Below are 115343 nucleotides of genomic sequence, written 5' to 3' on the forward strand. Positions count from 1 at the left end.
GCTTCTGCCTCCGCTTGTGCTGCTGCTTCAGCTTCTGCCTCTGCTTGCGCCGCTTCTTCTGCTTCTGCCTCCGCTTGTGCTGCTGCTTCAGCTTCCGCTTCTTCTTCTGCTTGCGCTGCTTCTATATTTTCACTTGCTTGATTATTTTCATTCAATTCATCTTCATTAGCTGATTTATTATCAGGTACTTGTACAACTGGTGCACCTTTTTGTTCAACATTTGATTTCTTTATAGTTAACATTTGATCAATAAAAATAAGATCTGATTCAAGATTATTCCATTCTTTCAAATCAGTAACCGTTACACCTAGTTTATATCCGATACTAGATAATGTATCGCCCTTTTTTACTTTGTATTGTTCGTTAAGAATTAATTTTTGATTTGGATGAATAAGAGATGACTTTAAATTATTTAAATCAAATAATTTGTCAACAGTCGTTCTATGTTCTTTTGCTATATTCCACAAGTTATCGCCATTTTGAACCTGATATTCCGCTGCTGAAACATTTGAAAGACAAGAGCCGCCTAAAACGACACCCGTAGCAACTGTAGCTACTAATTTTTTCATTATGTAGTCCCCCTATAAATATTCGACAAATTCAATAATAGCACATTTTACCAAACAATAAGTTACAAAAATATTAATAGTTTATTACAAACGATATCGAAATAAGTAATAATTTAATGTTAACATCCTAAACCTTGCCATTTTATTGCGTCATTCTTTTACCTTAATTCTATTTTTCTACTTTCAATCTGATTTAAATCATTCTCCAGCTGATTCACACAAATTACTCCCCGTCTTTTTCCAAAGCATTCAATACACCTACCTTTTACATTTCTTGTTATGCCACCTCCTCCAAAAAGAGTGATATTTCCTCTTTCTATCAAAACCAAACGTCATTTTACAGGTTTTTTTACGGATGGTTCTCTATGATAAATTCCTTTTCCGGTTAAAATAAATTACCAGTTTGTTTTCCTGTTACTTCTAGCATTTCAAAATTTTAAGTAAGATAGGACAAGATGGATTATCACAATATAATACAAAGATAATTCTCTATTTTGTGATGTAAACGCATTCATTTATTATTTAGCAATTGTTATGATTTTAATCAAAGGAGGCGGCATTGTGTTAGGAGAAAGAGAAGAGATTATTTTTAACGCATTGATTAATGACACATGTATTACAAGCTCAGAGCTCGCAGATAAATATAATCTTTCTCGCCGACAGCTGGGCTACACCTTTCAAAAAATAAATACGTGGTTAAAAGATAGCCGTTTACCCGAAATTGAACGAACCAAGAAAGGTCAATTTATTATTGATCAATCTATTTTAACTGCAACCGTGAAGCAAGACGCTGTTGCAGACTCCAAATTCCAGGATGGAATCATGTCAGAGCAGGATCGGGTAAAATTTCTTACCATGGCTATATTAGGGCGAACAGAAACAATTTCATTAAACGGGTTAACGAACCTGTTAGACGTCAGCAAGAACACTATTCTAAATGATATGAAGCATGCGCAGAAGCTGTTGAATGCTTACCAATTGGAAATCCAGCATACAAGAAAAGACGGATATCAGATTACAGGAAACGAATTTCAGGCCCGTAAAATGATGATAGGACTCGCAAATGAATTAATCCTGCATGATGACAACAAGAGTAAACTGCAGGAAGTTCTGATGCTTGAGGATGAGCTGCTTGCACAGTTCGAGCGCCGTTTAGAGCGGGTTGAACAAAAGCTTACCATTCAGTTCACTGATGAAATTATGATGACACTTCCAGCTATTTTTGTCTTAATCCTGAGAAGAATTCAAAAAGGATATTCGATTAAGCCTTTATTTATCCGCTATGATGAACTCTCCAATACAAAGGAGTATCAAGCAACGGAAGAAATACTATATGACAAAAATCTGCCGACACCTGAACGCATCTTTATTACGCTCAATTTGTTAACCGGAAGCGTCCACCGAAATTCATGGATGGCCGAGGATTACATTCCTGACCTGGTACCAGCCATTGATAAAATGGTCCGGCTCTTTGAAAAGAATGCCTGCATCAATTTTCACGATCGAAAACAGTTGATTGATAAGCTTCTGCAGCATTTAACACCAGCATATTATCGGATCAAATATCAGCTGACAGATTCCATTCTTTTTGAAGATAACGATAATGAAGAATTCGAACAGATCCGCCATTTGGTCCATTTAGCAATTACACCGCTTGAAGAAGTGATAGAAAGCAAGATTCCCGAAAATGAAATCACTTATATTGTTATGTTGATTAGCGGCTGGATGCATAAACAGGGAGAAAGCATGGCTCAGAAAATAAAAGCACTGGTCGTATGCCCGCGGGGAATTTCCGTTTCCCGTTTAATGTTCCAGCAGCTTCGTGAGTTGTTTCCTGAATTCGTATTTCTGGATTGGCTGTCTGTCAGAGAGTTTTTACATTACGAGCTGGATTACGATATTGTTTTCTCGCCTGTTTCATTAGAAACAGATAAAAAATTATTTATCTGTAAACCCATTCTGCGTACGGAAGACAAACAGCGTATTCGTAAACAGGTCATGCTAGAGGTGTATGATTACATCCCGAATGAAATCAATGTAGATGATTTGATGGCTAAAATTCAGCTGTATGCAAATATTTCCGATAAAAAGAGTCTGCGGAAGGAACTCTATGCTTTTATCCACAGGGATAAAAATGCTTCCGTTACAAAACAAGACGCTGCAGCAGAAGAAAAGGATTTACATGATTTTCTGACAGTGGATCATATTACGCTGAGAGAATCTGTCGCTTCTTTTGATGAGGCCATTCGGTTATGCGGAGCTCCATTGCTTACAAATGGATACATTACGCCGCATTATATTGATGCAGCCATCCAGCATTCGAAAGAAGATTCGTATATTGCGATTGGCGAACACGTGGCTATTCCACATGCTACACCGGAGGAAGGTGTCAAAAAAGTTGGCATGAGCCTGTTAAAAATTCGTAACGGCGTGCCGTACGGGGAAGAAAATCATCAGATTCACTTGATGATTATGATTGCTGCAGCAGACAAAAAACAGCATATTCATGCACTGATGCAGCTGATGAAGATTGCTTCCTCGCCCAGTCTGTTACCTAAACTGACGCAAGCGAGTTCCAAAGAATATATTCACAAGTTGATTCAAGATTATATCATTGATCAATAGTTAAGGCAGGAGTGTTATTTCATGAGTGAATTACGTTTTGATAAAGAAGTTATTTTAATGCATTTAGAGGCAGCTGATTATACAGAAGTTCTTCAGCAAATGGGAGAAAATTTAGCAAAACATCAGTATGTCAAAGACAGCTTTATTCCAGCAATTGTAGAAAGAGAGAAAGAATTTGCAACGGGATTACCGACAGCTGGAGTATCTGTGGCTATTCCGCATACAGATGCTGTTCATGTTAATCATAAAACCATCAGTATAGCTACCTTAAAAAAACCAGTAGATTTTGTCATTATGGGAGAAGAATCGGAGACCACTCCTGTTCAAATCGTATTTATGCTGGCAATGGATGAGCCTCATTCACAATTGAAGCTTCTGCAGGATTTAATGAAGATTTTTCAAGAGGAGAACTTTCTCAATCAATTACTTCAGACAGATAATGCATCAGAAATGCAGAAACAACTGGCTGACAAGCTGGACCTGCCAAACTTTAAAGGAGGTGAGAAGCTATGAAACAAGTACTTGTAGCTTGCGGAGCAGGAATTGCTACATCCACTGTAGTGAATAATGCGATTGAAGAATTAGCAAAAGAAAATGGCGTAAAAATAGATTTAAAACAAATCCGGATTGCAGAAGTAAGCACCTATGAAGATACAGCAGATCTATTGGTTACTACTGCAATGACAAAGAAGGAATATTCCTTCCCTGTTATCAACGCCCGTACGTTCCTGACAGGAATTGGTGTAGAAGATACAAAGAAACAGATTTTAGAAGAATTATTAAAATAATATCTTGCTGCTCTGTTCTTGTTAAGGGATAGAGCAGCATCCTAACCCATAGGAGGGAAAACTAATGCAAGGATTTGTTGATTTTATACAAGCATTTCTAGGCTTGGGAGCTACTGTCATTTTGCCCGTTGTCATCTTTTTACTTGGACTTTTATTCGGCCAAAAGCCTGGAAAAGCTTTTCGTTCTGGGCTGACGATTGGTGTTGCATTTGTAGGTATTTTCCTTGTCATCGACTTATTGACCTTAAACCTCGGCCCTGCAGCACAAGGAATGGTAGACAGACTCGGCGTCAGCTTAAATACCATTGATATTGGCTGGCCGGCTACTTCATCTATTGCATGGGCATCGACGATTGCTGCTTTTATTATTCCTTTAGGATTAGTTGTAAACGTCGTCATGCTATTAACAAAAACAACGAAAACGATGAACGTTGATATTTGGAACTTCTGGCATTATACCTTTATGGGCGCGATTGTTTATACCGTATCCGGCAGTATCGTGCAAGGACTGATTGCGGCAACTTTATTCCAAATTGTCTGTTTAAAAATAGCAGACTGGACGCAGCCGATGGTACGTGATTTTTATGAAATGCCAGGCGTCTCCGTGGCGACAGGAAGTACGATTTCGTATGCGCCTTTTATTTTTGTGGTTAAAGGAATTCAAAAAATTCCTGGTCTCAATAAACTTCATGCCGATCCAGACTCCATCCAAAAACGTTTTGGGGTATTTGGGGATTCCATGGTTATCGGTTTGATTCTTGGTGCTGCGATTGGCGCTTTAGCCGGCTACGGTGTCGGTGAAATTATCAATATCGGGATTTCGATGGCTGCCGTTATGGTACTGATGCCGCGAATGGTAAAAATCCTGATGGAAGGATTAATGCCTGTATCCGAATCAGCACGTGCATGGCTCAATAAACATTTCGGCGACCGTGAAATCAATATCGGTCTGGACGCTGCTGTTCTTCTGGGACATCCGTCAGTTATTGCTACGGCTTTGATTTTAACGCCAGTCACTGTTTTGATTGCTGTTATTTTACCAGGTAATGCCGTGCTTCCTTTTGGAGACTTGGCAACCATTCCATTTGTTATAGCTTTTGTTGTCGGAGCTTCTAAAGGAAATATTATTCACTCTGTTATCGTCGGCTCGTTCATGATAGCGGTTTCTCTCTATGTAGCAACGGATATCGCTCCATTGTTCACGGATATGGCAATGAGTGCAGACATTAATCTTCCGGAAGGTTCTGCACAGGTGTCCAGCATTGACCAGGGAGGTAATATCGTTAACTGGGTAATCTGGAGATTCTTTGACTTATTTAATTAATAAAAAGATTGATTCGTATCAGTAGTTACTTTTGATATGGAACTAGCAGAAAATAATGGTATTACGAAATATTATCCAGGTATCTTCATTCTTTCATGAAACGAGATTCTATCATCTTTTTTCTGCTTTTCTATATAGTTGATTTGAAAATATATAATACGAGGAGAATAGATCATGAAAGCTCTTGTAAAAACAGAACTGGGACATGGGAATTTACACATGCAAGATGTAGAGGAACCTGTTGTATCCAGTCATCATGTGAAAATCAAAGTAGCTTGGGCAGGTATCTGCGGATCCGATATCCATACCTACGAAGGACATTATAAAGTCGCGGCTCCAGTTACCTTAGGACATGAATTTTCTGGAGAAATAGCAGAGATTGGAGATGGCGTTACCAAGTTTAAAGTAGGAGATCGCGTGACATCAGAAACTACCTTCTATATCTGCAGAGAATGTAAGTATTGCCAATCAGGAGACTACAATTTATGCAATCACCGTAAAGGATTGGGAAGCCAAATAAATGGCGGCTTTGCTAAGTATCTTATCGCGCGTGAAGAAAGCCTTCACCACCTGCCAAAAGAAGTGGATGACCAGTCTGCTGCAATGACAGAGCCTTTGGCGTGCACATATCACGCTATCCAAAAAACAGAAATTCGCGAGGGTGATTTAGTCATTGTTCTCGGGCCGGGTCCAATAGGCTTACTCGCAGCTCAAGTAGCCAAAAGCAATGGTGCATCCGTTTTAATTGCCGGCCTGACAAATGATCAGATTCGTCTGGATAAAGCAAACGAAATTGGCATCGATTATGTCATTAACCTTCAAAAAGAAAACCTGAAAAACAAAGTAAATGAACTGACAGATGGGTACGGTGCAGATGTGCTTTTAGAGTGCTCCGGATCGATTCACGCTGCCAATCAAGGTCTTGATTTATTAAGAAAAAAAGGACACTATGCGCAAATTGGTATTTTCCCGGAAGCTCAGGTTTCCCTTGATATGGAAAAAGTCATTCAAAAGGAAATAAAGGTAGTCGGAAGCAGAAGTCAAAAGCCTGCTGACTGGGAACCCTCCATCCAATTAATGAAAGAAGGCAAAGTAGATGCAAAAAGCCTCGTAACACATGAATATTCTATCAATCAGTGGGATGAAGCTTACCAGGCAATAAAAAGCGGGAAAGCCATAAAAGTCATGCTCACCCCTCTGGATGATTAAAGTGTCTGAAATATAAATCGAAATGAGGTTTTAATATGGTTGATATGTTTTTAGATTTTATGCTCGGTCCAATGCGCGGCATCAGTCAATTTTATTTTGAATACCAGGTTATCTTCAATTCCATTGTCGTTGGTATTGCTGCCTATTTCTTAGTAAAAAGAAGTAAGAAATCAAATCAATCGCATTAGAGAGGAGTTCTGACTTGAAAGCTCTAAATTTATACGATACAGAGGATTTACGTTATGAAGAAGATACACCTATTCCTCAAATTATTCGTGAAGAGGACATTCTTATTCAGGTACAATCCGCCGGCATATGCGGTTCAGATTTATCCCGCTACAAAAAGCTTGGTCCTTATGTTCCAGGAACCACTTTTGGCCATGAATTTTCAGGAGTGGTAGCTGCTATGGGCAGTGCGGTAACACAATGGAAAGAAGGCGACCGCATAGCTGCTTGCCCGACCTTTGCCTGCGGGAATTGCATCTACTGCAGACAAGGATTTCCAACCCGCTGTACAGACCTGACGGTTATTGGCGCAAAACAGCCGGGAGCTTATGCCGAATACGTGGTCTTGCCTGCATCTCACGCGCTGCCGCTCCCGGATGAAATTGATTTTGACACTGCCTCCCTGCTGGAACCATCTTCTGTCGTGCTGCACGGTTTTTACCGTACCTCTATCCAACCAGGTGCAGCAGTAGCAATCATGGGCGTTGGCAGTATTGGGCTTCTTTCCGTGCAGTGGGCAAAAATTTTTGGATCGGCAACCATTTTCGCCATTGATATGGATGAAAACAAACTAAAAATCGCTAAACAGCTGGGCGCTGATATTCTGATTAACCCGCTGAAAGAAGATACAGAAACGGTTATAAAAAAACATACCGCTTCCTCTGGTGTTGACCTGGCCATAGAATCAGCAGGTTCTCCCCTGACAAGCGAGCAGGTGCTAGCACTCCCTAAAAAAGGTGGAGAGGTTTTATACTTAGGTATTCCCTATGGCGATATTACCCTCCACCGCTATTATTTTGAAAAGATCGTCCGAAATGAATTGCAGATTTTAGGTGCCTGGAATGCATTATCTGCACCTTTTCCAGGGAAGGAATGGACTACGGGACTCTATTATATGAAAACAGGACAGCTAGATGTAAAGCCGATGATTTCTCATCATCTTCCGCTGGAGAAAGGTCCTGAGATTTTCCAACAGCTTATTCATAAAGAAATAGACGCTGCGAAAGTTCTTTTTCATCCTTAGACTGTGAAATTTAAAAAAAGAAGCCGGAAACAGAGCTCCGACTTCTTTTTTGCTGCTAATCAAGCTGTACACAGTTCTTTCTTTCATTTACCTGCATGATGGCATATTACCGATTCTCCTTAATAAATATACTCCCTAACGGCAATATCAAAATACGATTATACAGCTTTTGATAAAAAGAAATATCATAAGCCTCTGTCCCACCTAAATTATCCATCATTCGAAATGGGACAAAAAACGTATTTACCTTCATATCCGGATTCACAGCCAGCCCATTTCTTTCATAAAAGCGGATTCGCCGAAGCCTCGTTGCCTGGTCCTTCTCATCCTTCGCAGCGTCCGGATCCTCCACCTCCAGTAAAATACCATCAGGAAACAACGCATTTAACTGACGAATGAGTTCACTGCCAAGGCCTTTTGATTGATATTTTGGAAGAATAGCCAGATATGCAATAAAAACACCTTTAAACCCAGGCGCCTTCTGATAAATAGCATAGCCATATTTTTCCTGCCCATCCGTAAGATAGACAGCTTCCCAAATGCTCTTTTTGAAATTATGCCGTATCACAAAACGGGGAAATAACTCCCCCCGGCCAAATTCCTGTTCTAAATAATTATAAAGAACCTTTATATTGATATTCGTTACATTCATTTTTTCTAAATAGTATTTCGTCGATTGCATGATAATCCTCCAGTTTCTATTTCAAGCATTACTTAGATTTTTTGCGCTTCTTTTGTCATTCGCTGTAAAAACCTTTTTCTGCTCTTTTCTTTTGTATATCTTAAAAAAGACATGGTATGTACTGTTGTTGGTGTAATGCCGCACATTTTAAGCACTTGCTTCTTTAACACTTTTCCATAATCTTGCTGTACGAGATTCGCATAAATTGCCGGTGTATCGTGCGTCGTAATAATCCATGCTGTTTTATTTTTCAACAGACCGATTGGTACAATACCTTTATATTCATATGCAAATCCTTTTGCAAAAACACGGTCGATAAATCCCTTTAAAATAGCTGGCATTCCGCCCCACCAGATTGGAAAAATGAAAATAAGATGCGTGGCCCATGACACTATTTCTCCATATCCTTTTACTTCTTCATCGAACTGTAAATTTCTTCTTTTATGTGTATCATCAAAGTATAAAACCGGATTATACTTATCTTTATATAAATCAATAACCTTCACATGATGCTTTGATGAAATATTCTTTTCTACGGTTGAAAAAATAGCGGAATTAAATCCGTTATCATTTGGATATGCATAAATAATTACAATATTTTTTGCTGTAGAACGTTTATTTTGAACCATGTTATCCGCCTCTTCTTACATACTTTTATGAACATCTGTTTATTAATGTATACATGTATTATATAATCGCATTAATAAAGGAACAATATTCAATTTCTGTTCATCTGTAAATAAATAAACAGTTTCTCAAATAGTGTTTAGAAAGGATGAAAAAGATGGCAGACCGACGTACGAAAAAAACACAAAAAGCAATTAAAAATACCTTTTTAACGCTCCTGGAAGAAAAAGAATTAACGAAAATAACCGTTTCAGAAGTTTCCAATTTAGCGGATATAGGACGGGGAACCTTTTATTTACATTACCAAGATATATTCGACCTTTACAACCAGTTAGAAAATGAATTATTACATCAGCTTTTGCAGTGGATTGATGAACTATACGGCGGCAGTCAGTCTATTACGCTAACAGAATTTATGGAAAAAGTAGCAGAAGCTATTCTTCAAAACCAGAAGATTTTTAAACTATTTATGAATGAGCAAAGAAGCAGCCTGCTGCTGTCAAAAGTAAAAGAAAAAATTACAGAAAAAGAACTGGAAGACAGAAAGCGGCATGGCGTCCTTCAAAATGCTGATTTCGAAAAGTATAATGTTTCCTTTCAAGTTTCCGGTACGATAGAAGTATTAAATGAATGGATAAAAACTGGAATGCATCAAAGTCCGAAAGAAATATCAGAAACGATCTCGCGCATTATTTGTGATGCGGACGATATTGCCAGAACAGTCACAAAGATAAAATCTACTTCGCATACATAAGAATGTAAAAGAAATGGAGCTGCATACAGATACAGGAGTGTACAGCTCCATTTCTTTTCTTCATTTATTAATTACCAGGAAATGTTTGTTTCCCCTTCATTCACTTCAGACTGCTCAATAAACACAGGTTGTTTTTCAATGCCCTTCACCTGCTACGTATGAGACACAACCATCTCCGCATTTCCTTTTAAAGAAAATGCTTTTACCGTATGAGGAATAACAAAATGATCTCCTTTTTCAATAGCAAAGGATGTATCATCTATCGAAATCGAAGCTTCCCCTTTGATCACACTCACCTGCAGAAAATCTTTATCTCTTTCCATCATGGCGTCTCCTTGTAAATCCCAATGATAGACCGTAAAATAAGCTTCCTCAACAAGTTTTTGGACTGTCAAATCCTCTATTGCTTCCTGAAGTGTTCCCACACTCGGATCTTCATGAGGTACATTGGTTACTTCAGCAGCCTGTTCGAGATGTAATTCCCTTGGCTCCCCGCTGGTATCCGTGCGGTCATAGTCATAGACACGATACGTAATATCCGAGCTTTGCTGTGTTTCTAAAATGACAATTCCTGCACCAATGGCATGAATGGTTCCGCTTGGCACATAGACAAAATCTCCTGCAGTTACAGGTACGCTTTTCAACAGCGTATCCCATTCACCGTTTTCCATTGCTTGCTTCAGCTCTTCCCGGCTGTCGGCATGATGGCCCAAGATTAATTCTGCTCCTTCTTCCGCATCCAGTACGTACCAGCATTCTGTTTTTCCATAAGGAACGCCCTCTTGTTTCTGGGCATAGATATCATCCGGATGAACTTGAACAGAAAGATTTTCATTCGCATCCAGGATTTTAACTAAAATCGGGTACGTCTCTCCTGCAGCCTTTGCTCTATTAAATAATTCCTTATGGTTTTCCCACGCATCTTGAAGTGTCCTGCCCTCGAGCGGTCCATTTTTGATTTGGCATGGTCCGTTCGGATGAGCGGAAATAACCCACGCTTCGCCCGTACGTTCATAAGGCGTCGAATAACCGAATTCTGTTTGAAGCTTCGTTCCTCCCCAAATTCTTTCCTGCAAAACCGGTTCTAAAAAAAGTGGTTCATTATACATACAGATCCTCCTCAGAAAAATCTTGCTTCCCCTAAAATTTCTTATTGTTACCTGTTGCTCTATTCTTTTAAATGAAGCCTGCTTCCTTTAGTATAGCTTCTTTTATTGAACTTCCTCAAGCAGTTTCCCTATTCCTTCGCTTTGCACTTCTCTTGTTGCATATTGTAGCGATATCACTTTCCGGGGAAATGAACTGCTGCCAGGTTATTTCGATTTTTCGATGAAACCTCTCTCTTCATCGCTGCATTCCAACAGTATTGCCGTTTTGTCATCAGCATACTTAAACCGCGGATACCTTTGCAGATAGATATCGCTTTCTTCTTGCTGTACAACATATTTCAACAACCGTTCAATGCCATACTCCATCGCATACATTGCCGTATCTCTCCAAACATCGCCATCCACTCCATAGAGCTGCATCCCATCTGTAAGCAGCAGAACCTTTTCCACCTGTTGAAGCGGAATTCTTCCATAACTTAAAAAATCCATCGCTTCCGCTGTACCATCCATAATGCTGTAACCCTGAACTGTATTTAACTTCCTTCGATTCGCTGCCAATGCAGGAATAATCTGTTCTTTCTCCTCTTGATAGACCTTTTGAAAAGCTTCTCCACTGACATCTGCGCCGATTCTCTCGGAAATAGCTTCATATAAATCAGAGATTACCTTTTCATCCAGTCGCATAACATGATCATAGGAAAGCGCCTGTATTCCGCCATCCTGATACTTTACAAAAATCATGCAATCCCCGGACTGTGCATACTCCATATACGTTTCATGTATTTGTATTGCTGCAATCCCGCAGGTGCTGCGTTTTTCTTTTGAAATGGCATTGATTTCCTGACCCAGCTCCTGTTTTGTCCTCTCCGCCAAATCTCTATTTCCTTGATGAATCAAGTCGATGAACGAAGCACCAGTATTCGTGTTATCTAAGCGATGCTGCATGGTTTCTGCTGCTATTTTCCCTGGCAAGCCTCCTACTCCAGTTGCCCCGTCAATCACTGCAAACAGCTTTCTTCCCAAATTTTCTACATAGGCATCTTCATTTGTCGGAGCACTGCCTTGCTTATGTACTTTTGATATGTGAATCATTCTATTCCTGCTTTCTTTGTTGATCAGATTTTAAATCAAATGAATAACCCTTTCCTTAGTTTAACATGCGAAAAACGTCTCCATGCATAAAAAACTATCACCCGTCCATCAGATGATAGTTTTCTGCTTTCTTATTTTGCTCTTGATTTTGTAATGATTTTCCCGTCCGTGCCTACTCTCCGGATAAACAGCGCCAGAATAAATGCTAAACCGATAATCAACAAGGAGATAAAGAACGAGAAGTTAATGCCGTGAAGCATTGCCTCATTCATTATTTCTGTCTGCATCTGCTCTGCTGCTGCACCAGTCGGCATTTGTGACGGATCTATATTTTTCATTGCTTCCTCAGCAAGCGATTCTGCCTCACTGTTCGTCCGGCTGTTCATCACCGTAATCAGCAAGGCCGATCCGATAGCTCCAGATACCTGCTGCAGCGTATTGTTCATCGCCGTGCCGTGCGGGTTTTGATGCATCGGCAATTGGTTTAGCCCATTTGTCATAACAGGCATCATTACCATCGACATTCCAAAGGAACGAAGCGCAAAAATGACCATAAGCGATGTGATCGTAATCTCTAAATCCAACTGTGTAAAGAAGTACGTTGTCACACCTGTAATCGTAAGCCCGACAAGCGTTAATGTACGGGCACCGAATTTATCGAATAAACGTCCGGTAATCGGCGACATAATCCCCATCACAAGCGCGCCAGGAAGCATGAGCAGCCCTGCTTCAAATGGTGTAAATCCGCGGACAGTCTGCACATATAACGGAATTAAAATCATTCCTGAAAATAATGCCATTGCCAATACAACAGAAATGGCTGAAGATAAGGCAAACATCGGGTAACGGAAAATACGGAACTCAAGCATTGGATCTTCCATACGTAATTGACGAAGAATCAGTGCGACAATACTAATTACACCAACAATCAATGTCATATAGACAGCCGGATGACTCCATCCCATCTCTGAATCTCCTGCTGAACTAAATCCATACAATAAACCGCCAAATCCTAAGCTGGACAAAATAATTGATAGAACATCCAGCTTGATACCACGCTGGGGCGTAATATTTTTCAGCTTGAATACGCCGATTAATAAGGAAATCACAGCAATTGGGAAGACCACATAAAATAGCGTTCTCCAATCAAAGTGCTCCACAATCCATCCAGATAATGTTGGCCCAATCGCCGGCGCCACAATCATTACCAGACCGAAAGTTCCCATTGCCGTACCGCGCTTTTCAATTGGAAAAGCAGTCAGCATGACATTCATAAGCAATGGCATCATTACTGCTGATCCTGCTGCTTGAATCAACCTTGCCAGTAAAAGAATGGAAAAGGTCGGTGAAATAGCCGCTATTAATGTACCTAATGTAAACAATGTCATTGCGGTTAAAAATAACTTTCTATTTGTAAAACGCTGAATCAAAAACGCACTTGCCGGAATAAGAATTCCGTTCACAAGCATATATCCATTCGTCAGCCATTGAACCGTAGTCGGACTTACTTCAAATTCTGTCATTATTGAAGGCAGTGCTACGTTTAATAATGTTTCATTTAAAATAGCTACAAACGCCCCGATAAATAAAATAGCAATCATCCCGTAAGGCGGTTGTTTATGCATTTCTTTTATGTCTGTCATTATATACCCTCACTTTCTCTCCATAGGAAAAATCATGTTTCCTTCTGTCTGTTATGTTAAAATTTTTGTTGCACTGAAATACGTTTCTATGCTGCGTAGTGCTTTTCTGACATACAAATAACGGCATTAAGAAGAGGGTTAAAAAACATTTATTTGTTGTTTCAAAGCAGCCTCTCACTTAAGACTTAACTATTTTATACCTGTAGTCCAATAAATGCAACATAAATCTTTCAATGATTTTAAAATGTTGATATATCAAGGGATGTAGACTATCATAAATATTGTACACCTATTCTATTTTCGCAAAATTTTATATAAAGGGACGGTTACATGAACAAGAAAAAGAAACAAATTATTGAAGCTGCACAAACGCTTTTTATTAAGAAAGGGTTTTCTGCGACTCCAATCCAGGATATTTTAGAAGCAGCCAATGTATCAAAAGGAACATTCTATAATTATTTTTCTTCCAAAACGGAATGCTTAATGGCCATTTTGTCATTTATCAAGGAGGAAGTTATCCACGACCGCCATCAGCTTGCTCTTGGAAAATCCTCCTCAGACAAAGAGGTTTTTGTTAAACAGATTGCTGCCCGTTTTCATATTGATAAAAAACATAACCTGATGGCCTTGTTCGCTTCTTTGGCCAGTTCAGATACAGCACATCAAGAATTAAAAGAATTCCTAAACCAGCAATACCTGGAGGAAGTCACGTGGATGGCTGAACGGATTTGTGACGTGTTCGGTGCTAAGAAACAAAAACACGCCTATGACGATGCGGTTACCTGCTTTGGCACCATCCATTTAACCTCTAAAATATTAATGGATATCAACAAAACAGAAATTCCGATAGAAGAAACGGTTTATTTTGCTCTCGGGCAGATTGAACGAGCAAACTTACATCCGCCCTTTTTACAGGCTGACTATTTTCTCCCCTACCATCAGATAAAGGATGCTGGAGAGCAAGACAGCAAAGTGGAATTACAGCAAATATTAACAGCGTTAAACTGCAGAGTAGACAAGCTGAAAAATGATAAACTGACATATTATCATCACTTTTTACTAGAACAGCTCAAATTAGAGAATCCCAATTTATTTTTGATGGAAAGCGTCATGAATTCCTATCAGAACGCCTTATTGCATACCGAATTAGAGGATAAGGGAAAATATATTCAAATACTGTTTACGCAATTCATGGAGGAGAAAAGGGAAAATAGCTAACAATCGTTTTCCTTTCCAGAGTTAGAAAAGGTTTATTTTCCCAAAATAAAGAAAAAATCGCATACATTTTGATGTTGCAGCTAATTTACAAAACCTTTGTGAATGTTATAGACTATAAGTTAGAGTTTGAGATAATTTACCCATATTTAAGAAAGGTGGTGAAAACGTGAAAAAGATATACACTTTGCTTTCTATTTCCCTGCTATTCTTTTTGATTGCTTGTTCTCAGGAAGCAAGTGAAGATGAGGTTGTTGAAAATGTACTAAGTTCCCATCGTGATGTGAATCAATACGCAGCTGACTTTACAATTGATACATCTGACCTTACCAGAACGACAAGCTATAACATAGAAGTTCAAGTGACAGAGGACCCTGCAGCACTGCATCAGATTTCTACAGCGGAAGCGGATGGAGAAGAAACCTCCATCGAAACGTATCGTGCCGGCGAGGAAATTTATACACAGGAAGCAGATAATCCTTGGGTAGTGAGAGAAGCGGAAGAAAATGAACCTTTATTCAGCCCATCCTACAGAGAGGTTGTTTCTGTCCTGGAAGCTGTCATTGATTATGCTGAATTTGATTCGGAAGGCGGAACCTACACCTTTCATTATGATGGCTTTGAACGGGATATTTATGAAGCATTTGAAGGCCCATTCAATATTCTGTTAGGCGGTTCGGATATTGCTGATGAGGACATGACTTTAGATTACACCTTTGAAGTAAACAAGAAGGATTTCTATATTGAGAATTTAGAATACAACCTCTCCGTTGAAAATGAAACCGGCAATGTAGATATAAATATTCTTGTAAACTATGATGATGTAAATAATGTTGATGACATTGAAATACCTGATGAAGCGGTTGAAGAAGCATCTTAACCAGATGCAGTTGATACCGGTATCAGGTTTCGTTGAAATAGATGTGCAATAGAACCTCTTCGTAATGCGCTAAAGCTTTATGAGGGGTTCTTTTTATGCAGGCAAATTCTAGATTGGCCTCTTAGAAGCACACAAATTAGACAGGTCCAGTAATTTTTCTGATTGCATAGAAATAATTATAAAATTCATTTTTAAAAAATAATAGTTATTAATTTTTGAAAAATAAAAACATTTTATGTTTATTTATTATTTTGAATATGGTAAACTATTTTTATGAGATACATAATATGTTAAAAATATAAACATAAGGAGGGTTGTCATGGCACCTATTTATGAAATAACCGGGAAAACCATGGCAATATTGCCAGGAACAACATCCAAATCCGCATCAAAAGTCCTTGAATCAAATAATGAACATATGCTTACTTTCAAAGAAAAACCCTTTGAAATCATTGAGCAGAACTGCATAAAAAATCTGTCTTCTTATGCTGGAAGAAGAGCTTCTGTTCTTCATTACACAAGTTATACACAAAAAACCCCTGTCCCCGTCAGCGTTGCCCGGGGAATTATTGTATTTCCGACGCAGGGGCTTTCCAATAAAAAGTGTGTATGGATTTTTTACCAGCATGTTTCCAAAATCATAAAAAAAAGCGATGGAAGTGATATCATATTCAAAGATGGTACAACGTTATTTTTAAAAATCTCTAAAAAGCAATTAAATAATCAACTTTCGCGCTGCAAGCGGCTAAATGGAATCATTGAAAACATCGAAGAAAATGGGGTGCCGCCTTCAGAGGATCCATCTGAAGCATTAGGCAGGATTCTTAGTACGCTGATTCAAAAAGAACCTGTTGAGCCTCAGAAGTAAGCGTGACGTTTTTTAACAATCTCACAGCAAGACAATCACTCACAGGAATCATTCTTCTGAGTTTTTCACCTCATAAGTCTGGTTGCTCTTGTTCTGTGTATTGTTTGATATTTTCTAAATCAGAACGTTCACCATAGGAAATTGCTATATCCCGGCCTTCATAACAAGGATATCCTCTCTTGCCTCCTCTACAAAATACCCCCCTCTTTTTTTAAGCTTATTAGTAAACCAACAGAAAAACGCTCCCACCTTCAGGTTAAAGGAAAGAAGCGTTTTTACATTCGTTATAAATAGAATAGCCTTGTCCAACAGATTATTTTTTCTAGCTGAATTAAAACCATTAAAAATGATAAATCACACCATCAATAAGCCTTAACCACACCACCATCTATCAATAATGTCTGTCCGGTAACATACCTATTTCGATAGGAGCCTAAGAAGACGGCCGCATCTGCAAATTCCTCCGGCGTGCCGTATCGGCCGATTGGGATCGACGCCTGGACTTTATTTTTCCAATCCTCTAATGCAACCTGATTCTTTTCCGCATTTTTCTCATCGAGGCTCCGTAACCGGTCCGTATCAATTTTTCCTGGTCCTACGATATTAATTAATATATCATTTGCCGCATAATCCGCTGCCAGCGATTTGCAAAGAGCCTGGACACCGCTTCGAAAAATATTAGACAGCAGCAGCTCGCTGATCGGCTCTTTAATAGAAGTAGAGGCGATGTATAAGATTCTCCCCTGTCCATTCGTCTTCATCAAAGGAATCGCTTCTTTCATCGCCCGGACAGCACTCATCAAGGTTAACTCAAAGGCATCATACCAGTCCGTTTCCTCACTGGATTCAAAATCAATAACCGGCGGTCCTCCTGCATTGCTTACCAATACATCAAGCACGCCAAACTGTTCCTTCACAAAAGCAAATAAACGGGCGATATCTTCCTTTTTCGAAACATCTGTAACAAACGGAATTACTTCGCTGCCCGTCTGATTGGAAAGCTCAGCTGCTGTTTTTTTCAGAGTATCTTCATTTCTGCCGGTAATTATAACAGAAGCCCCTTCTTCCGCATACCTATTGGCAATTTCTCTGCCAATGCCTCTGCTGGATGCTAAAACAAGTACTTTTTTGTTTGTTAGTTTTAAATCCATTGAATATCGCTCCCTTTCATTGTTATTCATCATAATATCATATATGGTGCAAGTTATAGAAGGCTGACGCAGGTATTCATTAAATGGGCAAAAGCCCAGTTCTTATGTGAAATTAGCTTTGTCTGAAAAGCAAAAATATGTAAAGGGAATCCAATTAATTGACAGCTCCCTTAGGTTCCGAGGTGCTTGACCAAATCAATGAAAAGTATTCCACACTGACCGATTCCTTATGGAAAAATTTTTCCGATGAAGAATTACATGAGCTGCATGGATATTATAAAAAAATGGTAGATAATCTAAAAGAATACAGAATAGATAAGGAGAAATGATGTATGTCTGAAGCAGAACAAATTGCAGTTATCACTGGTGCTGGAAGCGGGATGGGACGCGCCTCCAGCCTTAAATTGGCTGAGCAGGGCATGAAATTAGTCTTAGTTGACTTCAATGAGCAAACCGGAGAAGAAACACTCCGCCTGGTGAAGGAACAAGGAGAAGAAGGCATTTTTGTCAAAGCGGATGTTTCCAAAAGTGAAGACGTGCAGAATTATGTACAAGAAGCCGTTAAAGCCTATGGCCGCATTGATGTCTTCTTCAACAATGCCGGTGTCATCCAAAAGCCTTATTTATTGGCGGATATCCCGGATGAAGAATACGATCGCGTCGTTTCCATCAACTTTAAAGGGGTATTCCTGGGAATGAAATATGTATTAAAAATCATGGAAGAACAAGGTTCCGGTGTAATTATCAATACATCGTCAAGCTCAGGACTGCGCGTGGAACACAGCTTAGCAGTCTATTCTGCCAGCAAGCATGCCGTGGTCGGCTTGACAAAATCAGCTGCAAAAGAATATGCCGATAAAGGAATCCGCATCAATGCAATCTGTCCTGGCGGTGTGGAAACAAACTTGGTATCCGGCTTCCAAAAAACATGGGAAGAAACCGGAAACACACCGAAAATTGACTTTCCGATTATAGGACGCATGTCCGAACCAGATGAGATTGCTGATGTGGTTGCCTTTCTGGCTTCCCCAGGCGCCAGCTATATGACTGGATCTATCCTTGCCGTTGACGGGGGGTTGACTTTATAAAAGGATCATTCCAATTAAGCAAAGGAGCATCGTATTGATGGACAACGCCACCATGAAAAAAGCATTACACGCATATGTTGATGCTTTCAACGCAAACGACATCGAACGTTTAATAGCTTTATTTTCAGATGAAGCAAGTGTGGAGGATCCTGTTGGCACACCGCCAAAAACAGGACGTAAAGAAGTGGAAGCATTTTACAAAGAAAGCATATCCGGCGCCAGCTTGGAGCTATTGGCGCCGCCGCGCGGATCTTATCGTAACGCAGCAGCCATTACATTTGCGGTTCACACAGAAAAGGAAGGCCAGCCAATCCGAATCGACGTCACCGATGTCATGACATTTGATTCCAACGGGAAAATTGCAACAATGCATGCCTATTGGGGGCCGGACGATATTCAGCAGCTTTAATGCTGCAGATCGCATGGAATAAAATAGATATTACTACACTCTCCTACCAGGCAAGACAGGAGTGTGTAACAAGCTTGCATGGACAGAGTATATAATTTATGGAAAAGGATGATTACAATGGGACGATTAACAGGGAAAGTAGCAATTATCACCGGGGCAGCTAATGGGATGGGAGCTTCAGAAGCAAAGCTTTTTGCACAAGAAGGAGCAAAAGTAGTCGCAACAGATATTAATGATAACGTATTAGATGAGGTAATCAACGAAATTAAAGAAAATGGCGGAGATGCCATCGGCCTAAAACATAATGTGACATCAGAGGATGAATGGAAACAAGTTATCCAGGAAGCTGTAACGCATTATGGAAAAATTGATGTGCTCGTAAACAACGCAGGTGTATCCAGTCCGAAAACCATCGCACAAATGGAGATGGACGAATGGAATAAAGTCATGGATATCAATTTAAACGGCTGTGTTATCGGGATGAAATACGTTATTCCGGAAATGCAAAAAGCCGGCGGCGGCTCCCTGATTAATATTTCCTCTATCGGAGGCATTGTTGGGATGGCTGGTTCAAGTCCATACACTGCTGCTAAAGGCGCTTTACGATCTCTATCAAAATCTGCAGCTGTAGAATATGGCAAAGATAAAATCCGCGTCAATTCCGTTCACCCTGGTATCATTGAAACACCAATGACGGCAGATTCCTTTGCGGATGCAACCCCTTATTATCAAACATTCACCCAGCTTCCTTACTTCGGAAATCCGGAAGATGTGGCATATGGTGTGCTGTTCCTTGCATCGGATGAATCACGCTTTATGACTGGAGCTGAACTGGTTATTGACGGCGGCTGGACTGCACTTTAATAAAGTTTAGTATTTGCAGGCAAGAAGTTTTCAACTAGAAAAAACACCCTCTTTATATGGAAGATTTGATTTTTCGAGAATCACATTCCGTATAGAGAGGGTGTTTTTCTTTAGGCGGATGAAGAGTGCTTCAAAGAAGATAGATACAAAGACTACCAAAGACGCGTTATCTGATTTGGTGTACGAAAGTTGAAATAGATGCTGCTTGTTCATCATTAATTTGATTACCTCTCAGGCAATACATTTGCTAATTTTAATAGTGTGATTAATTTAGGGGCATCTTTTCCGCTTTCCATCCGACTGATTGTTTTTTATTTACATATGTATCGTATCTGATTATATAACTGGGGACATTATATTAAATAGGACGATCTCGGTAATTTTAATATAATGTCCCCACGGTATTTATCTTTTAATATCAATTATGAAATTACTTTTCATCCAACCCAGCTAAGATTTACGGCCAGTTATAAGTCGATAAATCAGGATGATTAAAGCCACAACTAATAGGATATGCACAAGGTTTCCAGCGATGTCTCCGATGAATCCAAGTAACCATAAAACTAGAATAACGATGATAATAGTCCAAAGCATAGTCTGACCTCCTCCTTTCTTCTTTCAAAGCTATTCCCTTTTCTTATTTTTGGTAAACAAAAATTATTATTCTCCCCTGTTTAAAAAACTTGATTTTAGGCGGACAAGAACATCTCCTTCTATAATCAATGAATAATGTTATGAAAATCTTTAAGCTGATTTTGTTTTAAAAGCCATTAAATTAGGATTGTATTTTACCTTTTTGTCGTTGCGATGAATAAATTATTGATTATTTTGAAACTATCACAAGAAAGATATCGTAGGAAAATTAATTATAAATTAGGAGGAATCTATTTATGCTATTAGGAATAATTTCAGGATCTATATTCTTTGCTACATTAATTGCTCTTTTAATACCAGTAATTAATCACTTACTGAATTTCAAAAAAAAGTTTTTAATTCCACAGTTCAAAAAGAATTTAATTCATTGGTTTCAAAAAATAAAGACAGAAATTATTGAAGAAGTAAAAACAAAATATAATAAATCAAATAAATTATTTTTGAATTTTATGATGAATCACTCCAAAGAAAAGCTATATATCAGTATGCTGATCCTTCCAATTTCTTTGATTATTTTTATAGATTCATTTAGTTTAAATGCTCGTATACCAAATATTATTAACCTTATTATTTTTATTATGTTATTAAGTGGTTTGTTTTGGTTCTTCTCAAAACCTGGTGGTTTTCATAAATGGGATAATCTAGGTTTATATTTAGTCAAGCTAATGACCTTCCTTCAAATTTTACTATTACTGGTATTACTAGTACTCCAAAATCCTGAAAACTATTCATTTTTATTGTTTACTATTATTTTTACAATTGTTTATTCTTTCGCATTGTTTCGTAGTGTGCAGAAAGACTTAAGAGGTTGGAAGTTGATTCAATTGTTTAATGCCGGCTTTAGTATAATCATTATTTTTAGCACAATAGGTTTAGCTCTTGGTTCATACTATTATGCTCACAATGATATTCTTGGATTTTTTAATTCTAAGGAAATTACTTTCATTTCAAAAGATGCTAGTACTACAACTTCTATTTTATCACTTATATGTAAAGGGTGGTTTCCTTTTTACTCGCCTATAGAAAATATGCAATTAGTGTTAATACACCCCGGGTCGTTTATGCTTTTAGTAAAATTATTTTTAGAGTCTATAGTACAACCTATCATTGTTGGTATTCTAGTTTCCTGTTTGTCTTCTTTTCTTCTTCAAAGAATAAATAAGAAGACAAATATGACTCCTCAACCCCAAAATGATAAATTTACTCAAATAAGTGAATAAGTTTATCCGTAAATAATTATACTTACTGCACATTTTAACATAATCCTATACCACTTCCCCTTGATTTCATCAACTCGTGAAATCAAGGGGTTATCGAATCTATTCTCATTCCACTTTTTCCAATACCCTCTTTCCAACAAGAACCGAATGTACACAATCTCCATTCTTTGCAAAATAAATCCGCTCTCCCGTTTCCGCGATAAAATCATTTTCAGATATCGGGGAAAAGCATGTTATTTGTTCATTCCGATTCAAATAAAGCAAATCATCCTGTATCGATATGGAAGCTTTATTCCCTTCTCCTGATTGATACATGCCGGAAAACAGGTTTAAATTCAATGTTTTTCCAGATAACACATCATCTTTCTTGAAAGGATTCTCCGCTGATATCCCTAAAAGAATATGTAGTGCAGAAACCAATATCTTTTCAGCCGGGACATCGGCCATATTGATTAAAATGGAAGCAGATATTCCTTTTTCCTTAATGATTTGAAAATTAGAGGAACCTCCCTTTATACTGCCGCCATGACCAAACCGGATGTATTCCCCAATCGGATTTATTTCTATCCCGAAGCCGTAATCACCGCCATTAGGTAACGAAAAAGCGGAGGAAGTCATTTTTTCAAGTTTATCTTCTGAAATAAGACTTTGCCCCTGTATCCTGCCATTTAACCGAAGCAGCTCTGCATACTTCATTACATCGTCAGCCGAAGCCTTCCAGGACCCGTTCGTGTAAATAGCTCCTACATCCCACCAGGCTGGCGAATGAAAAATACCTGACTGCTTTTCTTGATAGGCATATAATTCCGTTACATTTTCTTTGTTAATAATGGATTCAGTCAGAAAAAAGGAGTTCTTTAGCCGCAGCGGGGAAAATAATTTTCTCTCCACATAATCGATAAACGTCATTCCGCTCGCCAATTCAATAATTTTTTGCAGCATCCCATATCCTTCATTAGAGTAATTGAACACCGTTCCTGGAGGACCTGACAATGCAAAGTCCATCCTGCTTATTTGTTCAATCAATTCATTCGCAGTTTGAATGGCAGAGTTATCCTCCCCCTGCCATTTTCCAAATAAAAAATCGCCATCCGGATCCTTCCTAATGCTTTTCATGCGGGCGTGATGAATAGAGGGCAATCCCGGTAAACCGCTGGTATGGGACATAAGATGCCTAATCTCCAGCTGTTTCAAGTAATCCTCTCTTGGCAATTTCAAATTGGGAAGCCATTCGGTTACTCTATCACTGCTATGCAGCCGGCCTTCTTCCTCCAGCTTCATAACCATCAGACATGTCAGGGATTTGGTGATGGAAGCCAGGCCGAATATTGTATCCTTTGTAATAGGAAGCCTTTCTTTCATGTTTCTGTATCCATAATATTTTTCATAAATGCTGTTGCCGTGTTGGTAAATAGTTAGTGCCATGCCGGGGATTTTTAGCTCTTCACAGGTTTGATTGATTTCATTATTCAATTTTTCTTGTGTAGATTTGGATAACATGATTTGAACCTCCCTCTATATAAAAACACCCCAAACGTCAGTTGCTTGCTCTCACATTTGGGGTGTTGTATCTAAACTGAATCCTTTTGTCATTAATACAGGTATTTCTAAATGCTAAAAACTTATTCAAACAGGACACTGACAGAAGCATTGTTATGAACTCTCAGCACGGCATCAGCTAATAACGGCGCAATGGTCAAGGATGTGATTTTATTAATTTGTTTCTCCTCTGGCAGATAAATCGAATTGGTAATCACTAATTCCTTGATAATGGAGGATTTAATCCGCTCCACTGCCGGCCCGGATAAAACAGGATGTGTACAGCAAGCATATATTTCTTCCGCTCCTCTATCAACCAGCGCATCAGCAGCCGATATAAGCGTTCCGGCAGTATCAATCAAATCATCGATAAGGATGACCTTTTTCCCTGCCACATTGCCAATCACATTCATTACCTGTGATACATTCGGTTTGGGACGCCGTTTATCTATGAGCGCAATAGGCGCGTCTAATATCGTTGCCATCTTCCTGGCGCGACCTACGCCCCCATTATCCGGCGCAACAACAATAACCTCTTCCGTCGGTAATTTCTTTTTAAAATACTCCGCTAATACAGGTACTCCCATAAGCTGGTCTACCGGCAAATCGAAAAAACCTTGAATTTGCCGCGCGTGCAGATCTAATGTGATTATTCTGGAGGCCCCTGCTGTTTCGATTAAATCAGCAATCAATTTGGCAGTAATCGGCTCTCTGGCCCGTGCCTTCCGATCCTGTCGTGCATAACCGTAATACGGAATGATCACATTGATGGATTCAGCTGAAGCTCTTTTCATCGCATCAATCATAATCAATAGTTCCATGATATGCTCATTTGCCGGTTCAGAAGTAGATTGAATCAGATATACTTCACATCCTCTGACACTTTCTTCAATATTGATTTGGATTTCACCATCACTAAAGTGTTTCACAGAGCTTTTCCCAAGAGGAACATTTAAAATATCAGCGATCTCTTTTGCTAAGGTATAATGGGAGTTCAATGAAAATAACCTTAATTTGGGACTACATTTCATTTTTTCAGCCTCCTGAATAATCCATCTCCGTCCACTGGGATAATTGCTTCTTTTCAACCAGCTTACGTGTACGATTATAATAAGTTATATTTATATTAAATCCTTTTGCTCGCTCTATCAAGGATTTCTGACACGATTCTTCTTGATTATCTTTAAATTTTGATTTATTTATAGGTTTGGATAGTGAAAAAGTTTAGCAGGAGAGAATAACAATACTCCATTTCAAAACCTTTCAAACAAAAAAACTATATATTGAATAAACCAGATAATTTTCCGATTATATTCAATATATAGGAATAGAGAGCATAGACCCTGTCATTTCCGTTCATTATTTACCCCGTCACAGGATAACGAACTTCTCTTGTTCTTTTTGACTGATACCATTGATAGCACAAAATAATAATAATTACGATATCAACAGCGTCCCCGCCATAATACATTAACATGCCCCCGGCTTCAGCCTCCGCTCTGGAAACTCCTTCAGGAGGATAAGCATAAATGACTTTGGAAAGAATCTTATGTCCTGCTAAAGCAAGTATCAATACCAAGGAACGATGGATATAACTGTATCGATATGGAATCGGGTCAATATATAACAGCGTAGCCGCAAAAAAGTATCCAGCTAGAAAAACATGCAGGTGGACAAGCACATGGACCCACATGAGTGTCTCCATCATGCTGTACAAACCCGTCGTATAAAGCAGCCAAAGTCCGCCTATATTTAATACTGCAGGAACAATTGGATTGGAAAGAAAATGAAAAAACGGACTTCTTAGAACAGCTGTTACTTTTTTAGCATAACGTGTCGGCAGTGTTCGCAGAAGCAGTGTCATTGGTGCAGCCAGTACCATGAATAACGGGCCGAGCATGCCTAAAAGCAAGTGGCCAAACATATGCATGGTAAAATTCTGATGCGCGATAGAAGCTAACGGATTTACAACGGTGATAATGCACAAAACACTTCCTGCTGTCCATAAAACTGTGCGGTATATAGGCCATGCCTTATTCTGTCTTTTTGAAAAAATAACTGCAGTAATGTAAAGCAATAGGCCAATGATAAAAGGGAGGCTTAAAAATATTTGTGTAACAGCATCAATCGAGTGAGCAGTATGCGCCATATTTTCATGCTGATGCCCCATCATCCCGGCTCACCCTTGTGCAGCTTTAGCTGTTTTTGCGTTTGGTAAACGACAATTCCTCCGGCGATTACCATTATTCCAGCAAGAATATTCCATGTTAAATCATAGGGAAGCAGGTTAACGCCATAACGAATCTGGTGCAGCTGCATCAGTTTATGCTGAACGATACCATCATACAAATTAAACACACCAGCCCCCAGCGTCATACCGCCTAGCCACCGCTTTTTCCACCAAGCTCCCCGCCGCCTTAAATCAGCCAGCATAAAAAGCGCGCCGACAGTTGCAAACCAGCTAAATGCGTGAAACAGCCCATCGGAAATAAGACCAATTTCTGTAGTCGAACGATCATAAAAATGATGCCAGTGAAGCAATTGGTGAAAAATAGCTTCGTCAATAAAAGCAACCATCCCAAGCCCAAATAAAAAACCAGATAAAACGTTTCTGCCTGAATAGCTGAACTGTTCTTGCGTCAGTTCTTTTTTCATTATAGAAACCTCCTCTATTGGATAAAAAGCTGAAACAATGTGAATCCACAGATTTATGACAACATTTTCAAATAAATTTTCACTCTTCCTATAAAATTCCTTATTAAAAAAGAAATATAACGTACAGGCTTTCCTGAAGCCCTTCTTTCTTTTAAATAGTCATTCCCATTTCTTTTTTTTGATAAACAGATTTTTATAATTGGATGGGGGGGTAATTCTTTATTTGATGTACGTTTATAATGTTTTGTTTTTCTGTAGAGACAGCTGGGATCTCAAGAAAAGAAAGCCTAGACGGATTTAACAACCATTTTAATAATACTATTCATCAGATTTACCGATTTTTATATCCCCCTTTTATTCCAATGTGTGTTTATAAAATTTTTTCTAAGCTCTTTTCATCTGTGTCATCTTGTTGTTTTATCGTAAAATTGGTATGCTAATATATACTAGCTTGACGCGGGGTCACGGATAATTAAGAAAGTAGCGTAATATTCATGAATACCTGATTCAGTAATACATGTGAATAACTACAAATATTGATGGTGATATGATGGAAAACGTGATAAATAAATTAAAGAAGAACATTGTAAATCTCACGAATTCGGAAAGAAAAGTTGCTGACTACATAATTAAAAATTCATCAGAAGTTTCTTTTGATACAATCAATCAATTAGCAAAAAAGGTCGGAACGAGTACAACTACAATAATGAGATTCACGAGTAAATTGGGATATGTGGGATATTCAGAATTTCAACATGATTTGCAAGATAATTTAAGAGATAAGGCATCTCCTCACGCCCGATTAGAATCTAATCTAAAAAATGTAGAAGAAGGAGAACTCTGGGCACAAACAATTGATTATTATATTAATCAGTTAAGAACGCTTAGCAGCCACGTTGATAAGGCCTTATTGGATGATATTGTTCAATTGATAACGCAAGCCAGACATGTCTATTGTACCTGCGTGCGCAGCGGGCTTCCTGTCGGCCAGTTTTTAACTCAGAACGTAAATCGAATTAAAGGAAATTGCAGGCTTATGGTAGCGGATACGTCAGATTGGGTAGATGAAGTAGTTTCTATGGACGAAGATGATTTACTTATTGCCATAAGTTTTCCGAGATACGCAAAACGGATTAATGATTTTATAAAAACGGCTAAAGCAAGAGGTGTTAAAATAGTTACAATTACAGATAATTATTCTTCTCCAATTGTTGACTATGCTGATGTGGTCATAACATGTGATGCAAATAGTTTAGCATTTCATAATTCACCGATTGCAGCAGCTGTAGCTGTAGACTACATCATAAACGCATTAGCTATTCAAGCATCTAATAGAGATTCAGATCGCTTAGATAAAGTCGATGAAATTCTTAAAAGTATCCATTACCATGCTAAGGATTAACAATTCATAACCTAAAGCTTTTCACACTATTTTTTATATGGTGTGAAAAGCTTTTTTTATTTTTAATTTATTGAAAAGGTTTACACAAATAATCAGACATGCTATATTGTAATAAATATTACTATTTTAATTTAAAATGTAATAAATTTTACTAAGGGGTTTTGATTATGTCTAAACAGTATAATGAAAAAGAAACGATACTCACTAAATTGAGAGAATTAAGTTCTACATTACTTGCTGACAGTATGAATTATGAGAATGTAATGGATTATCATATCAAGCCTGTAAATTATAAAGAACCGCTGGTTGGTCAAGTAAGAACCGTGTCCGTTTATCCAGGAGATAATTTATATTTACACTATGCGATTTATGAGTCTAATCCCGGCGATATACTGGTCGTGGATTGTAAGGGTTCTACTTATGCAGCATGCCTAGGTAATTTAATGGCTGCAGCAGCTGAAAAAATGGGAATAAAAGGAATAATTGTTGATGGACTAGTTAGAGATAAACAAGATTTATCGGATATGGATATACAAATATATTCTAAAGGATTTGTGCCGACTGGTCCGCGTAAAAATGGACCTGGAACCTTCGATGACACAATCAGCTGCGGGGGCATCCAAGTTCACTCAGGTGATTTTGTAATAGGTGATGAAGATGGCGTTGTCATTATTCCTCACGAAAAAATAGAAGAATCTATAATATCAGCTGAAAAAAAGCTGGCGTATGAAAACAAACGATTACAAAAGATTATGGAATTTAATTTAAACGAACAACATAATGATACTTCTGCGCTAGAGCCTGCTTGGTTAAGAGACGCAATAAAAAATAATAGTCAATAGAGATGGAGTGTTGGATTTGAATATAGGATTTATTGGATACGGTGAAGTCGGTCGTGAAATCACGAAAAGTATCAGTGAATATAACGTGGATACTATTTATGCTTTTGACCCTTTATTTCATGGATCAGAATCAAAGGATATTTCAGAAGTTACAACGTTAAGCTTTATTAATACGCCTAAAGAGTTAGTCAGAAAATCTATTGATATTTTATTTGTGGCAGTTCCAGCTAACAATGCAGTAGAAGTCTGGAATTCTATAATAGATTCTTTAGACACATCCACTTTATATGTTGATTTGACAACAGCGAGTGCCGAAGAAAAAAAGACGATAGCTGAAAAGCTGGATAAAAAAGGATTAAATTTAATTGATGCAGCTATTATGGGCGCTTTAAAGGTATACGGACATAAAGTACCTATGTTAGTTAGCGGAACTAATGGGAACGAATTTGTTAATTGGGGGCAAAAATTCGATATGAATTTAACCTGCATTAGCAAAAAAGTCGGAGATGCAACAAACTTTAAATTTATCCGCAGTATTTTTACCAAAGGCCTTTCCACATTATTGTATGAAGTAATGGAGACAGCTGAAAAACTGGAACTGGAAGACGAAATACTTGATTCAATTACTTCAACAATGGACAGAGATCCGTTTGAAGAAATTGTAGAGAGATATATAAAAAGCAATGTACCGCATTCTAAACGAAGAGAAAAAGAAATGGAGAATGTAATAGAATTTATGAAAAGGAATGGCGTAGAGCCTTATATGACAAATGGTACGAAATCTAAACTTGAATATATTACACGAGCAAAATTAGATGAAAAATTAAAGTCTGAAGAAAAATTGGATTGGAAGAAAGTTATCCATGCATTAAATAGTTAACCTTAATCGAAGGAGGTTTAAAATGGGGATATTAGCATTAGTGATATTTGTTGTAATACTTATATTATGGAGTGTTAAATTAAAGAGAAATTTAGGGGAAGCTGCTTTAATAGGGTTTTTGGCAATACTACTATTAGGCGGTAAGGACGCTGTTAACTTATTTGTACAGGGAATTACGTTTGCTTCGACTTTTTCAGTATTATATGCTGCCATTGCATTTGTATTTATGGCCTATGTAATAGATAAATTAGGAATTGTAGATAAATTACTTGGGATATTAAATTCACTTGTAGGGAGACTGCCGGGGGCACCTGCCTTTATGGATGCTATCGGTTCCTCCGCTCTAGGAACCCTGTCTGGTGGAGATTCAGGGAATACCGCTGCAACTGGGTCAATTACAGGACCATGGATGATTAAAAATAAATGGAACAAAGAAATAGCAGCAACCGTCATGGTTGGTAACGGAGGAATGGCTTCTGTCCTGCCTCCTACTACATCGATGTTTATTGTTTTAGGATTTGCCCCAGTTGCAGCAGCTGTTTCTGTTGGTGAATATTATATTGCTCTCTTTATAGCTGGGGCTTATCAGTTTATTCATAGGGCAGTTATGATAACATTCTTTGTTAAAAAACAAAATATAAAAGCTTTCCCTTCTGAATCGCTTGAACCATTGAGTGTTTCGTTAAAAAAGGGATGGTCATCCATATTTATCTATTTAGGTGCAATTATTCCATTAATGCTTACTATTGGGCCTTTATCAGATAGCTTGATTAATACCCCTTCTATAGGAGAAGAAGCAATCGATAGTATTGATATTGTTGTTTGGATACCAACCCTGATGATTGCTATCGCTTTTTTATTAGGAAGGAAAGCGTTACCAAATTCCAGCCAAGAGTTCATGGAATTTATACAAAAATCCATACCTCGATTTACAGTAATTGGTGCACTTATTTTCTTTGCTGTAGCAGCAAGCGAGGTTTTAACGAAACTCGGACTCTCTGATAATATCGCACAATTTATTGATGCCCTAAATTCTCCAGCATGGTTAACATTATTACTATTGGGCATAGGAATTACGATTATAGCAGGACCTTTAACATCAACGGGTACTTTAACAGCTGTAGGTTTAGTTTCATATGAGATATTAGTTGCAAGCGGATTCTCACCTTTAATTGCTGCTGTTGCAGTGATTACGTTTGCTTCAACATCAGCACAAATGCCGCCAGCTTCGGGATCAATTTATATTGCATCTGGCATAGTAGGTGCGAAGCCTGAAAAAACATTTGGTATGTTAATTCTTTATTATGCCGTTCCTGTTGTAATAATAGGATGGTTAATAGGAATGGGAATTTTACCAATTTGGGGAGGATAAAAATTGCAAAAATTTCTAGAAAAAGCTTTTATAGTAAGTCTAATACTATCCATTTTGACTGCATTGATTATGGTTTTAACACAATTGTTTGGATTAATAATTGGTAATGGAGAATTAATGATAAATGTCAGCGATTTATTACTAAGAACCGCAATTATATTAGCTGCAGTATTTTCAGGTATTGCTTTTATATTGGGTTACTTTCCAAAATATAAAGGGAAATCGGATTAATCTCGACAAAGATGATGAGAAATCATTTGTGTAAATGAATTGGAATCCCAAAAATGAGGCAGGCTATCCTTAAAATCGGAGAATTTAATGAGGAAAGGAAAACCTGCCCTGTTTTAAAGAAAATATGATGAGTAAGCACCTTAGCTATATTCTGTATTAATCTTTTCTTTCATTACCACATCATTGTTCTCCTCCGCACTTCCTCTAAAACCTTCCTTGGTGCTTCCCTAACCTCAACATCATCCCCCAAAAAAAGCAGCCAATTCACCATCTCACTAACCTCCTCCTCATTCCTCACATCAACAAACGTGTTTAAACGCGCCCGAGTCTGGTAAGGATTAGTATAAGAAATAGAAACAGTCAGCGGATGATACTTTTTAAATTGAGCAATCGCCTTTGGCCCCAGTTCAAGCACGAGATTAATCTCTTCTTTCTGGCTGCGCTGTTTTTCCAAAATCTTTTTCCTGCTCATCCTATGCTTAACAGGATAGGTGCGAATATCGGTAAGCTGATCCACAGGAATAATCTGTGTCTTTTCCTCCTCGAAATGAAAGCCTTCCATCAACCAGTAGCTTTTCTCCCGGTAAAGATGCAGAAGATAAATCGGATAGGATTTACACTCCTCCCCTTCCTGTACAGTAATCCACAAATAGCTATCCATAAGGATGTGTTGGATAAGCTGCTCCAACATTGGATGAGGCAGATCAGACAAATCAAGAAGATCAGGATTATTCGGATTGGTCCCTTCAAATAGGAGTATTTGATTTAAAAGCACCAGATCGTCCTGTTGATTTTCAGAGATAAGGCCAAGTAGTTTTTCAGCCAGGGACTGGCGGCTTTTCAAATAGGGAAGCTGCTGATTTCTGGTAGCCATAAACGCAAGAAAAAGCGCTTTTATCTCATTATCCGTAAAACGGACCGTTGGCAAGACAGAGTTATTCATAACAAAATAACCTCCGTCCCTTCCAACTTCAGCAACAAGCGGCATTCCCATCGCTTCAATTTCTTTGATATCTCGAATAGCAGTCGAACGAGAAATAGTAAATTCATGCATGATTTCTGATATAGTAAAACGTGAACGATTATTGATATAGCGCATGATAGTATTAATTCGCTCTACTTTTCTCATGATATCCTCCTAAACAGTATCATTTTTTGACATGATTTAAGGTTAGTATAAACTTATCAAATGAAAAGACAACACATTTGATACAATTTCTAAAAAAGGATGGTTTTAACTATGGCAAATTATACGTTAGAAGAAAAAGACAGCTTTGTTGTGTTAGGCTTTGGAACAGATCTAAAGAGTGATTATACAGATTACATGGGCATCAATCAGGAAAAAGCGGATTTCTGGAATAAAGTAAATGAGGATGGAACGCTTGATAAGTTAAAAACCGTTGCTGAAAATGAGTATGTTTTTATTGTCAATGAAGCAGTGAATAACAAGATGATGCATTATGTCGGTGTGCTGACAAAAGAGACTTTACCTGATGCGACAAGGGTGATTCAATTTCCTCAAGGGGAATATGTTGTTGTAAAAGGAGAAGCGGAAACAGCTGAAGTCCTGCATGAGACACTTACTGGTATGGCTTTTGGCGAGGCTCTGCCGGCAGCACAGGATGTTGCGTATGTCGGCGGACCAAATACCTCTGTTGAGATGGGGCAGCGTGACGGTAAGGTATTTGGTGAAATGTGGATTCCTGTAGTGCGGAAGTAATAGTGTTCTGACAGCTTAGATTCCAAACAACCTGCCTGTGTATACAGACGGGTTGTTTGATTAATTATTACTTACCTATACAAAAGCATTCTTCTTACATTTTCTCTCTACAATCTTTTTTCTTTAATCTTATCAATGTTAATTTATAATGAGATACATTAATACATCCCATTACTTCAAATTTTCAACAAACTCTTTATAATTTCTAGCTTTTATCAATCTCTTAACCAACGTACTATTATCAATTATCTCTCCAAGCATTTCATACATTCCCTGCAGGTCTTCCTGAGAATATTTTTTGACACATAAAAGGCAAATAAATTGTACTGGTTTATCTTTCCATTTAATCGGTTTTTCTAACGTACATATAGTTAAAAAAGTTTTCTCCGTTTTCGGAGTTATTGGATGTGGTATAGCTACTAAATTGCCGTATGAGGTAGGGGCAACCTCTTCTCTTTCATAAACTGCTTCTATAAATGTATCGTCTACGAGGCCCTTCTTAATCAATTCATTGTTAAGAAAGCTTAAAACTTCATCCATTGTTTGATACTCTTTTCGAAAAAACATTAAATTTTCATTAAAATAGGTATTTATAGATTGGCTTTTCTCCTCTACAAATTGTCCAATTTTAATTAAATCATTTTCCCCTAGAATAGCATTTACCTGAATTACCGGCACCGAAATTTCACCAGAAATCGGAATAGAACTAACAATAAAATCAATATTATTTAAATTATAATTACGTAATTTATAATACTCCGTCGTGCCAACAACATCCAGTTCTTTACCAAATTGATTTTTCAATTTATAATAAATTAATTGAGCTGTACCAAAGCCCGAAGCACAAACAATTAAACAACGCTTTGGTCCAGACATCAGCTTTCTTCTTTCTATCGCCGCCCCTATATGAAGTGCAATATAGCCGACTTCATTCTCATCTATTTCTGCTCCCATTTCTTCGCTAATTGTCAGCCCAGCTGAAATAGCTGCTTCAAATGCCAGCGGATAATTCTTTTTTATCTCTTCCAACATCGGATTGCGGATATTCATACCGTACTTATATCGATTTACTGCTGGTTTTAGATGAAGGCTTAACCCAAAAATCAATTCTTTATCGTCTTTTATTCCCAAATTAAATTCTTGATCTATTTTATCCAGCGCTCTAGAAACATAACAGAGAATATTCTCATCAATCACTTCTTCTACCGCGTTATTTGCTTGAGAAAGCATTTTTGTCCCGAGCAAATGAAGTGTAATATAAGCTACCTCAGCTTGAGGAAATGTAATCTCTAACTTTTCCTCTATTTCCTTAACAATCTCCTGAGCTACTTTATATTCCTTCTGTTTCAAAATATCCTGTACGTCCATATTATATAGTTTTACATAATGTCCACTTTTAGTTCGTTTATAGGCAATAACAATATGCACTAGCAAATTATTCAATGCAATGTCTGAAAGAGTGATTTGATGAAAATTAATTTGATTCATAATTATTTGCAAAAATACATTTAACAACTTTTGATCAAAGCTTGTTAAATGTAAATCTACCAATTGTTCACCCATTTCTTCCTTTCGGTCAAATATATATTCAGACATACAAAAACGAATCTTCATTTCATCCCCTTTCACCTTCAAACCATAATTCGGACGTACATCTAAGTCAATTTCATATGCAGACAGTATTACTCTCACATGCTTTAAATCATTTTGAATGGTAGACCTGCTAATATACATTTCTTCTGCTAGATCGTCTAACTTAATATAATCTTGATTAAGTAAGAGACGAATGATAATATATTTTATTCGTTCCTCAGGTGTCCGCGGAACATACTCGCCGACGGTTTGATCATGACTTGATATTTCTTTTAAAAAGTTACGAAAGTATTGTTCATCGATAACCTTCAGCTGATACCCCTTCCCTTTTAACGATTCAATCGTTCCACCATGCTCTTTTAACAAGCTAGAGAGGGCTTTCATATCTTCCCTTGTTGTTCTGACTGTGACATGATTTACGGCAGCAAGATACCTCCCTGCTACAGGAGCTTCTGCTGCCATTAATTCTCGTAATATCATTTTCATCCTATTTTCTAACATCTTTTTACTTCACCTTACTTTCGGGTGTGTAAATATATTTATTTCTTCTATATAAATTATTTTAACAATAAAGGTCCTGACTCAAACATAGAACCAGAACCTTTACCTATATTTTTTTTTAGAACCACATAGCAAACTTTAAAGTTTTCACAATCTCAATTATAAATGCCAAACAATTATCTGAGAAAAAGCGTTCCTGATTCCGTATTTAAATCCACAGAAAACATTTCAAAGTGGACACTTACAAACAATCTAAAGAAAGCGGACCGCTGCGTCGTTTTTTAATAGAGTTCTCTTACTAAAAACCATTATTTTCGGAAACCTCTTTAATCCAATGTGCACTTTTCTTCGGTGTACGTTTTTTAGTTTCTAAATCAACGGAGAAGAAACCATAACGGTTTTTATAACCATTCATCCACGACCAGTTATCCATAAAGGTCCATAAATGATATCCCTTAGCATTACATCCCTCTTGAATTGATTTATGCAGCCATTTTAAGTGTCCCTGAATAAATTCAATACGATAATCATCCTGAATTTCTCCATTTTCCAAGAATCGTGCTTCATCTTGAACTCCCATTCCATTTTCAGAGACAAAGGATTCAATGTTTCCATAGTTCTCCTTTAAGTTAATCATAATATCATAAATTCCTTTTTCGTAGATTTCCCATCCACGGTATGGGTTCATTTTTCTACCCGGCATTTCATAGTTATCGAAGAACCAGTCTGGCATAAAAGGACTATATGGATTTGGTAAATGCTCTTTCGCTTTCACACGGCGTGGTTGATAATAGTTAACACCTAGAATATCAACAGTGTTAGCTTTGACAAGTTCCTTATCACCATTTTCAGTGATGGGTAATTGACCATACTCCTTTAATATTTCAATTAATTCCTCAGGATATTCTCCCAACACAGCCGGATCTAAAAAACTACGGTTAAAAAATAAGTCTGCAATACGTGATGCTTTTATGTCAGCAGGATGTTGACTTCGCGGGTAAGATGGAGTCAGATTTAAAATGATACCTATTTTTCCATCTCTCATTCCTGAAGCACGGAAAGCCTCAACTGCTTGAGCATGAGCAATCATCGTATGATAAGCAACCTGTACTGCACGCCTTCCATCTACTATATTAGGATAATGGAAATCATAAAGATAACCGCCTTCTACTGGTACAATAGGTTCATTGAATGTAAACCATTTAGAAACACGATCACCGAACAACCGGAATGCTTCACGGGCATACATTGTATATGCATCAACAACTGATCTGCTTTCCCACCCTCCTTCTTCTTGTAACTCATATGGCATATCAAAGTGGTATAAATTCACAAAAGGTTCAATACCATTAGCAATTAATTCATCAATGACATTATTATAAAATTTCACAGCTTCGTGGTTTACTTCCCCACGTCCACCTGGGATTAGACGAGACCAAGAAATAGACAGACGAAATGTATTATGCCCAATTTCCTTCATTAATTGGATATCTTCTTTATAATGGTGGTAAAAGTCTGAGGTGGTCTCTGGTCCTACCCCTTCATAAAAACGATTGGGTTCTGTTTCATACCAATAATCCCAGATGTTTTTTCCTTTTCCATCTTTATTTGCAGCACCTTCCGTCTGTGTTGCTGATGCTGCACTTCCCCACCAAAATCCTTCCGGGAACTTGTATTGTACAGTCATGATATACCTCCTAATTATTATGATGATATAATTCAATGATCTCTGTTGCTAAATCACGAACAGTCATAGCATTCATTAAATGATCTTGTGAATGGATTAAAATAATATTGATTTCAGTACTTTTTCCATTAGCTTCTCCTTGAAGCAGGTTTGTTTGAAATTCATGTGCTTTATTTAGTTCCTCACCCGCTTCAATTAATTTACTTTCTGCTTCTTCAAAGTTTCCTTCTTTCGCTTCTTGAATGGCTTCCATTGCACTAGAGCGACCATTTCCTGCATATAAAATAATTTGAAATGCAATTTCTGTAATATTTTTCATGCACTTTCCCCTCTTTTCAATAGCTGACATCCTATATTTTATAAATAGGATTGATCCCGTTTTTACCGCTAGGACCATTTTCTTGTTAGATTAATAATTTATATTCATTTTATATATAGCGACGTACATATCCAGCATTTAGTAAATTTCACCCTCTTTCACTATGATAAAGAAGATTGCTCAATTGACAATCAGCTGGATGTTCAGTCGCAATTATATTCTTATAGCGATAATCACTTCTGCTTGTGATTCTCTTTATGCTCCAAAAAGATTGCTTTAATCCATTTTTTAATAAATAGACAATGGTGCTTTATTTTTATTTGCTGCTTTTCTTCTCATTTTCATAATAGCTTTTATCAATAATCTTAAGGAAAGGCCACCAGATTATCATTACGACTATTAAGTTAAATGCTTGCAATACTGCCCCCTGCCACGCATTTCCTGTCGCCAAGAATCCACTGAGAAGCGGCGGCGTAGTCCATGGCACAATAATTCCTGCTGGTTTTGGTACGATACCCGTTGACATCGCAAAGTACGTTATAATCGTTACAACAACTGGTGCAAGAATCCAAGGAATGAGAGATAACGGATTCATAACAATTGGCAGCCCAAAGATGATTGGTTCATTTACATTAAATATACTTGCTGGTGCACCTAGTTTGCCAAGTTCTTTCATCTGCCTGCTTCGACCTATTATTAAGATTAAAATGATAACTGCTAACGTCATACCAGTTCCGCCCATACCAACTAAGAAGGTATCAATAAACTGTTTGGTTACAACGTTTGGTATTTCTTGACCAGCTTGGAATGCTTGTAGATTTTCATTATTTAAAGCGTACCAGATTGGGTCAAATACAGAGTTTATAATAATCTGACCGTGCAATCCAAAGAACCAAAATACTTGAATTAAAAGAACAGCAATAATTGTTGCTGGTAAACCGCTGCCCAGAGCAGTCAGTGGCTCTTGAATAAGCGTATAAATAAAATTCTGTATCGTATCAAACGGAGTAAAGCTGAATACAATTCTGAGAACTAAAAAGATGGATAATGTCAAAGCAACCGGAATCAATGCACTAAATGATTTAGAAACCTGATCTGGTACTCCAGCCGGCATTTTAATTGTCCAATTTTTTTGAGTGAAAAATCTATATAACTCAGCGGAAACGAATGCGGTAACAATTCCTAAAAACATGCCTTCCGCACCTAAGCTTACAGCCGGGATAGCACCAGCCACTCCTTCAAGAACTTGAGGTGTTAATATTAAGAAAGATGCGATGGCAACTGTACCACCATAAATAGCTTCCAAACCGTATCGCTGCGTTAACTTATAACCAATACCTACGATAACAAATAATCCCATAAGGCTTAACGTTGATTCTGATGCTGGCGCTAATGCATTTTGGTAAGTTGCAAACGCTTCTTCTCCAATTAACCTGTCTAAGAATGGCAGATTTGCCAAAACAACGAAAATGGAACCGAAAATAATAAATGGTAACGCAACCATGAACCCATCACGTAAAGCTGTTAAATATCTATTGTTGTTTAATTTATCCGCAATCGGCAACAGAATATTTTCCAAAAACTCCATAAACTTATTCATTTATTAGTCCTCCTTTGACGGTTATTTTTCAATCAATTCTAATGCTTGATTTAAAACAGCTTCCCCATCTACACGTCCATATGTCATTGGATCAATAACATCTAATGGAATTCCAACTTCTTCTGCTACAGGAGTATACTTCTTCTTCATGAATCTCATTTGCGGGCCAATCAAAAGAACATCTGCCTTTTCCATTTCACTTGGTGCTTTATCTTGCGCAACAGCCCAAATAGTTACTTCAATGCCTTTAGCTTCTGCTGCTTCCTCCATTTTTTTAACTAATAGACTTGTTGACATACCTGCTGAACATGCTAATAATATTTTTTTCATCTATAATTCCTCCTAAAGTGTTTTATTAAAATAATGTTTTGTGAAACTATCCTTATAGTAATTCTAAAACGCTTACAACTAAACACATTGTTTTTCCTCTTTGAAGGGGAAATACATTAAGATGTACAAAAAACATCTACACTCTCCAGTGTTGCACAAATCTTGCTTCATCTGCCTGTGCTTCGCCATATATAAAAATTCTTCAGCTTCTCAAATATTGATTCTACAACTTCCAACGAACATAACCAACACTAAAACCTTTAATACACACTATTTTGGCATGTTTTTTGCTAGATAAAAGTAAAGGAGGTGAACGAATGAGGTGTTTTATATTCGCAACACACGGCTATTTATCAGACGCATTTGTATATTCCATAGAAATGATACTGGGACAGCAAGAAAATATGCACTCTATCAAAATGAATCCAAATACGAGCACAGAATCTATCAAAGAACAATTGCAAAACATAGTTGCCCAGCAAGAATCTGATACGGAATATGTAGTGCTCACAGATATTTTAGGCGGAAGTATTACTAATTTAATGGCCGAATGGATGACGAAAGAAAATATTCATGTTCTAACCGGAACCAATCTCCCAGTGGCTATTGAATTAATTAGTAACAACGAAGATATTAGTCTCAAACAACTTGTTCACAAAAGCATCTATCAAGGAAAAGAAGGGATTGTCTATGTTAATGAAGTTGTCGAAAGGCAGGAACAGGAAAGGATGGAATTCTGATGATTAAACTGGTAAGAATCGATGATCGGTTATTACATGGGCAGGTAGCTTTTGCCTGGTCAAAGCACTATGACATCAATATCATCTTGGTGGCGAACGATAATGCTGCTCTGGATAAAACGAAACAAATGGCTTTAAAAATGGCTAAGCCACCAAGTGCCAAGCTTTATATTAAATCAGTTGAAGACGCTGTCAAAGATTTACCAAAATTGGACAACCCAAAAATGAAAGCGTTAGTCATCATTGATTCTACTAAAGACGCAAAAAGCCTTGTAGATGCCTCGGATAATATTAAAAGTATTAATGTTGGCGGAATTCGAATGGCAGAAGGAAAGAAATTAATTTCCCGAGCGGTGGCAGTAGATGACGAGGACATTAAAAATTTAAAGACCATTGAAGAAAAAATCGAAGTAGAGGTTCGCCAAGTTCCTAACGATACAAAAAAATTATTTAAAAACCTTGTTTAAAAACGCTTTGGAAGGAGGAAGAAAATGCTGCTGGAAGCGATATTGATAGGACTTGTTGGAGCAGTTGGAATCCTGGATGGCAGAATTTTTGGACAAACCATGATCGAACGACCATTAGTACTTGGTCCAGTGGTAGGGCTGATTCTTGGAGACCTGCAAACAGGGATTATCGTAGGTGCTACACTGGAATTAGTTTGGATGGGAATTGTCGGCATTGGTTCAGCCACTCCCCCAGATGTCACTACCGGAGGAGTATTAGGAACTGCATTTGCCATTATGACAGACAGTGGCCCAGAAGTTGCCTTAGCCCTAGCTGTACCAATTGCTATTTTAGCACAGTCTTTAGGAATTCTGGTTCGTACGGTAAATACTTTTTTCATTCACCGTGCCGACCGTTACGCCAAGCAAGGTGATTCAAGAAAGATAACTCTTATGCATTGGCTGGGAATTTCTTTATTCTTTTTAAATGGATTTGTACCAAATTTTTTAGGAATTATGCTGGGTTCAGAAACAGTTGAGGCTTTTGTTAATAACATTCCTGCTTTTATTACGAATGGATTAGAGGTAGCAGCTTCGATGTTTCCGGCATTAGGTTTTGCTTTGTTACTTCAAATGACGTTCAGTATGAAGCTTTCTCCATATTTCTTTTTGGGATTTGTCATTGCTATTTACTTTGGCGTAGATATCACTGGAGTCGCCATTATTGGAGCAATCATTGCAGTAATACTTTATCAGTTAGATAAATCTGATGAAGAGGAGGTTTCTTTATAATGGAAGAACAAAATAAACCGGGCGAGATTACTAAAAAAGATTTAAAAAAAGTGTTCTGGCGTTCTTTCACACTTCAGGGTTCCTTTACCTATGAAAGGATGCAGGCCTTAGGCTACCTTTATTCATTAATTCCGCTATTAATTAAATTGTATCCTAATAGCAAAGAACGAGCAGAAGCGTATCAGCGACATTTGGCATTTTTTAATACGACACCAGCTGTATCCAGTTTTATTATGGGTATATCCGGAGCCATGGAACAAAAAAACGCGAAAGACAAAGAGAATTTTGATAAAACTACAATAAATAATATTAAAGTTGCATTAATGGGGCCACTTGCAGGAATAGGTGATTCATTTTTTTGGGGCACATTTAGAGTCATTGCTGCTGGTATAGGCATCTCTCTGGCAAGCGACGGAAATATGTTAGGACCTATCCTATTCTTACTGCTATATAATGTTCCACATTTTTTAGCCAGATACTATGGAACTTTCGTAGGGTTTAATAAAGGAACAGATTTGTTAGACAAGATTCAGGAAAAAGGGCAATTTGAAAAAATATCTTTAAGTGCATCGGTATTAGGTTTGATAGTGATAGGAGCAATGACAGGAACATTGATTGACCTATCCACTCCTCTCTCTTTCAGTATGCAAGGCAGTGAAGTGAACCTGCAAGATACACTGGATGAGATTATGCCAAAAATGATACCGCTTGGTCTAACCTTATTTATACTTTATCTATTAAAGAAAAGCGTCAAAGTGAACTATATTATGTTAGGAATTATTGTAATAGGAATTGTAAGTTCAGTTTTAGGTATTTTCTAAAGGAGGAATTGAAAATGACTGTTAATTTAATGCATCAATATATTTTGGAAGAAAAGGAAGTACTGCTCCATTTACTCGAAAACAGAAAAAAGATTGTAGGACCTGTGATTCCATCTGTAAATAAAGAAGTGAGAAATGTATATATTATCGGTTCAGGGACTTCTTATCATGCGGCAGTAGCTGCCAAGCCACTAATAGAAGAAGTAACTAATTGGGAGGTTCAACCAACTTATCCCACCCATTTTATGCAAGAAAAAATATCGGACAGCAAAAACAATCTTGTTTTAGGTATTTCACAGGGAGGCAGCAGTCTGTCTACGATAAATGGGATAAAACGTGCACAGAAAATGAATATCCCGACAGTTGGAATTTCAGAATATAAAGATAGTAATCTGGCCGATATATCTGATTATTATTTACCTATTGAAGTAGGAGATCAGGAAAAGGCTGGAGCAAAAACGAAAGGATATGTAGCATCTATCCTCACCTTAATGTTATTCTCATTAGAATTTAGCGAGTATAATCAGTTACTAAGTGACGAGAAGTACAATAATTATTTGGCAAGAATGAAGAAAACTTTCGAAAAGCTGGATGAAATTGTTCATGCTTCAGAAGAATGGGTTTATCAAATCAAAGATGAATTGACAAACGCCCGCGAAATCATGGTTATCGGGTACGGGTCCCATTATGCCACAGTATTAGAAGGGGCATTAAAACTTCTAGAAACGGTAAGGGTTCCAGTCATCGGGTATGAGATGGAAGAGTATATGCATGGTGTGTATAATTGCGTCAGTGAAGATAGTAACTTTATTTTTCTGGCATCCCAACACGAGAATCGGGAAAGATTACTAGCATTGGAAGAATTTCTGAGTAAAGTTACAAACCATTGTTATTTGATAGGAAGTGAAAAAACAAATGCTTCTCCGAAAGATTTGATTATTTCCAGAGATGAAGATTCAATATTTAGTGTCTTTGAATATATTATTCCTCTACAGCTTCTATCTGCTGTATTAGCAAATGAAAAAGGAATTGATCCTGCAGTTTCTAAATTCCAAAATTTCCATCAGCTGATGAAGAGCAAATCATAATAGGGCATTGCAGCGTATCTTCCGCCACGGATACGCTGCAATAACTATTTATTTTAAAAGGATGAGATAGATGGATATAGATCAACTAATTCAATTTCTAAGTCAACAATCCATAAATAGGAAAGCGCAGCAGCTGGGAAAAGGGGCTACGGCAACTTTGTTAAGCGATACATTTCAAATGAATCGAAGTGTAGCAAGTCGCCTGTTAAATGACTTATTTCACCGGCAAGAATTAATAAAAGTGAATTCGCGTCCCGTTCTATTCTATGAGAGAAAAACATTGGAAAACTTCTATCATAAAAGAGTGGATACATTTGTCTTTAAAAGTATTTCTGATTTAAAGAGCTATTTTTCTATCAATGAAAATATTTCAGATCCTTTCCAAGAGTTTATTGGTGAATCCATGGATACAAAAAATATGATTGAACAATGCAAGACAGCAATCAGTTACCCTCCGAGCGGGCTGCCAATTCTGATTACAGGAAATTCAGGTGTGGGAAAGAGTTACTTAGCAAAATTGATTTATGATTATGCTTCCAATGAAGAGATTATTTCAAACAATGGGAAATTCATTACTTTAAATTGTGCTGAATATGCAGATAATCCTGATTTAATTACTGCGAAACTATTTGGTCATGTAAAGGGAGCTTTTACCGGAGCAGATAATCACAAAATGGGTATTGTAGAAGCCGCGAATAACGGGGTATTATTTTTAGATGAAGCACATCGATTATCTTTTGAGAGTCAGGAAAAGTTATTTCTGCTAATGGATAAGGGAGTCTATAATCCCTTAGGTAGCAATGATATAGAGAAGAAGACAAATGTCAGGGTTATTCTTGCTACCACAGAGAACCCTGGCGAAGCTTTTTTACCTACTTTTACAAGAAGAATACCAGTGATTATCGATTTACCATCTCTTAATCAAATGTCTCTAAAAAACAGACAGACATTGATTAAAAAATTTTATAAAGATGAAAGCAAACGAATAAACAAAACCTTGGATATTTCTAAAAATGTAATCTACACACTCTTTAAATATGATCCTCCCGGCAATATAGGTGAACTTAAAAACGTTATTATTTTTTCCTGCGCCAGTGCTTTACAGGAAAATTCCATGGCTGATGACAATATTTCCATTAACATCAGACATTTGCCTGAGCATTTAATAAAACTATATGCAGACAATAAGTATTATTTAAACTATCAATTCAAACATATCTTTTTAGATGAAATGGTGATTGATTACGAAGATGGACCTACATTAGCTGACAAACATATTACAAAAACAGAAAGCATAATCCATCATTTGTTTAAAGATATACAGACTAAAGTAAAAAATCATCAAGATATACCTTTTTCGGCTCTAGTAGAAGATGTAAAAAAATATTTAGACGAACTGCAGTCTTTTTCTCTTTTAGAAAGCTCTGAACAGAAAGTTAATACTATCGAAAAATTATTGTTCAATGTTCTAAAAGTTTATGATTATACCTTCTATTCACAGCAGACTATTTCAAAAATAACGAAGTATATTATTTACCGAAATGAATCATTTTCAGCGTTAACAGATGAAGAAGGTGTTTTTAGAAAGCTTTTAGAAGGCTTAAAACATGTTTATCCAAGAGAATTCAATCAGGCAAATCTGATTAAAGAAGAAATGGAAAATGTATTAGGATTAACAATTAATTTACTAGATTTGAATATCATTATTTTGTTTTTAAGAAGTTTCGAGAAGCTGACGGATAGTAAAGGAATCAAATCAATCATTGTCTGCCACGGGGAGAATACCGCTTCAAGCATTGCAAATGTAGCCAATAGATTATTGGGAAAATATCTCTTTCAAGGGTTTGACATGCCTATAGAAGTCTCTGTTTCAGATGTTATCGAGAAAATGAAATTATTCCTTAAAACCATCGATAACCATAATGATATTATTATTTTTGTAGACATGGGTTCCCTTACACAATTATCTGATCGATTAGAAAATAGCTTTAAAGGAACGATTGGTTTAGTCAATAATGTGACGACCTCCATGGTCATTGAAGCAGGAGAAAGTATCCTTCAAAACAAACCAATCAAGCAAATATTAGCGAAAATGAAGAAACAGATACCAAAGTATCAAATCATTGAACCTCCTGCAAACAAAAAAGAAAATGTTATTATTACTACCTGTGATACTGGTATCGGAACGGCTATGAAATTTAAAGAGTTATTGGACAGGATATTTAAAAACATAAAAAATATTGATGTTATCGCATTTGATTATTCAACCTTGGAACATAACGAATCAGAAAGCGCTTTATTTGACTCGTACAACATTTTGGGTATTGTAGGAACATTGGATCCTGAAATAGAAGGAATACCCTTTGTAGCTATTGAAGACATAATCAACGGAGAAAATCAATTTAAATGGTATGAGATTCTTGGAACCGTATTGACAGAAAGCGAGATAACCGTACTTAACGATAAGCTTCTTAAGCAGTTTTCAATGCAAAGTGTGCTTGATCATATCACGATATTAAATCCTGAAAAAATCATTAATCATGTTGAAAGAGCATTAAGCTTGTTACAGGAAATATTTCAAATTAAATTATCTAATTCTTCCAAAATCAGTTTATACATTCATATCAGTTGTTTGATAGAAAGACTCGTCAAACAACAGCCAATAGAGATTTATGCAGAATTAGATAATTTTGAGCATAAGCATCGAGAATTTATAGGCGGTATTAAAAAGGCGTTCATTCAATTGGAAAATGTTTATAACATCACTCTGCCGACGAGTGAAATCGGTTATATCCACGATATTATAAAGCACAATCATCTGGATTTTGCGTATTAGAATTATAATTAAATCAATATTATTATGTTGATAGATAAATTATTATGGGTGTTCAATTGAAGGAAGATAAATCAACATTCTGACACGTGTCATTTGAGTTTTTGCCATTAACCATCTACTGAATATGAAGCAATACACAGCTTCCATTTACGTTCAATCTATTAAAAAATCCTCGATGTAGTGGAATTTCTTTAAAAATTCTATTGTACATCGAGGATTTTTATTTTTTAAAACTCTAACTCGTAATGCTTTCTATCTTTATTTTATTAGAATAAAGATTTTGAATAGCGATACATTATAACGGTGTGAAAACATAATAGACATTTCCTGACTTAATAAAGAGAATGTCTTCTCTTATTTAACATTCGATATCCTCTACTACTTACAATTGAAATATTGGTTGTTAATCTACTTTCTGAGGCTTTCATTTATAGGGGTAAAAATAGACGCGGATTTATATAACAGTATTTAGCTTAGGCATCATGTCATAATAAAATAATACCCCCGCTAATTTATGTTTTGAGAATAGGCCCACTTTCACCTAACGAGGGCCCTATTCTCTTTTTAAATACATGTTATTCTTCTCACTTAAATCTATACTTTCTCCATACAATTGAATAATAGGTGATTATCTTAGTTATAATCCTGCCTTTTGAATAGTAGATTTCATTCTTTGTTTACTCTCATACATAATACGTTCTTCATCTAATGTAAGAATTTCTCTATTTTTCATAACAACTTTACCATTAATAATAACATCTTCTACATCTTTACTTGTAACGGATTCAACAATCATACCAATTAAATTATTAGTAGGAGTTATATGAGGTTGATCGATATCAATTAAAGTTAAATCTGCTTTATTTCCAACTGATATTTCTCCCTTTACATTTTCAAATTGTAATGCTTCTGCTCCACCAGCAGTAATCATTTTAATTAGTTCCTTTGCAGGTAAAACAACTGGATCAAAAACGGGAAGTCCCCAATACGCATGGATACCGGCACGAAATACTCGAATTTCATCAAACAAACTTAAATTAGATGAAGAAGCACCATCACTGCCGATTCCAATTGGCATTTCCATTTCAATCATCCTAGGGGTTTTTGGGAAACCATGAGATGTAAAGTTTACTCTTGGGCAATGTACTATCTTTACATTTTTCTCTTTTAAAAGTTCTAATTCCTTTTCAGAGTAAACAACATTATGCGCCGTCAGTAGATTAGGACCAAGCGCTCCTAAGAAATCTAAGTATTCAACTGGTCTTTTCTGATAATTCTCTAAACAAAACCTTACTTCATCTTTATGTTCAGCGAGGTGTGCATGCAAGCCCGTATTATATTTTCTTGCTAAGTTTGCTGCTTGCTCAATTAATTTAGGTGAACATGACATTACTTGCCGAATCCCAAACCAAATATGAATACGATCATTACCAGCACCGTTGTATTCTCTATAAAGGTTTTCAATATCTGTAAGTATAGTCTCTGCGGGCTGCTTCATAGAATCAGGCAAGAAATCTCCAATATCAATAGATGATTTTGTGATTGCTGCACGCATCCCTGACTCCATAGTTGCTTGTGCAACCTTATGCATATGGACACCACCAGCGTCAGCAAAAGCAGTTGTTCCTGATTTTATCATTTCTAAACAACTCATTTGCGCACTAACATATGCATCCTCTTCATCTAAGCTTCCTTCAAATGGAACTAAGATTCGTGACCAAATCATCGGGTATTCATCCATTGTACGTCCTTTTAGTAATTGCTGATTCGTGTGGGTATGGGCATCTACTAACCCTGGCATACAAAGTTTATTTTTTCCATTAATAATCGCTTCTGGACTATATTTCTTTTTTATTGTTGAAGTATCTCCCACTTCAATAATTTCCGTATCATCAATAGCTATTGATTGATTTTCGATAACCTCAAAATCTGTATTGATATAACTGCAATCTTCTATTACAAGATCAATTTTCAACTGCTACACCCTTTCCGAACTTTCCATTGATAATTGATGATTTACTTTAGTAACGAAATCTTCCATAAATGCTTCCGAATCTATTTGAAAGCAAACATCTATATTAGGTTTTTTGTCTACTTCCATATTTAGATTCTCCATTGTTCTCCCTAAAGCTTCTTTGCTTAAGTCAATTTCCAAATTCATTGGTACAGTTTGTACAAGTTCAGGATAAATTGCAACTCCAACCGCTAATGGATCATGTAACGCGCACCCTCTCAAATAAGGATGTATTCTTTTATATGCATCTAAATAAAATTGCGTAAAATCTACAAAAAAATCTGCTGAGGGCGTCCCAAATTGTCTCCATTTTTCCACATCATTTTGTGTTAATAATGTTTTTCTTGTGACATCTAGCCCAACTAAAGTAATAGGAAGATTGGATTTAAATACAAAATCAGCCGATTCAGGGTCAATCAAGATGTTTGCTTCTGCAAATTTACTAGCATTCCCAGGGGTGGCAACTGCCCCGCCCATTGTAACTACCCTACCTACAGAATGCATAACTTCAGGTGCACGTTCGAGTGCCGCAGCTAAATTAGTCAACGGCCCAGTAGTTATAATTGTCAAGTCACTGTTATATTTTTTAGTGTTCTCAATAATAAAATCTACTGCGTCTAGAGTATTTTTTTCAGTTTCATTAATAGTACCTAATGTATTCCCAAGACCATCTTTTCCATGTATTCTTCCATTATAAACTCGAGTTCGTTTTGTTGGAGTTGCAGCCCCTTCATAAACTGGTATATTCTTATTTAGAACATTTAATATATGCTTTGTGTTTCTACAGGTATATTCCACTGGAGCCATTCCATAAGTTGTAGTGATTCCCAATAATTCAATTTCAGGTTGTGCAACAGCATACGATATGGCTAAAGCATCATCAATTCCAGTGTCTACATCTAAAATAATTTTCTTCATTCCATCACCTCTAACTCTGCTATTTGGCAATCTGCTTTTTATTAACTACATATTTATTTCTTTTTTCCTGTATAAAACTGTCTCCATAATTCATTTTAGACAGGTATCGATCAGACATTTTCTTAACAATAAAATAAGCAATCAATACAGATAGAATTTTATCAACACTGTTTATTAAAATAGAACTGGAGAATACAGAAGTCCATATATCCTGCGTCGAGGCTAAGAAAACACCGGTAACAGTATCAATTGATTTACCTGTAGCCCCTCCGAAAACCATTACAGAGATAGGTGACCCAACAACTACAGCTGTTACTGTAATTACAATACCTGAAACAATGGTTGTCCATAACCTTTTAAACATTCCAAACTTAGATAAATATCCAATAATTAACCCGACTGATATCGACACCGGAGCAAAAAATAAACTTGTAGGATTTGTCAACGATGTTATCAGATTTGTAGCCAAACCAGTTGTAGCGCCTACCCAAGGACCGGCAATCATTGCTACTACCACTGTTCCAATCACATCAAAATGAATTGGTAATTTTAATAACTGTACCACCTGACTGCTTACAAAGTTAAGCGCAACACCTACCGGGATTAATAAAATTGCTAATAATGTAAAATCATGCATTAAACCTCTTTTCATAACTTCTACCTCCCTAATTTAATTTTTTATTAACCTCTGTTACCCATTAAAGCTATCTTCCTCTATTTTCTTGAAAAATTCATCAAATTCTTTTCTGGTGGGGGTAGCTGGTTGCGCACCATGTTTTGTTACTGTCATAGCAGAAGCTTTTACTGCAAATTCAATGGCATCTATATCATTGAATCCTTCCGTTTTTGCCACAGTATACGCACCGATAAATGTATCTCCCGCACCAGTTGTATCAGTTACAGGGACCTTAAAAGCAGGAATATGTTTGTAATCGGAATGACTCGCAAAAATTGCTCCTTTATCCCCAAGCGTGATAATAATCTTTTTTATTCCTTTATGAAGCAAATAATCAATCTGCCTAGTCAAGTCTTGTGGTTCATGAACATAATCTTTACTTAAAAACTCTAATTCCACTTCATTTACAATAAGCGTATGAACTCCTTGTATTATTTTCTCATTAATAAACCTTGCCGGAGCAGCATTTAAAATTACTTTACAATCATTTAAACCCAATGCTGCATCTACTACATATTCTATAATTTCTTGTTGTATCTCTTGCTGCAATAATAGGTAGGAGCTTTCTCTCAAATCAGGAAGACAGTCATTAATATCCTCTTTTGTTATTTGCTCATTTGCTCCAGGTACGTAAGTTATCATATTATCTCCTTTATTATCTACATTGATAAAGGTTCTGCCAGTATCACCTTCTCTTTTTATATTGTGTGTTTTAATTCCTTGATTTGCTAAACTCTCAATTAGTACATCACCATATTTATCTTTTCCTACTTTCCCAATCAGCTCCACATCTCCTCCTAATTTCGCAGCGGCAACAGCCTGATTCGCCCCTTTACCACCAGGAGATATATGAAAATTCTTTGCTCTTATAGTCTCTCCGATTTTAGGAAAGTCAAAAACATTGGAAATAAAGTCTATATTCAGACTTCCTATTATTGATATTTTTCTCATACAGTAGCTCCTTCTTTTTTATTACTAAAAACATGTTCAACAAACTCATCAATGGATAAAATAGTATTTCCCATATTCATATCATTTGCTAGTTCACTTATATAAGGTTGTTTAATATTAGATTTTTCAATCACATCTTCATCCCAAAAAATCTCTCTTTTATTTTTATCTGCAATAATTTGCTTATCTGCCATTACAATAACACGCTCAAAATTATTTACAACAAATTCCATATCATGTGTGATAGTAATGACTGTTGTCTTGTTCTTCTGCAAATAATCAATCAATTTAGATATTTGCATCATTCCGACATGATCTTGTCCAGCAGTTGGCTCATCTAAAATCACCACGTCTACATCCATTACTAAAACACAAGCAATGGTTACAAACTTCCTGGTGGAGAAAGGTAAATTATAAGGATTCTCATCCAGGAACCCATCAATACCGACTAACTCCGCAACATTGTAGACTCTGGTTGAAATTTCATCTTCAGAAAGACCATTTGTCTTAGGTCCATAAGCAATCTCACTATATACATCACTGTGAAAAATCTGATCATCAGGGTTCTGAAAAACATAGCCGACATGTCTGGATATCTGTGCAGTCGTATAATCTTTTGTGTTTAACCCATCTATCACGATATCTCCTTTTGTCGGTCTTAGGAGTCCGTTCATCATCTTAACAGTAGTAGTTTTCCCAGCTCCATTTTGACCGACAATAGCTAATTTTTCTCCTTTTTCAATCACTGTAGAGATATTTTCAACAGCCCTAAATCCATTGGGGTAGACAAAACTAACATCCTTTATTTGAATAAAACTCATTGTTTATATACCTCCTATCTCTGTAGCCATTTGCTAATTTCAGCTTCGGCTTGTAATTTATTTATTGGAATCTGTTTAAAACTTGAATCTCTTTTACTCATTTCTATACCTAATAGAGCGTATTGAGGCAAACCCGCCTCATATTCCAACACTTTTGGCATCGATAGAACTTCATCTACTTTTCCATCTAGCATAATCTCACCTTCATTCATGACAAAAACGTAATCTGAATGCTCAGCAATTAATTCAAGCTTATGTTCTACAAGAATGATAGTCTTTCCCTGTTCTTTTAAAAATTTTATTATCTCAAAAATATCTTTTGTTCCTTTTGGATCAAGTTGAGAAGTTGGTTCATCAATCACTAAAATATCCGGGTCCATTACAATAACAGCAGCAAAAGCCACTCTCTGTTTTTGCCCACCTGACAGCTCATATGGATTTTTATCAGTCAAATCTCTTATTCCTAATAAATCAATAATCTGTTCTACTCTTTTTTTTATTTCATCAATTTCTACTCCAAGATTCTCTAAACCATAAGCAATTTCATCAAAGACAGTATCTTTCACACCACTAATTTGCGTGAATGGATTTTGGAAAATAAATCCAATTTTACTAGCTAAACCACTCATATTCCATTCTCGAATATCTTTTCCTTCAATTAAAAGTTCTCCATCTAACTCACCTCTATGAAAATGGGGTATAAACCCGCGAATAACATTACACAAGGTCGTTTTCCCAGCCCCATTCTTTCCTATAATAGAATAAAGTTCACCTTGTTGAATAGAAAAGCTGACATTTTTTAGAGTAAATTGACCATCATTGATTGGATATTTGTAATTAATATTTTTAGCTTGTATTAGTTCCAAATCAGTATCCTCCTTACAGCTAGAAAAATGATAAATATAATTACTAAAATTTGAATCGACATATCTATTTTTGTTTTATGGAGTTCATGAAGACTTGTCTTTTTTCCTTTTGTTGAAAATGCTCTAGTCTCCAATGTAATTGCTCTCTCTTCCGTATTAGCAATTGAACTCAGCACTAGAGGACCTAAAACAGGCACAAAAGCTTTTGTCCTGGTTAAAAGAGAACCTTCCGTTTCTACTCCTCTTGCCTTCTGAGCGTCCATAATAACTTTGGATCGTTTACTTATCTCAGGAATAAATTGAAAAGTAGCAAGGATAGCATATGAAAATTTAGGTGACATTCCTACTTTTTCAAGCGCTTGGCTAATATCTCGAATAGAAGTAATTCTAAAAAACAAAAGAAAAGCAGATGCAATGGCTACGATTCTGGAAGTCAGAGTAAGACTGAGCATAACTCCTTCTTCTTTAATTGAAATAATCCCCCAGCTCCAAAGTATTTCTTCTCCAGGTGCAATAACCGATTGTATAATAAAAATAAATAGAACAAGTAACAATAATCCTTTAACAATTAAATTAAGAAATTGCTTTGCTACTCCTGCTTTTAAAGCAATAACTATACATAAAGGCAACATCATATACGCATAGAGATAACTAGGTACTAAAAAGATTGAAATAGTAACAAATAGAGGTAACATAAATTTTGTTGATGGATATAAATTAAGAATAAAATTTCCTTTATTCGGCAAAATAATTTCCTCCCTTATGTAACGGGTTACATTTTAATAATAATAAAATAATTAACGAACAGTTGTATTTCTTTTTACGTAATTTATCGGCATACATACGGATGTTTGCTTAACAGGCTGTTTATTTGCAAGAGCTAATAAAAGTTTTGTAGCTTCTTTACCCAATTCATATATTGGCTGCTGTATTGTACTTAAAGAAGGAGTTATTAGCTCTCCAATTTCAATTCCGTCAAAACCGACTATTTGCAACTCACCTGGAATACGAATATCTCTTAACATTGCTTCTTTTACCATAGCAACCCCAATTTGATCATTTCCAACAAATACAGAATCCACCTCAGGGGTTTTATCCAAAAGTTGACCAGCAACTTCGAAGGAACGCTTAAAATCAAACTCGCCTTCGTATGTTATAGCTGTCATTTCTTTCATTTTAAGAAAATCATGAAATCCTCTCGACCTTTCTTTAGCAGTAATAAGATTAGGCGGTCCACTTATTTCACCGAACACTTTCCCTCCATTTTCAAAAAGAGTTTGTGCTGCTAATTTCCCACCTTCATAATTATCTACATAAACACATGGTATATTTTTATCCATACTTCTATCCAATGCAACAACTGGCATATGAAGTCCTTTAAAATTATCACTATTACCAGATATCGAAGTAACAAGTAATCCATCAACATGATTTTGGGACAAAGTTTCAATATAATCTTTTTCTTTTTCCTTATTCCCATCAGAATTACAAAGAATTACTCTATATCCATACTGTCTAGCAGTATCTTCTACAGCTCTCGCAACTTCAGGAAAAAAAGGGTTACTGATATCAGGAATAATTAAACCTATACTGTATGATTGTTTCTTAAAAAGTGTCTTAGCAACTGCGTTCGGTTTGTAATTTAATTCTTTAATTGCTTCTAATACCTTTTCTTTTGTTGTAGGTTGAACTTTACTCGAGTCATTTATAACTCTGGAAACTGTTGCAACAGACACTCCAGAATACTTAGACACATCTCTAATTGTTGCCACCTTCTCCCTCCTTCGTTGTAACCGGTTACATTTAAAATAGCAAAAATTATTTGATAAGTCAATATTTTTTATAATTTTGTACGAAATACTGAAAATGCATTTGGCTTACATAATAATTATATTTTTAATAGTTACGTTTTTGGCAATGAAATTTCTTCCACTTTAAACGGGTGAAGATTTTTCATAATACTATTCAAATTAACGTTATAACAGCGGTGTCGTTACTTACAGGTAATAACGTTAAATTATTCAAATATGCTCCATAATGTCTACTACCATAAATCTCTATCAAGTATTCAAATAACAAATCCAACTCAGCTGCCATTTTCGGAAGACCTACTTGTTCCTGATAACTTTCTGATCATAACGCAGAAATAGTTTTTTTCTCTGTTCATCGGCCTATAGAAAAGTTTTCCCATCCCACGCTTCTCTTGATTTGAATCCCAATTCACCATACAAAAAAACACTCCTGCCCACCACAGCAACAGAAGTGTTTATCAAAAAATTATTCCGCCTTACTTACCTCATCTGTATAACCTTCACTTTTCGTATAAATTGTTAACCCCTTAATATTCTTTCCTTTATCAGAAAAAACAAAACTCGCCAGATAACCCACAACAAAGGAAACTAAGAAGGAAACCATACTCACAGCAAATGGAGTCATATCCGTTCCTTGGACAAAATAAGCTACAATAGCCGCAGTTCCCAAACCTATAAAAACACCCGGCGTGTTTGCCCGTTTCGTTAAAATGCCTAATGCGAATACAGCTGCGATAGGTACTCCAAATAATCCAGTTATATCTAAAAATAGATTCCATGTTTCTGCTCTATTGGTAGAAACCAAGTATAACGCGGCAGTCATTCCTAATACGCCAGCAATAATAACTACCAACCTTGCAAGTAATACATCATTTCCCTTCTTCTTTTCAAAAAAGCGCTGTTTAAAATCAGTAATCACACAGGCAGAGATACTATTTAAACTGGAAGAAATAGTTGATTGAGCTGCTGCAAATATTGCTGCAATCAATAACCCTGCTACACCAGCTGGAAGCGTTGTTACAATAAAGTAAGGAACAATAGCCGACGTGTTTACCTCTTCCGGTAAACCTCCCGAATTAGAGTAGTAACTATACAACATCGTTCCCATCCCATAAAATATCGGAATCGTAATAAGTGCAAGCGCTCCATTTGTCCAAAGTGATTTATTCGTTTCTTTCATAGATTTCGTTGTTTGGTAACGCTGTACAACATCCTGACTCGCTGTATATTGATGCAAGTTATTAAAAATCGAACCTAAGAAGATGATAGGTATCGCAGCTGCAGCAGTTCCAAACTGAAAGTTCCCTGCAGTGATTAACTTATCATTCTCTAAAGCATCCGAAATAATTGTTGAGAATCCGCCATTTATATAGTTTATCCCAACACCAATGACAAGGATAGCTCCTCCAAGCAGGATGATTCCCTGAATAACATCGCTCCAGATGACACCCTCTATTCCACCGAGGAAAGTATAAATAATACATAAGATACCTACGATAGAGGCAATCAACATGGGGTTTATATCTGAAACCGATGTAATGGCAAGCGTAGGCAGATACACAACAATTGCCACACGTCCAATATGAAATAAAATAAATAATAAACTTCCCACAACTCTTAATGACGCCCCAAACCGTACCTCTAAATATTCATAAGCACTGGTAACGTTCAGCTTTCTGAAAAAAGGGATATAAAAATAGATCAGGATTGGAATAATTGCAAAAATAGCAATATTCCCTGCTGCATAAGACCAATCTGTCAAAAATGCCTGCTCAGGTGTAGACATATACGTGATCGCACTTAATGTCGTAGCATAAATACTAAATCCTGCTGCCCACGCCGGGATTTTCCCGCCAGCAGTAAAAAATTCGTCTGTATTTTTACCAGCCTTCTTTGTAAAATAAAGACCCACTCCCAGCATTGCAATCAAGTATACAATAATGACCAACCAGTTAGCCGTTCCCAGCCCTATTTTATCCATCTTATTTCACTCCTCGAATTATAAGATTTTTTACACACCTTCTGATAAAGCGTTTTCTTATTTAAGCGCAAAAGCCATTAAAAATGACTTTTGCACGCATATATTACAATTGGAATTGCTCTACTAATTTAACTACTTCTTCCTGCTTTGATTCATCAAAAGCTTTCATTGGCTGCTTGGTTGTCCCTGCGTCGATTCCTTTTACTTTTAAAATTTCTTTCAATGTCTGATAGATTCCCAGTTCAAGCACTTTTTCAATTAAATCATTGGTAACATGCTGAATTTCATAAGCTTCGGAAACCTTATCCTGCTGGCAAAGTTCAAATATCTGTTTTGCCCGCTGACCGTTTACATTGTATGTGCTGCCGATGGCTCCATCCACCCCGGAAATAGCACCGTAAATCAACATTTCATCAAAACCGGAATAAATCAGTTTATCAGGAAACTTATTTCGCAGTCTTTCTAACAGGAATAAATTGCTATCTGTAAATTTAACACCAATTACTTTTTCATTCTCAAACAGTTCTTCAAATTGAGCCGTTGAAATAGCCACACCGGTTAAGGCTGGAATAGCATAAATAATCATATTATTATTCGTTTTTTCAATGATGGTTTCATAGTAGGTCTTGATTTCTTCAAAACCAAATGGATAATAAAACGGTGTCACTGCAGAAAGACTGTCATAGCCTAACTCTGTAGCATATTGTCCTAACTCTACCGCTTCATCTAAATTAATCGAACCAACCTGCGCAATTAATTTCACATCTGACTTTGCTTCTTCTTTCACTGTTTTAAAGATAAATTTCTTTTGTTCCAGCGACAACATGAAATTTTCTCCAGAGCTTCCATTAACATATAATCCATCGACTTTTTGCACATCTATATTCTGCCTTACAATTTCTCGTAAACCTTTTTCCTTCACCTTTCCTTCTTCATCAAAAGGAACCAATAATGCTGAGAAAATACCCTTCATAATAAAAAACCTCCAAAGTAGTTGAAATAAATAAGTCTTTAAATATATAATATGGTCAGACCAATTTTCGATATGTTCATCATAGAAGGTGTCACCTTAATTGTCAAGATAATTTTTAGTAAATTTCGATTCCTGTATGCGTTTTATTTCTTTGAACCTTGAGAACACGTGGGCAGGAATGATAATTCTTTTAGATGCAAAAAATTATTATTATCTTCTTTTTTGCCTTCTGCTTATGCTGCTTCCTTATGTGTTATGATTATTCTATTAGGAGTGGTGTAGATGGCAATTCAAAAAACATCATTAGTAGAAATAGCAATGGATAGGATTAAAACATATATTCTTGAAAATAAATTAAAAGAAAATGATAAACTGCCTACGGAAAAAGAACTTATTGCCAAGCTGCAGGTAAGCAGAACGGTAGTAAGAGAGGCGTTAAGATCTTTAGAATCTATTGGTATCTTAAAAATCAAACCCGGCGGCGGAGTTTTTGTAGGGGACTCTGATTTCCGTTCAATTAAATCCATTCTCAAACATCATTATGAAGCTCATGGCGTAAAGATTAGAGAGCTGGTTGAAATCAGAAAAATTCTGGAGCTGGGTGCTTTAAGGCTGATTATCGAAAAAAATTTAGATGTAGATTTCGATTACCTGGAAAGCTTGAATCAAGAGTACTACCAAGCAATTACCCATAATTGGGACACCAAAAAATATGATCAGCTGTTCCACCAGCATATTATCCGAGAAGCAGATAATGAAACGTTTTATAATTTCACCGAGGTGATTCAAGAGTATTTCTCGCTTGTAAAAATTGATTTAATGCAAAGCAAAAAAGACTTGTTAGCATCTTACAAGGAGCATAGCGAAATACTGGCAGGTCTCAAAAACAAAAATTTAGAATACAGTCATAAAATCATGTCTGTACATTTTGAACCTATCTTTGACTATATTTATGAAATGGAAGGGTTAAAAGAAGATGGAACCAATTAATGCATCGGAAAGAAAATCTTTAAAACAAACAATTATTCAAGAAATAAAACAATACATTATCGATAATAATTTAAAAGCAGGCGACAGGCTCCCCGCAGAAAGAAAATTTATGGAAATATTCGGGGTGAGCCGTTCTGTGATCAGAGAAGCATTAAGTTATCTGGAAAATACAGGTGTAACCAGAGTCCGTCAAGGGCAAGGTGCTATTTTAAATGAATCGAATATTGACAAATTACTTGATAGCTTCTTTTTTCTATGGCAGGTGAACGGCGGCGACTTAAAAGACATTCAAAGCCTGCGTGTCATATTTGAATCCAGCGCAATGGAAGAGATTATTAAAATTGAAAATAACAATAATCTTCTCAAACTGAAAGAGTCAGTTATAAATAATAGAGAAGCCGTGACAAGAGAAGCGTTTATAGAAGCGGATATGAACTTCCATAAACAGCTGTTAGAAGCCACGAATAATGTGTTGTTTATACAGATGACCAATATGATAACCAGCTACTTTTTTGAATCTGCATCACGTATCGATATAACACATCAAGAATTTCAAAAAATAAATGATGAACACGAAAAAATGGTAGATATGCTAATTAACAAGGATGTGGAAGGAGCAAAAAGTCTATTGACGGCTCACATAAATAATACGAAGAAAGTTTAGGTGGTGGAAGGTGAATTATGTATCGATAGATATTGGTGGAACGTTCATAAAATATGGCGTGATGGATACGAACCACGTCTTTCAATTCCAAAGCAAAGTGGAGACAAAAGTAAATATAGACGATGCCATCTATCACCAAGTAGAAGCCATTATTACGGAACAAAAGCACGCATACACGATTTCAGGAGTCGGCATCAGCACAGCTGGAATCGTTGATAGAAATAAAGGTGAAATCGTTTATGCCGGCCCAACGATTCCCAACTACGTAGGAACGGCTTTTAAAAAAAGACTGACGGAAAGATTGAATGTACCTGTATATGTTGAAAATGATGTGAACGCAGCCATGCTGGGCGAAGTTTGGAAAGGCGCTGCCAAAGGAGCAGACAACGTATATTGCTTAACGCTCGGTACCGGCATCGGAGGCGCTCATTACGATAATCATCGATTGATTGATGGAGCTAATTTAAAAGCCGACTCCATTGGCTACCTTTTATATGATCCCGAGACCAAATTGAATTACGAGCAAAGAGCCTCCACTTCAGCACTGAATAATGTGTTAAAAAGCGAACTTGGAAATGCATTTCATGCTGAAAAAGCGTTTGAACTGGCGCGCTCCGGTGACATGAAATGCTACGATGTGATTTACAAATGGACCGCAGAAGTAGCAAAAGGTTTAGCCCAAATCATTCTAATGAAAGACCCTGCGATAATACTAATTGGCGGAGGAATCTCCAGACAAGGGGACTATCTGCTGAATCTCATTAAAAATCAGCTAACTATTTTCCTGCCAGCTCATTTTTTAAATACCGAATTGAAAATAGCGCAACTCTATAACGATGCTGCTTTATACGGAGCAGTCTTCCCATTCTTTAAGGAGGATTGATAACATGCTAGAAAAAGTGGAAAAGTCTTTAATCGTTTCCTGTCAGGCATTACCTGATGAACCGCTGCACAGTTCTTTTATTATGTCTAAAATGGCGTTAGCAGCAAAAGAAGGCGGTGCTGCCGGCATCCGCGCTAACACAAAGGAAGATATTTTGGAAATAAAAAAAGAAGTGGGCCTGCCAATCGTAGGTATTGTTAAGAGAGATTATCCTGACAGCCCTGTCTTTATTACGGCCACCTATCAAGAAATAGATGAACTTTTAGAAAGCGGCTGTGAAATGATCGCTCTTGATGCAACTGCAAGGAAACGGCCAAATAAGATAGAGCTTAGCGAATTAGTAGATTATATACGCAGTCAGAACAACACTGTGGAAATCATGGCGGATATCGCTACATTAGAGGACGCAAAAATAGCTGAGCGTTTAGGATTTGACTGTATTTCTACCACCCTTCACGGGTATACAGAAGAAACAGCCGGAGAAAAACTCTATCATCATGATTTTCAATTTTTAAAGGACGTATTGGAGGCAGTTCAAATTCCTGTTATTGCGGAAGGAAATGTCATCACTCCAGAAATGTTTAAGCGCTGTCTGGATTTAGGTGCTTATGCGAGTGTTGTCGGCGGAGCAATCACCAGGCCGAAAGAGATTACGAAGCGATTTTTGGAAGATTAACTATTTCTGATTAATGAAAAACAGCTATGGAGGTGGTACCGACCCTCCACAGCTGTTTTTCATTCTCTTCTATTATTAAATTTTTTCTTAAAGAGATGTATCAGTGGATGACTTACTCACATCCAACCCCGTCTCCATCCCGATCTAGATGAGGGCCATATCCAGGATCACCTTCACGCACTGGTGCTGCACCAGCTTCTCTTGCTGCCGTACAGTTCTGATATTGCACATTGGAACTAGAGGATGATTCACTCGAACCCGAACTAGAATCAGACTCTGAGCTGGAGCTAGAGCCAGATCCGGATTCAGAGCTTGAAGAACTACCGCTGGAGCTTGCAGTAGCCGAACTGGATTCTGCACTTGCCACCTGAGACTCCAAGTCGCTAATGTCGCCCTTTAAGGATTCATTTTCTTCAGATAGTGCATCAACTTCATCATTTAGAGAGTTAATTTGCTCATTTTCCTCTTCCAAGGATGCTACCAGCTCTTCATACTCCTCTATGTCGCCAGATGCTTCCTCTGCCTCTGCAGTTAAATCAGCTATTGCATCCTCATGCTTGCTTTCCAGTTCTGCAATCTCAGATGTATGCTGCTCTTCCAGCTCCGTAAGTGCTTGTTCATGATCTGCATGGATGCTTTCTAATTCACTGTTGAGTTCTGTGTTTTCTTCTGTTAACTCTGTCACCTTTACTGCATTTTCATCTGATTGTTCTAAGCCCATTCCAAAAGCACTCAAAACAAATCCACTTATTACAGTACTGTAGAACACTCGTTTATTTAACACTTTTTCCCGCTTGAAAATTTTCTTCTGAACAAGATGGACAATGATGTAAATAAATGCAAAAAATAATACTAAACCTCCTAGAGACTGTAACCCATAAACCACTATTCTTTTCTCCCCTTTTAATTACTGCAGCTCAAAATAACTGAAGTTGCAGCTTTGTCTATTTTTTGCATCTATATCCTATTTACCTGCTTGAATGATTGCTTATCTTATTATGTAATAATGTATAAAGTTCGTTATTTATGTTTTTGTTTATAAAGTATTCGGCGTCTGCAACAGGATATAAAGACACAATACTATAATCATAGTTAATTATACCTTAAATAACAAGGGAAAATGAAGTATTATTTGCTAGTTTTGATAAAAATTGAATAATTATCTTTATAATTGTTGGAATTTTAATTTTTACAGCTTTATATTATTTTTAATAAATAATTATAATACTAAAAAAGTGAGACAGATTTTACTCTGCTCACCTTTTATATTCCCTGTCGTATCACTGTCAACGGAGAGTTCTGTCCTGATATTCTGCGTAAAATAAATAGTATTTACTCCATTCTCTCCTCCCCGCCGCACCCAACAATCAACTCAATTGCTTTCGGCACCTGCTTCACATCCCAAACAGGCACAATCCACGGAGGTGTAATAACCTTCTCATCAAAATCCTTTCTTACAGAAACCTCCGGATTTTGCAGCCAAATTGAATGCATCCCAACTTTATTAGCTCCAATAATATCCGTGTCCCATGTATTACCTATCATAATCGCTTCATGAGGCTTGATGTTCAGTGCATCCAATACGTTGTGATATACGATGCCATCCGGTTTTTCTGGAATAGCTGGATCCAGCTCTGATTTCGTCGCAAAGACATATTCAAATCTATCTAAAATATGTAATCTTTTTAATAGATTTCGAACAACGTCGCTGTCACTGGTTGCTGTATTGCTGAGAATCGCATGCTTTAAACCCATATGACTTATGGATTCCAGCACTTCCAGTACATGTTCCCTTAATTCTATTTCCGGATATTCCGTAAGCGGTTTTTCATCCATTCTTCCGTTTGGCGGGGTCGTTAATGTTTCTCCCAAATCCCATATGATGTGAGTTACCATCCATTTCATCCTCTCATTTTTATTCACGTTTCATCCTTCTATTAATTCATGTACAGTATATCGTGAAAATAGCATCTTTCCTAATCATTAGAAGAAGATGCTTTCAAATAAAGTTCTCCAAACTCCCCTTCGAAATCACCCGCCCTCCATCAAAACATGCTATGATTAGCTAAACAATCAACAGCAAAGGCTTTTATGACAAAACCAATGGAGGGACAACAATGAGCTTAGACTATACCAATTCCATTCCGCTTTATGTCCAATTAAAGCAAAAAATAGAGTAGAACGTATATAATGGCCGTTATGCAGATAAAATCCCCAGCGAAAGAGAATTAATGGATGAATATTACGTCAGCAGAAGTACTGTCAGACAAAGCATCCAGCAGCTTGTCCTGGAAGGCATCTTAGTGAAAAAGCCTGGAAAAGGAACCTTCGTTGCGGTAAGTACCATTAATGACTGGCTTGGAAGTCTCAGCAGCACCTCTGAAAATATGGAGAAGATGGGAATGACTCCAGGAGCAAAACTGATTACATCGCAAGAAATTGAATTATTCGGAAGGTTAAAAAAATTACCAAGCTGGAAAAGGCCCACTATTTTAAAAGAATAAGATTCGCTAATGATATTCATATGGGAATCGAAAGGCACTATTACCCCGTTGCCTTAGGAAAGAAATTAGCACAATTCAACTTGGATCAGGAGACATTCTATGAGCTGCTGGAAAGGGAGTTAAAAGTCAAAACCTTTCAAGCAGAGCAGGAAATCAGAGCGGGAGTTTCCACAGCAAGTGATTCGGGGTTGTTGCACATTCCGGAGGGGTCAAGCATCATGATTGCAGAAAGAAAAATCACTGATAAAAACGGCGGTTTTGTCGAATTTGAGAGAGCTTTTTATCGGGCAGATATGTATTCCTTCAAAATAAAATTGTCGAGAAATAGCAAATAATGACATAATCCTCTCCTTCGTGTTAACTGGTACGGACATTCTAACCATCTTGAGAAGACGATGTTATATCGTATAAAATATGAAGTATACCTATGTATATTAGCAAAATTGGCATTCACCAATCTGTTGGCTGAATGCCTTCGTTGCCTTTATACGGATAGCAGGGTTTTATACGGTTTAATCTGTCAAAAACAGACAATTTTTTTCAAAATAACACCGTCTATCATTCAGAAAAAATTCATACCATTCCATATTCGAAGGAGATTAACTTATGAGAGAAGTGAAAAAGAGAGAGACACTGACCAAAACACTCAAGCCGCATTGGGTCTGGGCGATTGCGTTAGGATCAGCCATTGGCTGGGGAGCCTTTGTACAGCCAATCAATTGGATGTCCACCGCCGGACCGCTCGGAGTAATAATCGGCTTCTTTATCGGTGCCTTGCTCATGATTCTGATTGCCGTCAGCTATGGGTTTCTGATAAAAAGCTTTCCCGTTTCCGGAGGAGAATTCGCTTATGCCTATGTCAGTCTCGGCAGGACGCATGCTTTTATTTCCGGATGGTTTTTAACTTTAGGGTATATCTGCATCGTGGCACTGAATGCATCTGCATTTGCGCTGATGATTAAATTTATCTTTCCAAGATTGATTGAAAATATCCCGCTTTATCAGATTGCCGGCTGGGATGTCTATTTGACCGAAATTTTAGTAGCAGCCATTTTACTCGCTTTATTTGGATTTTTTAATATTAGAGGAACGACCCTGTCAGGAAGTATGCAATTCGTTTTTTGTATCGTTATGATTGCAGCTATTTTTATTCTGCTGCTTCTCGTCGGCATCCAGCCAAGTGCAGGTTTTTCTAATATTACACCAATGTTCCCGCCAGAAACAACAGCAATTGCTGCGATTATTTCCATTGTTGCCATTGCTCCATGGGCTTATGTCGGCTTTGACAATGTTCCGCAAGCTGCAGAGGAATTTGATTTCCCATCCCATAAAGCATTTCGTTTAATCGTCTTTGCTATTTTAGCTGCAGCTACATTATACAGTTTAATGATTATAGCAACCTCCATGATTCGCCCATGGGAAGGCGTTGTAGAAGAAAATCATATCTGGGGAACCGGATATATTGTTGAAGAGCTGCTCGGACCTTTAGGGTTAGCCATCCTTGCAGTCGCATTGACAATGGGAATTTTTACTGGGTTGAACGGCTTTATCATCTCATCCAGCCGCCTATTGTTCGCCATGTCCCGGGCAAAGATTATTCCGGAAGGCTTCTCCAAGCTTCATCCGAAATATAAAACGCCATACTGGGGCATCATTTTCGCAGTAATTGTTGCGATGCTGTCACCATGGTTCGGAAGAGAAGCATTGATGTGGGTGGTAGACATGTCCTCCATCGGTGTAACCATTGCTTATTTTTATACATGCTATGCAGCTTCTACCTTATTTAAAATGAAAAAGGATCACACCTTTAACGAGAAAAAACATATTGAAGCTCCCCGGAAGAAAATTATCGCTATTCTTGGGATGATTGCCAGCATTATCTTCCTTGGACTGCTGCTTATTCCAGGCTCTCCTGCATTCTTAGGAGTAGAGTCCAGAATTGCTTTAGCTGCCTGGATTATTTTGGGGATTATCTTTTACCTGATCAAGCGCAAAGATCTCAAGAAGATTCCGGAGAAAGAATTGAGTTATTATATTCTCGGGAAGGAAGAAATTGAGATTGAGAAGGATGAGTAAATAGCAGGAACGGAAAAAGGATTTTCAAATGGAAGGTTTGAAAATCCTTTTTCCGTTCTTGTGTGATGAATTAAATTATTCACTTCTATTTTATAGTAAGAAGAATGGAGCAACACCATTATTATCGATTGGTATTGGTGACAGATGCATACTCCGGCATATACCTAGAGCCGAATCATGAAATACGGCATCTTCCGCAGCATAAAATACCTTGTTTTTTATATCAGCTTTTCTCCCAGTCCCATTGCTTAACCTGACTTTCCTACAAAGCTTCAGATGGGGCTGAGAGCTGGTAATTCTTCGCCATACGAGCAGCACTTTCTGCTTCAATATATCCCCATACGTCATCAAGCGTTGGATGAGAGGTTGCTTTTAAGATACTCTTAATATCATTCGGACTAAGATTCGGATTAGCTTCCAGCATAAGAGCAATAATCCCTGCACAAATTGGTGTTGCCATGGAGGTACCTGACAATTGAATATAACTTTCATCGATAACCATCTCTGGCAGTTCCGATTCAATTGCCGATCCTGAAGCCAGCAAAGAAATAATGTTGGTGCCTGGGGCGTAAACATCCGGTTTAACGAGCGTATCAATCGTAGGGCCTCTGCTAGAATACTCTGCGATAACGTCATCCGCACGCTCTAACGTGTTCTGATCATCTGTCGAACCTACTGTAATAATAAATGGGTCGATTGCTGGTGTACTGATAGTTGCTGCACTAGGTCCGCTATTTCCAGCAGCAGCAACGACAACTATTCCTTCATGCCATGCAGCTTGAGCAGCTAGCGATAAAGGATCGTCCCGGAATGATTCATACGCCGGAGCCCCAAGCGAAAGCGAGATAATCTGAATATGATGCGCTTCTTTATGGTCGATACACCATTCCAAGCCTTCAATTATGGTGGATAACCTCCCGCTTCCTTGTTCATCCAGAACCTTTATTCCAATGATAGAAGCTTCTGGTGCAGGGCCTGTATACTTTCCATTGGAGGCACTTCCATTTCCTGCAGCATCTCCTGCGCAATGTGTCCCATGTCCATTATCATCATACGGATCATTTTCCCCATTTATAAAATCTTGAAAAGCTACAATCCGATTCGCAGGGGTCGTCAAGTCTTCATGCGGATAAATACCTGTATCAATTATTGCCATCGTAACGCCTTTTCCAGTTAATCCAAGCTGTTCTCTTACTTTTGCAGCGCCTGTTTGCTCACTGGCAATATCCAAAAAGGAGGTTACAATCCGATCGTAAAAAATACGATCTACTGCTTCATGGTCTTTAATTTGTTTAATTCTATCCGGTGTTAGATGTCCTTTTATAGCATTTATACTGTGGAGTTCTCTGCCTAGTTTATTATGGGAGTCAACGTTGCATACTTTTAAGAGGTCGTCTTTTTTTCCTTGCTCACAATTCTTTCTTAAATAAACGATAATGGGGATTTCATTGTTGTTGGTTTCTTGATTAGTTACTTTCCGAGAATTTCGTAATTGTTCCACTAAGCCAGGGTCAAGTTTATGTCCGGCATCTTCGAACCATACTTTTTTCCGTTTGCTCATCTTACTCCTCCTCGTAAAATATTTATTTTGCATACATAGATTACCACTGAAGAATATAGAAAACAATCGGACAGGTTTACTATTTTTAGAAGATTTTAAATAAATATACAGTAGTTTTATTGTAAACTACCATTTAAATTTGTTAAAGCAAAACGGATTTATTGCCTAACATCGACTGTATATCATCTTCTTCTAAAATAACAGGATAACAAATACCAGCCCCCGATATTAAGGACTGGTATCCTTTTATGAAGTAGCCTTTTTTGTCTTTGCATCCCTTTTGGCAGTAGTCGTTTTCTTTTTCGGCTTCGTTGTTTTAGGCTTATCACTTTTAGCACGATCCAACGATTCCTGCAACGCATCCATTAAATTAACCACATTATCCGCCTTTTCTTTGGTATCTTTACCAATTTCAACTTCTTCATTGTTTTTCTTGGCTTCGATTAATTCCATGAGTGCTGTTCGATAATTATCTTTATATTTTTTTGGTTCAAACTCAGTCGTCAATTGTTCTATAAGAAGCTTGGCAGTGTCCAGCTCTTTTTTACCAACTGATTCTTGACTAGGAACATTGGGTACATCTTCAACTCCCCGAACCTCATCCGGGTAATGTATTGTTTCAACTACTATCGCAGTTTTATACACTCTAATTACAGCAAGCTGTTCTTTAGAGCGTATCATCATTTTTGCAATTCCAATCTTACCAGTATCTGTTAGCGCTTCTCTTAGCAATGCGTATGCTTTTGAGCCGCCCTCACTAGGTGATAGGTAATAGCTTTTCTCAAAATAAACAGGATCAATTTCTTCCAATTGAACAAAATCAACAATCTCTACAGCTTTGTCTTCTTGCTCTTTCTTTAGTGCTTCTAATTCTTCGTCATCCAATATAACAAATTTATTTTTTGCGTATTCATACGCTTTTACAATATCCTCACTTTTTACATCTTTATCGCAATTTGGACAAGTCTTTTCATATTTAATAGGCATCTTACATTTCTTATGCAACTGCCGCAGTTTTATATCCTTATTTTCAGTAGCGGCATGCATTTTGACAGGGATATTGACCAAACCAAAACTGATTGTTCCTTTCCACATCGTATGCATTCCGTTCACTCCTTTTTGATTTATTTTGCTGATTTGTATGTTTTTTATACAAAGATATGAGGCATCCTATTTAAAAAGAGGTGATTATATATGGACTGGATGAAACCAATAGAAAGAACAGATATACCAGAGGGGGATGAATGGTTGTATGAGGTTAAATATGATGGGTTTCGTTGTGAACTAAGCTGGACTGATAAAAATATTATTTTAACTAGTAAGAATAACCTGGATATCTCTAATAAGTTTCCTGAAATTATTAACTGGTGCAATGATAATTACGATTACTTTAATAGCAAATTACCACTAAAAATAGATGGCGAACTTGTCATATTAAATCATCGCTACCAAGCTAATTTTGCAAAAATCCAAGCACGTGGCAGGACGAAAAGCATTGACCGTATAAAAAAACAGGCAAGTAATAGACCTGCAGCATTGATGGCATTTGACATCGAGGAAATAAGAGGCAAGAAACTTACCAATAATAATTTATCTTTACGGAAAGAAATTCTTCATCAATTATTAGAGCCAGTTTCCGATAACGAAGTTTTAAAATGTGTAGAAATATTTTCTTCTGTTAAAGAAATCCAGAAAGTCATTTCAGCATCAAAGTGCGAAGGTATTGTTGCAAAACGAAAAGACAGCACTTATCAAAAAGGTAAAAACCATCATGATTGGTTTAAGATTAAAAGTTGGAGAGTGATTCAAGGCATTTTAACAGAGTATAACCCAAGTAATGGTTATTTTGCTGTGAACGTATTAGATAACGATAATTTAATACGTATCGGTACATGTAAACATGGCTTATCTAAAGAATCGTCTGAAACAGTACAAAAACTTTTTAAAGAGCAGGGGAAATTAGTCGAGGGTAGTTATCATTTACCTCCTGCAATAGCCAGCATGATCAATACACTGGATTTATATAAGGGAGAGTTGAGAGAACCTAATTTTAAGAGTATTAACCCCAACACTTCATATACTGAATGCACATTGGATAAATTACAGTTAGACATGGCTCAAATTCCAATCGAGACTTCTAACACGGATAAATACTTATGGCCAGATGTTTTTAAAAAGAAAGACCTCTTAGTTTATATCAGAGAAATATCACCTTGGATGCTTCCATTTTTAAAACAACGCGCTTTAACAATTATTCGCTGTCCCGATGGGATAAAAGAAAAATCGTTCTTTCAAAAAAGTATACCGAATTATGCACCGGACTTTTTATCATTTGATGCTACTGATGATTTAATTGTATGCAATCAGTTAGAAAGTTTAGTTTGGTTAGCAAATCATGGTTCCCTCGAATACCATGTTCCTTTTCAACGAATTGGACAAGTGACACCCTTGGAAATTGTATTTGATCTTGACCCGCCTGACAGAGAGAACTTTGTTTTAGCAGTAAAAGCAGCCAAGCTATTAAAGCAGATATTAGATGATTTAAATCTTGTATCTTTCGTGAAAACATCTGGAAACAAAGGGCTACAAATATATATTCCTATTCGAGAGGGGAGCATGACATACGACGAGACAGTTTTTTTTACCGAGACGGTAGCAAAAACATTAGAAAGAGCATTTCCAAACGATTTTACGACAGAACGATTAAAGAAAAAAAGAAAAGGACGTTTGTACATCGACTATATTCAACACGGTCAAGATAAAACATTGATTGCTCCTTATTCGCCAAGGATGACAAAAGAGGGTACAGTTTCTATGCCTTTATATTGGAATGAAGTCCATAAGGGATTAGAACCAACAGCCTTTACAATTGGAAATGCAGTAGAACGTCTACAAGAGGTCGGATGTCCATTCGCTGGATATTTCGAAACGGGTAGCAAACAAAAGTTAGATAAAGTGTTGAAAATGGTTAAAAATTAAAAGCCTATTTCTGATTCCATTCTAACGCTATTTACATTATCTATTATAAGTAATAATCACAATTGCAGAGTTACGGACATAAAATGGTCCATGGGATATTTGGCAACTCCTTTGATAGATAGTAACTTAAAAATTAGATGCCCGATTTGCATAACGGGCGTCTTTTTTGTTTTCTTATCATATTTATACATTTGAATCCTTAGTAGAAGAATGAAAAACATTACTAGGAGAAATAAAATAGCCTGACACTGTCAAAGAACTGGTGACAGGCTATTGCCTAAATTTATATTTTCCCGAAAAAATCCCTTTTGTATTATTACTGGATAGTTACATCTCATTTTTATAGTATTTTATTTCATTTCTTTTTTGAGAAAGAATAAATTTTCATATCTCTTAATACTCAGAGCATAAGGCACCACATCGTTTGTTTTCTTTTACCTTTCTTTCTAATACTTAAAACTCACTCCACGTTGCTGCTGTAAATATTTCAAAAAATTTAGGCGCAATGATTCAACTTTATCAGTCATGATCATAATAAAACGCAAGCTTCTTATCCAACAGATATGGTCGCAAATAAGCAACCATACTGCATAACGGTAAAACATCCTCGCTTAATTGGATGCCGAGCGTCTCTTTTATATACGCTTTTCTTTTCATCATCCGTTCCCAAAGTGCCGGATAATGATCTCTAAGCTCCTGTTTTAACACATCGTCCGCAATGGCTACTGTACTTTCCGCCGAAACACCATCGTATCCATCAACACGCGGAATAATATCTGTTTGAAAAATCATGCCGCTTTTGATAACTTCCTCTGAATCCCTATAGATTGGCGACGATAGCCATTCTTCATCCGCCGTCAAATGTCCTGGACATAGTCCCCAGTGATATGCTTCCTGTGGCAAAACATGGTTCATCAGCTTATACATATCCCCGCCCGGCATTCCAATTTGGATATTCTCCAGCCAAGCTATAATTGCAGTATAGTACGGTGCTGCCAGATCCTCTATATAATGCTTTTTACTCTCCGGTAAATCCTCGCTGTTCATAACAGCATATCCTGCTCTGCTCGATAATCCGCCTTTATATCCTACGGTTAAAGAGATGGCATCCCCTAGTGTAACCTTTTTAGAAGTTGGGTATAAATTACCGTTTTCGAATCGTTTACCCGTTGATGCAATCGTGACGACATTATTTTTTTGACCGTAGGCATGGAGTTCATTTCCTAATTCCATTTCAGAAATGCCAACCTCCAGCTTGTCTATCGCACGCAAGACACAATCTGCTGCCAGGGATGCCCCAAATTCATAATGAGCCATTTCATTCGCATTATTCACCCTGCGAACGCCACGATCCCCGCCGATGAAGATATCTGTATGGTTCGTAATAGAACCTTCCTTCCCGACCATTTCCCGAACCGTATCTACAATAAAAGAAGGAACATCAAATAAAGTCCGGTTATCCTCTACCTGGCTGGTAAAATGCTTCCATCCAGCCATTCCAATTTTCATTGCATCCTTGATTCCGGCTTCCTGAAGAACACTTGACATCTTACTGTGAGGCTCCATCGGCTGATTAGGCAAGGAAAAATGCGGACAATGAATTCCTTTTGCTGGAATTCTCGAAAATTGTACTTTATTATAGTTTTCATTTCCCAAGACCAGAAAAGCATCTCCATTAGCATGCAGGACTAATAAAGCCTCTTCAAATCTAGGAATAAATCCAACTAAATACTCAAAATTCCCGCCATGTTCCACATCCGCGTAAACCAGCAGCGCATCCAATCCATCGTGACGCATCTCATCTAATATCTTTTCTCTTCGTTGCTGCATCGTTGTATCATCCAGCAATATTGGAGTCCCTGTGCAATCTGGAGCAGGAGCATCCATTTCTATTAATTGTGCTTTTTTAGAATCATATTGTTTTTCCATTTAACTTGCCTCCAATGTATACATGTTTTTATTTGATTGGTTTTATTAATCAGAGGAACATGCATTTATTCCAATCCTGTGCATTACCTTGTTTCTTAGCAATGGGTAGTACCATTCTTGCTCTTTCTAAATATCATCAATAGGAAACATGGGGCGCATAATGCGCTTGAATGGAAGTTTTGCTGTGTCCTGCAGCGTTGCCCCCTGCGTTAATGACATGATATTTAATTTCCCCTCTTTTTTTAATTCAGGGAAAATATATCCCTGTTTAACAATGATAATATCATAGTCTCTATAATCGAGACCAGCCGCATGAAACTGTTCAATTTCAACAAACGGATGGTTGTTTCCTGAAACAACGATATCTATCGGTTTATCCTTGATTCTGACGGTTATACAATCACCAAAGTTCCCCTCTCTCACATAAGCATAACCAGCTAAATATCCTTTCGCTTTAATAACAACATCTAAATTTACATTTGCGGATAATTCGTCTATATCCATTCCCAAAGAAATGCTTGTTTCTTCCCCCGCTTCATAGCTTTTCAGCTTATCTAAGGTTTCTGCGTCATGAATACTGGCAAATAAAAACCGTTTGTTATGACCTTCATCAAGATGTAATACCTGACGTAAAATAAAGGTATTGCTCCCTACCGATCCCGATGTTACATTATCTCCTGAATCCGTAATGAACACTGGCTTTCCTTCACACGCTAATGCCATTTTCATTGCTTCCTCCGGCTGTGCAGTTAAGCCAGTATAATGGAATTCATAACGTTTATTCCATACATATTCCGCCAACTGATCCGCAATTTGATCTGCATATTCCTGATCAGCCTCTGTTGAAGGAATAACAACAATTCCACACCCTGCAACATCACAGTCATGACGAATATACCCAACATGCCAGGAACAGCTTAATATTCTTGAATCCGCTTCTAATTCATCCATATATTGATTAATCGATTTTACTGGTTCATCTGCGGAGACGCTTTGTTCTCCGCCTAAAATCATTGATAATTTACGATATACTGGGGTAATATTTTGACGTTGCTCCAACAAATCAACGAGCTTTTCACAAATAAATTCAATTGTTTCTTTAATATCTGTATGTGGAGATTCGCGATAACTGCGAATCAGTGTGGTACTTTCTACATACGCTTTAGACAGGTTACCATGCGGATCACTTACTACCGCAATTGGCAAATAAGGGCCTGTCAGCTTGCGAATCATCTTCATAATATGATGATCCCCAGATCCGCCTTCCAAATCTTCTACTTCACTCGCCCCGTGTAAATGAAGAAAAATCCCATCAATTTCATGAATATGCTTTTTAATATCTTCCAAGATTCTCTTTTCAATATAATCAAATGCCGTTTTTTCTAAAACGCCGCCAGCTGATGCATCAGCATAAATGGAAGGAATTATCTCCACACCTTTTTTAGCAAACACATCTTTACATTTCATTTCCCGAATGCAATCCTCTCCAAATAAGAGATCAAAATCCTCTAAATTACTTTTATACGGAATATTGGCATTCGATTCAAGAATAAATCGTGCAATCAAAACTTTCATCGATTTCACCTCATCAACTTTTTTAAGAAATATATCCGTTCCTTCCAGCCTTTCAAGGCCCGGGTATATTTAGTAAATCTTTTTATCTCCAATGAAAAATCTTTATTTTATTCAGCCTTCTCTGTTGATTTCGTTCTTGAAATAATAATCCTGCAGGAAATATAGGAGACAACCACCCCAACAATTCCTACGATTGCCGCTAAAAATAAATTCCCTAATCCTCCTTGATTATCAATGAAGAACATCGCAGTAAATAACCCTGGGGTTCCACCCATAATATAGCTTTTCAATCCAAATATACCAGCAACCAAACCAGCACTTGCAGCTCCAATTGCAGTGCCTATTAATATTTTAGGCCGCGTAATCAAAGCACCGTAGAAAGCGGGTTCTGTAACCCCGCAAAGTGCGGTTACACCAGAAGAAACAATCATACCCTTCTTCGCTTTATCATTTTTTATGGAAGTAGCTGCTGCTAAAGCACTTCCGCCAATGCACAGGTTGGAGATGAACCCCATAACCATAATGGCAGGGTCATATCCAATCGTTGCAACACTGTTAAAACCGATTGGCATAATCGCTTTATCTAATCCAAACATAACCATATAAGGATAAGCCACAGCGAATACCGGCATCGCCAGTCCGCCGATTGTACTCATTAACGTTGTAATCCCTGAACCCACATAGTCACTTAAAAGGGTTCCGATAGGTCCTAACACGATTAATGTTATTGGTACAACAATAATCATCGTTAATAGCGGTTTCAAAAAATAGATGACGATTTCAGGAATAACCTTCTTAAAGAATTTGTCCACGAAATACATAAGCCCAACACCAAGCATAACTGGTAATACGCTGGTGCTATAGTCCACCGCTGGAATTCCGATTCCTAAAAAACTTAGCCCTTCTTGACCGCTAATATTCGAGCTGACAAGCAACGCTCCCAATACTGCTCCCAAAATAGGTTCCATTTTTAAACGTCTCGCCATTGTAAATCCTAGATAAACTGGTAAGAAGGTAAATGCTGCATTGAAAATAGCATCGATAATGACTGCAGTGCCAGATTCCATGTCTAAACCAAAATAGTTGATTAATAGATTTTTAACGGCAAGAATGATTCCGCCAGCAATCAGTGCTGGAACAATAGGCATAAATACGGCAGCCATAAAATTACCAAATTTGTTTAAATAGTTCATAAAACTCATTTTTTGCGGTTCTTCCGCTTCTTTTGCAGAGCCTGCTTCGTTATTTTGCCCCTCTTTCCACCCAGACACCTCTAAAAAATCGTTGTATGCTTCATTAACATTAGGCCCGATGATAATCTGCACTTGGCCAACTTTCTTAATGACACCTAACGTATTTTCAATCCCTTTTAATGCTTCCTCGTTTATCAGTTTCTCGTTATTATAATGTAAACGAAGTCTAGTGGCGCAGTGTTCAACATAATTTAAATTATCTACACCGCCAACGTGCTCCAATACTTGTTTTGACATCTCAACATATTTCATTTTTTATTCCCTCCATTTCTGCCTGCTTATTAATAAAACAAAATTTCACTCAGCGGGATTTTTACGGACGATTCTCCGCGATAAATCCAACAATGTGGTACTAAAACAAAATTTAAGTCCTATTGACGTCTGAACAAATTAGTATGTTAACATTTTCACAATCAAACCTTTTATAAATAAAATCGATTCTTCTGGCTGTGTAGTTATTTTAGGTTAAGATGGGAATTCGATAGCGGAGCAGCCAAACCCATAACATCGATTCCCTTGTAGACTTTTACCTGTCTATAAAATACCGCTTACATAGTTAAGCACATCTAAGTCGGCTTTATAATCACCATACGATTTATCAAGGACAACAATTTTATTTCTGTTATTTTCATTTATTTCACTATATAGACTATACCATTCCGTTTGAAAAAGAGCTTAAGCGGACATGCATCATCACACTAGAAACAAATGGACAGGTTTTACCCCTTCACTTTCATGCCCGCCAAACTCTATTTCTTTCCATCATCCATCAGCAAACAAATAACTGTTTTTAGATATCTCTGTTTTCCGCAATTAGATTTTTATACCAATAGTAGCTTGCTTTCGGTATCCGTTTCGTATCATTCTCAAAATCGATCCGGACAAGCCCATATCTTTTTTCATAGCCATTAATCCAGCTGTATAAATCCATCGTGGACCACATATAGTAACCCTGTACATTCACGCCTTCTTCACGCGCTTTTAACATGTAATGAATAAAATCTCCACATAGCTCGATTCTGTTATCATCATTTACATATCCATTCTCATCAGGTGTTTCATATTGTCCGTGTCCATTTTCCGCAATATATACTAAAATATCCCCGTACTTTTCTTTGATTTCCATCAAAGCATTATACATACATTTAGGATAAACTTCTCTTCCCCAGAGGTTTCTTTTAACATGAGGATCAAAGGAGCTTTCAAAGACATGTTTAATGCGTATCCCTTCTTTTGAATTAGATCCTTTCCCTCTGTTATTATGGAACACTTCTGTTTCACCTTCAGAATAATCGGTTACATATTGACGGTTATAGACGTTCAAGCCAATATAATCTACTTTACCTTTCGCAAAATCAGAAACGTCCTCTTGATAGACGAAGCTTGGGTCAACTCCCCAATCCTGAAGCACTTCACCTAACTCTTCTGGAAGCTTCCCAAATACACTTGTATCCAGAACCATGCGATTATAAAAAACATCCGCTCTTAACCTTACTGCATCTTTTTCTTTTGTTGCAGGATCCAATTCAACATTCCCGTTATCATGAACAATACCGATTCGGCCATCCATGCCTAATTTCCGGTAAGTATCAACGGCCTTGGCACTGCCTAACATCAGATTGTAGAGAACATTCCAGAAACGATTAAAATCCAGCTTGTAGTTTGGCGGGTAGTTACCGACCACATAACTGCAATAAGCATAATACCTTGGTTCATTTACCGTAGACCAAATCTTCACCCGATCTCCGAAATTTTCAAAACAAACTTTCGCGTACGCATCAAAGGCATCGATAATTTCTCTATTTTCCCAACCGCCAATTTGAGACAATTCATATGGCAAATCATAGTGAAACAACGTCGCATTCGGAGTAATCCCTTTTTCCAGGCAATAATCGATGACATGATTATAAAAATCAATTCCTTTTTGGTTTACTTCGCCAACACCTTGTGGAATAATTCTCGCCCATGAGATAGAAAATCGATAGGTGTTTTGGTTACCCGCTGCCATCAGGTCGATATCTTCTTTATATTTGTGGTAAAAATCAGAAGCGATATCACCATCTACCTGATTAATATTTAAAGAACTGTTGTGGTTAAAGACATCCCATTCACCCAGACCTTTTCCATCTTCATCCCAGGCTCCTTCACATTGATATGCTGCTGTAGCAGAACCCCATAGAAACTTGTCATGTACTTGTTTCATTTAAATACCTCCCTGCAATAATGATGAATAACCTTCATCTAAATCCAATGTTAGCACTTTCAAAAAAACGAAGTGGTTCAGAATTTGAACCATCGTAAAATTGCCATGGTTACCAATATGGAAAACAAAAAGCCCGCTCCATAGAGCAAGGCTTTGACATGGTATCCTTTTTATCCAGCAATTTAAACAAGCTATAAATGTGCTAAACAGATTTACTAAGTTTTTTTATGAAGGCTTTTGAAAATAAACAGCATAGTCAAGTATACAATGACAAATACTGCATCGATAATAAATCAAGAATATAAGTAATCCCGTACTTTCCATAAATCCCTAAATAATCAGCTGAGAAACCATCCTTGCTAATATAAAAAGTTTTATCATAGCTATTCTTCAGTTTCTCCGCTTTATTTCCCGTTATTAGAAATTTATGTCCTTTTAAACTCTGAACAAATTCTAATGACAACTCCGCAAATTTACCAGATGCAGAGATGGTAATAATGACATCTTCTTCATGAAGTAATTTCAGAATTTCATTCGTGGTGAATGACCCAGAAATAACATGAATCACTTTTGAGGCAAACATCAGCTCTTGTTGAAATCTTAATGCATTGCCACTCGTATTATTTGCGCACAGAATCACTACATTTACATCCTGATTGATTAACTCACAAAGATAATTGATATCCTCGTCTGTTATTTGTTCGTCAATGTCAGTAATCATTTCATCAACTAGATTTTTTATATGAATGCGATAGTCAGGCTCTGCTTTTATGTCCCGATGTCTTAAATCACTGGGAAAAACAAGCTTGGAAATGGAGTTCTTCAATGAACTGAAATTATCATATCCTAACCTTAAACAAAACCTTCTCACTGCAGATCTGGATGTAAAACATTCCTCCGTCATTTCCCATATGCTGACGGAAGAAATACGATATAAGTTATTCAAAATAAAATGAGCCAATGTATAATCGGTATTTTCTGGATTTTCTGAGTTGATGATGAAAGACAAGGAATTTAATAAACCTAAATTATTTATTTTCATTTTATTCACCGTCACTTACCATATAATAATGTTACTGTTTTTGTTATTGAAAATAATATACTGGAGTTTAATATAGTTATTAACATACCCAAAGAATTTAAAATATGTTCTTATTTCTATAAATTCTATTATACGGGGTGGAATCCGAAATTTGAAAATAAAAAGAGATTTCGTTACTAAATTAAGAACTATATTGACTTTTTATCTGCTCCCATTACACTAAAAAACCTGGAACAACACATATCAATTCAAGATATTGTTCCAGTTTTTTTTATTTATTCTATACCATTCAAAAGATTTTTTCTTCACTCGTTTCCAGTGGCCGTTTCTATCGGCATCAAAATTATTATGATGGAAGATTTATTTGGGTTTATTAAAAAGCACAAATAAGCTAGATAGTTATTACTTTATTAATAAATTGACAGTTTATTATTTCATTAAATTAAGAATATTTTACAATATAATTACTATTATGTTACATTAGTTATAGTAGTTATTTTTTGATAGAAACTATTATAAAAATAGAATCATTTTATAACTACTGCTAAAAAAATACATATAGGGGGTAACAAAATGAAAGGGAAACGTTTAACGCTAGTTGCTTTTCTTGCGGTTCTTTTTATGTTCGGTACAACGCCATCGGTTTTTGCTGCAGATGATCTGAATTGTTCTGATTTTGACACGCAGCCAGAAGCTCAGGCACATTTAGATGCCGATCCGAGTGATCCGGATGGATTGGACCGAGATAAAGACGGTATTGCTTGTGAGAACTTGCCTCAAGGCGACTCTACTGCCAGCAATAACGATGCAAACGAATCAGAAGAAGCTTCTGAGGACACATCTACTGATGAATCTACTTCCTCTGAAGATGCTGCTGCATCTGAAGAGGAAACATCATCAGAAGATGCTACGTCTACAGAAGAAGCTTCATCATCAGATGATGAAGCAACCTCAGATGAACCTGCTTCCTCTGATGAAGAAGGCGGCGAGCTGCCGAACACCGCAACAGCATTACCACTTGGTATCCTAGGTGGATTAGGTGCAATGATTCTTGGCGGACTTGGCTTGCGCAAGCGTCAATAAAATGTTAGATAGGCAGACGGCTCAATCGTCTGCCTTTCTCTCATGTAAGGGGGATAAACAAATGATTCGAAAATTATCGCTGCTCTTGATTGCGATTGGTTTTCTTGTTGTTGTTTATAGCGGCTGGAATTACTTTCAAGCAACGCAATCGGTTCAGGAAATACCAGAGAAGTCAGAAACGGCTGAGGCAGCAGCTATTAATATACCAGAAAAAAATATACCAGAAAAAAGTGATGAGGAAGAGACAGTTAATCCATCCACACTCAATTATGAGGTAGACGCCGGTTCAGAGATAGCCATGCTAGATATTCCAGCTATGAATAAACGTTTTACGACATATTGGGGAGCGGATGAACGCACCCTTGACCAAGGTGTGGGGATGTATGTAAGTGAGTGGACGACAGTTCCAAACCGCGAAGGCGGGCATACGGTACTATCCGGGCATCGTGACACTGTCTTTACTGGTCTAGATGAGCTTGGACAAGGGGATATATTGGAAGTCCATTACAATGGCGAGACCTTTGAATATGAAATTAATAAGACATGGATTACCGATGCAGCGGATCGTACTGTGATTGTCGAGAAAGAGGAGCCGACATTGACGCTGACAACATGCTATCCGTTTGATTTTATCGGGTATGCGCCTGATCGTTATATTATAGAAGCTACGCTTGTGGAGTGAACGGGCGGAAAACTGATCCGCCCTTGTATGGTGTTTGGCAGAGATAATTTTATAGAGTGAGATAGACACATTCTAATTAATCTGCTTAGCCAAAAAGAAAAGTTACTACAGTAAGGTATAAGTAATTCATTTAACTGTCATTATTACTTTTTCTATTCTATATACAAAAAGAATCTATACATCATTTCTAGACAAGATTTTTTCGCGGACATAACTAAGATGTTTATACATCTCTTTAAATGATTGAACTGGATCTCTGTTCTTTAATGCTTCATAAATCGCTGTATGGTAATCAATTGTTATCTGAGGTTCACGAAATGGTATAAGGCTGTCCGTTTTTTCATGAGCCATCAATAAAGAATCAATCATACCCTCTACTACAGGGTTATTTGCACTTTCAGCAATTATACTATGAAATTTTTTATCATATTGTCCATAGTTGTTATCTACATTTGCTTTAATGCTACCAATTGTCCCCCTCAACTCCTCTAGCTGCTCCTCTGTAATTTTCTCTGCCGCAATTGTTACTAGTCCTAATTCTAACGTCATTCTAGCTTCGATAATAGCTGGGATGTTATTGATTGACAATGCTAACATTGCTTTAAACGGGCTGCTTCCAACCTTTTCATTTATGTATGTCCCTCCTCGCGGCCTCCGCTTAACAATTTCTAATGTTTCCAAAGAGCTAAGCGCCTCTCTTAATACCGGCCTGCTCACATCAAGGTCATTCATTAATGTTAATTCAGATGGAAGCTTATCTCCAGGGTGAAGTTGTCCATCCATCAGCATAGAAATAATATGTTCTAAAACTTGCTTGGATAATGTATTTCTTTGTATCGGATTCTTATTAAATTCAACCAAGTCAATCTTCCTTTCTTTAATGTAGATAATTTATCAGTACTAATCATTATATTGATCAAAAAATTGAATGCTGATATAACCCTTCTCTTCAGAAACATCCATATTCTGTGGAAATTTATTACTATAAAAATGCATATCTTTTATATAGAACTATTGAATGCCATTATACACTATATTGAAATAAGTTTTCTACTGGCTATGGATTAAACATTTGTAAGCATACAAAAATACCAAAATCAGCAATATTCAACAGCTAATTTTGGTATTTAATGAAACCTGCATTTTGTTAATTTTTTATTCCAATACTTCTAATAACCTCTTTAAAAAACTTACTTTTTAAAGTTTCAGGATACGCTTATCGCACAAGACATGGACGCTTGTTATCAAATTCCCATCCAGAAATTAAGTACTTCATCGCTTTTGCGTCATCTCTCGCACTCAACGCTTCTTTATGATAAATTTCATTAGCTTTCACCACTTGCTCCATATCAATTTCTACTCCAAGACCTGGTTTATTCGGAACAGCAATTTTACCTCCCTCTATTTTAAAAGGATCTTTAGTTAAACGTTCAATCCCTTCCTGCCAAATCCAATGCGTATCAATTGCTGTAATATTCCCTGGCGCAGCAGCTGCTACATGAGTAAACATTGCAAGAGAAATATCTAAATGGTTATTTGAATGCGAACCCCATGTTAAACCAAATTCATTACATAACTGCGCAACTCTTACTGATCCTTCCATTGTCCAAAAATGCGGATCTGCTAATGGGATTGAAACACTGTCTAGTTGCAGTGCATGTCCTAACTGTCTCCAATCTGTTGCAACCATATTTGTAGCTGTTGGCAACTCTGTAGCTTTCCGGAACTCTGCCATCACTTCTCTTCCGGAATATCCATTTTCAGCGCCGCACGGATCTTCTGCGTATGTTAAAATTCCATGCATATCCTTACATAATGAAATGGCTTCATCAAGTGACCATGCTCCATTAGGGTCCAGTGTAATACGAGCATCAGGGAAACGATTTTTTAAAGCTTTAATAGCTTCTATTTCCTCGCTTCCTGATAACACTCCACCTTTTAATTTAAAGTCTTTAAATCCATATAATTCATAAGAAGCTTCCGCTAATCGCACAACTGCTTCAGGTGTCAATGCTTCTTCATGGCGTAACCGGTACCAATCATTCTGAGCATTGTCTCCAGACTCGTAAGGTAAATCTGTTTTATTTCGATCGCCAATATAAAATAAATATCCAAGTGTCTCCACTTCATCACGCTGTTGACCGTCACCAAGAAGTGCTGCAACAGGTACATTTAAATGCTTGCCTAATAAATCTAAAAATGCAGCTTCTACTGCTGTCACAGCATGAATTGTTGTTCTTAAATCAAAAGTTTGTGCACCCCTGCCGCTTTCATCCCGATCAGCATATGTGCTTCGAACTTTATTCAGTACAGCTTTATAATTACCAATAGTTTCTCCTATAATCAATTGTTTTGAGTCTTCCAATGTTTGACGTATTTTTTCCCCGCCCGGCACTTCTCCAATCCCTTTTTGACCACTTGAATCTTCAAGAATGATTATATTTCTAGTAAAGTATGGCGCATGCGCACCGCTTAAATTCAATAGCATACTATCTTTTCCAGCTACTGGGTATACTTCCATTTGTGTAACAGTTGGTGTATTCATGATTATCAATCTCCCTTTATATTATTTATTTTAAAAAATACTTTGCTAGCTATATGACGAAATACATTTATACATAAGCAATCTGCAAGACCTTCTTTCTAGAAAGCTGATTGCCCTTCATATTCCTAAAAATTTGGGTTTAAATTATTTACAATCCTATTTTCAGAAAAGACTAACCTATAACCATATTCAAAATATATACGCCAATCAGTCCCAATATGGATAATGCAGTGGTATACGTCGTTCTAACCTTAATTGCTTGAGCTACTGTGAGATTAAAATATTCTTTAAATAACCAGAAACCTGGATCATTTACATGTGAAAACGCAATACTGCCAGTGGTAACAGCAAGAACCATCATTTCTAAACTTGTGCCCGAGGATTCAACAAGTGGAAGTACGATACCAGCAGCTGTCATTACAGCTACAGTAGCTGATCCTAGAGCAGTACGCATAATAACAGCAATCAACCATGCAAGTAATATGGGGGAAATTGCCCAACCATCTGTTAGTGATTGAATATAATCAGCAACGCCGCTATCTACAAGTATCTGTTTAAAGGCTCCTCCAGCTCCAATGACCAATATAATGATTGCCATTGGTTTAACACTATCAACACATGATTGCATGACATCTTCTAATGAACGGCCAATTCTTATCCCCAGGACATAAAAAGAAAGCAATAACGCAATTAATAATGCAATTGGTGCTGATCCAAAGAACATCATAACATTCAAAAAAGGATGGCCTTCTGGTAAAGCAATTTCAGCAGCCCCTAATACTGCCATTAAAAAAACAGGAATAAGCGCTGATATAACACTTGCACTAAAACTCGGCATTTCTTCTTCTTTAAATTCTTTTGTACTTATTAGTCCGTCAGGAATCGATGGATTCATCTTTTTTACGATACTTAATCTCGGCCATAATAAAGCAATCAATGCTCCTACTGGAATAGCTATAATAAGGCCATACAGGAGGGTTAACCCCATACTTGCATCAAATACCCCAACGACTGCTGCCGGACCAGGATGTGGCGGTAAAAAACTATGTGTTGTTGATAAACCGATTGACATCGTTAATCCAACATAAAGTAAGTTCAAATTTGTTTGACGAACAATAGTGAAAACTAAAGGAATTAATAAGACAAAAGCTACTTCGTAAAACATGGTAACACCAAGGATAAACGATACAATCAGCATCGCTACCTGCACGCGCTTGATTCCTAGCTTACCAATTAAAGTATTGGATATCCGCTGAGCAGCACCACTATCTGCTATAACTTTACCCAGCATTGCTCCAAACCCAAGTATCAGAATAAGGTCATTCAGCTGTCCCCCAATTCCATCTGAAATAGATTCCATTACAGTATTTAATGGCATTCCTTCTAATAGTCCAACTAGTATGGCTACTAAGATTAATGCTATAAACCCGTTAAACTTTAATGGAATCATTAAAATTAAAAGAAACACAACACCTAACGCAACAATCAACAAAGGCAATTTTTGACACTCCTTACAAAGATAAATTGATTCTATATCATGTTGCAGTATATTTATTTGCTAATTTCATGCTCATGATGCTCAAACGAATCGCCTATGTAATTGGTTTGTTTTAAAGCTCTAGTTATCATTCTATTAATTGAACACCTAGTATAGTTACAAATTAGTAGATTGTAATATTACATCTAAAAAAACAAATTTTATACTCCAACAAAATATGTAATAATTCGTACATCTTTATTCATTCTTTCTTAAAATGCAGAAAAGGTATTACGTTAAATCTTTCATTGAAAATGTAATCTCTTCAGCATTAAAAAAATCAGTAATCCTAAAAATACTCGAAACCGCATACATAAAAGAGATATTAAATTTTATCTATTATACATATATACAATAGTTTTGTTTTGGGAGGAATTCATATATCTTTTTAAATAAATATGGACTGGGGACAAAGGTGTTTATACCAGGTAATTTCAAGCCATATATTGTACAGATACATACTTTAGAAATATACTTTGCTTTATTTGTTGATTATTCTTTTGAATCTAATATTACCTTTTGTCCCAGTCTGACTCAAAACGTGTAAAACTTAAAACTCATTCATAATTAACATGTAACGGTTACCCATACATTGCTATAATAACGGCTCTGCTATATCTTAACTATCAGCCTATTCAACCTTTCAAGCAGGATATTAAAAGGACTTTATCAGGACTTTGTCGGCAACATAAAATCGAAATCACAACCTTCATCTGCTTGCAAGACATGTTTACGATAGAGCCATTTATAACCTCTTTCATCATCAAACTCAGGTTTCTGCCAACCTTGTTTACGTTTTTCAAGCACTTCATCTGAAACATCCAGATTCAAAATGCGATTTTCAATATCCAGCTCTATTATATCGCCGTCTTCTATCAATCCAATTGGGCCACCTACAGCTGCTTCCGGTGCCACGTGTAGAATAACGGTTCCAAAAGCGGTACCACTCATTCGACAATCCGATAAACGAACCATATCACGAACACCTTGTTTTAATAGTTTTCCAGGTATCGGAATCATTCCAGCTTCAGGCATTCCCGGCGCTCCAACAGGACCAGCATTTTGGAGAACAAGTACACTATCTTTTGTAACTTCTAAATCCGGATCATTTATTCTTGCTTCCATATCTTCTAATGAAGTAAATACAACAGCTTCTCCTTTATGTTTCATCAATGTTTTATCGATGACTGCCTTTGGTTTAATGATCGATCCACTTGGTGATAAATTACCTCTTAAAACAGCAATTCCTCCATCTGCATGCAACGGATTATCCAATGGTTTAATTATATCGCGATACACCTCTTCAATAGTTACAGAAGATAGATTCTCTTTCATTGTTTTTCCAGTCACCGTCATTTCATTCACATTTAAAAGCGGCTCTAATTCTTTTAAAACGGCAGGTATCCCGCCAGCATGGTATAAATCCTCCATTTGGTACTTACCAGCTGGTCTCATATTAGCAATAAATGGTGTTTCTTTACTTATTTTTTCAAATTGATCTAAATTCAATGTAATGCCAAGTCTTTTTGCCATTGCTGTCAGATGTATGACCGTATTTGTAGAACCGCCAATAGCCATCAATAATCTGATTGCATTCTCAAATGCTTCCTTCGTCATAATATCTGACGGTTTAATGTTTTTTTTCACTAGTCTAACAATTTCCCGCCCAGTTTCTCTTGCCATATGCATACGTTCATTAACTGTTGCAGGTGCTGCCGCGCCTCCTGGAAGCATCATACCTAAAGCTTCGGAACAAGCAGCAATTGTACTTGCTGATCCCATCACCATACAATGTCCAGCAGTTGGAGCCAGCTGTTTATTGATTTCATTGATTTCTTTTTCATCTACCGTACCTGCTTTATATTCCTGCCAGTAAAAACGGCAGTCAGAGCAGGCTCCCAAAGTTTTTCCTTTATATTTCCCATTATTCATTGGTCCGCCCGTAAATAAAATAGCAGGCTTATCAGCACTTGCTGCCCCCATCAATTGGGCTGGCGCCATTTTGTCACAGCCGCCAATCAAAACAGTTCCATCAATTGGTTGTGCGGTAATCATCTCTTCCGTATCCATTGCAACTAAATTCCGATATAACATCGTTGTTGGGCTTGTAAACATCTCCCCTACTGACATGATTGGGAATTCCAAAGGGGTGCCGCCTTCCATAATAACTCCTTGTTTAATAGCTTCTACCATCGGCTGTATATGGGAGTGGCACCGGTTTACTTCACTAAATGTATTACTTATTCCAATAACTGGTTTTTCATAATCTTCCTCGTCATGCCCCAAGTGCCTTCTAAAAGCCATTTTCAAAAACTCACTAAACGCTTCATCACCATACGATGCATTTGATTTCTTCATCGTCATCTCTCCTCCCATTTAATTATCATCTTAGGATGCAAGCACTGCCGTACAGGTTTGAATCCCGAGCTTAGCATGTATTTACTATCACAGTTATTGTTCATCTAATTGGAAAGAAAGATATTTGTATTCCAAATAATCTTCAATTCCCTGCCTGCCGCCTTCTCGACCGATGCCTGATTCCTTCACTCCGCCAAACGGAGCTTGGGCAACAGTTGGCATAGGATCATTTATGCCTACAATCCCATATTCCAAAGCTTCGCTGACTCTTACAATTCTAGAAGCATCCTTCGTAAATATATAAGAAGCAAGACCGTATTCACCACTGTTCGCCCGCTCTATCGCTTCTTCTTCTGTTGTAAACGAAAAGATAGGAGCAATAGGTCCAAATGTTTCTTCGTATGATATCTTCATATCATGTGTTGCGTTTACTAAAAGTGTTGGTTCAAAAAAGTTGCCTTTTGCGTATTCTCCATCGGCAAGTCGCTTCCCGCCGACTAATACTTCTGCTCCTTTTTCTGTTGCATCCTGCACCTGTTTTTCTACTTTATTGACTGCATTATTATCGATTAATGGTCCAATTGTAACCCCTGGCTTCAGTCCATCACCGACTATTAATTTCCTTATTTTTTCTGCAAACAATTCAGAAAAAGGCTTCACAATACTTTCATGGACATAAACACGATTGGTACAAACACATGTTTGACCCGCGTTTCTAAATTTACTAGCAATTAAAGCTTCTGCAGCTTGCTCTAGATTAGCATCTTCAAATACAATAAATGGTGCATGTCCTCCAAGCTCGAGTGATAGCTTTTTCATCGTATCTGCAGATTGTCTTACTAGCTGTTTTCCTACTTCAGTAGAACCAGTAAATGTAATTTTACGCACATCAGGAGAATCCATTAATGCTTTTGTGATCTTACTTGCAGATCCATGAAGTAAGTTCACTACTCCCTCCGGAACTCCTGCATCATGACAGGCCTTAAAGACTTCTACAGCTGTAAGAGGCGTGGAAGAAGCTGGTTTCAATACAACAGTACACCCTGCAGCCATGGCTGGAGCTATCTTCCTTGTAATCATTGCAATTGGAAAATTCCATGGTGTAATCGCTCCAACAACTCCAATCGGTTGGCGGATAACCGATAAACGTTTACTTGGAGACGATGCAGGAATGGTTTCTCCATAAATTCGTCTTCCTTCTTCCGCAAACCATTCTAAATAATCGATTGCTAAACTAATCTCCGCTTTTGACTCTTGCACAGGTTTCCCCATTTCTGTTGTAATTACTTCAGCAATCTCATCCGTTCTAGAACGTAAGATTTCCGCAACGCGATTTAAAAAATCATACCTTTCTTTTGCAGTTCGTTTAGACCAAGCAGGTAAAGCTTTTCTCGCAGCGTCAATTGCGAGCTTCGTTTCATGTTCTCCTCCTTTTGCGACTGTTCCAAGAAGTTGACCAGTAGTTGGACTAGTCACTTCTAAATTATCTTCTGAAGTTTCCCATGTCCCATTTATATAAAGCATCTTATCTCCTCTTTTCTATCCCCGCATCATATGCAGAAAATTATTTGATTAGATTATTGTTCCTGATTTGCTGATAAAATTGTTGGGTCAGTCATTACTTCGATCAATGCCGGAAGTCCAGATGCAATCGCTCTTTCAAATGCGCTTGCAATATCTTCATTCTTTTCAACTCTTTCACCATGTCCACCAAAATTAATTGCATATTCTGCAAAGTTTGGATTTGTCAATTTTGTTCCCACTACTCGTCCAGGGAATTTCGCTTCCTGATGCGTATGGATAGTTCCAAACATATTATTATTTACAACAATAGAGATGATAGGAATATCATAGCGTACAGCTGTTTCAAATTCTTGCGGAGTCATCATAAATCCGCCGTCACCTGAAATAGAAATGACTGTTTTATCTGGATGAGCTACTTTCACTCCAATAGCCGATGGCATCCCGTAACCCATCGCTCCTGATGTAGGTCCAAAATACGTCCCCCCTTCATCATATTTGAAATAACGGGAAATCCACGAAAAGAAGTTACCTGCGTCACTTGTAATAACCGTATTCTTTGGCAGTTCATTTTGAATATAATGGATGACTGATTTCATATTTGCGTATTCTTTATTATCCGTTAATTCAGGTGTTGAAAATTGTGTATACTTTTCGTTTGCTTCTGTTACTTTCTTTTGACGCTCCACATTTTCTTCCGGTTTAATCACGTTAAGAAGCTCTTTTAAAAATTCCTTTACATCGGAAACAATAGGTAATGACGGTGTATAAACTCTCCCCAAAGTATCTGGTGAAATATCTACATGAATCAAACGGCTATTTTGTTCATTTATTAAAGAATAATCATCTGTTGTCATTTGCGAGAATTTAGTTCCAAGCGCTAAAACAAGATCACTATCTTGAATATATTCACTCAGAGACTTTCTAGCTCCCAACCCTAATGCACCAATATAATTTGGGTGCGAATTCGGGAACGCATGGAAGCGTCTAAACGCTGTAGCTACGGGAATTTGCATGGCTTCTGCTAATGCAACAAGCTCTTGAGTAGCTTCTGATAGAATTACGCCTCCGCCAGCAATAATAACTGGTTTTTCAGCATTTTTTAGTTCTTCGGCAACTTCTTGTACTGCATCTGCATCAGGACGAATCATAGTTACCTTTATTGGTTCATGTGTATCTCTAGTTACAATGTCATCTTGCATATCCTCTGGCAATGAAACCAGCACTGGCCCAGGCCTTCCTGAACGTGCTACATGAAAAGCACGGTGCAGAATTTCCGGGATACGGTCAGCATCATCGATTTCTACTGTCCATTTACATAAATCTTTAAAGAATGAAACAAAATCTACTTCTTGAAATGCCTCACGGCCTCTATACGGACGTTCAACCTGTCCAATCAATGCTACAAGAGGAGTAGAATCTTGCTGCGCAGTATGTAGCCCAATCGACAAATTCGTTGCACCCGGGCCTCTTGTTGCTGTACAAACACCTACATCACCTGCAGCTTTCGCATAACCTTCAGCCATAAATGAGGCGCCACCCTCTTGTCTCGCAGAAATGAAATCGATTTCATTTTCTTCGTAAAAAGCATCCAGTACATTCAAATAACTTTCTCCAGGAACGCCAAAAACTTTCGTTACACCTTCTTTTTTCAAAACATCAACAATCGCTTGACCACCAGTTCTTTTCTCTACTTTAGTATCGCTCTGACTAACTTGTGTCATTTCTTTTCCACCTTTGCTATTATTTTTAATTCATCACATAAAATTTCTTTCTAATATTAACTCCATGTACTGCCTCCTCCTGATTAGCAATATTTGAAGGTTGCAATATAAGTTTTTTAATGATTTGATTTTAATTGTAAGACATTAATAATTGTTTGTCAATAATCATTATTTAATCTTCTGATTATTATTTTCAATAGCTTCTTTCATTAAATGAAAGTCTATAACCGCACAAAAAATGACTCCTAAATTAATACAGAAGTCATCTAACACTTATTTAAATTTTAGATAGTAAAAAGTTCCGTACGAAAAGTTATACATCTATTCTAGACATGATTTTTTCTCGTACATAACGGAGATGTCGATACATTTCTGTGAATGACATAATTGGGTCTCTTTTTTTTAAAGCTCTGTAAATCGCTTCGTGGTATGCAACCGTTATTTCCCGCTCACGGTAGGGTATCAAGCTATCAGTCTTTTCATGCGCAATCAATAATGAATCAATCATCCCTTCCACTACTGGGTTATTTGCGCTTTGGGCAATGATTCTATGAAATTCGATATCTAACGCCCCATAATTATTATTCACGCTTTTTTCAATATCACTGTTTATTTCCTTTAACAGATCTAATTGTTCGTCAGTTATTTTTTCTGCTGCTAAAGTAACTAGTCCTAATTCTAAGGACATTCTTGCTTCAATAACAGCTGACACATTATTGATTGTTAATGCTAACATTGCTCTAAATGGACTATTTCCTACTTTTTCATTAATATACGTTCCTCCACGCGGTCTTCTTTTGACAATTTCTAATGTTTCTAAAGAACTAAGCGCTTCTCTTAATACAGGGCGGCTTACATCAAAATCCTCCATTAATTTTAATTCAGACGGAAGCTTATCTCCCGGATGAAGCTGCCCATCCATCAACATGGAAATTATTTGGTTTAACACTTGTTGTGATAATGTATTTCTTTGTATTGTTCCTGTTTTAAATACTTCCATTACCTTCACTCTCCTTGTACTTAGCAATCAGTATGTTAAAGAAATCACATGTCATATAGCACATTTGATTATTTAGTGAATTATGTAAATAACCTGCGGATAAATTACATCAAGGTTTATTATTATAATTACCGCCCGTAATTGTATGACAAATATATAAGTTTGTCAATTTCAATAAATTTCCAAAGAATATATCATATAAACTTCCCCTATATCATAGTTGTATATTTACTCCCTGCTATCTTTATCAACTGGAATTTTTATTTCTAAAGTTCTTTCCATTGATTTAAAGTCGATATAAAAAGAAGGATAGAGATTATATCCCTCTCCTTCTTAACACCATAAAAGCTACCCATTATTTATAGACATCCGATTAGTTACGTAACTGGTGCAGGATTAAATAAGGCTAAATCGTTTCGAATACCACATTTATCTGCACAAGTTGTTTTCTTACCACTAGCAGTAGCAATAATATCATGAAAAATTTCCCATCCTACATCTTCAATAGTCGCTTTTCCTGTAGCAATCGTTCCCGCATTGATATCGATTAAATCGTTCCATTGATTTTTTAATTCATTTCTTGTTGAAACCTTTAATACAGGTGCCATTGACAGATTATAAGGTGTTCCTCTGCCCGTTGTGAACACCTGTAAATGCATACCAGCAGCGAGCTGCAAAGTTCCACAAACAAAATCGCTTGCGGGCGTAGCAGCAAAATTTAATCCTTTTTTTCGAACCTTTTCTCCTGGAGATAAAACATCTGTAATTGGAGATGTTCCAGATTTAATTACTGAACCAAGAGACTTTTCAACGACATTAGATAATCCGCCTTTTTTATTTCCTGGCGACGGATTTGCTGACCGGTCAACATCACCTTTATTCAAATATTTATCATACCAATCCATTTCTCTAACAAGAGCGTCCGCTACTTCTCGACTATCTGCTCTTGGTGTTAATAGATGGACCGCATCCCTGACCTCTGTTACTTCAGAAAACAAGACAGTTGCACCAGCTTTAACCAGCAAATCTGCCGCATACCCTACAGCTGGATTTGCTGTAACGCCTGAAAATGCATCACTTCCCCCACACTGAACACCTACTACTAATTCAGAGATTGGAAATTCTTCTCGCTCTCTTTGGTTTAGCCTTTCTAACCTTTCTTCAGCCATCTCCATAATAGTTTGAATCATATTTGTGAAGCCATTTTGATCTTGTAACATTACAATATTATCATTATCTTTTCCATCATTTAATCGCGTTGGTTGGAGCTTTTCGCATCCTAAACCGACAACCATGATTTCCCCGCCAAAACTAGGATGTTTCGCTAGATTTTGAATGGTGCGGATAGGAATTTTTGCATCGCCAGCGTTTATTGCAACACCACAACCATAGTTATGATTAATAGCAATAACATCTTCAACATTTGGGTACTTTGGAAGAAGTTCTTCCTTTATCTTTTGTACAGCAAACTCTAAAACCCCAACGACACATTGAACACTTGTCGTTATCCCGAGTATATTCTTCACCCCAGCTGTACCATCAGAGTTTCTGTATCCTAAAAAAGTGTATTCTTCATCTAAGGGTTCCTTCGGTTCTGCTTTCCCGTAGGTCTTTAATGTATTTAGTTCTGGAGGTACTGGTAAATTCATTACAGCGTCTCTTATCCAGGATCCTTTTTCAATTCGACCTTTAGCATATCCAATAATTTCTCCGTATCGGATAATTTCTCCATCTTTTTCTATGTCCTCTAAAGCTACTTTATGCCCTTGAGGAATCATATTTTTTAATTCGAGACCACACTTAAAAACAGTTCCTTGCTTTAAACCTCCATTATTAACAATAATCGCGGTATTATCTATTTCTTTCACTTTAATATAGAGTGGTTCCATATCTTCTTGCATTTTCTCACACCACCTCTCTGTTGTTTTTCAGTAAATGTATGAAATACACTTACACTAAACATATCATCACATTCTATTGTATATTTCATTACCCTGTAACTTCGTTTAATGCAGTAAGTAAGGCTTTAATATATCCAATGGAATAAGCAAATCCCAGGTTAGATGATTTCCAGCCAATATTCGAATTTGCCCATTTTTTATCTTGGTCTGCAATGTCACCTGCAAGGATAGGTACATGATCAGGGTTTAGACAACCGTTAAAACCTACTTTCTTTAATTCCAGCAATATCTTAAACATATTCAAGTCCCCATCATCTAGTAAAGCTTCTTCAAATGCTCCAGCTGTCGGTAAACTTCCGCGTACATTTCTAAAATGCACTAAGAAAATTCTGTTTTTTCTACCAAAATGATTTATTTCATCAATGACTAATGAGGATCCACCTTCTTCCGCACGCGTACCGATGCAGTAAACAAAACCTACGTTTTCATTCGGAAAGTCATCAATTATCCTGTGTAAACCAAGTCCTCCGAAGGGAGAATCTGGATGTGGTGTATCAGATGGATGCATAGCTATATTCACACCATTTTCTTGAGCAGTCGGCACTAATTCTTTATAGGCCCTTTGAAAAGAACGCCACCACTTTTCCAGTTCTTCTAAAGTCGGACTTTCTGCTTTATCCTTCAATAAACCAACGCTCTCTCCTCTAGAGATGGCTCCGCCTCTTTGAATCGCTTGATAAGTCTGTGAACGACCATAAAATACATCGCCTTCAAATCGTTGTCTGACGATTTTTATATTTGCTTCTCCAAAGACTTTAATGGCATTTACGGAGTTTTCCAATTGCACCTCACTGCCATCTTGATTATCCATAAATGAATCGGTTATATTTGGCAAGGTAACTCTATTAATATCCATCCCCCATGAGCGGATTCTTCTTTGAAGTTTTAATAAACTATCCAAATCTGGAAACCCTTGTTCCTTCACACCTGCAAAAGAGTTCCCGTTCCCAAAATCAATCCTGTCCACACCTAGCTGGGACATTTGTTGTAAATCCAAATCTGTTAATTCAGTGGTGTTAACGGTTACGGACACTTTCATCATTTACAGCCTCCTTCTATATTATTAATTAGCCGCGTCATAAACTGCCTGGTCATTCTCAGTAATTTCTTTTAACTTCTCAGCTGTTTCTTCTGAATCTAGATAACTTGGGGTTAACCAACTGTTCTTAATCTCCTCTTGAAAGGATTCATCTTCAACTACATTTTCTAACGCTTCTGAAAATCTTTCTACGACCTCATCCGGTGTTTCCGGGTTAAAAGCCCAATAAAAAACTTTATCTACTGACATATCTACACCTTGCTCGGTAAACGTTTCAACATCTGGGGCTCCTTCCAGACGCTCCTCAGCAATTACACCGAGGGAAACAAAATCGCCAGATTCAAGAAAATCCTGCACTAATCCAAGAGAAGTTGGTACAATGTCAACTCTTCCTCCTAATAAAGCGGTAATTTTATCAGAAGCACCACCGGCATCAACTATATTAAATTCAACTCCTGTTTTTTGTTCAAACTCTAACACTTGCAAATGTGTCATCGCTCCAACTTCTGTAGCCACCTTAACTTCGCCAGGATTTTCTTTGGCATAATCAATCAAGGATTCGATATCATCAAATGCAGCATCTTTAGAAGCAAGAAATGTATTCGATTGATCAACAATTCCTACACCTGCATATTTAAAATCTTTAGATGTATAGTCAGCTAATCCATAAATATTATTAACTAACATTGCATTATGGTAAGCCAATACAGCATGTCCATCTGGTTCCTTAGATAATACTTCCTTGATACCTGTTGAACCCCCAGCCCCTTCCACGTTCGTAATGACGATTGATTCACCAAGTTCCTGTTCCAGATATTTAGCAGTAATACGTGTATTCAAGTCTGTATCCCCACCCGCTCCAACTGGAACAACTACCTCAATTGGTTTAGAAGGGTATGCATCTTCCGCATTTGAACTTTCCCCATCTGAACATGCACTTAAAATAAAAACTAGACAAACAACAGCTAAACTTTTCGTAAAAATATCCACAATTTTCTTCAATATAATTCCTCCCTTTTTTGATTTATTTAGTTAATTTACTTTTTGAAGCTTTTGTTTCTTTCTATTACTGTATATTTTCATGGCAATAGAAACGACTGTTAAAAGTAAGAATCCTGCAGCTATTGGTTCTGTTAAAAAAGGCATAAAGTTTCCTTCAGATAACATTAAACCTCTGCGTAGGTTTGTTTCTAGAATTGGTCCCAGGATAAACCCTAGAACAAGCGGTGTTAATGGCATTTTAGCTTTGATCATCAGGTAACCGATAATCCCAAAGAAAAATAATGCACCTACATCAAATAAACGATTATTCACACCAAATGCACCAACAACACACAACGCTAGAATAATAGGTAAAAGAATAGCCTGAGGAATGCTAAGCAATCTTACAAATCCTCTCATTCCTAAGAATAAAAACACTGCCATTAAAATGTTTGCAATGATTAAAGCAGCAAATATGCCATATACTATTTCGCCACTATTTTGAATCAGCATTGGTCCAGGCTGCAACCCATGCAAGACAAGGCCCCCGAGTAACATAGCTGTAACTGTATCTCCCGGTATTCCTAAAGAAATAAGCGGAACTAACGCTCCTCCAATAGCAGCATTATTTGATGATTCAGACGCTACAATACCACTGGGATTCCCTTTACCAAATTCTTCAGGTTTTTTTGAAAGATTTTTTGTTGTTGCATATGCGATAATATTTGCGGTTCCACCTCCAATACCAGGTAATACCCCAATGCTCAAACCTAACAATGTCGACCGAAGAAAGTTCCATTTTTGTTCAAAATATTCCTTCATTTTTACTCGGTAACTAATTTTTTTCAGACGTGTAGATTTATTATTTTTGACTTTCTTTTCAGCAGTAATCAATATTTCCGACACTGCAAATAGCCCAATTAACACTGGTAATAAGTCAAACCCAGCATCTAAGGAACTGAAACCAAACGTAAATCTTGGAAACGCATCAATTGGTGCTGAACCAACCAATGCAAATGCAATACCAAGTGCTCCTGATAGAACACCTTTGACGATCGAATCTCCAGAAAGACTTGAGATTAACGTCAGGGAAAAAATCACAATAGCAAAAAACTCAAAAGGTCCGAATTCTAAAGCAACTTTGCCTAATGGCGGAGAAATAATAATTAATGCGACGATACTTATTAATCCTCCAAAGAAAGAAGAGACAATCGCAAAGGAGAATGCTTTTCCCGGCTCTCCTTTTTGAGCCAGCGGATATCCATCAAATGTCGTTGCAATGGAGGATGGGGTTCCTGGCAGCTTCAATAAAATTGCTGGAATTAAACCTCCTGAAACCCCTCCAATATACAATCCCATCAAAAGAGACATTCCTGCGACTGGATCCATCCCATATGTAATCGGCAAACAAATCGCAATTGCCATCGTAGCTGTTAAACCTGGTATAGAACCAAATATAAGTCCTAAGATTACACCAACAACAATTAACAGGATTATTTGAAAAGTGAAAACCAAATTAAAACCTTCTAATAACATATCAAACATTTTCTAACCCTCCTTACCCAAAAATTCCCGCTGGAAGCATGACATAGAACACATTGCGAAACACGAAATAAATAACGGACGATGTGACAATTGAAATAACCCCATATAAGAGGGCATTTTTGATTGTCCATTTTGAGAAAAATAGCATTTGTATAATGAGATAAGCAGCAGTGGTAATTAAAAAGCCTAAGATAGGAATTAGAAATAAATAAACAAATAACAAAATTATCGTAAGTATCAGATAAATAAAGCTATTTTTATTATCTGTTCCTTCTTTAACTTCTGCAGCAGGTGCTTCTTCATCTGTTTTGTCTATCTCCCCACTTTTAAAACCGCTTACAATTACAGGAATACTCATTACTGCAATTAATATTGCAATTACTTTAGGCATAAAATCTGACCCGACCGCCCCTTCTGTTAGCGCTTCCATATTAAGAGAGCCTATAAACATAACTATTGAAATCGCCAACAAAATAATTCCTGTAATTAAATCACCGTAATTCCTTTCCATTAGACTTCCCCTCCAATCCATCCTATTTTTTATTACTTTTCGTAATTGTATGACAAATATATTTATATGTCAATAAAATTTTTAGGTTTTTTAAATATTACTTCTCTAAGGTTTTTATATGTATTGAGGTATGCCAAATTATCAAAAAAATCCTCACTATAAATTAGATAATTTATTTTATATGAATCCGTTCAGTTTGGTTTCGTGACTTAATTTGTCCTGCTAAAAAAAGAAACTCCAAACTAGATTTGGATTAAAGGTCTCGATAATTAATGTAGTTTTTGTTTTATTTCCACTTTCAAGTGCTACCTCTTGACTCATTTTATAAAGAATTGGTGTTAAAACCAATAAAATACAGTCCATATCTTGTATGGACTGCTTCTGTCAAAACTATTATCTTATTAAAATTCTTGCCCGCTCGTCTCAATAACTTTTTTTATATTAATGAAAATTATCCTCCCTATATCGATTTGGTGTTTTATTCCCAAAGTAATCCATATCGCTTAGAAATCTCTGACGTACCAGAAGATATAATATCAATCGCAAAATATGAAATGTAACCAATAACCTCTATCCCATCTTCCTAGAGATACTAGCAGCAGACTCCAATATAAACTCAACGTACTGTTCAATCCTAGATTTATCCACCCTAATCAAAGGAATCGTTATAGTCATACTCGCAATAACGTCGTTTAAGCGATTTTTTATCGGAGCGCTAATTGCATAAACACCTAGAATTCTTTCATTCTTTGTTATTGCATATCCTTGTTCCCTTATTGTACTTAATTGTTTTCTTAAACAGTCCTTATTTATTACCGTATAATCCGTAAGTTGTTTTAATTTCAAGTGCTCAATAATATTTTCTCTCTGAATTTCTGGTAAATTCGCTAACAATACTTTTGCCGATGCGCCAGCATATAAAGGAGATTCTTTACTTATATAGGAAAGTGTGGTTAATTCATGTTTTGCATGTTCATAAGCAATACATTTACGTTTATTATTATGGATAATATTTAATGTAATCGTTTCTCCCGTTTTTGTATTTAATTCTTGCATGAATTTTTTTGTGATAGACAGTAAGTGTGAATTACTCTCCACCAAATTTCCTAAGAAGTATAATTCCATCCCTAGTTTATACGTCTTGCTTCGTTCATTTTTTTCTAAAAACCCTTCTTCTGTAAGGGTATATAAGATCCTTTGAATACTTGATTTTGAAATCCCCAATCTCTCACTTATCTCTGTTAAAGATAACTCTTTTTCGTTGAATGAAAATACTTTTAAAACTTGAACCGCACGATTAATCGTCTGCATTGATTCTTTTTTCTGCAAAAAAATCTCCTCCAATCCAACAGTATGTATATCAGATTATATGTGTCTAATAGTGCAATATTTCCATAATTAATTATCATGTACCGTTAAATGAAAACCCTTACCGTTTAACGGTAATATTCTAAACAAGATTAGAATATAAATGTCCTAAATGAAAATTTGTTTTAAAACAGTGTACCTTCAGCCCCCTCTATTCCCTATAGAAAACAATATGAAAGCTAACCGATATCATTACCTAGGAAGGAAGTGAAGAAATGTTAGCCTTACTTGGTTTTTTAACCATTTTTGTATTTCTGTATCTCATTTTAACTAAGAAAACGTCTGTGATTGTTGCTTTAATTATTGTTCCGCTTCTTTTTGGATTATTTACAGGGCACACAATTGATTTGGGTCCAATGATGCTCGATGGAATTATAGAAGTAGCACCTACTGCAATCATGCTTGCCTTCGCGATATTGTATTTTGGAATCATGAACCAAGCAGGTCTATTCGATCCAATTATTAAACGAGTTCTAATTTTAGTAAAAGGAGATCCTTTAAAAATAGTTATAGGAACTGCAGTTATTGGTATGTTTGCCCATTTAGACGGCTCCGGGGCTTCTACTTTTCTCATTACGATACCTGCACTGCTCCCACTATATAATAGGTTAAAAATGAGTAAATTAGTATTAGCCTGTGTTGTTGCATTAAGTGCAGGAACAATGAACTTACTTCCTTGGGGCGGACCTACAGCAAGAGCTTCCGCTTCCCTCAATATTGATACAACTGACATATTTAATCCTGTTATCCCGGCAATGTTAGTTGGACTTTTATGGGTGTTTTTTGTTGCATATCTATTAGGTAAACGAGAACGTAAAAGGCTTGGTATTGAAGATTCCTCGTTCGAATATACGATGGAAATTTCTAAAGAGGAACAAGAATTAAAACGGCCAAAACTCTTTTGGTTTAATTTACTTTTAACCATCGTTCTAATTGTTTTTCTTATTCAAGTATGGTTTCCACTGCCAGTAGTATTTATGGTTGGATTTGTTATAGCTTTAATAGTTAATTATCCTAATGCAAAAGTTCAACAGGAAAGAATAGATTCATTGGCTGTTGGTGTTGTAACCATTGTGACAATTATTTTTGCTGCAGGTATATTTACAGGTGTTTTATCGGGGACTGGAATGGTCGAAGCAATGGCGAATAGTCTTGTATCCATTATTCCAGAGGGGCTTGGAACGCAAATGGCAATTATATTAGCTATTGCAAGTATGCCTCTAAGTCTTGTATTTACTCCAGATGCTTTTTATTTTGGTGTCTTACCTATTCTAAGCGAAGCAGCAGCTACTTACGGAATAAGTGGGGCTGAAATGGCACGTGCGGCAATCCTAGGTCAGATTACAACAGGGTTTCCAATTAGTCCATTAACACCTTCTACATTTCTGCTTATTGGTTTAGCTGGGGTTGATTTGGCTGATCATCAAAAATTCACATTTAAATGGGCGTTCGGTACAACGATCGTAATGACTATTGTTTGTGTATTGATAGGCGTTATTCCTTTCTAAATCATTCAAAATTCACATTAAAGGGAGTTGTTATGTAATGGAAGATTTAATTTTTGAAAAGGATAATCATATTGGAGTTATTCGATTAAATAGACCTGAATCGTTAAATGCTTTTAGTGTGGATATGATCCAGCTATGGATTGACGCATTAGAAGAAATTAAAAATAATGACGATATTTATGTTGGTATTCTAACAGGAAATGGAAAAGCATTTTGCGCAGGCGGAGATATTAAAGCAATGATAAACGGTGATGGCTTTATGGCTAAGACTAAACAAGAACAAGAGAATTACACTAGTTTACCGTTAGAGGTAAAGAATAGTTTATGGAAAAATATACAAAAAATACCCTTGTTAATGGAAGAAATTGATAAACCAATGATAGCTGCGATTAACGGAGCAGCTATCGGAGCTGGATTAGACATGGCATTAATGTGCGATATTCGATTCTGTTCTGATGAAGCAAAATTAGGTGAAGGGTATATAAAAGCTGGAATTGTGCCTGGAGACGGTGGAGGATATTATCTTCCTAGAATTATCGGCATCGATAATTCACTAGAAATGCTTTGGACTGGAAAAAAGCTCACAGCTGCTGAAGCAAAAGAGATTGGATTGGTTACCCACGTGATTCCAAATAATTCTTTGCTACAGACTGTTAAAGAGTATGCAAATAATCTATGTAATGAACCTCAAGAGGTTATTCAAATGATGAAACGTATCGTTTATCAAGGCTTGTCAATGAATTTAAAGCAATCGTTGGATATGGCTTCATCATTAATGGCAATATCAGTACATCATCCAAATCACAAAAATGCGTTAGAAAAACTAATGAAAAAATAATTAGTCCCGAATATAAAAACAATCAACTAATTCGAAGAGGAGGAATGTGAATAATGGTGGAAAATGAAGAATATAAAGGTCCACTATCTCATATCCGAATATTAGACTTAAGTCAAACATTAGCCGGCCCTTTAGCAACTACTATTTTAAGTGATTTAGGTGCTGAAGTTATAAAAATAGAACGTCCTGGATTCGGAGACCAGACGCGCCATTTTGCTCCATATCAAAATGGGGAAAGTCACTATTTTCTAAGTGTTAATCGAAATAAAAAAAGTATAGAAGTTAATTTAAAAAGCGATATTGGGATGCAAACATTGAAAGATTTAATAAAAGAATGTGATATTCTAGTTGAAAATTTTCGTCCTGGGGTTTTAGATAAACTAGGATTCAGCAAGGAAGCAATACAGTTAATTAATCCTGGTATGATAGTCTGCTCCATTTCTGCTTTCGGAAGTACTGGCCCACTTGGAGAAAGAGCGGGTTATGATATTATTGTTCAGGCATTAAGCGGTGTAATGAGTGTTACAGGTGATGGTGTCCCGCAGCGATCTGGACTTCCTATTGGCGATATTATTGGCGGACTATTTGGAGCAATCTCTGTATTGGGCGCTATAATAGAAAAAGGAAAATCGAAAAAAGGACTTCATATTGATTTAAGTTTGCTTGATAATCTTGTTTCGTTGTTAGGCTATTATGCCGGAAAGTATTACATGACTGGAGAATCGTCTTCTCCTGTAGGGTCACATCACCCTTTCATTGTCCCATACGGAACTTATAAAGCATCAGATGGTTATTTAGTTTTAGCTATCTACACGGAAGGTTTTTGGAAAAAATTTATAAAGGCAATGAATAAAAAAGAATGGTTAACGGATGAAAGATTTAAAACAAATGATTTACGCGTAAAAAACAGGGAAATCTTAATCGATATTATTCAAGCAGAATTAGACAGAAAAAAAATAAATGAATGGATAGAAGTATTCGAAGCTTACGATATACCTCACGCTCCAGTGTTGAATATTGAAGATGCATTAAATCATCCGCAGATAAAAGAGAAAGATCTCATTAAAAAGATTGATCATCCTTCCTACGGGAAATTTTCTCATGTTGGAACTCCTATTCATTATAGTAATGCTCCATTAAATAATAATGCTGCTCCACCAACATTAGGAGAAAACACAGAAGAAATACTAAGAGATGTCTTAGGCTATTCCAATGATAAAATGAATGAAGTGTTAAATACAATGAATAAATCTATATAATGAAACAGGTTAATTCAATACCCAACACACCATTTAACCTTTCTTAAATCTAGTTATCCGCGAGTGGGGTATATTTCTATATATTTGGTTATTTATTGGCCACATAAAATATCATCTAAGAAAACAGAATAAACACACAAAAACACCTGAATCATCAACCTTTCGATTCAGGTGTTTATATCATTTTTACAACTCCGCTTAGAAAACAAATGCCGTCTATAGACAAGGAACTTAGACCACGCAATTCATATAGTTTAAATAGGATTTCCCAATAAGAATAATTATTTTAATTCATATTATGAAAAAACAATAATCAACCGTAAATATACCGAAAAAGCGAATCCTTCGTAAACTTCCCTTCAATTCCAGGTTTCGTTAAAAAGTATTCCACAATTTCTTCTTTCGCAAGACCAATCTCCTTTAACCCGCGGGAAATCATGGATAAATAGGATTGAGGGGGAGTGGTAAATTCGTGCGTTCCCATTACATCCGGATTGGTAAATGTAAACATTGGCGCCCCTTCCTCTTTTCCCAGATAAATAACCCTGCCGTACCAGCCTGCTTTCAAGTCAACATAGCCTTTATCCATAATATCCTGCACTTTGATATTTAAGGCATCCACATTATTTTCCTGCTCCACGACTTCTCCAAATTGCTCATCGGTGATCAGGTACTTTCTTGCATATGTTTTGGTATCTTTATTGGATTTATGTCCAATGAAGGCAACTCCGCCCTTGCCCCATTTGCTTTTTTCCTTTGTAAAATAGAGAGGATAAGGGAGCTCGGCTTTTTTTACTTTCTTTGGCGGGGTCGTATTTTCACATCCCTTTTCCTCTTTTTCAGATCCTTCAGGAATACCTCCTTCAATATAGCAGGAAAAGCGATTTTCGCTAATGTTGGAGCCGTAGCTTACATACCATACGTCCATTATGAGCCTCCTTGTTTTATGTTACTTTGAAAAATAAAGGTAAAACGTTTTTTGTAGTTACAATGTCATTTTCTCTAATTTTTGTTCTGATAAAAAATGAGAAATCGCTATCGAAGTAGCACCGAGCGCACTTGAATAACGACCCAGAGCAGAAAATTTAATCTCCGTATTCTCATTATGATAATAAGATAGCCTATCCTGTAGAACATGATTAACAGGGTTGGTTAACCATCGGCTAAATTGTGAGATTCTATTTCCTATGATAACCATTTCTGGATTAAACGTATTAATAACAGTTGTTAATCCAATTCCGATATACTCCCCTAATGTGTTTAAAATCTGCAGAACTTCTTTATTCCCTGTTTTTGCTTCTGCTACTAGTTTTTCCAGACTTATATCATTCGAACTGCTTAATACTTTTTGCTTTTTTACATGCTCCAAAAGAGCCTGTTCCGATGCATAAAGTTCCCAGCAACCGTGATTTCCGCAACGGCATTTAGGGCCGTTTGCATTAAGAGTAACATGTCCCATTTCTCCAGAAATACCAGATGTACCAGTGTAAAGATTGTTTTTTATAATGATGCCTGTACCTATACCAACTCCAATGCTAATATACACTAAATCAGATGCATTCTTCCCTCTCCCATAAAGATGTTCACCATGAACTCCACAATTAGCTTCATTTTGAATTTTAACCGGAATGTGAAGTTCATTTTGTAACTCTGCTTTTAAATCAACATTTTTCCATTTTAGATTTGGGGCAAATAAAATATTCTCATCGAGATCGACATTACCTGGAACACCTACACCAATTCCTACTATGCCATACGTGCTTTCCGGAGCCTTTTTAATTAATTTTTTTATGATATTCACTAAATTGTTCTTCACATCTTCATATTCAATGCTAGTTAAAGTCTGGGTAACTTCTTCTACAATATGACCATTCAAATCCGTTAAAACACCGAGAATGTAATTAACGCCCAAGTCAATTCCAACCGAAAAGCCTGCAAGGTTATTAAAATATAATAGCACAGGCTTCCTTCCCCCACTGGATTGGTTAGACTCTATTTCATATACAAATGACTCTTCAAGCATTTCCGAAACCATTGTAGAAACAGTTGCTTTATTGAGTCCAGTTATTTTAGAAATCTGCGAACGGGATAGTGGTTCGTTTTTTTTAATTGAACGAAAAACAATTGACTTATTCATTTGTTTTACAAAATTTTGGTCACCGGTTTGAATTTTTTGCATCTTTTTTCTCCTTTTTATATAATTCTTTATCTTTATTCTATCATAGAAATCGCTTAACATTCATCCTCACTTTGTTTAACCATTATATTAACAAATCTTAAATCAATCATATTTAAATCAATTCATCTATCATATCAATACCTTTTTTTCTTTAATTTTATTGTTGACAACGCTTCCAACAAATACTAAACTTAGTTTTAAGGTTAAACAAAGTTATATAAACTTATTTTAACTAACTCAATGAAATAGGAGGTATTTATAGAATGAGTTATTTTCCAAACGTAAATCAGATAATTTATGAAGGGCCGAAGTCAACGAATCCTTATGCATTTAAGTTCTATAATCCGGAGGAAACCATTGGCGGCGCAAATATGGAGGATTATCTACGTTTTGCAGTAGCATACTGGCATACATTTACTGAAGATTTATCAGACCCATTCGGCTCTGGAACAGCTGTCCGCCCTTGGGATAAATTCTCAGGAATGGACTTAGCAAAAGCTCGTGTAGAGGCAGCTTTTGAATTCTTTGAGAAGCTAAATGTTCCCTATTTCTGTTTTCATGATGTGGATATCGCACCAGAAAGAGAAACTTTAAGAGAAACAAATAAAAACTTAGATACAATCGTCTCCATGATCAAAGATTATATGAAAGACAGCAAAACGAAACTGCTTTGGAATACTGCTAATAATTTTACTCAACCAAGATTTATTCATGGGGCGGCTTCTTCTAACAATGCAGATGTATTCGCCTACGCTGCAGCCAAAGTAAAAAAAGGGTTAGAAATCGGAAAAGAACTTGGTGGAGAAAACTACGTATTTTGGGGAGGCCGAGAAGGTTATGAAACGCTCCTTAACACAGATATGAAACTCGAATTAGACAATCTCGGACGCTTCTTCCATATGGCTGTAGATTATGCTAAAGAAATTGATTTTGATGGACAGTTCCTAATTGAGCCAAAACCTAAAGAACCAACAACTCACCAATATGATTTTGATGTTGCTAGCAGTTACGCCTTTTTGCAGCATTATGATTTACAAGATCACTTTAAATTTAATATTGAAGCCAATCACGCCACACTTGCAGGTCATACATTTGAGCATGAACTGCACTACGCACGTGTCAATAATATTTTAGGATCAGTAGACGCCAATCAAGGACACCCACTTTTAGGCTGGGATACAGATGAATTCCCAACTGACTTATACGCTACTACACTTGCTATGTATGAAATAATCAAAAATGGCGGACTGGGCCGCGGCGGATTAAACTTTGATGCAAAAGTAAGAAGAGGTTCATTTGAGCCAGAAGATCTTTTTCACGCACATATAGCTGGAATGGATAGTTTCGCAATCGGGTTAAAAGTGGCTCAGAAATTATTAGATGATCAAATTATTGAAAATGTTGTAAATAACAGATATAGCAGCTATACACACGGTATTGGTTTGAACATCGTGGAAGAAAAAACGAATTTCCATAAATTAGAAGAGCATGCACTTGATTTAAAAGAAATAAATCAACAATCCGGACAATTGGAAAGAATCAAGGCAGTAATCAATCAATATCTGCTGACAATTTATTCAGATCAATAAGAACTGGACATAAGGAGGCTGAATAATGAAGCATGTTATCGGTGTTGATTTGGGGACAAGTGCTGTGAAGCTTTTATTAGTTAATCAACAAGGAGATGTTGTAAAAGAAGTTTCAAAAACATATCCCCTCTTACAAGAAAAAACAGGCTATAGCGAACAGAACCCTAAAGATTGGGTAGACCAAACTGTCGCCGGGCTTTCTGAACTAATTCAACAATTCGAAGGTAAACCAGATGACATTGAAGGTATCAGCTTTTCTGGACAAATGCATGGACTGGTTCTGCTCGATGAAAATCAAAATGTTCTTCGTAATGCAATTTTATGGAATGATACACGAACTACAGCGGAGTGTCAGGAGATTTATGAAAAAGTGGGAAAAGAAAGACTGCTTCGTATCACGAAAAATTTAGCATTAGAAGGATTTACATTACCTAAATTATTATGGGTAAAAAATCATGAGCCTGAGCTTTATAATAAAGTAAAAACGTTTTTGTTACCAAAAGATTATGTCCGTTTGAAGCTTACTAAAAGTTTGCATACGGAATATTCCGATGCAGCTGGTACCTTATTGCTAAATGTAGCAGAAAAAGAATGGAGCAAGAGTATTTGTGATTTATTAGATATCAATTTGGATATATGTCCACCCTTGGTAGAATCTTCTGAAGAAATTGGAATATTGACCCCTGAGATCATTGAAAAAACTGGTCTGTCCAAATCAACTCGCATCTTTACTGGCGGTGCTGACAATGTATGCGGCGCAATTGGATCAGGAGTCTTAACAGAAGGTAAAACAATGGCCAGCATCGGGACATCCGGGGTAGTTCTCGCTCATGAAGACCGTAGAGATCGCAACTTTCAGGGAAAAGTTCACTATTTTAATCATGGCGTACCAAATGCTTATTATACTATGGGAGTGACACTAGCGGCTGGTCAAAGCCTTACGTGGTTTAAAGATACTTTCGCAGAAGAAAAAACGTTTGACCAATTGCTTAACGATGTTGATAAAGTTCCACCGGGTGCAAATGGTTTACTATTCACACCTTATATTGCAGGTGAACGCACCCCCTATGTTGATGCATCTATTCGTGGAAGTTTCATTGGAATAGACAGTTCTCACAAGATGAAACATTTTGTACGGTCTGTTATGGAAGGAGTTACATTTTCGTTAAATGAGTCTGTCCAGTTATTCCGGGACCAAGGGAAGAAAATCGATCAAATTATTTCCGTAGGTGGTGGTTCAAAAAATGAGATATGGCTGCAAATGCAAGCAGATATCTTTAATACAGAGGTTGTCAAATTATCCAATGAGCAAGGTCCAGGAATGGGAGCAGCAATGTTAGCAGCTTATGGTTGCAGGTGGTTTAGAACACTTGAAGATTGCGCAGATACTTTTTTACATGCAGAAAAAATATATAAACCGATAGAAGAAAATGTAGTAGTTTATCAAACTTTATTTAAACTCTACCAACAAGTCTATACTTCAACACAATCACTAAATAAAAAGTTGATGCAGCACCGGCAGTAATACATGGAGTCATGAGATTGATAATTTAAAAGATAACTGCTCCACGCAGTTATCATAGAAGAAGCTAGTAGAAACAATCAAAAAAATTTCATTTTAATATGTAAGGGTTCTCTTTATGGCAGGTTGACGTTATCTTTTCATTAAAAATGGAGGTATGAAAATGCATGCTGCACAATCGGAGCAAAGTGAAACACAAATAGTAAAAACGCAAAAGCTAAAAATGAGTGAAAAACTAACATTTGGTATAGGAGATTTTGGAGCAAATTATAGCTGGACCTTTATTGCCTCTTTTCTCACTATATATATGACGGATACAGTGGGGATTTCAGCTGGAATAATTGGAACGATTATTCTAATCTCCCGTGTTACAGATGGGTTCACTGATTTATTTATGGGGACCTTAATCGATAACACGAATTCAAAGATGGGCAAAGCCAAACCATGGGTGTTTTGGACAGCTCCCATTCTCGGTTTATTGACATTTTTATTATTCAATGTGCCAGGGGCATTAGACCAAACTGGAAAAATCATATATATTTTTATCATCTATTTGTTAATCTCTGCAGTTTTTTATACCGCTAATAACGTCGCTTATTCTTCTCTGACTTCTCTTATGACAAATGATAAGAATGATCGCGTTTCATTAGGAAGCATCCGCTTTATTTTTTCACAGCTGGCTGTTTTATCCATTACAACATTTACGACTTTTTTTGTAAGCGGATTCGGCGGCGGTCAACAGGGATGGACGATTACTACAATAATTTATGCTTTTTTATGCGCGGTCCCTTTGATGATTACCGGGTGGTTTGTAAAAGAAAGAAATATTGCTAAGCGAAAGACTGAAAATAATACAACACAAAGAGTTCCCTTTTTTCTCATAATGAAAGTATTGTTAACAAATAAATACTTTATTATCACAATTGTTTTGTACTTGCTTTGGTATTTAAGGCAGACTGATAACGGTATCAGAGTTTATTATGCTACTTACGTATTTAACAACGCTGACATCATGGCTATATTAAGCTTAGCAACTACTGTTCCAACAATAATAGGATTAATGTACACACCTAAATTTGTAGAAAAGTTCGGAATTCGAAGAAGTATCGTCATAGGGTTAATTATTTCCATTATCTCTTATTTGATTATGACCGTATTCTCTGAGAATTTAACGTTACTGACTATAGGTCTTATTGTAAACGCTATCGGTGTTGTTCCTTTCACAGGTGCACTTAGCGCTATTGTAGCAGACGTAGGAGATTTGATTTATTGGAAATCAGGAGTTCCTGTACAAGGATCTGTGTTTAGTTTAACAAGCGCTGGCATGAAGATTGGATCTGGGTTACAAGGGGCTATCGTCGGTTGGACACTTACTATTGGCGGATACGTTGCTGGTTCTTCCATTCAACCGGACAGCTCGATTTTAGCAATGAAATCCATGCAAATTTATTTTCCTTTTGCATGTATCATCATTATTATGCTAGTCACATTCACATTAAATTACGAAAAATTTATTCCATCTGTTAAGAAAGAAATTCAAGAAGGAAAAGTTGGCGAGAATCGTACTAAAAACTTAGTGAAACTTTAATTATATTGGGAGGAAATAAAAAATGACTTTTGAATATCATGTAGCGAAAAACGGGTCTGATATGGCCGAAGGAACAAAACAAAATCCTTTTTTAACAATTAACAAAGCAGCTTCTATTGTAGTGGCAGGTGATAAAGTTATTGTACATGAAGGAGAATACAGAGAACGAGTAAACCCTCAAAATTCCGGATTAAGCAATCTCAGAAGAATCACTTACGAAGCAGCAGAAGGTGAAAAAGTAATTATTAAAGGTTCAGAGCATATCCAAGATTGGCAGGAAGTAGAAAATAATGTATGGAAAGTTCAATTACCTAATTCATTTTTTGGAGAGTACAATCCCTATACCGAAGAAATTTTTGGTGACTGGGTCGTTTATAACCCCGGAAGACATTTAGGAGACGTTTATTTAAATGGTATGTCCTTTTACGAAACAGAAAGCTATGAACAACTACTGGATCCCGAGATACAAACAGAAGTATTAGATCATTGGACAAACGAAGTCGTCCCTGTTCATAATCAAGAGCAAACAAAATTTGTTTGGTTTGCAGAGGTCGATGAATACTACACAACAATTTACGCTAATTTTCATGAGTTTGATCCAAATAAAGAATTAGTAGAAATAAACGTTAGAAAATCTGTGTTTTATCCAGAAAATACAGGTATTGATTATATTACAGTTAAAGGATTTGAATTAGCACAAGCAGCTACTCCTTGGGCACCGCCTACCGCTGATCAACCTGGACTGATTGGTCCTCATTGGAGTAAAGGCTGGATAATCGAGGATAATATCATTCATGATGCGAAATGCAGCGCAATCAGTATTGGAAAAGAAGCCAGCACTGGAAATAACTTTAGCAGCAAACGAAAAGATAAGCCGGGTTACCAATATCAATTAGAATCTGTGTTCCACGCTCACCAAGCAGGTTGGAACAAAGAAAAAGTCGGTTCCCATATTATCCGAAATAACACAATCTATGATTGCGGCCAGAATGGCATCGTAGGTCATCTTGGCTGTGTATTTAGCGAAATCTATAATAATCATATTTATAACATTGCATTAAAGAGAGAATTTTTCGGGCATGAGATAGCAGGTATTAAATTACATGCCGCGATTGATACGCAAATTCACAATAACCGTTTCCATGACTGTTCTCTAGGCATATGGTCAGATTGGCAAACACAAGGTACGAGAATAAGCAAAAATCTATTTTATAGAAATAATCGCGACTTGTTTGTTGAGGTTAGCAGTGGTCCTTATTTAGTTGATCATAATATACTAACTGCAGACTATGCTTTAGATAATCATGCACAGGGCGGTGCTTACGTAAATAATATCATTCGCGGCAAAATGGTTCATCGCAAAATGTTGGATCGTCCCACTCCTTACCATTATCCACACAGCACAAAGGTAGCTGGTTTTGCAGCTACTTATGGCGGAGATGACCGTTTTTATAATAATATATTCATCGGCGATTCCAACTTTGAAGGAGTTGGCACAGCTCATTACAACGGCTATACAGCGTCATTAGAGGAGTATATTGAGACTGTAAAACAAGAGCCCGGCGACCATGAAGCATTCCATAAGGTGAATCAGCCTGTATATATCAATCATAATGCCTATTTCAACGGAGCAGCTTCTTTTGAAAGGGAAAAAGATAAGCTTGAAGTAAATCGTTTTGACCCTAAACTACGTATTATTGAAGAAGGCAATGAAGTGTATCTCTCTTGTGAACTTCCGGATGATTTTGAAAACATCCTCGGAGAAATCCAATCTACCGGAACGCTACCTCGAGTACGAATTGTTGATGCAGATTTTGAAAACCCAGATGGAAGTGAAGTTACTTTAGATACAGATTATCTGGGTAAACAAAGAAAAGAAAAAAGTGTTTTGGGACCAATTGTTGATTTAAAAAATGGAGAAAACTATGTGAAAGTCTGGGGATAAATGTTAGTCTAAACGAGATAAAATTAAATAAAAAGGGCTTGGATTATCAAGTCCTTTTTTCACTTACTCATATTGGAGTTGATCTTATGAAAGTAAACACAAAATACTTAAATGAAACGTGGAAGCTTTTCGTCTTAAAAAATGATTTTGGTATGGAGGTAAATATATTAAATTTCGGCGGAATTATCACGAAAATTAGTACTCCAGATAAAAATGGAAAAGTTGAAAATGTTGTTTTGGGATATGATAACTACGAAAATTATGAGACAGACTCTTATTTTTTGGGCGCTATTATTGGCCGAGTAGCTGGACGAATCAAAAATGCGCACTTTTCATTAAATGGAAAACAATATGAACTAGAAGCAAATGATGGAGTAAATCATTTGCACGGCGGCTCCAATGGATTTCACCAAGTCCTTTGGGAAGGAGAAACATTTGAATCAGATGCGTACGCAGGCGTCACCTTGCATTATATTAGCAGTGATGGCGAAAATGGTTTCCCCGGAAATGTGAAGACAGACGTTACATACACATTAACCAAAGACAATGAATTAATATTGGACTATTGGGCACAGACAGACGAAACAACACCGCTTACTTTAACAAATCATTCCTATTTTAATTTAACAGGCAATTTACGTGATTCAATACATGATCATCATGTTACGATAGATAGCCATCAATTTACAGAGCTGGATGGTGCCTTGTTACCCACTGGAAGATTACTTGATGTAAAGAACACCCCCTTTGATTTTACTCAAGGTCGGACGCTCAAGGAAGGTATAGTATTAAATTTCGAACAGAATAAGATTGTAGGAAATGGTTTTGACCATTATTTTATATTCGATCACGATAAAAAGGAAAATGTATTTGTCAGCGAGAAGACGAGTGGACGCACGCTTGCTATTGAAACGAATCAGCCAGGAATGGTGATGTACACTTCAAATAGTTTAGATGATGGGGCGGCGTTGTTGGAAGGGACAACTCAAAAGTATTTGGGTGTGTGTTTTGAAACACAGGGATTTACTGGTTCATTGCATGATGATGGTTTGCCTAGTATTATTTTGGGGGCTGGGGAGGTGTACCGGAAACGAACGGCGTTTCGATTTGGGGTGGAAAAGTAAGTTATAATGCTCTCCTAAACAATTATGAGTATTAAATGCTATAAATTTATACGTAAGGCTTTTGATGCTGACCTGATATTTTTATTTAAATATTTAAATTATCTCGAAAAAAAACGCCTAAATCGAAAGGTAATTCGATTTAGGCGTTTTAAGAAATTATTACTTTTGGTATTCCTTCATATGTTCCAAAAACAAATTCTCATAATATGAGTACCATGATAACGGCATCCTTAAGGATACTTCATTCAGTAATCTTGAAGATAAATTTCAAGAAAATAATGATGCTACAATTTATACAGAATCTATTTCTAAGTTTCGATTAATCTTTTCTATAGTAATCCCATCCAGATTCTTCTTACACTTCAATTCTTATCAGCGTCAATAAAGCATTAATACATCCTTGAGAAAAGTTTACAGTATGAAGCATTACCTAATTGTTCGTTTTAATTACTTCTTTAATACAGATTAAAACTTTTTATACCATCCTATAAAAGATGCAAAAAACCATCCCAAATAACGTCACAAACGTCGGCGTTAATGAGATAGCTAGAATATTAATTGCATATTCGGATTTCTTTTATTTTCATTACAAAGAAGATCACTTTAATTAATTGCTTCCTTTTTAATCATAACGATTTCAGAATAAGTTTACTTTCAATTAATCACGTAGCTTGTAGTTGAACGTTGTATCGATATCGATCACCGCGATAAAAAATCTCAGCGTATTCAATCAGTCGCCCCTGCTGATCTTCTGTCATTCTTTGCACATATAACAAAGGGCTATTTTCTGGAACTTTTAAATAGTCTGCTAAATATTTATCAGCTATAACAGACTCAATAGTTTCTTTCGCTTTATTTATAACATATCCTTTTTGACGAAATAATTGATATAAAGAAACATCTGGTGCATTTAGTTCTTCTGATGACAATTGAATAAAATCGGGACAATATACTCGCTGGAAACCAATCGGAACATCATCAATCAATCGTAATCTTTCATGACAACTCACCATGGCACCTTTAGGCAATTCAAGCTGAGAACACACTAATGGAGAAGCTTGAATATTCTCTTTGAATGAGATTAACAATGATTCTATCGCCCGTCCGTTATTTTCTTCAGAAAAACTCAATAATGTTTGCAGTTGTAATGATTCTTTTTTACTTAATACAATTGTACCAACACCATGAATTCGTTGGACATACCCTTCATCAACCAATAATTGTACTGAATTCCTCACAGTAATCCGACTTACATTATACCTTTTCTGCAACTCTGGTTCAGCAGGCAGCAAATCACCAACGACGAATTCGCCGTTGATGATTTGCTTTTTTAATTCTTCATATATAGCTATATATTTAACGCTGGTTCCCTTCATTATCTTCCACCACATTTGCTAATGAATTTGCTAACTCTACTAAATTATAATCATTGGCGGCTTGTACAGTATCGAATAAAGAGATAAAACGCTTATCAGATAAATCTATAAAAGCTCCAACCATCGACCCGACAATTGTTGCAATGGTATCCGTATCATATCCTATATTTACGGCATCAATGACTGCTTGTAAAGCATCCTCTTTGTTTAAAGCAATAATTCCAAACGCACAAGGTACTGCTTCTGATATATGCAAGCCACTGCCTACCACTTGTGATAAGCGACGTAATTTCTCATCTTTTGTACCAAAGCCATCAACTATATTATACGCTAATTGGATACGCTCCACAACACTTGGTCCTGCAACTTCCCGAGAAATGAACTGCGCCTTAGTTTCACCTCGGATAGCACCATAAAGACCTGCGCTTAATGCTTCATCAACCGTTGCATGAGGTGCTAAAGAAGCACTTGTTGCAGCAGCTACTGCACATGCTCCAGAAATCGCCAAGGAATTATCATGCGTCACTTGCGTAATAGTAATGGCAGAATCAATTGCCTGTTTCAAATTATCCGGATTCAAAATACCTGCTGGCGCAATCTTCATCGCCGCACCATTAGTTGCTTTGGAAGCATAATCTACCGTTGCTGCTCCAGGCAATGGCTTCATTTTCAACGAAGGGTCTTTATACATTGCTACTGCACTTCTTGTAGTTGGACCTGCAAAGCGATCAAAATACCACGGAACCTCTGACCAATCTAAAATTGCTTTAACCACAATATCCCTATCAATCACACCTTTATTCCGTAAAATTGCTTTGCTAAGAAAATAGATTTGTGAAAAATCATCCGTTACCTGCCCAGCCTCATTTCCTAATGCAAAAGCTGTTTTACCAGGTTTTTCCATTGTCGTCACTGGTTGGCCAAAATGTGTGCGAATTTGATCAAATGACATGTTCTCCGTAACCGCTCCCATTGCATCACCAATTGCTGCCAATCCTAAAATTCCTTGTATTTTTGTATTTAAATTCACTTCTATCATCCTTTCATTGATTCATTTGATATACTTACCTCGATTTAGACATTTCTGCCTCTGGATCTTTCACACCGAAAATAAGCGTTAAGATCATACCACCAAAGAATGAAATGGCCAAACCGACAATATACGCCCATAACGTTGGACCTGCGAATGCAGGAATTGTAGTCAGACCTCCAAATATAAAAGCATAACCAACTACATTAAATGCTCCCATAAATGCTCCTCCCAGTGCTGCTCCTATACATCCAGCTACTAATGGACTCTTAAATTTCACACCTAACCCATAAATCGCCGGCTCTACAATCCCTGATAAAAACACAGAAGTCATCGCAGTTAGTGAGAATCCCTTTAACTTTTTACTTCTAGTGCGTAAGAAAATAGCTAGTGCTGCTCCTGCCATCCCAAAATTAGCATTTGCACCATAAGCAATAAAAGCAGAATATCCGTTACTTGCAATCTCCGGAATAATTACCATTGTATTCGGCGCCCAATGCACTCCAAATAATATTAAAATATTCCATATCCCACCAATAAATGCTCCAGTAATAATTTGGTTAGCACCTGTAAACCAATCAATAACATTGGCAACCCCAATACTTAAATAATTCCCTAGCGGTCCGAATATCCCTGCAGCAACCGGAACCAATACCAATAACAATATCGTAGGTATCACAATCATGTGTAAACTATTTGGCAATTTCTTTTTCATATAGTGTTCCATTTTTGATTGTAACCAAGTAGTTAAAATAGCTGGAATGATTTGACTTGTATAATTAAAAACAGGAATAGATATCCCTAGAAAAACTACTGTATTTCCGCCATCTCCTTCTATCAAGTCAATAAACTCAGGCATAATCAAAGCTCCTAATACCGCAATCGCAATATATGGACTTGTATCAAATCGTTTAGCAGTTGTAATTGCTACTAAAATAGGTAAGAAATAGAATACGGAAGTCGCAGCCAGTGTTAAGATTAAATTCGTTGTGCTTTCAGTTGATAACCACCCTAATTCATTTGCTAAAATTGTAAAACCTCGAAGTAAACCAGCCCCAGCTAATAATGGAAGTAAAGGAGAAAAAATACTAACAACTAACGCAACAAATTCATTAAACCAATTACCTTTTTTATTATCGTTAAAATGAGTATTTTCCGAATCACCAGGAACAGCCTCATCGTCCGACTTCCATAGTTTTATAAACTCCTTATAGACATCGCCAACATGTGTGCCAATTATTATTTGAATCCCTGAATCCCTATCAACAATACCTGTCACACCATCCAATGATTCTATTTTTTTAGTTTCTACCAATGTACGATCTTTCAATGTAGGGCGTAAACGAGTTGCACAATGCGTTATTGACACTACATTATCTGAACCTCCCATCAACGATAATAATTGATCCGCCAGAAATCTTGATGTTCCCATAACTTCTTACTCCCTTCTAATTATAGTATAAACACCACAAGACAACAAGACGTTATGACGTCTTATCGTTAAATCTATAATATAATATTTTTTCAAAAATGTAAACGGTAACAAAAAATATCTTCTATTGAAAATTAACACCTTTTTATTTCTAAATTTCTTTATATACTTAGATTCGACAAGTAACAGTAACAATTCTCTAACAGATTTTTAATTGATAACTAGAGATTCTATCCAATACAAAAACTCCCTAGAGAATATAAAATCTCTAAGGAGTTTTTATTTATTAATTGTCGCCTTAAGTTTATAATTCGGTACACTCCAACCCTATCAATTATTACTTCCATCAACGAAATCTATTACTTTCTATCCCCATCATTTTCCACCCCCCTATTCATCTCCCATCTTTCCCTTCTTCCGCTCCATCCCAAACTTAATCCACCCATAAATCACCGCAACCGCTCCAAAATAACAAACACCAATAGATAAATAAGCTAAAATCTCCCAAAATATCATGTGTGATTCTCCTCCTTTATCCCTCAGGATCAAGATCCTCTTGCATAAATGCGCGAGTTGGCTGTTTATTCTTCGTCAATTGATGTGCAATAAAGAATGTAAACAGGTTCATGCAGATTCCAACAATTAATGTAGGGATTTGGAATGGTTCGTTAAGGCCGTAATTCCATAGGAGAGAAGAGATAATCCCCGCCAGGATAGCTGGTATCGCAGCGTATGGCGATACTTTCCTGTCTCTCGCTTTCCCCCATAATAATGCAATAATAATAACGGGAACAATGGACGGCGCCCAAAGGTCAAAAATGAATACCATTAAGTCGAAAACATTTGGAATTAAAAGGGCAACAAGAATTCCGCCAATTCCTACGATAAGTGTGGACCATTTGGCAAGGTTAAGCATTTGCTTATCTGTTGCTTTCGGATTAATAAATTCTTGATAGATATCCCTCGTGAAGATGGTGGAAGCAGTATTTAAGATAGAATCTCCAGTGGACATAACGGCTGCAATAAGCCCTCCGAAAATCAATCCGACAGCGCCGGTTGGCATATGCTCTAAAATTAATGTGGTAAATACAAGATCCGGATCGGTGCCTGGAAGAAGAACAACACCCGCTAGTCCGATAAAAACGACAGCAGTTGTCATGAAAAAGTAAAAGATGCCAAGGTAGGTCACCGAGCGCTTACTATCTAATGCATTTCTGGATGAAACATACCTCTGAATGTAAAAAGGAGCTAATGCTTCCCCCAGTAAGAAGGTTAAGAAGAAAGCAATCATGGCAGCAACGGTCCAGCCGCCGGTAAAATCTAAAATGCCGGCATCGA

Annotated in this window: 104 protein-coding genes (1 of these 104 running past the window's edge); 46 read left to right on the forward strand and 58 right to left on the reverse strand. The window is 36.9% G+C overall.

What is annotated here, in order from left to right; translation table 11 throughout:
• A partial coding sequence (locus tag ACW0TQ_RS18755; protein ID WP_455725910.1) for a LysM peptidoglycan-binding domain-containing protein occupies positions 1-569 on the reverse strand: 569 nt, incomplete at its 3' end.
• Between the two features lie 561 nt (positions 570-1130).
• Between ACW0TQ_RS18755 and ACW0TQ_RS18760 the strand changes: the two genes are divergently transcribed.
• The 7 genes from ACW0TQ_RS18760 (at position 1131) to ACW0TQ_RS18790 (ending at position 7764) form a co-directional block, all read left to right on the forward strand.
• Entirely contained in the window at positions 1131-3194 is a 2064-nt protein-coding gene (locus ACW0TQ_RS18760) for a BglG family transcription antiterminator (RefSeq protein ID WP_256705050.1), read from the forward strand.
• A 21-nt stretch (positions 3195-3215) separates the two neighbouring features.
• Positions 3216-3707 carry a PTS sugar transporter subunit IIA gene (locus tag ACW0TQ_RS18765; RefSeq protein ID WP_256705051.1) on the forward strand — a complete coding sequence of 164 codons (492 nt, stop codon included), beginning with the start codon at positions 3216-3218 and terminating at the stop codon, positions 3705-3707.
• Positions 3704-3982 carry a PTS sugar transporter subunit IIB gene (locus ACW0TQ_RS18770; protein ID WP_256705052.1) on the forward strand — a complete coding sequence of 93 codons (279 nt, stop codon included), beginning with the start codon at positions 3704-3706 and terminating at the stop codon, positions 3980-3982. The genes ACW0TQ_RS18765 and ACW0TQ_RS18770 overlap by 4 nt, the downstream gene beginning before the upstream one ends.
• Before the next feature lie 64 nt (positions 3983-4046).
• Positions 4047-5306, forward strand: a complete 1260-nt coding sequence (locus ACW0TQ_RS18775) for a PTS galactitol transporter subunit IIC (protein ID WP_193065475.1) — start codon at positions 4047-4049, stop codon at positions 5304-5306.
• Positions 5307-5480: 174 nt separating this feature from the next.
• Positions 5481-6515 carry a zinc-binding dehydrogenase gene (locus tag ACW0TQ_RS18780; protein ID WP_256705053.1) on the forward strand — a complete coding sequence of 345 codons (1035 nt, stop codon included), beginning with the start codon at positions 5481-5483 and terminating at the stop codon, positions 6513-6515.
• A 35-nt stretch (positions 6516-6550) separates the two neighbouring features.
• Positions 6551-6703 (forward strand): hypothetical protein, encoded by a 153-nt coding sequence (locus tag ACW0TQ_RS18785; protein ID WP_175296999.1) that lies wholly within the window; start codon positions 6551-6553, stop codon positions 6701-6703.
• Between the two features lie 14 nt (positions 6704-6717).
• The gene (locus tag ACW0TQ_RS18790; RefSeq protein WP_455725911.1) at positions 6718-7764 is read left to right on the forward strand and encodes a galactitol-1-phosphate 5-dehydrogenase; all 1047 of its coding nucleotides are present in this window, start codon (positions 6718-6720) and stop codon (positions 7762-7764) included.
• A 106-nt stretch (positions 7765-7870) separates the two neighbouring features.
• Here the strand turns inward: ACW0TQ_RS18790 and ACW0TQ_RS18795 are convergent, their stop codons facing one another.
• Together ACW0TQ_RS18795 and ACW0TQ_RS18800 are read right to left on the reverse strand one after the other, a co-directional pair.
• A complete protein-coding gene (locus ACW0TQ_RS18795; RefSeq protein ID WP_455725912.1) occupies positions 7871-8446 on the reverse strand; it encodes a GNAT family N-acetyltransferase in 576 nt (191 codons plus the stop codon).
• 32 nt (positions 8447-8478) lie between these two features.
• Entirely contained in the window at positions 8479-9075 is a 597-nt protein-coding gene (locus ACW0TQ_RS18800) for an NAD(P)H-dependent oxidoreductase (protein ID WP_256705056.1), read from the reverse strand.
• Positions 9076-9230: 155 nt separating this feature from the next.
• On the opposite strand from ACW0TQ_RS18800, the gene ACW0TQ_RS18805 reads away from it, so the two are divergent.
• A complete protein-coding gene (locus ACW0TQ_RS18805; RefSeq protein ID WP_256705057.1) occupies positions 9231-9827 on the forward strand; it encodes a TetR/AcrR family transcriptional regulator in 597 nt (198 codons plus the stop codon).
• A gap of 152 nt (positions 9828-9979) precedes the next feature.
• Here ACW0TQ_RS18805 and manA read toward each other — a convergent pair whose 3' ends face one another.
• From manA to ACW0TQ_RS18820, 3 genes are all read right to left on the reverse strand, one after another.
• A complete protein-coding gene (gene manA, locus ACW0TQ_RS18810) occupies positions 9980-10936 on the reverse strand; it encodes a mannose-6-phosphate isomerase, class I (protein ID WP_341173257.1) in 957 nt (318 codons plus the stop codon).
• 204 nt (positions 10937-11140) lie between these two features.
• Entirely contained in the window at positions 11141-12028 is an 888-nt protein-coding gene (locus ACW0TQ_RS18815) for a protein phosphatase 2C domain-containing protein (protein WP_341173258.1), read from the reverse strand.
• A 131-nt stretch (positions 12029-12159) separates the two neighbouring features.
• Complete coding sequence (locus ACW0TQ_RS18820; protein WP_332094492.1) at positions 12160-13671, reverse strand: DHA2 family efflux MFS transporter permease subunit; 1512 nt, start codon at positions 13669-13671, stop codon at positions 12160-12162.
• A gap of 330 nt (positions 13672-14001) precedes the next feature.
• Here ACW0TQ_RS18820 and ACW0TQ_RS18825 point away from each other — a divergent pair, with 330 nt between their 5' ends.
• The 3 genes from ACW0TQ_RS18825 (at position 14002) to ACW0TQ_RS18835 (ending at position 16634) form a co-directional block, all read left to right on the forward strand.
• Entirely contained in the window at positions 14002-14889 is an 888-nt protein-coding gene (locus tag ACW0TQ_RS18825) for a TetR/AcrR family transcriptional regulator (RefSeq protein ID WP_341173259.1), read from the forward strand.
• Positions 14890-15055: 166 nt separating this feature from the next.
• On the forward strand, positions 15056-15766 hold the full coding sequence (locus tag ACW0TQ_RS18830) for a DUF6612 family protein (protein ID WP_332094494.1): 711 nt from the start codon (positions 15056-15058) through the stop codon (positions 15764-15766).
• A 319-nt stretch (positions 15767-16085) separates the two neighbouring features.
• On the forward strand, positions 16086-16634 hold the full coding sequence (locus tag ACW0TQ_RS18835; RefSeq protein WP_212928907.1) for a competence protein ComK: 549 nt from the start codon (positions 16086-16088) through the stop codon (positions 16632-16634).
• A 362-nt stretch (positions 16635-16996) separates the two neighbouring features.
• Here the strand turns inward: ACW0TQ_RS18835 and ACW0TQ_RS18840 are convergent, their stop codons facing one another.
• The gene (locus ACW0TQ_RS18840; protein ID WP_341173260.1) at positions 16997-17785 is read right to left on the reverse strand and encodes an SDR family oxidoreductase; all 789 of its coding nucleotides are present in this window, start codon (positions 17783-17785) and stop codon (positions 16997-16999) included.
• A gap of 158 nt (positions 17786-17943) precedes the next feature.
• Here ACW0TQ_RS18840 and ACW0TQ_RS18845 point away from each other — a divergent pair, with 158 nt between their 5' ends.
• The 4 genes from ACW0TQ_RS18845 (at position 17944) to ACW0TQ_RS18860 (ending at position 20146) form a co-directional block, all read left to right on the forward strand.
• Complete coding sequence (locus tag ACW0TQ_RS18845; RefSeq protein WP_212928909.1) at positions 17944-18114, forward strand: hypothetical protein; 171 nt, start codon at positions 17944-17946, stop codon at positions 18112-18114.
• 3 nt (positions 18115-18117) lie between these two features.
• Positions 18118-18873 (forward strand): SDR family NAD(P)-dependent oxidoreductase, encoded by a 756-nt coding sequence (locus ACW0TQ_RS18850; RefSeq protein WP_341173261.1) that lies wholly within the window; start codon positions 18118-18120, stop codon positions 18871-18873.
• A 37-nt stretch (positions 18874-18910) separates the two neighbouring features.
• Positions 18911-19282, forward strand: coding sequence for a nuclear transport factor 2 family protein (locus tag ACW0TQ_RS18855; RefSeq protein ID WP_193065461.1), 372 nt, complete (start codon positions 18911-18913; stop codon positions 19280-19282).
• A 117-nt stretch (positions 19283-19399) separates the two neighbouring features.
• Complete coding sequence (locus tag ACW0TQ_RS18860; RefSeq protein ID WP_042529828.1) at positions 19400-20146, forward strand: SDR family NAD(P)-dependent oxidoreductase; 747 nt, start codon at positions 19400-19402, stop codon at positions 20144-20146.
• A gap of 224 nt (positions 20147-20370) precedes the next feature.
• Here the strand turns inward: ACW0TQ_RS18860 and ACW0TQ_RS18865 are convergent, their stop codons facing one another.
• Entirely contained in the window at positions 20371-20451 is an 81-nt protein-coding gene (locus ACW0TQ_RS18865; protein WP_445667644.1) for a hypothetical protein, read from the reverse strand.
• A 145-nt stretch (positions 20452-20596) separates the two neighbouring features.
• On the reverse strand, positions 20597-20740 hold the full coding sequence (locus tag ACW0TQ_RS18870; protein WP_193064652.1) for a lmo0937 family membrane protein: 144 nt from the start codon (positions 20738-20740) through the stop codon (positions 20597-20599).
• A 296-nt stretch (positions 20741-21036) separates the two neighbouring features.
• Here ACW0TQ_RS18870 and ACW0TQ_RS18875 point away from each other — a divergent pair, with 296 nt between their 5' ends.
• A complete protein-coding gene (locus ACW0TQ_RS18875) occupies positions 21037-22020 on the forward strand; it encodes a hypothetical protein (RefSeq protein ID WP_341173262.1) in 984 nt (327 codons plus the stop codon).
• 105 nt (positions 22021-22125) lie between these two features.
• Here the strand turns inward: ACW0TQ_RS18875 and ACW0TQ_RS18880 are convergent, their stop codons facing one another.
• The 4 genes from ACW0TQ_RS18880 to ACW0TQ_RS18895 form a co-directional block, all read right to left on the reverse strand.
• The gene (locus tag ACW0TQ_RS18880) at positions 22126-23520 is read right to left on the reverse strand and encodes a serine hydrolase domain-containing protein (protein ID WP_341173263.1); all 1395 of its coding nucleotides are present in this window, start codon (positions 23518-23520) and stop codon (positions 22126-22128) included.
• 122 nt (positions 23521-23642) lie between these two features.
• Entirely contained in the window at positions 23643-24590 is a 948-nt protein-coding gene (locus ACW0TQ_RS18885; RefSeq protein ID WP_341173264.1) for a ribose-phosphate diphosphokinase, read from the reverse strand.
• A 332-nt stretch (positions 24591-24922) separates the two neighbouring features.
• On the reverse strand, positions 24923-25732 hold the full coding sequence (locus ACW0TQ_RS18890) for a cytochrome c oxidase assembly protein (protein ID WP_226895061.1): 810 nt from the start codon (positions 25730-25732) through the stop codon (positions 24923-24925).
• Positions 25729-26214 (reverse strand): DUF2243 domain-containing protein, encoded by a 486-nt coding sequence (locus ACW0TQ_RS18895; protein ID WP_193064643.1) that lies wholly within the window; start codon positions 26212-26214, stop codon positions 25729-25731. The genes ACW0TQ_RS18890 and ACW0TQ_RS18895 overlap by 4 nt, the downstream gene beginning before the upstream one ends.
• 550 nt (positions 26215-26764) lie before the next feature.
• Here ACW0TQ_RS18895 and ACW0TQ_RS18900 point away from each other — a divergent pair.
• The 5 genes from ACW0TQ_RS18900 (at position 26765) to ACW0TQ_RS18920 (ending at position 30941) form a co-directional block, all read left to right on the forward strand.
• Positions 26765-27616: a MurR/RpiR family transcriptional regulator gene (locus tag ACW0TQ_RS18900; protein WP_256705074.1), complete on the forward strand. Its 852-nt coding sequence runs from the start codon at positions 26765-26767 to the stop codon at positions 27614-27616.
• Positions 27617-27783: 167 nt separating this feature from the next.
• Positions 27784-28458 (forward strand): RraA family protein, encoded by a 675-nt coding sequence (locus tag ACW0TQ_RS18905; RefSeq protein WP_193064641.1) that lies wholly within the window; start codon positions 27784-27786, stop codon positions 28456-28458.
• A gap of 16 nt (positions 28459-28474) precedes the next feature.
• Complete coding sequence (locus ACW0TQ_RS18910) at positions 28475-29338, forward strand: DUF1932 domain-containing protein (RefSeq protein ID WP_341173265.1); 864 nt, start codon at positions 28475-28477, stop codon at positions 29336-29338.
• A gap of 22 nt (positions 29339-29360) precedes the next feature.
• On the forward strand, positions 29361-30710 hold the full coding sequence (locus ACW0TQ_RS18915) for a TRAP transporter large permease subunit (protein WP_341173266.1): 1350 nt from the start codon (positions 29361-29363) through the stop codon (positions 30708-30710).
• Positions 30711-30713: 3 nt separating this feature from the next.
• Positions 30714-30941: a hypothetical protein gene (locus ACW0TQ_RS18920; RefSeq protein ID WP_193064638.1), complete on the forward strand. Its 228-nt coding sequence runs from the start codon at positions 30714-30716 to the stop codon at positions 30939-30941.
• 172 nt (positions 30942-31113) lie between these two features.
• On the opposite strand, the gene ACW0TQ_RS18925 is transcribed toward ACW0TQ_RS18920, so the two are convergent.
• Entirely contained in the window at positions 31114-32070 is a 957-nt protein-coding gene (locus ACW0TQ_RS18925) for a helix-turn-helix transcriptional regulator (protein ID WP_256705075.1), read from the reverse strand.
• A 111-nt stretch (positions 32071-32181) separates the two neighbouring features.
• On the opposite strand from ACW0TQ_RS18925, the gene ACW0TQ_RS18930 reads away from it, so the two are divergent.
• Positions 32182-32661 (forward strand): GyrI-like domain-containing protein, encoded by a 480-nt coding sequence (locus tag ACW0TQ_RS18930; protein ID WP_193064636.1) that lies wholly within the window; start codon positions 32182-32184, stop codon positions 32659-32661.
• 171 nt (positions 32662-32832) lie between these two features.
• Here ACW0TQ_RS18930 and ACW0TQ_RS18935 read toward each other — a convergent pair whose 3' ends face one another.
• From ACW0TQ_RS18935 to ACW0TQ_RS18955, 5 genes are all read right to left on the reverse strand, one after another.
• Positions 32833-34755 (reverse strand): BglG family transcription antiterminator, encoded by a 1923-nt coding sequence (locus ACW0TQ_RS18935; protein WP_341173267.1) that lies wholly within the window; start codon positions 34753-34755, stop codon positions 32833-32835.
• A gap of 298 nt (positions 34756-35053) precedes the next feature.
• Positions 35054-36442: a glycoside hydrolase family 1 protein gene (locus ACW0TQ_RS18940; RefSeq protein ID WP_256705077.1), complete on the reverse strand. Its 1389-nt coding sequence runs from the start codon at positions 36440-36442 to the stop codon at positions 35054-35056.
• A 10-nt stretch (positions 36443-36452) separates the two neighbouring features.
• Positions 36453-36761: a PTS sugar transporter subunit IIA gene (locus tag ACW0TQ_RS18945; RefSeq protein WP_193064633.1), complete on the reverse strand. Its 309-nt coding sequence runs from the start codon at positions 36759-36761 to the stop codon at positions 36453-36455.
• A gap of 316 nt (positions 36762-37077) precedes the next feature.
• The gene (gene celB, locus ACW0TQ_RS18950; protein ID WP_193064632.1) at positions 37078-38361 is read right to left on the reverse strand and encodes a PTS cellobiose transporter subunit IIC; all 1284 of its coding nucleotides are present in this window, start codon (positions 38359-38361) and stop codon (positions 37078-37080) included.
• A gap of 21 nt (positions 38362-38382) precedes the next feature.
• Positions 38383-38691, reverse strand: coding sequence for a PTS sugar transporter subunit IIB (locus ACW0TQ_RS18955; protein ID WP_193064631.1), 309 nt, complete (start codon positions 38689-38691; stop codon positions 38383-38385).
• Between the two features lie 317 nt (positions 38692-39008).
• Between ACW0TQ_RS18955 and ACW0TQ_RS18960 the strand changes: the two genes are divergently transcribed.
• From ACW0TQ_RS18960 to ACW0TQ_RS18985, 6 genes are all read left to right on the forward strand, one after another.
• Positions 39009-39431, forward strand: coding sequence for a PTS sugar transporter subunit IIA (locus tag ACW0TQ_RS18960; RefSeq protein ID WP_256705078.1), 423 nt, complete (start codon positions 39009-39011; stop codon positions 39429-39431).
• Positions 39431-39898, forward strand: a complete 468-nt coding sequence (locus ACW0TQ_RS18965; protein ID WP_256705079.1) for a PTS sugar transporter subunit IIB — start codon at positions 39431-39433, stop codon at positions 39896-39898. Before ACW0TQ_RS18960 ends, ACW0TQ_RS18965 begins: the two co-directional genes overlap by 1 nt.
• A gap of 24 nt (positions 39899-39922) precedes the next feature.
• A complete protein-coding gene (locus tag ACW0TQ_RS18970; RefSeq protein WP_193064629.1) occupies positions 39923-40669 on the forward strand; it encodes a PTS mannose/fructose/sorbose/N-acetylgalactosamine transporter subunit IIC in 747 nt (248 codons plus the stop codon).
• Positions 40669-41490: a PTS system mannose/fructose/sorbose family transporter subunit IID gene (locus ACW0TQ_RS18975; protein ID WP_256705080.1), complete on the forward strand. Its 822-nt coding sequence runs from the start codon at positions 40669-40671 to the stop codon at positions 41488-41490. The genes ACW0TQ_RS18970 and ACW0TQ_RS18975 overlap by 1 nt, the downstream gene beginning before the upstream one ends.
• A 14-nt stretch (positions 41491-41504) precedes the next feature.
• On the forward strand, positions 41505-42578 hold the full coding sequence (locus ACW0TQ_RS18980; protein WP_256705081.1) for an SIS domain-containing protein: 1074 nt from the start codon (positions 41505-41507) through the stop codon (positions 42576-42578).
• 70 nt (positions 42579-42648) lie between these two features.
• Positions 42649-45414, forward strand: a complete 2766-nt coding sequence (locus ACW0TQ_RS18985) for a sigma 54-interacting transcriptional regulator (protein ID WP_052484894.1) — start codon at positions 42649-42651, stop codon at positions 45412-45414.
• Between the two features lie 637 nt (positions 45415-46051).
• Here the strand turns inward: ACW0TQ_RS18985 and ACW0TQ_RS18990 are convergent.
• The 10 genes from ACW0TQ_RS18990 to ACW0TQ_RS19035 all read right to left on the reverse strand — a co-directional run bounded on the left by ACW0TQ_RS18990 (position 46052) and on the right by ACW0TQ_RS19035 (position 56425).
• On the reverse strand, positions 46052-47389 hold the full coding sequence (locus ACW0TQ_RS18990) for an amidohydrolase family protein (protein WP_332094508.1): 1338 nt from the start codon (positions 47387-47389) through the stop codon (positions 46052-46054).
• 3 nt (positions 47390-47392) lie between these two features.
• On the reverse strand, positions 47393-48346 hold the full coding sequence (locus ACW0TQ_RS18995) for a nucleoside hydrolase (RefSeq protein WP_332094509.1): 954 nt from the start codon (positions 48344-48346) through the stop codon (positions 47393-47395).
• Positions 48347-48365: 19 nt separating this feature from the next.
• Positions 48366-48998: an ECF transporter S component gene (locus tag ACW0TQ_RS19000; protein ID WP_332094510.1), complete on the reverse strand. Its 633-nt coding sequence runs from the start codon at positions 48996-48998 to the stop codon at positions 48366-48368.
• Between the two features lie 39 nt (positions 48999-49037).
• On the reverse strand, positions 49038-49973 hold the full coding sequence (rbsK, locus tag ACW0TQ_RS19005; RefSeq protein ID WP_455725913.1) for a ribokinase: 936 nt from the start codon (positions 49971-49973) through the stop codon (positions 49038-49040).
• Entirely contained in the window at positions 49970-50794 is an 825-nt protein-coding gene (locus tag ACW0TQ_RS19010) for an energy-coupling factor ABC transporter ATP-binding protein (RefSeq protein WP_332094513.1), read from the reverse strand. The genes rbsK and ACW0TQ_RS19010 overlap by 4 nt, the downstream gene beginning before the upstream one ends.
• Before the next feature lie 14 nt (positions 50795-50808).
• On the reverse strand, positions 50809-51660 hold the full coding sequence (locus ACW0TQ_RS19015; protein ID WP_332094514.1) for an energy-coupling factor ABC transporter ATP-binding protein: 852 nt from the start codon (positions 51658-51660) through the stop codon (positions 50809-50811).
• The gene (locus tag ACW0TQ_RS19020; RefSeq protein WP_455725914.1) at positions 51651-52406 is read right to left on the reverse strand and encodes an energy-coupling factor transporter transmembrane component T; all 756 of its coding nucleotides are present in this window, start codon (positions 52404-52406) and stop codon (positions 51651-51653) included. The genes ACW0TQ_RS19015 and ACW0TQ_RS19020 overlap by 10 nt, the downstream gene beginning before the upstream one ends.
• A 51-nt stretch (positions 52407-52457) precedes the next feature.
• Positions 52458-53432 (reverse strand): LacI family DNA-binding transcriptional regulator, encoded by a 975-nt coding sequence (locus ACW0TQ_RS19025; RefSeq protein ID WP_332094516.1) that lies wholly within the window; start codon positions 53430-53432, stop codon positions 52458-52460.
• A gap of 505 nt (positions 53433-53937) precedes the next feature.
• Positions 53938-55452: a sodium:solute symporter family protein gene (locus ACW0TQ_RS19030; RefSeq protein ID WP_455725915.1), complete on the reverse strand. Its 1515-nt coding sequence runs from the start codon at positions 55450-55452 to the stop codon at positions 53938-53940.
• A 103-nt stretch (positions 55453-55555) separates the two neighbouring features.
• Positions 55556-56425 (reverse strand): N-acetylneuraminate lyase, encoded by an 870-nt coding sequence (locus ACW0TQ_RS19035; RefSeq protein WP_042529745.1) that lies wholly within the window; start codon positions 56423-56425, stop codon positions 55556-55558.
• A gap of 282 nt (positions 56426-56707) precedes the next feature.
• Between ACW0TQ_RS19035 and ACW0TQ_RS19040 the strand changes: the two genes are divergently transcribed.
• From ACW0TQ_RS19040 to ACW0TQ_RS19055, 4 genes are read left to right on the forward strand one after another with little or no spacing between them, the layout of a single operon-like run.
• Entirely contained in the window at positions 56708-57415 is a 708-nt protein-coding gene (locus tag ACW0TQ_RS19040) for a FadR/GntR family transcriptional regulator (protein ID WP_256705082.1), read from the forward strand.
• On the forward strand, positions 57402-58079 hold the full coding sequence (locus ACW0TQ_RS19045) for a FadR/GntR family transcriptional regulator (RefSeq protein WP_042529741.1): 678 nt from the start codon (positions 57402-57404) through the stop codon (positions 58077-58079). Before ACW0TQ_RS19040 ends, ACW0TQ_RS19045 begins: the two co-directional genes overlap by 14 nt.
• A gap of 10 nt (positions 58080-58089) precedes the next feature.
• Positions 58090-58962: an ROK family protein gene (locus tag ACW0TQ_RS19050; protein ID WP_455725916.1), complete on the forward strand. Its 873-nt coding sequence runs from the start codon at positions 58090-58092 to the stop codon at positions 58960-58962.
• Between the two features lie 4 nt (positions 58963-58966).
• Positions 58967-59638, forward strand: coding sequence for an N-acetylmannosamine-6-phosphate 2-epimerase (locus ACW0TQ_RS19055; protein WP_193064623.1), 672 nt, complete (start codon positions 58967-58969; stop codon positions 59636-59638).
• 112 nt (positions 59639-59750) lie between these two features.
• Here ACW0TQ_RS19055 and ACW0TQ_RS19060 read toward each other — a convergent pair whose 3' ends face one another.
• Both ACW0TQ_RS19060 and ACW0TQ_RS19065 read right to left on the reverse strand, forming a co-directional pair.
• Complete coding sequence (locus ACW0TQ_RS19060) at positions 59751-60524, reverse strand: excalibur calcium-binding domain-containing protein (RefSeq protein ID WP_455725917.1); 774 nt, start codon at positions 60522-60524, stop codon at positions 59751-59753.
• Positions 60525-60970: 446 nt separating this feature from the next.
• Positions 60971-61534, reverse strand: a complete 564-nt coding sequence (locus tag ACW0TQ_RS19065) for an HAD family hydrolase (protein WP_455725939.1) — start codon at positions 61532-61534, stop codon at positions 60971-60973.
• 335 nt (positions 61535-61869) lie between these two features.
• Here ACW0TQ_RS19065 and ACW0TQ_RS19070 point away from each other — a divergent pair, with 335 nt between their 5' ends.
• The 3 genes from ACW0TQ_RS19070 (at position 61870) to ACW0TQ_RS19080 (ending at position 64218) form a co-directional block, all read left to right on the forward strand.
• On the forward strand, positions 61870-62142 hold the full coding sequence (locus ACW0TQ_RS19070; protein ID WP_455725918.1) for a GntR family transcriptional regulator: 273 nt from the start codon (positions 61870-61872) through the stop codon (positions 62140-62142).
• Positions 62143-62162: 20 nt separating this feature from the next.
• The gene (locus ACW0TQ_RS19075) at positions 62163-62477 is read left to right on the forward strand and encodes a GntR family transcriptional regulator (RefSeq protein ID WP_455725919.1); all 315 of its coding nucleotides are present in this window, start codon (positions 62163-62165) and stop codon (positions 62475-62477) included.
• A gap of 280 nt (positions 62478-62757) precedes the next feature.
• Positions 62758-64218, forward strand: a complete 1461-nt coding sequence (locus ACW0TQ_RS19080) for an APC family permease (protein WP_193064655.1) — start codon at positions 62758-62760, stop codon at positions 64216-64218.
• Positions 64219-64480: 262 nt separating this feature from the next.
• Here the strand turns inward: ACW0TQ_RS19080 and ACW0TQ_RS19085 are convergent, their stop codons facing one another.
• Positions 64481-65779 carry a S8 family peptidase gene (locus tag ACW0TQ_RS19085; RefSeq protein WP_042529735.1) on the reverse strand — a complete coding sequence of 433 codons (1299 nt, stop codon included), beginning with the start codon at positions 65777-65779 and terminating at the stop codon, positions 64481-64483.
• Between the two features lie 246 nt (positions 65780-66025).
• A complete protein-coding gene (gene ku / locus ACW0TQ_RS19090; RefSeq protein ID WP_455725920.1) occupies positions 66026-66883 on the reverse strand; it encodes a non-homologous end joining protein Ku in 858 nt (285 codons plus the stop codon).
• 90 nt (positions 66884-66973) lie between these two features.
• Between ku and ACW0TQ_RS19095 the strand changes: the two genes are divergently transcribed.
• A complete protein-coding gene (locus ACW0TQ_RS19095; protein WP_193064620.1) occupies positions 66974-68758 on the forward strand; it encodes a DNA ligase D in 1785 nt (594 codons plus the stop codon).
• Between the two features lie 519 nt (positions 68759-69277).
• On the opposite strand, the gene ACW0TQ_RS19100 is transcribed toward ACW0TQ_RS19095, so the two are convergent.
• The 5 genes from ACW0TQ_RS19100 to ACW0TQ_RS19120 form a co-directional block, all read right to left on the reverse strand.
• Positions 69278-70687 carry a M24 family metallopeptidase gene (locus ACW0TQ_RS19100; protein WP_455725921.1) on the reverse strand — a complete coding sequence of 470 codons (1410 nt, stop codon included), beginning with the start codon at positions 70685-70687 and terminating at the stop codon, positions 69278-69280.
• A gap of 126 nt (positions 70688-70813) precedes the next feature.
• Positions 70814-72262: a M81 family metallopeptidase gene (locus ACW0TQ_RS19105; RefSeq protein WP_193064618.1), complete on the reverse strand. Its 1449-nt coding sequence runs from the start codon at positions 72260-72262 to the stop codon at positions 70814-70816.
• Between the two features lie 107 nt (positions 72263-72369).
• A complete protein-coding gene (locus tag ACW0TQ_RS19110) occupies positions 72370-73767 on the reverse strand; it encodes a PTS transporter subunit EIIC (protein WP_455725922.1) in 1398 nt (465 codons plus the stop codon).
• A gap of 538 nt (positions 73768-74305) precedes the next feature.
• Entirely contained in the window at positions 74306-75718 is a 1413-nt protein-coding gene (locus ACW0TQ_RS19115; RefSeq protein WP_193064617.1) for a glycoside hydrolase family 1 protein, read from the reverse strand.
• Between the two features lie 256 nt (positions 75719-75974).
• A complete protein-coding gene (locus ACW0TQ_RS19120) occupies positions 75975-76760 on the reverse strand; it encodes a MurR/RpiR family transcriptional regulator (protein WP_193064616.1) in 786 nt (261 codons plus the stop codon).
• Positions 76761-77333: 573 nt separating this feature from the next.
• Here ACW0TQ_RS19120 and ACW0TQ_RS19125 point away from each other — a divergent pair.
• Both ACW0TQ_RS19125 and ACW0TQ_RS19130 read left to right on the forward strand, forming a co-directional pair.
• Positions 77334-77843, forward strand: coding sequence for an excalibur calcium-binding domain-containing protein (locus ACW0TQ_RS19125; protein ID WP_332094558.1), 510 nt, complete (start codon positions 77334-77336; stop codon positions 77841-77843).
• A 61-nt stretch (positions 77844-77904) separates the two neighbouring features.
• Complete coding sequence (locus ACW0TQ_RS19130) at positions 77905-78525, forward strand: class D sortase (RefSeq protein WP_256705088.1); 621 nt, start codon at positions 77905-77907, stop codon at positions 78523-78525.
• 174 nt (positions 78526-78699) lie between these two features.
• On the opposite strand, the gene ACW0TQ_RS19135 is transcribed toward ACW0TQ_RS19130, so the two are convergent.
• From ACW0TQ_RS19135 to ACW0TQ_RS19195, 13 genes are all read right to left on the reverse strand, one after another.
• A complete protein-coding gene (locus ACW0TQ_RS19135; RefSeq protein WP_455725940.1) occupies positions 78700-79392 on the reverse strand; it encodes a FadR/GntR family transcriptional regulator in 693 nt (230 codons plus the stop codon).
• Positions 79393-79741: 349 nt separating this feature from the next.
• On the reverse strand, positions 79742-81070 hold the full coding sequence (gene gudD / locus ACW0TQ_RS19140; protein ID WP_256705090.1) for a glucarate dehydratase: 1329 nt from the start codon (positions 81068-81070) through the stop codon (positions 79742-79744).
• Between the two features lie 172 nt (positions 81071-81242).
• Positions 81243-82568: a gluconate:H+ symporter gene (locus tag ACW0TQ_RS19145; protein ID WP_455725923.1), complete on the reverse strand. Its 1326-nt coding sequence runs from the start codon at positions 82566-82568 to the stop codon at positions 81243-81245.
• Positions 82569-83276: 708 nt separating this feature from the next.
• Positions 83277-84965: a dihydroxy-acid dehydratase gene (locus tag ACW0TQ_RS19150; protein WP_332094556.1), complete on the reverse strand. Its 1689-nt coding sequence runs from the start codon at positions 84963-84965 to the stop codon at positions 83277-83279.
• A 93-nt stretch (positions 84966-85058) separates the two neighbouring features.
• On the reverse strand, positions 85059-86489 hold the full coding sequence (locus ACW0TQ_RS19155; RefSeq protein WP_256705093.1) for an NAD-dependent succinate-semialdehyde dehydrogenase: 1431 nt from the start codon (positions 86487-86489) through the stop codon (positions 85059-85061).
• A gap of 53 nt (positions 86490-86542) precedes the next feature.
• Positions 86543-88210 (reverse strand): thiamine pyrophosphate-dependent enzyme, encoded by a 1668-nt coding sequence (locus ACW0TQ_RS19160; RefSeq protein ID WP_256705094.1) that lies wholly within the window; start codon positions 88208-88210, stop codon positions 86543-86545.
• 313 nt (positions 88211-88523) lie between these two features.
• Positions 88524-89210, reverse strand: a complete 687-nt coding sequence (locus tag ACW0TQ_RS19165; protein WP_455725924.1) for a FadR/GntR family transcriptional regulator — start codon at positions 89208-89210, stop codon at positions 88524-88526.
• A 377-nt stretch (positions 89211-89587) separates the two neighbouring features.
• The gene (garD, locus tag ACW0TQ_RS19170; protein WP_256705096.1) at positions 89588-91111 is read right to left on the reverse strand and encodes a galactarate dehydratase; all 1524 of its coding nucleotides are present in this window, start codon (positions 91109-91111) and stop codon (positions 89588-89590) included.
• Between the two features lie 88 nt (positions 91112-91199).
• Positions 91200-92213, reverse strand: a complete 1014-nt coding sequence (locus tag ACW0TQ_RS19175; RefSeq protein ID WP_341173283.1) for a mannonate dehydratase — start codon at positions 92211-92213, stop codon at positions 91200-91202.
• A 21-nt stretch (positions 92214-92234) separates the two neighbouring features.
• Positions 92235-93212 carry a tripartite tricarboxylate transporter substrate binding protein gene (locus tag ACW0TQ_RS19180; protein ID WP_455725925.1) on the reverse strand — a complete coding sequence of 326 codons (978 nt, stop codon included), beginning with the start codon at positions 93210-93212 and terminating at the stop codon, positions 92235-92237.
• 30 nt (positions 93213-93242) lie between these two features.
• Positions 93243-94736: a tripartite tricarboxylate transporter permease gene (locus tag ACW0TQ_RS19185; RefSeq protein WP_455725926.1), complete on the reverse strand. Its 1494-nt coding sequence runs from the start codon at positions 94734-94736 to the stop codon at positions 93243-93245.
• 13 nt (positions 94737-94749) lie between these two features.
• Positions 94750-95247, reverse strand: coding sequence for a tripartite tricarboxylate transporter TctB family protein (locus tag ACW0TQ_RS19190; RefSeq protein WP_455725927.1), 498 nt, complete (start codon positions 95245-95247; stop codon positions 94750-94752).
• 570 nt (positions 95248-95817) lie between these two features.
• The gene (locus ACW0TQ_RS19195; RefSeq protein ID WP_341173284.1) at positions 95818-96576 is read right to left on the reverse strand and encodes an IclR family transcriptional regulator; all 759 of its coding nucleotides are present in this window, start codon (positions 96574-96576) and stop codon (positions 95818-95820) included.
• Between the two features lie 254 nt (positions 96577-96830).
• Here ACW0TQ_RS19195 and ACW0TQ_RS19200 point away from each other — a divergent pair, with 254 nt between their 5' ends.
• From ACW0TQ_RS19200 to ACW0TQ_RS19210, 3 genes are read left to right on the forward strand one after another with little or no spacing between them, the layout of a single operon-like run.
• Positions 96831-98123 carry a CitMHS family transporter gene (locus tag ACW0TQ_RS19200; RefSeq protein WP_341173285.1) on the forward strand — a complete coding sequence of 431 codons (1293 nt, stop codon included), beginning with the start codon at positions 96831-96833 and terminating at the stop codon, positions 98121-98123.
• A 37-nt stretch (positions 98124-98160) separates the two neighbouring features.
• Positions 98161-98961 (forward strand): enoyl-CoA hydratase/isomerase family protein, encoded by an 801-nt coding sequence (locus ACW0TQ_RS19205; protein ID WP_341173286.1) that lies wholly within the window; start codon positions 98161-98163, stop codon positions 98959-98961.
• 53 nt (positions 98962-99014) lie between these two features.
• Positions 99015-100220 carry a CaiB/BaiF CoA transferase family protein gene (locus ACW0TQ_RS19210; protein WP_341173287.1) on the forward strand — a complete coding sequence of 402 codons (1206 nt, stop codon included), beginning with the start codon at positions 99015-99017 and terminating at the stop codon, positions 100218-100220.
• 313 nt (positions 100221-100533) lie between these two features.
• Here the strand turns inward: ACW0TQ_RS19210 and ACW0TQ_RS19215 are convergent, their stop codons facing one another.
• Positions 100534-101148 carry a hypothetical protein gene (locus ACW0TQ_RS19215; RefSeq protein WP_341173288.1) on the reverse strand — a complete coding sequence of 205 codons (615 nt, stop codon included), beginning with the start codon at positions 101146-101148 and terminating at the stop codon, positions 100534-100536.
• A 57-nt stretch (positions 101149-101205) separates the two neighbouring features.
• Positions 101206-102399, reverse strand: coding sequence for an ROK family protein (locus tag ACW0TQ_RS19220; RefSeq protein WP_341173289.1), 1194 nt, complete (start codon positions 102397-102399; stop codon positions 101206-101208).
• A 263-nt stretch (positions 102400-102662) separates the two neighbouring features.
• Between ACW0TQ_RS19220 and xylA the strand changes: the two genes are divergently transcribed.
• From xylA to ACW0TQ_RS19245, 5 genes are all read left to right on the forward strand, one after another.
• On the forward strand, positions 102663-103988 hold the full coding sequence (xylA, locus tag ACW0TQ_RS19225; protein WP_341173290.1) for a xylose isomerase: 1326 nt from the start codon (positions 102663-102665) through the stop codon (positions 103986-103988).
• 25 nt (positions 103989-104013) lie between these two features.
• Positions 104014-105513 carry a xylulokinase gene (xylB, locus tag ACW0TQ_RS19230; RefSeq protein WP_341173291.1) on the forward strand — a complete coding sequence of 500 codons (1500 nt, stop codon included), beginning with the start codon at positions 104014-104016 and terminating at the stop codon, positions 105511-105513.
• Positions 105514-105673: 160 nt separating this feature from the next.
• Positions 105674-107098, forward strand: coding sequence for an MFS transporter (locus ACW0TQ_RS19235; RefSeq protein ID WP_341173292.1), 1425 nt, complete (start codon positions 105674-105676; stop codon positions 107096-107098).
• Between the two features lie 22 nt (positions 107099-107120).
• A complete protein-coding gene (locus tag ACW0TQ_RS19240) occupies positions 107121-109043 on the forward strand; it encodes a right-handed parallel beta-helix repeat-containing protein (protein ID WP_341173293.1) in 1923 nt (640 codons plus the stop codon).
• 86 nt (positions 109044-109129) lie between these two features.
• The gene (locus ACW0TQ_RS19245; protein ID WP_455725928.1) at positions 109130-110167 is read left to right on the forward strand and encodes an aldose epimerase family protein; all 1038 of its coding nucleotides are present in this window, start codon (positions 109130-109132) and stop codon (positions 110165-110167) included.
• A 662-nt stretch (positions 110168-110829) separates the two neighbouring features.
• On the opposite strand, the gene ACW0TQ_RS19250 is transcribed toward ACW0TQ_RS19245, so the two are convergent.
• The 5 genes from ACW0TQ_RS19250 to ACW0TQ_RS19270 all read right to left on the reverse strand — a co-directional run.
• Positions 110830-111543: a GntR family transcriptional regulator gene (locus ACW0TQ_RS19250; RefSeq protein WP_256705101.1), complete on the reverse strand. Its 714-nt coding sequence runs from the start codon at positions 111541-111543 to the stop codon at positions 110830-110832.
• On the reverse strand, positions 111524-112582 hold the full coding sequence (locus ACW0TQ_RS19255) for an ADP-ribosylglycohydrolase family protein (protein WP_256705102.1): 1059 nt from the start codon (positions 112580-112582) through the stop codon (positions 111524-111526). The genes ACW0TQ_RS19250 and ACW0TQ_RS19255 overlap by 20 nt, the downstream gene beginning before the upstream one ends.
• A 25-nt stretch (positions 112583-112607) precedes the next feature.
• The gene (locus tag ACW0TQ_RS19260) at positions 112608-114005 is read right to left on the reverse strand and encodes a PTS transporter subunit EIIC (protein ID WP_455725929.1); all 1398 of its coding nucleotides are present in this window, start codon (positions 114003-114005) and stop codon (positions 112608-112610) included.
• Between the two features lie 390 nt (positions 114006-114395).
• Entirely contained in the window at positions 114396-114521 is a 126-nt protein-coding gene (locus ACW0TQ_RS19265; protein WP_256705104.1) for a hypothetical protein, read from the reverse strand.
• Between the two features lie 16 nt (positions 114522-114537).
• A protein-coding gene (locus ACW0TQ_RS19270) for a sodium:solute symporter family protein (RefSeq protein ID WP_332094551.1) crosses the window boundary here: on the reverse strand, positions 114538-115343 show its 3' portion. Its footprint extends 643 nt past the window's final position; 806 of the gene's 1449 nt are visible here — the last part of the coding sequence; the start codon falls outside the window, past its right edge — the gene reads right to left on this strand; the stop codon is at positions 114538-114540.

The sequence above is a fragment of the Oceanobacillus sp. M60 genome (genome assembly GCF_053839645.1).

Bases quoted from the DNA above. Each gene is read 5' to 3' on its own strand.
- ACW0TQ_RS18765 (WP_256705051.1), top strand. From the start codon at position 3,216: ATGAGTGAATTACGTTTTGATAAAGAAGTTATTTTAATGCATTTAGAG.
- ACW0TQ_RS18770 (WP_256705052.1), top strand. From the start codon at position 3,704: ATGAAACAAGTACTTGTAGCTTGCGGAGCAGGAATTGCTACATCCACT.
- ACW0TQ_RS18775 (WP_193065475.1), top strand. From the start codon at position 4,047: ATGCAAGGATTTGTTGATTTTATACAAGCATTTCTAGGCTTGGGAGCT.
- ACW0TQ_RS18780 (WP_256705053.1), top strand. From the start codon at position 5,481: ATGAAAGCTCTTGTAAAAACAGAACTGGGACATGGGAATTTACACATG.
- ACW0TQ_RS18785 (WP_175296999.1), top strand. From the start codon at position 6,551: ATGGTTGATATGTTTTTAGATTTTATGCTCGGTCCAATGCGCGGCATC.
- ACW0TQ_RS18795 (WP_455725912.1), bottom strand. From the start codon at position 8,446: ATGCAATCGACGAAATACTATTTAGAAAAAATGAATGTAACGAATATC.
- ACW0TQ_RS18800 (WP_256705056.1), bottom strand. From the start codon at position 9,075: ATGGTTCAAAATAAACGTTCTACAGCAAAAAATATTGTAATTATTTAT.
- ACW0TQ_RS18805 (WP_256705057.1), top strand. From the start codon at position 9,231: ATGGCAGACCGACGTACGAAAAAAACACAAAAAGCAATTAAAAATACC.
- manA (WP_341173257.1), bottom strand. From the start codon at position 10,936: ATGTATAATGAACCACTTTTTTTAGAACCGGTTTTGCAGGAAAGAATT.
- ACW0TQ_RS18815 (WP_341173258.1), bottom strand. From the start codon at position 12,028: ATGATTCACATATCAAAAGTACATAAGCAAGGCAGTGCTCCGACAAAT.
- ACW0TQ_RS18820 (WP_332094492.1), bottom strand. From the start codon at position 13,671: ATGACAGACATAAAAGAAATGCATAAACAACCGCCTTACGGGATGATT.
- ACW0TQ_RS18825 (WP_341173259.1), top strand. From the start codon at position 14,002: ATGAACAAGAAAAAGAAACAAATTATTGAAGCTGCACAAACGCTTTTT.
- ACW0TQ_RS18835 (WP_212928907.1), top strand. From the start codon at position 16,086: ATGGCACCTATTTATGAAATAACCGGGAAAACCATGGCAATATTGCCA.
- ACW0TQ_RS18840 (WP_341173260.1), bottom strand. From the start codon at position 17,785: ATGGATTTAAAACTAACAAACAAAAAAGTACTTGTTTTAGCATCCAGC.
- ACW0TQ_RS18850 (WP_341173261.1), top strand. From the start codon at position 18,118: ATGTCTGAAGCAGAACAAATTGCAGTTATCACTGGTGCTGGAAGCGGG.
- ACW0TQ_RS18855 (WP_193065461.1), top strand. From the start codon at position 18,911: ATGGACAACGCCACCATGAAAAAAGCATTACACGCATATGTTGATGCT.
- ACW0TQ_RS18860 (WP_042529828.1), top strand. From the start codon at position 19,400: ATGGGACGATTAACAGGGAAAGTAGCAATTATCACCGGGGCAGCTAAT.
- ACW0TQ_RS18870 (WP_193064652.1), bottom strand. From the start codon at position 20,740: ATGCTTTGGACTATTATCATCGTTATTCTAGTTTTATGGTTACTTGGA.
- ACW0TQ_RS18875 (WP_341173262.1), top strand. From the start codon at position 21,037: ATGCTATTAGGAATAATTTCAGGATCTATATTCTTTGCTACATTAATT.
- ACW0TQ_RS18880 (WP_341173263.1), bottom strand. From the start codon at position 23,520: ATGTTATCCAAATCTACACAAGAAAAATTGAATAATGAAATCAATCAA.
- ACW0TQ_RS18885 (WP_341173264.1), bottom strand. From the start codon at position 24,590: ATGAAATGTAGTCCCAAATTAAGGTTATTTTCATTGAACTCCCATTAT.
- ACW0TQ_RS18890 (WP_226895061.1), bottom strand. From the start codon at position 25,732: ATGATGGGGCATCAGCATGAAAATATGGCGCATACTGCTCACTCGATT.
- ACW0TQ_RS18895 (WP_193064643.1), bottom strand. From the start codon at position 26,214: ATGAAAAAAGAACTGACGCAAGAACAGTTCAGCTATTCAGGCAGAAAC.
- ACW0TQ_RS18900 (WP_256705074.1), top strand. From the start codon at position 26,765: ATGGAAAACGTGATAAATAAATTAAAGAAGAACATTGTAAATCTCACG.
- ACW0TQ_RS18905 (WP_193064641.1), top strand. From the start codon at position 27,784: ATGTCTAAACAGTATAATGAAAAAGAAACGATACTCACTAAATTGAGA.
- ACW0TQ_RS18915 (WP_341173266.1), top strand. From the start codon at position 29,361: ATGGGGATATTAGCATTAGTGATATTTGTTGTAATACTTATATTATGG.
- ACW0TQ_RS18925 (WP_256705075.1), bottom strand. From the start codon at position 32,070: ATGAGAAAAGTAGAGCGAATTAATACTATCATGCGCTATATCAATAAT.
- ACW0TQ_RS18930 (WP_193064636.1), top strand. From the start codon at position 32,182: ATGGCAAATTATACGTTAGAAGAAAAAGACAGCTTTGTTGTGTTAGGC.
- ACW0TQ_RS18935 (WP_341173267.1), bottom strand. From the start codon at position 34,755: ATGTTAGAAAATAGGATGAAAATGATATTACGAGAATTAATGGCAGCA.
- ACW0TQ_RS18940 (WP_256705077.1), bottom strand. From the start codon at position 36,442: ATGACTGTACAATACAAGTTCCCGGAAGGATTTTGGTGGGGAAGTGCA.
- ACW0TQ_RS18945 (WP_193064633.1), bottom strand. From the start codon at position 36,761: ATGAAAAATATTACAGAAATTGCATTTCAAATTATTTTATATGCAGGA.
- celB (WP_193064632.1), bottom strand. From the start codon at position 38,361: ATGAATAAGTTTATGGAGTTTTTGGAAAATATTCTGTTGCCGATTGCG.
- ACW0TQ_RS18955 (WP_193064631.1), bottom strand. From the start codon at position 38,691: ATGAAAAAAATATTATTAGCATGTTCAGCAGGTATGTCAACAAGTCTA.
- ACW0TQ_RS18960 (WP_256705078.1), top strand. From the start codon at position 39,009: ATGAGGTGTTTTATATTCGCAACACACGGCTATTTATCAGACGCATTT.
- ACW0TQ_RS18965 (WP_256705079.1), top strand. From the start codon at position 39,431: ATGATTAAACTGGTAAGAATCGATGATCGGTTATTACATGGGCAGGTA.
- ACW0TQ_RS18970 (WP_193064629.1), top strand. From the start codon at position 39,923: ATGCTGCTGGAAGCGATATTGATAGGACTTGTTGGAGCAGTTGGAATC.
- ACW0TQ_RS18975 (WP_256705080.1), top strand. From the start codon at position 40,669: ATGGAAGAACAAAATAAACCGGGCGAGATTACTAAAAAAGATTTAAAA.
- ACW0TQ_RS18980 (WP_256705081.1), top strand. From the start codon at position 41,505: ATGACTGTTAATTTAATGCATCAATATATTTTGGAAGAAAAGGAAGTA.
- ACW0TQ_RS18985 (WP_052484894.1), top strand. From the start codon at position 42,649: ATGGATATAGATCAACTAATTCAATTTCTAAGTCAACAATCCATAAAT.
- ACW0TQ_RS18995 (WP_332094509.1), bottom strand. From the start codon at position 48,346: ATGAAGAAAATTATTTTAGATGTAGACACTGGAATTGATGATGCTTTA.
- ACW0TQ_RS19000 (WP_332094510.1), bottom strand. From the start codon at position 48,998: ATGAAAAGAGGTTTAATGCATGATTTTACATTATTAGCAATTTTATTA.
- rbsK (WP_455725913.1), bottom strand. From the start codon at position 49,973: ATGAGAAAAATATCAATAATAGGAAGTCTGAATATAGACTTTATTTCC.
- ACW0TQ_RS19010 (WP_332094513.1), bottom strand. From the start codon at position 50,794: ATGAGTTTTATTCAAATAAAGGATGTTAGTTTTGTCTACCCCAATGGA.
- ACW0TQ_RS19030 (WP_455725915.1), bottom strand. From the start codon at position 55,452: ATGGATAAAATAGGGCTGGGAACGGCTAACTGGTTGGTCATTATTGTA.
- ACW0TQ_RS19035 (WP_042529745.1), bottom strand. From the start codon at position 56,425: ATGAAGGGTATTTTCTCAGCATTATTGGTTCCTTTTGATGAAGAAGGA.
- ACW0TQ_RS19040 (WP_256705082.1), top strand. From the start codon at position 56,708: ATGGCAATTCAAAAAACATCATTAGTAGAAATAGCAATGGATAGGATT.
- ACW0TQ_RS19045 (WP_042529741.1), top strand. From the start codon at position 57,402: ATGGAACCAATTAATGCATCGGAAAGAAAATCTTTAAAACAAACAATT.
- ACW0TQ_RS19055 (WP_193064623.1), top strand. From the start codon at position 58,967: ATGCTAGAAAAAGTGGAAAAGTCTTTAATCGTTTCCTGTCAGGCATTA.
- ACW0TQ_RS19065 (WP_455725939.1), bottom strand. From the start codon at position 61,534: ATGGTAACTCACATCATATGGGATTTGGGAGAAACATTAACGACCCCG.
- ACW0TQ_RS19070 (WP_455725918.1), top strand. From the start codon at position 61,870: ATGGATGAATATTACGTCAGCAGAAGTACTGTCAGACAAAGCATCCAG.
- ACW0TQ_RS19075 (WP_455725919.1), top strand. From the start codon at position 62,163: ATGGGAATCGAAAGGCACTATTACCCCGTTGCCTTAGGAAAGAAATTA.
- ACW0TQ_RS19085 (WP_042529735.1), bottom strand. From the start codon at position 65,779: ATGAGCAAACGGAAAAAAGTATGGTTCGAAGATGCCGGACATAAACTT.
- ku (WP_455725920.1), bottom strand. From the start codon at position 66,883: ATGCATACGATGTGGAAAGGAACAATCAGTTTTGGTTTGGTCAATATC.
- ACW0TQ_RS19095 (WP_193064620.1), top strand. From the start codon at position 66,974: ATGGACTGGATGAAACCAATAGAAAGAACAGATATACCAGAGGGGGAT.
- ACW0TQ_RS19100 (WP_455725921.1), bottom strand. From the start codon at position 70,687: ATGGAAAAACAATATGATTCTAAAAAAGCACAATTAATAGAAATGGAT.
- ACW0TQ_RS19105 (WP_193064618.1), bottom strand. From the start codon at position 72,262: ATGAAAGTTTTGATTGCACGATTTATTCTTGAATCGAATGCCAATATT.
- ACW0TQ_RS19110 (WP_455725922.1), bottom strand. From the start codon at position 73,767: ATGAAATATGTTGAGATGTCAAAACAAGTATTGGAGCACGTTGGCGGT.
- ACW0TQ_RS19115 (WP_193064617.1), bottom strand. From the start codon at position 75,718: ATGAAACAAGTACATGACAAGTTTCTATGGGGTTCTGCTACAGCAGCA.
- ACW0TQ_RS19120 (WP_193064616.1), bottom strand. From the start codon at position 76,760: ATGAAAATAAATAATTTAGGTTTATTAAATTCCTTGTCTTTCATCATC.
- ACW0TQ_RS19125 (WP_332094558.1), top strand. From the start codon at position 77,334: ATGAAAGGGAAACGTTTAACGCTAGTTGCTTTTCTTGCGGTTCTTTTT.
- ACW0TQ_RS19130 (WP_256705088.1), top strand. From the start codon at position 77,905: ATGATTCGAAAATTATCGCTGCTCTTGATTGCGATTGGTTTTCTTGTT.
- gudD (WP_256705090.1), bottom strand. From the start codon at position 81,070: ATGAATACACCAACTGTTACACAAATGGAAGTATACCCAGTAGCTGGA.
- ACW0TQ_RS19150 (WP_332094556.1), bottom strand. From the start codon at position 84,965: ATGAAGAAATCAAATGCATCGTATGGTGATGAAGCGTTTAGTGAGTTT.
- ACW0TQ_RS19155 (WP_256705093.1), bottom strand. From the start codon at position 86,489: ATGCTTTATATAAATGGGACATGGGAAACTTCAGAAGATAATTTAGAA.
- ACW0TQ_RS19160 (WP_256705094.1), bottom strand. From the start codon at position 88,210: ATGACACAAGTTAGTCAGAGCGATACTAAAGTAGAGAAAAGAACTGGT.
- ACW0TQ_RS19165 (WP_455725924.1), bottom strand. From the start codon at position 89,210: ATGGAAGTATTTAAAACAGGAACAATACAAAGAAATACATTATCACAA.
- garD (WP_256705096.1), bottom strand. From the start codon at position 91,111: ATGCAAGAAGATATGGAACCACTCTATATTAAAGTGAAAGAAATAGAT.
- ACW0TQ_RS19175 (WP_341173283.1), bottom strand. From the start codon at position 92,213: ATGATGAAAGTGTCCGTAACCGTTAACACCACTGAATTAACAGATTTG.
- ACW0TQ_RS19185 (WP_455725926.1), bottom strand. From the start codon at position 94,736: ATGTTTGATATGTTATTAGAAGGTTTTAATTTGGTTTTCACTTTTCAA.
- ACW0TQ_RS19190 (WP_455725927.1), bottom strand. From the start codon at position 95,247: ATGGAAAGGAATTACGGTGATTTAATTACAGGAATTATTTTGTTGGCG.
- ACW0TQ_RS19200 (WP_341173285.1), top strand. From the start codon at position 96,831: ATGTTAGCCTTACTTGGTTTTTTAACCATTTTTGTATTTCTGTATCTC.
- ACW0TQ_RS19205 (WP_341173286.1), top strand. From the start codon at position 98,161: ATGGAAGATTTAATTTTTGAAAAGGATAATCATATTGGAGTTATTCGA.
- ACW0TQ_RS19210 (WP_341173287.1), top strand. From the start codon at position 99,015: ATGGTGGAAAATGAAGAATATAAAGGTCCACTATCTCATATCCGAATA.
- ACW0TQ_RS19215 (WP_341173288.1), bottom strand. From the start codon at position 101,148: ATGGACGTATGGTATGTAAGCTACGGCTCCAACATTAGCGAAAATCGC.
- ACW0TQ_RS19220 (WP_341173289.1), bottom strand. From the start codon at position 102,399: ATGCAAAAAATTCAAACCGGTGACCAAAATTTTGTAAAACAAATGAAT.
- xylA (WP_341173290.1), top strand. From the start codon at position 102,663: ATGAGTTATTTTCCAAACGTAAATCAGATAATTTATGAAGGGCCGAAG.
- xylB (WP_341173291.1), top strand. From the start codon at position 104,014: ATGAAGCATGTTATCGGTGTTGATTTGGGGACAAGTGCTGTGAAGCTT.
- ACW0TQ_RS19235 (WP_341173292.1), top strand. From the start codon at position 105,674: ATGCATGCTGCACAATCGGAGCAAAGTGAAACACAAATAGTAAAAACG.
- ACW0TQ_RS19240 (WP_341173293.1), top strand. From the start codon at position 107,121: ATGACTTTTGAATATCATGTAGCGAAAAACGGGTCTGATATGGCCGAA.
- ACW0TQ_RS19245 (WP_455725928.1), top strand. From the start codon at position 109,130: ATGAAAGTAAACACAAAATACTTAAATGAAACGTGGAAGCTTTTCGTC.
- ACW0TQ_RS19250 (WP_256705101.1), bottom strand. From the start codon at position 111,543: ATGAAGGGAACCAGCGTTAAATATATAGCTATATATGAAGAATTAAAA.
- ACW0TQ_RS19255 (WP_256705102.1), bottom strand. From the start codon at position 112,582: ATGATAGAAGTGAATTTAAATACAAAAATACAAGGAATTTTAGGATTG.
- ACW0TQ_RS19260 (WP_455725929.1), bottom strand. From the start codon at position 114,005: ATGGGAACATCAAGATTTCTGGCGGATCAATTATTATCGTTGATGGGA.
- ACW0TQ_RS19265 (WP_256705104.1), bottom strand. From the start codon at position 114,521: ATGATATTTTGGGAGATTTTAGCTTATTTATCTATTGGTGTTTGTTAT.